This is a genomic window from Klebsiella sp. G-Nf4 (assembly GCF_002810615.1).
Taxonomy (GTDB): Bacteria; Pseudomonadota; Gammaproteobacteria; order Enterobacterales; family Enterobacteriaceae; genus Klebsiella; species Klebsiella variicola.
Map to the genome: position 1 here is coordinate 111,370 of NZ_PION01000008.1, position 113,380 is coordinate 224,749.

The following is a 113,380-nucleotide window of genomic DNA, read 5'->3' on the forward strand; positions in this document are numbered from 1 at the left end:
CGCGTATCGCTATCAACCAGACCAGGTTGCCCAACCGCCACAGCCTGCAGATCGCGAAGTGCAGATTTATCGTCGCGCCAACGGCGACGTCGGCGTGCGCAATGAGCTGTGGATCCTGCCGACCGTCGGCTGCGTTAACGCCATGGCCAGACAAATGCAGAACCGTTTCCTGAAAGAGACGTATGGCGCTGAGGATATCGATGGGGTGCATCTCTTCAGCCACACCTATGGCTGCTCGCAGCTCGGGGACGACCACATCAACACCCGCACCATGCTGCAAAATATGGTTCGTCACCCGAACGCCGGGGCGGTGCTGGTGGTCGGCCTTGGCTGTGAAAACAACCAGGTTGATGCCTTTCGCGAGACGCTGGGCGAGTTTGACCCGCAGCGTGTGCACTTTATGGTTTGCCAGCACCAGGACGATGAAGTGGAAGCGGGGGTTGCGCATCTGCATCAGCTGTATGAAGTGATGCGTCAGGATAAACGCCAGCCGGGCAAACTGAGCGAGCTGAAGTTTGGCCTCGAGTGCGGGGGATCGGACGGCCTGTCGGGCATTACCGCTAACCCGATGCTGGGCCGCTTCTCAGACTATGTGATCGCCAACGGCGGCACCACCGTGCTGACCGAAGTGCCGGAGATGTTCGGTGCTGAACAGCTGCTGATGAGCCACTGCCGCGACGAAGCGACCTTCGACAAGCTGGTGACCATGGTCAATGACTTTAAGCAGTACTTTATCGCCCACGACCAGCCTATTTACGAAAACCCTTCCCCGGGTAACAAAGCCGGGGGGATCACCACCCTGGAAGATAAGTCGCTGGGCTGTACTCAGAAAGCGGGTTCCAGCCAGGTGGTGGATGTCCTGCGCTACGGCGAGCGCCTGAAGGTTCATGGTCTGAATTTGCTGAGCGCGCCGGGCAACGACGCGGTCGCCACCAGCGCGCTGGCCGGTGCCGGCTGTCATATGGTGTTGTTTAGCACCGGACGCGGCACGCCGTACGGTGGCTTTGTGCCGACGGTGAAGATCGCCACCAACAGCGAACTGGCGGCAAAGAAAAAGCACTGGATCGACTTTGATGCCGGGCAGCTGATCCACGGCAAAGCGATGCCGCAGCTGCTGGAGGAGTTTGTGGATGCCATTGTGGCTTTCGCCAACGGTAAACCGACCTGTAATGAACAGAATGACTTCCGCGAGCTGGCCATCTTTAAAAGCGGTGTTACCCTGTAAAGGGGGATTCACATTGGCGCCCAGGGGCGTGGATCGTGTATCGGCCTGATAGCGTAGCGCCATCGGGCTCGTAACAGCGGCGTTTCAGCCAGTGAAGCGCCGTTTGTTTTTTTCAGTCAGGGAGCTTTCATGACCGCGTATTGGCTGGCCCAGGGTGTCGGCGTCATCGCCTTTCTTATCGGTATTACCACCTTTATCAACCGCGACGAACGTCGCTTCAGGCTTCAGCTGGCGGGCTATAGCGCCATTATCGGCGTCCATTTTTTCCTGATGGGCGCCGCGCCGGCCGGGATGAGCGCCGGGCTCAATGCGCTACGTACGGTCATTTCCCTGCGCACCCGCAGCCTGTGGGTGATGACGGTATTCATTCTCCTGACGCTGATCCTCGGCCTTGGCGAGCTGCAGCATGCCATGGAGCTGCTGCCGATCATTGGCACCGTTGCCAGCACCTGGGCGCTGTTTCGCTGCAAAGGGCTGACCGTGCGCTGCGTGATGTGGTGCTCCACCGCCTGCTGGGTCACGCATAATCTGTGGCTGGGTTCGATTGGCGGGACGCTGATTGAAGGCAGTTTTCTGATCGTCAACGGGCTGAATATCATTCGCTTCCGCCGAATGCAAAAGCGCGGCATCGATCCGTTTAAGGTTGAAAACGCAGTCCAGGAAAAGAGCCCCTCCGCCCGATAGCGGAGGGGAAAGGCATTAGCTGCGCAGGGCGTTTTTCGCCAGCTGGTCGTCTTCCGCTATGCAGGCCGCGGCGGTAAACAGGGCGTCGGTGGAGGAGTTCAGCGCGGTTTCGCAGGAATCCTGCAGCACGCCGATAATAAAGCCGACGGCAACCACCTGCATCGCGACATCGTTCGGGATCCCAAACATATTACAGGCCAGCGGGATCAGCAGCAGCGAACCGCCCGCCACGCCGGAGGCGCCGCAGGCGCACAGCGAAGCGACCACGCTCAGCAGCAGCGCCGTCGGCAGATCCACCGGAATATTCAGCGTATGCACCGCCGCCAGCGTCAGCACGGTGATCGTGATCGCCGCGCCCGCCATATTAATGGTCGCCCCCAGTGGAATGGAGACCGAATAGGTATCGCGATCCAGATTCAGCTTTTCACACAGCGCCATATTCACCGGAATGTTGGCGGCGGAGCTGCGGGTGAAGAACGCGTAGACGCCGCTTTCGCGCAGGCAGGTCAGCACCAGCGGATAGGGGTTACGGCGGATTTTCCAGAACACCAGCAGCGGGTTAATCACCAGCGCTACCAGCAGCATACAGCCGACCAGCACCAGCAGTAGCTGGGCGTAGCCCCATAGGGTCTCGAAACCGGTGGTCGCCAGGGTGGAAGAGACCAGACCGAAGATCCCCAGCGGCGCAAAGCGGATCACCACTTTGACGATGAAGGTCACCGCGTGGGAGACATCGTTGATCAGGTTTTTGGTGGTGTCGTTACCGTGACGCAGGGCGAAGCCCAGCCCCACCGCCCACACCAGAATGCCGATATAGTTGGCGTTCAGCAGGGCGTCGATCGGGTTGGATACCATACTCATCAGCAGGCCGCGCAGCACTTCGACAATCCCCGATGGCGGCGTGATGCTGTCGGCGGCGGTGGTTAAATGCAGTGATGACGGAAAGACAAAACTAAACAACACCGCGGTCAGGGCTGCGCTGAAGGTGCCCAGCAGATAGAGAAACAGAATGGGGCGAATACTGGTTTTTTGTCCGTGCTGATGGTTGGCGATGGAGGCCATCACCAGCATCAATACCAGCACCGGCGCCACCGCCTTTAACGCGCCGACGAACAGGGTCCCCAGCAGACCGACGGAAATGGCCGCTGGCTTAGAGACCAGCGCCAGCAGCACGCCAAGCACCAGACCGATTAAAATTTGTTTCACCAGGCTGCCTTGCGCCAGGCGTGCGATCCACCCCGATGGGGGAGTGCGTGTGGTCATAATTCATTCCTTCCAGTGATGTAGCAAGCCATCCCAGCCACGTATTATTTGTTACGTTTATGTCAGGATGTAAGTAGATGTTTGCATAGTCGAGTATACGGAAAGAACGGCGGGCGGGAAGCGTAAAATGCTGTGATTTTAATCTTGATCTTGTTTTTTAACTATGTAGTAACATAACTGTGACATGAGCAGAGATTGCCGTCGGCGATGGCCGACGGCGCGTTGTGCAGATTACTCAGGCAGTTTGCGCTGCTTGTCGTGTTGCTTGTTGACCCAGGCGTTAATCAGCAGCGTGACGGCCAGGATGCCCCCCACCACGCCCAGCGAGATGGCGACCGGGATATGGTAGAAGTCGACGATGAGCATCTTCACGCCAATAAACACCAGGATCACCGACAGACCGTATTTGAGCATCGAGAAGCGCTCGGCGACCCCCGCCAGCAGGAAGTACATGGCGCGCAGGCCGAGGATCGCGAACAGGTTAGAGGTCAGGACGATGAACGGATCGGTGGTCACCGCGAAGATCGCCGGGATACTGTCGACGGCGAAAATCACGTCGCTCAGTTCCACCAGAATCAGCACCAGCAGCAGCGGCGTGGCGAACAGCACCCCGTTTTTACGGGTGAAGAAGCGCTCGCTCTCGATTTTATCCGTCATTCGCAGATGGCTGCGGATCCAGCGCACCAGTGGTTTATCGCCGATGCCGGAGTCATCTTCTTTCGCCAGCGCCATTTTCACGCCGGTAAACAGCAGGAAGGCGCCGAAGACATACAGCAACCAGTCGAACTGCGAAATCAGCCAGCTGCCGGCGAAGATCATGATGGTACGCAGAACAATCGCGCCCAGCACGCCATACACCAGCACCCGGCGCTGCAGAGCAGGCGGTACGGCGAAATAGCTGAACAGCATCAACCAGACGAAGACGTTATCGACCGCCAGCGCTTTTTCAATCAAATAACCGGTGAGGAAGGCTAAGGCCTGCGGATCGGCGACGGCCCGGCCCTGGGTTTGTACCAGATACCACCAGAACGCGGCGTTGAACAGCAGAGAAAGTGTGACCCAGAGGATTGACCAGCCCGCGGCCTGCTTCATGGTCATGCTATGCGAACCGCGTCGTCCCTGAAGCAGCAAGTCGATCGCCAACATGATCGCGACGACGACAGCGAACCCACCCCATAGCAACGGCGTGCCGACAGTATTCATTTGATATTCCTTACATAAAAACAAAACGGCTGACGTCGGAAGACGGCAGCCGCTGCGCTTTTATGCATAGACCTCGCCTTCCGGCAAGGTCTCACTTACAACAACCAAAGTACATCGCGATGGGCTTTGGTTATTGCCCGGCGACCGGATGCGGTATTGCACGCATCGTAATGACGATCAACCGGCAAGGAAGTTACTCCCCTTTGCACGTAACAAAATATGTCACAGGGCGGTTTTCGTCAATGGCGGCCGGTCCGGCCTTTACACTCTTTTACGCCAGCGGCTGCGTATCGGCCGGGAAGATCACTCCGGTCTGGCGACGAATTTCGCTCGACAGTTTGGCCGTGATCCGGCTCACTGCCAGGCCCGGGTGATCAATATCCTGTGTCTCCACCAGGCGCGCAAAGGTCTCCGCCTCATACAGCATAGTATTAATGTGCTGGGGCTGCGTCAGGTCCTGGGCTTTACCGCCGCGCGGCACAAACGCCAGCTTCTGACATTCGGAGATTTTTTCGATCACTAACGCGCCGTCTTCGCCCTGAATTTCACTGGGGATCACGGAATCGCTAACTTTGGAGTGATGCAGCGTCACGTCGAAGTCGCCATAGCTCAGCACCACGGTGCCCTGGGCGTCTACGCCGCTGTCCAGCAGGCTGGCGGTGGCAAGAATGGCCCGCGGTTCGCCCCACAGCGCCACGGCAGACGCGAGGCAATAGAAGCCGATATCCATAATCGAACCGTTAGAGAACGCCGGGTTGAAGGTGTTGGGGTTTTCGCCGTCAAGGTAGCGCTGATAGCGCGAGGAGTACTGACAGTAGTTGATGAAGGCTTTGCGCAGTTTGCCCACTTTAGCGAGCGTCTCTTTCAGTAGCAGAAAGTTAGGTAGACTGGCGGTTTTAAAGGCTTCAAACAGCACAACGTTATTTTCTTTCGCCAGCGCTATCGCCGCCTCGACTTCCTGCAGGTTCGATGCCAGCGGCTTTTCGCAAATGACGTGCTTCTTGTGACTCAGGAACAGCCGGGTCTGCGGGAAGTGCAGCGAGTTCGGGCTGGCAATATAGACCGCGTCAACGTCAGGGCTCTGTGCCAGTTCATCGAGCGAGGTAAAGAGATGCTCGACCGGATAGTCATTGGCGAAGGCTTGCGCCTGTTCGAGGCTGCGGGAGTAGATGGCGGTAAGTTTATATTTGCCGGTTTCATGGGCGGCATCGACAAACTGCTTGGTGATCCAGTTTGTGCCAACAACTGCGAAACGTATCATAAACGTTGACGAACTCCATTAAAGGGAACCTGTCGTCACTCTATCATGCCATCATGACAAAACCAGTGCGTCACTACGCAGAACGATTTAACGAAAGGTGCGTCAGCCACAGGCGGGTATCGAACTCCAGTTGATGGTACTGCGGCTCCATATGGCAGCACAGTTGGTAGAAAGCTTTGTTGTGATCCTTCTCTTTCAAATGCGCCAGTTCATGGACCACGATCATGCGCAGAAAGGCCTCCGGCGCGTCGCGAAACACTGTCGCTACGCGGATCTCCGCTTTGGCTTTCAGCTTGCCGCCCTGAACGCGGGAAATCGCGGTATGCAGGCCGAGCGCATTGTTCAGCACGTGGATTTTACTGTCGTACATCACTTTGTTGATCGGCGCCGCCCCGCGCAGAAAGCGGGCCTTCAGATCCTGGGTATACTGATACAGCGCTTTATCGCTGTTAACATCATGCCCCTGCGGATAACGCTTTTGCAGCACCTCGCCGAGGCGGTCTTGCTCGATTAAAGCCGTCACCTGCGACAGCAGTGATTCAGGATAGCCCTGTAAATAAATGAGTTTTGTCATCGTCTTATCATTATGTCTGTCAGGAGGGCAGTTCAGCCACGGTCATGGTAAAGACTAGCGGCGCGGGCCCCGCATTCCGGTACCCGTGCTCCGTTTCGGTACGGGCCACCGCGGATTCCCCGGCCGCCACCGTGCGGCAGGTCTCGCCAAGCGTCAGCGTCAGCGCGCCGGCTTCCACGTGCAGCAGCTCGAAGGTTGTCGCCGGGTGGCCGGGCGAGGTAAAGGCTTCGCCGGGCTGCATCTCCCAGCGCCAGAGCTCAATCATATTCGGCCCGGCGGTGCCGGCGAGGAGCTTGGCGCTGCCCCCCAGCGGGCCATGCCAGAGGGTGGGGATCTGCTCGGCGGGAATAATATGCAACGCGGGTTCGCTTGCCACATTGACAATATCTGCCACCGATACGCCCAGCGCGGCGGCGAGTTTGCAGAGGATCGCAATGCTGGGGTTGGCAGCCTCTTTTTCCATCTCGACCAGCATACCTTTGCTGATGCTGGCCCGGCGCGACAGCTCGTCCAGCGACATTTTTTTCGCTTTACGGTAGGCCTTCAGCCGCGTGGCGACGGCCCGACTTACCTGGTCGACATTAGATCCTGAATCGGTCGTTATATTGACTTTTACGTTCATTGGTCACTATGATGAAACAAATTGGTCATTACAGGATTATCGAATGCGTAGCGTAACGCCGTCAATCGAATCTGCGGTCAGCCGCCTGGTGCCGGGCTTTCGGGCATTAAGTATTGTGGTGGAAAGCGCGCCGGTGGCCGATCCCGGCGTCGCGGAGCAGGCGCTGGCCGAGGCCTGCCTGGCGGTGCAGCAGGATGATGTGCCCTGGGCGCAAGCGCACCTGGCGGCATGGGATGAAGCGTTCAGCGCCTTCGGCGCGAAGGCGAAACGTACCCCCTGTTCGGCGCAGGCGCTGCGCAAGCGAGTGCTGAAAGAGGGGAGCCTGCCGGCCATCGATCCGGTGGTGGATATCTACAACGCGATCAGCATTCGCTATGCCGTCCCGGTCGGTGGGGAAAATCTGGCCGCCTACCGTGGCGAACCGCGGCTGACCATTGCCCACGGCGATGAGCCATTCGATACGCTAAAATCGGCAGAGCCGGTGGTGGAATATCCGGAGCCGGGCGAAGTCATCTGGCGGGATGATATAGGCGTAACCTGCCGACGCTGGAACTGGCGACAGGGCGTACGCACCCGGCTGGACAGTGGCGCGAAGACGATGTGGTTTATTCTCGAAAGCCTGCCGGCGATGCCGTTGTCGGTCCTGCATGAGGCGGGAGAGCAGCTGGTAGGCTATCTGCAGCAGCTGATGCCCGGCGCCCGCGCGTCGATAACGCTGCTGCGAGCTGATGACGAGGGCGATCTACGCTGAGCGGCGATGATCAGCGATCTCTCTTCAACTGGACAGGATTTGCGTATAAACTCGCGGGTTTTAGTATTCCGGAGGCGGAGAGGCGATGAGCCAGGCAGAGTTAAACGGTGAGTTATTCACATTAGAGCGGTTCCCACCTAACGCTGAAGAAGAAGCGCTACAGGCATGGGAAGCGGCGGATGAATATCTGCTGCAACAGGTGAATGACGTCGACGGCCTGACGCTCATCTTCAACGACGGCTTCGGCGCGCTCGCCTGCGCGCTGGCGGCGCGCAACCCGGTCAGCATCAACGACTCCTTTATTTCCGAGCTGGCGACCCGCCACAACCTGCGGATGAACGGTATCGATGAAGAGAGCGTTCGCTTTCAGGATAGCCTGAGCCCGCTGCCGGCCGCGCCGGCGCTGGTGCTGATTAAGGTGCCAAAACAGCTGGCGTTGCTCGAACAGCAGCTGCGCGCCCTGCGCGAAGTGGTGACGCCGGAAACCCGCATTATCGCCGCGGCGAAAGCCCGTGATGTGCACAACTCGACGCTGGCGCTATTTGAGAAAATCCTTGGCACCACCACCACCTCGCTGGCGTGGAAAAAAGCGCGTCTGATCCACTGCGTTTTCACCGCGCCTAAGCTTGCCGATGCGCCGCAAACCTACAGCTGGAAGCTGGACGGCACGCCGTGGACCATCCATAACCATGCCAACGTTTTTGCCCGCAGCGGCCTGGATATCGGCGCGCGCTTCTTCCTCGAACATTTGCCGTCCGATCTGGAAGGCGAGATCGCCGATCTCGGCTGCGGCAACGGAGTGATTGGCCTGCAGGCGCTGGCGCAGAACCCGAACGCCAGTGTGATGTTTACCGATGAGTCGCATATGGCGGTGGCTTCCAGCCGTTTGAACGTCGAGCACAACCTGCCGGATGATATCGAGCGCTGCGAATTTATGGTGAACAACTCGCTCTCCGGCATTGAGCCGGATCGCTTTACGGCGATTCTGTGCAATCCGCCGTTCCATCAGCAGCACGCGATTACCGATCATATTGCCTGGCAGATGTTTAACGACGCCCGTCGCAGCCTGAAATACGGCGGCGAGCTGTACGTCGTCGGCAACCGCCATCTTGATTACTTCCGTAAACTGAAGCGCGCTTTCGGCAACTGCACTACCATTGCGACCAACAATAAGTTCGTGGTTTTGAAAGCAACCAAGGTGCGTAAACAGCGCTGATTCTTGTCGCTGTTTCCCCGGCTTGCGGCTGTCGCCTTAGCCGGGCTACCGACTGAAGCGCGCTTTCGGCAACTGCACTACCATTGCGACCAACAATAAGTTCGTGGTTTTGAAAGCAACCAAGGTGCGTAAACAGCGCTGATTCGTGTCGCTGTTTCCCCCGGCTTGCGGCTGTCGCCTTAGCCGGGCTACCGACTGAAGCGCGCGTTTGGTAATTGCACGACGATTGCGACGAACAATAAGTTTGTCATTTTGAAAGCAACCAAGGTGCGTAAGCAGCGCTGATTCTTGTCGCTGTTTCCCCGGCTCGCGGCTGTCGCCTTAGCCGGGCTACCGTCCGGGATTATCGTGGTAGCCCGGGGAAGGCGCATCGCGCCGCCCCCGGGACAGCGCTAAATCGCCAGCGCCAGTTTAGTGCCCTGGGCAATCGCCCGGCGCGCATCCAGCTCTGCCGCCACGTCACAACCACCGATGAGATGTACCGTTTTCCCCGCCGCGCGCAGCGGTTCCGCCAGCTCGCGGCGCGGCTCCTGACCGGCGCAGATAATTACCTGATCGACCGCCAACAGTTGGCGCTCGCCGCCGATAGTGACATGTAACCCTTCATCATCGATCTTTTCATAGCTGACCGCCGGGATCATTTTCACGCCGCGCGCCAGCAGCGTCGCGCGGTGGATCCAACCGGTGGTTTTGCCGAGCCCTTCGCCCGGTTTACTGGCTTTGCGCTGCAGCATCACAATCTGTCGTGGGCTTTTACTCAGTTGCGGACCTTCAGCACTCAGCCCCCCCGCCGTTTGCAGGCTGGTATCGATACCCCATTCACGGCAGAACTCGCCGATATTCTGGCTGGTGGCCGCGCCCGACTGGCTTAAATACATCGCGGTGTCGAAGCCGATGCCGCCGCAGCCGATAATCGCCACCTTCGCGCCAACCGGCGCTTTATCGCGCAAGACATCAAGGTAGCTCAGCACTTTGGGATGATCGATCCCGTCGATCGCCGGCAGGCGCGGGGCGATGCCGGTGGCGAGGATCGTCTCATCGAACGCCAGCAGATCGTCTGTCGTGACGCGGGTGTTCAGGCGTAGATCGACATCATGAAGATCGAGCATGGTGCGGTAGTAACGCAACGTCTCGTGAAACTCTTCTTTGCCGGGGATCTGTTTGGCGATATTAAACTGGCCGCCGATCTCCGGGAGCGCATCGAACAACGTGACATGATGACCGCGGGCGGCGGCGTTAACGGAGAAGGCTAGACCGGCCGGCCCGGCGCCGACGACCGCCAGCCGTTTAGGCGCGTTGGCAGGCAGGACCGGCATCAGGGTTTCATGACAGGCGCGCGGGTTGACCAGACAAGAGGTGACTTTGCCGGCGAAGATCCGATCGAGACACGCCTGGTTGCAACCGATGCAGGTATTGATCTCCCTGGCGCGATCGCGCTGCGCTTTCGACATAAATTCGGCGTCGGCGAGGAACGGGCGGGCCATCGATACCATATCGGCATCGCCGCGGGCGAGAATATCCTCCGCGACCTGCGGATCGTTGATGCGGTTGGTGGTGATCAGCGGGATCGACACCGCGCCTTTCAGCTTGCGGGTGACCCAGCTGAACGCTCCGCGCGGTACCGGCGTGGCGATGGTCGGAATGCGCGCTTCGTGCCAGCCAATCCCGGTGTTGATGATGGTCGCTCCCGCCGCTTCAATCGCTTTGGCCAGTTCGGTGACTTCCGCCAGCGTGCTGCCGTCGTTGACCAGATCGAGCATCGACAGGCGGTAGATGATAATGAAATCGTGGCCGGCGCGCTGGCGCACCGCCTTAACCACTTCAATGGCGAAACGCATGCGGCGGGTGTAATCGCCGCCCCATTGATCGTCGCGCTGGTTGGTACGCGCGGCGAGGAATTCGTTAATCAGATAGCCTTCAGAGCCCATCACTTCAACGCCGTCATAGCCCGCTTCGCGCGCCAGTTGGGCGCAGTGGGCAAAATCATCGATCAGCGTCAGGATCTCATCGTGGCTCAGTTCATGGGGCGTAAAACGGTTAATCGGCGCCTGTAGCGCCGAGGGGGCCACCAGCGCGGGCTGATAGCTGTAGCGCCCGGTATGCAGGATCTGCAGGGCGATTTTGCCGCCTTCCTGGTGTACCGCGTCGGTAATATGGCGATGGTGCGCCAGATGGCTGGCATCGTTGAGTACCGCGCCGCCGGCCATGGTAACGCCAGAGGGGGCCGGAGCGATGCCGCCGGTGACGATCAGCGCCACGCCGTGGCGGGCGCGCTCGGCGTAGAAGGCTGCCAGCCGCTGCGCGCCGTCCGGCAGTTCTTCCAGCCCGGTATGCATGGAGCCCATCAACACGCGGTTTTTGAGCGTTGTGAAGCCCAGCTCAAGCGGGGCGAAAAGCGACGGATAGCGGCTCATAATGGCTTCCAATGTAAAATTATTGTTATGTGGTCGGATGAGTTACTAATTTAGCCGTCGCAGAGAAAAAGGGAAAAGGGGAGTGCAGTGATTGTGATGGGATTCAAAGAACGGAACTCGTTGTCCCTCACCCCGGCCCTCTCCCAAAGGGAGAGGGGGACCGGCACCAATATTCAAGGCTAGCGCCGGACGGTTCCCTCTCCCTCCGGGAGAGGGTTAGGGTGACGGGGAAGACATTATGCGCTGGCGGCGCTCCAGGCCCGGCGCCTGCCACATTGAGGTGGTCAGCCCGCTATCGACAAGGCCAAGCTGATCGGCGTATACCGTCTGCCATTTGCTCATCATCTCCTGATACAGCTCGCGATGCTGCGGATTAGGGGTGAACTCGCGGTGCCAGCTCACTAACCGTTCTCCTGTACTGGCCATATCGCCATACAGTCCGGCGCCGGTTCCGGCGGCGATGGCGCAGCCCAGCGCGGTGGCTTCGCGGACCACCGGCACCCGCACCGGCAGGCCGGTGACGTCGCTGAGGATCTGGCTCCACAGCGCTCCCTTCGAACCACCGCCGGCAAACACCAGGCTGTCGAATGTCACGCCGGAGAACTGCGAAATCTGCGCCAGGTTGCAGGCGGAGACAATCGCCGCGTTCTCCTCCAGCGCGCGGAACAGGGTCGCTTTGTTGCACTTCTCCGGATCGATGGAGAGGTTAATAAACGACGGCGCGGCGTGGTACCACTGCTTAAAGTGCATGGCGTCGGAAAAAATAGGCATCACGCCGTGGGAACCGGCGGGCACGCGGCTGGCCATCTCCTCCAGCAGTGAATAGGCATCGACGCCGAGCCGCTCGGCAATCAGTTTTTCTTCCGCGCAGAAGGCGTCGCGAAACCAGCGCATGGTCAGGCCGGTAAAGAAACTGATCGATTCCGCCTGCGCCATGCCGGGAATGACATGCGGATTCACGCGAATGTTCATCTGCGGATCGGTGCGCACCTGCGGCAGGTTGACCACCTGCTGCCAGAAAGTGCCGCCGAGTACTGCGGTTTGCCCGGCACGCACTACCCCAAGGCCCAGGCAGCCGAGCTGGACGTCGCCGCCGCCCATCACCACCGGCGTCCCGGCGCGCAGGCCGCTCTGCTGGGCCGCCGCTTCGGTGACGGCGCCCAGCAGGCTCCCGGTCTCTTTGACCGGCGACAGCATATCGGCGCGCAGCCCGGCCATATCCAGCAGCGCCGGGCGCCAGTCGCGGCTGAACAGATCGAGCATGCCGGTGGTGCCGGCGTTTGACGGGTCGACCGCCAGCTCGCCGGATAGCTTCGCCGCCAGCCAGTCGCTGATCATGGTGATGGTTGCCGCTTTGCGGTAGATATCGGGGCGGTGGTGCGCCAGCCACAGCAGGCGCGGCATGGCGCTTAGCGCCAGGGTTTGTCCCGAGACCTCGTATACCTCGGATTCAAAACGATAGTCGTGGATCTCCTTAAGCTCCGCCACTTCGCGGCTGGCGCGGGCATCAACGTTGGCGCAGGCCCAGATGGCTTCGCCGTCGCGATCATAGAGGACGATCCCTTCGCGCATCGAACAGCAGGCAACGGATTGAATATCGGCGGCAGAGAGCCGGGCGGCGTCGAGCGCCTGGCGAATGCACTGGCAGGCCAGCTGCCAGTTGGTGGTAAGGTCGAACTCCATCGAGCCTGGGACGTTATCGACGCTCAGGTGTTTCCATTCGGCCTGGCCTACCGCCAGTTGGTGGCCATTAAGATCGAAAATAACCGCCCGAATGCTGCCGGTCCCGGCATCTAACGCTAACAGGTAACTCATGACATGCGCCTCGCTGTTGTCGCGCGGCGTATGACCATCAGGAGGCCAGGGTAAGCACCGCGCGTGCTGTTGTCTCTTCCGTTACCAGGCCATTAATGCGCTTGCCAGTCAGAGCGGCATAAATCGCCTGCGCTTTTTCTTCTCCCCCGGCGACGCCGACGATGGTTGGCAGCTGCGCCAGTTCATCAAGGGTTACGCCAAGGAGTTCCCGATGGATCTCCAGTCCTTCAACCGGCCGGCCGTCGGCCTGCAGGAAATAACCTAAAATGTCGCCGACCGCGCCTTTGCGCGCGTACATCAGCTGTTCGCCTTCGCTGATATAGCCGGAGCGCAGAATGGTGGCGTCGCGCCGCTGATCGATGGCGCCAATGCCAACCACCGCCGCGTCCGCCGCCATCGCCGCCAGCATCACGTCGCGCACGCTCGACTCGCGGCGCAGGATCTCGGCGACCTCCGCCGAAGAGACCCGCAGCGGCGCCGGGATAATGCTGACGCTGCAGGCGGCATCCAGCTGGCCGATGCCGGTCATATACGGGCCGACGCCGCCGGAGAGGGTCACCAGCCGCACCTGCTGCGAGCCGATAAAGCCGCTGAGATGCTGCAGGCAGCTCATGGTGGCCTCACCGAAGCCGACCGCCAGCAATTGCCCCGGTTGCAGAATGCCCATCAGCGACTGCGCCGCGCCGATCCCCAGCCGGGTATTCATCGGCGGGGTATTGAGCGCCGGCAGCACGCGGGCAATCTTGAGGCCAAAGCGCTGCTGGAGTTCACTTTCCAGCGCCAGACAGCCCTCATAGCGCGAGTTGATCTGCACGCGGATCACCCCGGACTGGCGGCCTTTCTCCAGCAGACGGGAAATCTTCAGCCGCGGCAGCCCCAAACGCTCGCCGATGTCATTTTGCGTCAGGCCGTCGTGGTAGTAGCACCACGCCACCCGCGCCACCAGCTCTTCCTCGGCTAACGCCAGCCCGGCGTAGCGATTCTCTTCCGTAATGCGTTTTTCGCTCATAAATTGAACTCTTATAAAAATTTAGATCATATGTTCGCTATTGCGCGGTCGGAAAGTGTGAGCCGACTGGCAAAACGGATCTTTCATCGCTGGCGCCTTTTTTCCTGACGATCTAAAGCACCAAACTGTGATCTTCGCACGGTTGTAAATATAGTTCACCGTCTACGCTTTTGAACATTATTAAATTTAAAAATCATTTGTTCAAACGAGGCGCGACGATGAAGCCACTGCTTGAAGCTCGCCAGATTTGCAAACAGTTCTCTGGCGTTGCGGTGCTGAAGGGCATCGATTTCACGCTAGGCGCGGGCCAGGTGCATGCGCTGATGGGCGGCAACGGCGCGGGTAAATCAACGCTGATGAAGATCATCGCTGGCGTTGAAACGCCGGACGGCGGTGAACTGACGCTCGGCGACCGCGCGTTTGCGCGCCTCAACCCGGCGCTGGCTCATCAGTTAGGCATCTATCTGGTGCCGCAGGAGCCGATGCTGTTTCCCAACCTCAGCGTGCGCGAGAACATTCTTTTCCGCCTGCCGAAGCGGGCGGATACCGCCGCGCGGTTGCAGGACAAACTGCAGCAGCTGAACTGCCAGATCAACCTCGATGCCAGCGCCAGCACGCTCGAGGTGGCCGATCAACAGATGGTCGAGATCCTGCGTGGCCTGATGCGCGAGGCGCGGATCCTGATCCTGGATGAACCCACCGCCTCTTTAACGCCGGGTGAAACCGAGAGGTTGTTTCGCCAGATCCGCGCGTTACAGGCGCTGGACGTTGGGCTCGTCTTTATCTCTCACAAACTGCCCGAAATCCGCCAGCTTGCCAGCCATATTTCGGTGATGCGCGATGGCGCGGTGGTGCTGAGCGGCGAGACCGCGGCTTATCGCGATGAGCAACTGATTAACGCGATGACGCCGGCCAGCCGAGACCATGCGCTCAGCGACACGCAAAAGCTGTGGCTGGCGCTGCCGGGCAACCGCCGTACGCAACCGCAGGATTTTCCCGTGCTGCGAGTGGAGGATCTCACCGGAGAGGGCTTTATCGATCTCAATCTGGAGATCCGCGCCGGAGAGATCGTCGGTCTGGCCGGGCTGGTGGGATCTGGGCGCACCGAATTTGCCGAAACCTTATACGGCCTGCGTCCACCGCGCGCCGGGCGGATCTGGCTGGAGAATCGCGAGATCAGCCGCGACAGCACCCGCGCCAGGCTGGCCAGCGGGCTGGTCTATCTCCCGGAAGACCGCCAGGTCTCGGGGCTGTTTCTCGATGCGCCGGTGCGCTGGAACACGGTGATGTTCAATCAGCCGTCGTGGTGGCAGCAGGGGAAACGGGAGGCGGCGGTGGTTGAGCGCTATCACCGGGCGCTGGGGATCAAGCTGGCCGATGGCGATCAGCCGGTGCGAACCCTCTCTGGCGGTAACCAGCAGAAGGTGCTGCTGGCGCGCTGTCTGGAAGCTAATCCGTTGCTGCTGATTGTCGATGAGCCGACGCGCGGCGTGGATGTCTCCGCCCGCGCCGATATCTATCAACTACTCAAAAGCGTGGCCGCGCAAAATGTGGCAGTGCTGATGATCTCTTCCGATCTGGATGAGTTCGTTGGCCTGGCCGACCGGGTGCTGGTGATGCATCAGGGCCGCTACAGCGGCGAGCTGGCGCGGCAGGCGGTGACCGTCGATCGCATGATGACCCTGGCCTTCGGAGGGCAGGCATGAAAACGTTACTGAAGAATCGCGAACTGAGCGCCTTCTTTGCCATCGTGGCGCTATTTGTTGTGCTGGTGGCGCTCAATCCCGCCTATTTCAGCCTGCAGACCCTGGCGATGATTTTCGCCAGCTCGCAGATCCTCTGCCTGCTGGCATTGGGCGCGATGCTGGTGATGCTGACCCGCAATATTGATGTGTCGGTAGGCTCGACCGTTGGGCTGTGCGCCATCGCCGTCGGCGTGGCGCTGAACAACGGTTACGGGCTGGCGACGGCTATCGCCTTCGCGCTGGCGATTGGCGCGCTGGCCGGGGCGTTTAACGGCCTGCTGGTGGTGGGGCTGCGCATCCCGGCGATCGTCGCGACGCTCGGTACGCTGGGGTTGTATCGCGGGGTGATGTTGCTGTGGACCGGCGGGAAATGGATCGAAGGCTTGCCCGACAGCCTGAAATCGCTCTCGGAGCCGGCGTTTATCGGCGTGTCGCCGCTGGGCTGGCTGGTGCTGGCGCTACTGCTGGCGGGCGGCTGGCTGCTGTCGCGCACCGCCTTTGGTCGTGATTTTTACGCCGTTGGCGATAACCTCGCCGCCGCGCGTCAGCTTGGCGTGGCGGTCAACCGCACGCGGATGCTGGCTTTTACCCTCAACGGTATGCTGGCGGCCTGCGCCGGGATCGTCTTCGCCGCGCAGATTGGTTTTGTGCCTAATCAGACCGGCAGCGGCCTGGAGATGAAAGCCATCGCCGCCTGCGTACTGGGCGGGATCTCGTTGCTCGGCGGTACCGGCACGCTGCTCGGCGCGTTTCTCGGCGCCTTTTTCCTCACCCAAATCGACACCGTGCTGGTGCTGTTCCGCCTTCCCGCCTGGTGGAATGACTTTATCGCCGGCCTGGTGCTGCTTGGCGTGCTGGTGCTCGATGGCCGCCTGCGCCAGGCACTGGCCCGCCATCAGCGGGCACTGAAGTACAGCCGTTTCCAGCCCGGTAACAAAGGGGGCAAACAGATTGCCCGCTTTCCCGAACGCAAAAGCAAAGAGGTGGCTTAAATGAAGCTGAAGCTTAACTGGGAAAGCGCGCTGCTGGCGTTGCTGATCGCGGAGATCCTGCTGTTTGGCGCGCTGAATCCGCGCATGCTGGATCTCAATATGCTGCTCTTTAGCACCAGCGACTTTATCTGCATCGGTATCGTCGCGCTGCCGCTGACGCTGGTGATCATCAGCGGCGGGATCGATATTTCGCTGGGCTCGACCATCGGCCTGTGCGCCATCGCCCTCGGGGTGATGACCCAGGCGGGCTGGCCGCTGTGGCTGGCGGTATCGCTGACGTTGCTCTTGGGACTGCTGTGCGGGTTATGCAACGCCGCGCTGATCCACTACACCGGCATCAGCCCGCTGGTGATCACGCTCGGTACGCTGTATCTGTACGGCGGCGGCGCGCTGCTGCTTTCCGGGATGGCCGGCGCGACCGGTTACGAGGGGATTGGCGGCTTCCCCGATAGCTTCACCGCCTTCGCCAATTTAACTCTCGCCGGACTGCCGCTGCCGCTGGTGCTGTTCGCGATTATCACCTTTTTCTTCTGGCTGCTGGCCCATCGCGGGCGCTTTGGCCGCCATCTCTTTTTACTCGGGCAAAACCCGCGCGCCGCGCGCTATGCCGCGCTGTCGGTGAACGGCATCCCGTATGTGCTGTATGGCCTGGTCGGTATCGCCTCGGCGGTCGCGGCGTTGGTGATGGTCTCCTATTTCGGCTCGGCGCGTTCGGATCTGGGCCGCGACCTGCTGATGCCGGCGCTGACCGCGGCGGTACTCGGCGGGGCCAATATTTACGGCGGCTCGGGATCGATACTGGGTACCGCGCTGGCGGCATTGCTGGTGGGGTATCTGCAACAGGGTTTACAGATGGTCGGCATCCCCAACCAGGTGTCGAGCGCGCTGTCAGGGGCGCTGTTGGTTGTGGTGGTGATGGGGCGCTCGCTGAGCCTGCACCGTGAATGGGTGCGCGCGACCTGGCGGCGTCTTTTCTCGCATAAAACAATCGGAGCATAACAATGAAATTAAAACTGATCGTGCTGGCGCTGGCGATGAGCGTGGTTACCGCACAGGCGGCGGACCGCATCGCCTTTATTCCTAAGCTGGTCGGCGTCGGCTTCTTTACCAGCGGCGGCAACGGCGCGAAAGAGGCGGGGAAAGCGCTGGGCGTGGATGTCACCTATGACGGCCCCACCGAGCCCAGCGTCTCCGGCCAGGTGCAGCTTATCAACAACTTCGTCAACCAGGGCTACAACGCGATTATCGTCTCCGCCGTCTCGCCGGACGGCCTGTGCCCGGCGCTGAAGCGGGCGATGCAGCGCGGGGTGAAAGTCCTGACCTGGGATTCCGATACCAAGCCGGAGTGCCGCAGCATCTATATCAACCAGGGCACGCCGCAGCAGCTCGGCGGCCTGCTGGTCGAGATGGCGGAAAAACAGGTGACCAAACCTGCCGCCAAGGTCGCGTTTTTCTACTCCAGCCCGACGGTAACCGACCAGAACCAGTGGGTGAAGGAAGCCAAAGCCAAAATCGAAAAAGAGCATCCGCAGTGGCAAATCGTCACCACCCAGTTTGGCTATAACGATGCCACCAAATCGCTGCAAACCGCCGAGGGGATCTTAAAAGCGTATCCGGATCTCGACGCCATTATCGCGCCGGATGCCAATGCGCTGCCGGCGGCGGCGCAGGCGGCGGAGAACCTCAAGCGTCAGGGCGTGGCGATTGTCGGCTTTAGTACGCCGAACGTGATGCGCCCGTACGTTGAGCGCGGCACGGTGAAAGCGTTCGGCCTGTGGGATGTGGTTCAGCAGGGCAAAATTGCGGTTAACGTCGCCGATCGATTGCTGAAAAAGGGCGATCTAAACGTCGGCGACAGCGTTGAGGTGAAAGATATCGGCTCGCTGAAGGTCGAACCGAATAGCGTGCAGGGCTACCAGTATGAGGCGAAGGGCAACGGTATTGTGCTGCTGCCGGAGCGCGTGGTGTTCAGCAAAGAGAACATCAACAACTACGACTTCTGACGGAGGATGAGATGGCTGATTTAGACGACATCAAAGAGGGTAAGGACTTCGGTATCGACCGCCCGCAGCAGAACACGCTGTATACCCTGAAAGGCTGTGGTTCACTGGACTGGGGGATGCAGTCGCGGCTGGCGCGCATCTTTAATCCGCACAGCAACCGCACGGTGATGCTGGCCTTCGATCACGGCTACTTCCAGGGGCCAACCACCGGGCTGGAGCGTATCGACCTGTCGATTGCGCCGCTGTTTGCCGACACCGACGTGCTGATGTGCACCCGCGGCGTACTGCGCAGCCAGGTACCGGCGGCCACCAATAAGCCGGTGGTGCTCCGCGCCTCCGGCGGCAATTCGATTTTGAGCGAACTCTCCAACGAATGCGTGGCGGTGGCGATGGAAGACGCGCTGCGTCTCAACGTTTGCGCGGTGGCGGCGCAGGTCTATATCGGCAGCGAATACGAACATCAGTCGATCAATAACATCATCAAGCTGGTGGATGCCGGCAATCGCTACGGTATGCCGGTCCTGGCGGTCACCGGGGTTGGCAAAGAGATGACCCGCGACGCGCGCTACTTCTCGCTGGCCAGCCGGATTGCCGCCGAAATGGGGGCGCAGTTTGTGAAGACCTATTTCGTTGAGGAAGGCTTTGAAAAAGTGACCGCCAGCTGTCCGGTACCGATCGTTATCGCCGGCGGTAAAAAGCTGCCGGAGCACGAGGCGCTGGAGATGTGCTGGCGGGCGATCGATCAGGGGGCGTCCGGGGTGGATATGGGGCGCAATATCTTCCAGTCCAGCGCCCCGCGCGCGATGCTGAAGGCGGTGAAAAAGGTGGTGCATGAGAATCTGAACGCGCGCGAAGCGTATCAGTTCTGGCAGGAAGAAAAACAGGGAGAGCTGAAATGAACGTCACGCTGGTGGAGATCAATATTAAACCCGAGCGGGTGGATGAGTTTCTCGAGGTGTTTCGCGCCAACCACGAAGGCGCGCTGCAGGAGCCGGGTAACCTGCGCTTTGATGTCCTGCAGGATCCCGAGGTGAAAACCCGCTTTTTTATCTACGAAGCCTATAAAGACGATGAGGCGGTGCTGGCGCATAAGAAGACGCCGCACTATTTAGCCTGCGTCGAAAAGCTGGAGGAGATGATGTCGCAGCCGCGGCAGAAGCGCAGCTTTATCGGCCTGTTACCGCAGGTGTGAGGGTATTCATTCACCCTCCCCCTCTCTCTGAGAGAGAGGGGGAGGGGCACTTATTACGCTTCTTCAACCGAGACGCGCAGGGCCGCCAGCGCCTTACGCGCCGCTTTCAGCACCTGCTCACACTGCTCCAGGGTGAGGGTCAGCGGCGGTTCAACGCGGATCGTCTTGGCGTTGTTTAACGTCCCGGCGACCAGCACCCGCTGTCTGAACATCTCGCTGGCAAAGTCGTAGCCAATCTCGTTATCGACAAACTCGATGGCCATCAGCATGCCTTTCCCGCGCACTTCATTCACCAGGTCCGGATACTCCTGCGCCAGCAGGCGGAACCCGTCCAGCAGCATATCGCCTTTCTGCGCCGCCTGCGCCGGCAGGTTTTGCGTCAACAGCACGTTGATCGTCGCCAGCGCCGCCGCACAGGCCAGCGGGTTGCCGCCGAAGGTGGTGGTGTGCAGGAACGGGTTGTCGAACAGCACCGAGAAGACCTCTTCCGTCGCCACCGTCGCGCCGATCGGCATCACACCGCCGCCGAGCGCTTTCGCCAGACACAGAATGTCGGGTTGAACGTTCTCATGCTCGCAGGCGAACATCTTGCCGGTGCGGCCCATGCCGGTCTGCACTTCGTCGAGGATCAGCAGGGCGCCAAACTCGTCGCACAGCTTACGCACCGCCGGCAAATACCCCTGCGGTGGGAGGATCACGCCCCCTTCGCCCTGAATCGGCTCGAGGATCACCGCCGCGACATCATCACCGGTTTTCTTGCACTCGCTAAGAATGGAGCGCATGGCGTTGATATCACCGAACGGCACGTGGCGGAAACCCGGCAGCAACGGCATAAAGGGTTTGCGGAAGGTCGATTTCGCAGTGGCAGACAGCGCGCCCAGCGATTTACCGTGGAAGGCGCCGCTGGTGGCGATGAAGGTAAATTTACCGCGCGGCGACTGATAGGCTTTCGCCAGCTTGATGGCCGCCTCTACCGATTCGGTACCGCTGTTGCAGAAGAAACTGTACTTTAGTTTGCCGGGCGTTAAGGCCGCCAGGGTTTTCGCCAGCATCGCGCGTAGCGGATCCAGCAGTTCCTGACTGTGAAGCGGTTGTTTCGCGAGTTGATTCTCGACGGCGGATACCACAACTGGATTACGGTGCCCTACATTGAAGATGCCAAACCCACCAAGGCAGTCGATAAATTCCTGTCCCTGGGTGTCGACAAGCGTATTTAACCCTCCCGCTTGCCACTCTACGGCTCCGTAATCCCCGCCGGCTGTGACCGATTTTCGATACTCTAAAAACCCCGGATTCACATGCTCTTTAAAGTATTCCCTGACCTCCTGGTTAAGTGCTTTCATTTCCTCATGATCAAGCGTGCGCTTTTCAATGAGATTCAGTGCGTGTGCGCTGCAGGCCAGAGCCGATGCGCTGGAAGGTAACCTGTTCAAAATGTGCTCCTGGGGCGGACGTATCACACGATACTGGATTAAGTATTGCAGGGATTACGCCAGTTCGGCAGAAGCGGTGAAAATCGGGATAAATGCAAGGTAAAAGACGAAATGTGTAAAATTTAATCTCATTGCGCCACTATTGGCACGTTTTATTCCTGAGCCGACAAGATTTTCTGCCTTGCTGCGGTGAGCGGGGCGATCCGCCGTGGTGCGGGCTGCCCTGGCACGGGGCAGCCGGTGGTGAAAAAAGAGGCTTAGTCGAGCTGAGAGATCTCCATCGCCGCCCGGTCGATAATGCCGATGATCTGCTTGAGCTGGGCGGCACTGCTGGCCTGCTGGTTCACTTTCAGGTCGAGGACCGCTTTGAAGTTTTCCAGCGCGCGCTTCATCTGCGGATCTCTTCGCAACTCACAGCCGACCATCCGGGCCTGCAGGCGCTCCTGGATATGGGCCAGATGCTCCTGGTTCTCCGCGTGCAGCTGTTTTCCCTCCTCGCTGATGACGATTTTTTTGCGTCCGTTGTCGTCTTCCACGCTGATAAGGCCCTGGTCCTGGAGCAGATCCAGCGTCGGGTAGATCACTCCCGGGCTGGGGCTGTAGTTCCCCTGGGTAAGCGTTTCGATCTCTTTGATCAGCTCATAGCCGTGGCTGGCGCTGCGGCTGAGGATGTCCAGAATGATCAACCGTAGCTCGCCGTGGCCAAAGAAACGCTGGCGACGTCCGCCGCCGCGGCGGCCATGGTCGCCGTGTTCGCTGGGGTCACCGTGGCGCCCGCGTGGCCCACGCCCTTCTTCATGATGATGTCGCATGGTTACCTCCTGCTGTTTTTGATATATCTAATTTATATCTAAAAAATGAATGTTCGCAATGCTGGTTGCTATTTATTTTTTAATATATTGATATATATGTAATTATTTTATGGTTGTGGATTTTGATGCGGTTTGTTTTGACTATATCAAAAAAAGACTTGCATTGTTTTTAGTTGGCAATCATTATCATTTGCATCAAGTTTAGATATATCTATTTACCGTTCACGAAGGCAATCGATGATGACAAAAACAAAAGCAGACAAGTACCCGCAGCGTGTCCGCAATGAGCTGCGTTTCCGTGAGCTGACGGTCCTGCGTGTGGAGCGCGTTGGCGCGGCGTTCCAGCGCATCGTGCTGGGAGGCGAGGCGCTGGAAGGCTTCGCTTCCCGCGGCTTTGACGATCATACCAAGCTTTTCTTCCCGGAGCCGGGCGCGGCATTTGCCCCGCCGCAGGTGACCGAGGAGGGGATTGACTGGGGCGAGGGCGTGCGGCCAGCCACCCGCGACTATACGCCGCTGTACGATGCCGAACGTCACGAGCTGGCTTACGATTTCTATATCCACGATGGCGGAATTGCCAGCCGTTGGGCGCTGGAAGCAAAAGTGGGCGATAAGCTGGTGATCGGCGGGCCGCGCGGCTCGCTGGTGGTGCCGGAAGATTATGCCTGGCAACTGTATGTCTGCGATGAGTCCGGCATGCCGGCGCTGCGTCGTCGTCTGCTGGGATTACGCCAGCTGCCGGTGACGCCGCAGGTGACAGCCATCGTCACAATCGCCGATGCGTCATTTAAAGATTATCTGGCGGATCTCGACGGCTTTAACATCGAGTGGGTGGTGGGCCACAATCCGGCGTTCGTTGCCGAGCGTCTGGCGCAGGTTAAGGTGCCGGCGGAGGATTATTTCATCTGGCTGACCGGCGAAGGCGCGGTGGTGAAATCGCTGCTGGCACGCTTTGAAGACGAGAGTATCGATCAGCAACTGGTGCGTTCGCAGGCGTACTGGCACAGCAAGTAAACAGCAGTCGTGGTAAAACCCGGATAGCGGCTTGCGCCTTATCCGGGCTACGGTTGGCGCCGATTTGTAGCCCCGGTAAGCACAGCGCCACCGGGGAAGGCTTATCGTTCCGCCAGGGCCTTAAACACCATCGCTACCGCATGGGCGCCGGGGTCCATGTTGCCGAGCAGGCTATCGCTGTTGAGATAGGACGCTCGTCCGGCGCCAGCTTTGCCCGACTGGCAGGTGCGATCCGCGCCGGCCTGCGCCGCGGCAAAAGCGGCCTGCAGATTATCCGGTTCGGCGAGCAGCGCCGCCAGCGCCGGCTGCAGAGCGTCGATCATCGTCCGGTCTCCCTCATCGGCTCCGCCGTAAAACTTCATCTGCTCCAGGCCGGCGTTCAGCGCCTCGGCCACGCTGGCGCCTTGCCCCAGCTTCTGCCCGGCAGCGGTGAAGAAGATCGACATCAATACCCCGCTGGAGCCGCCCATCACCACCGTCAGGCGTTCGCCGATCAGCGCGAACAGCGTTGGCAGATCGTTTAGCGGCAACTGCTGGCGCTGCAGCAGGTCGGCAATCTCACGCGCCCCGGCGGCGAAGGTGGAGCCGGTATCGCCGTCGCCCACTTTGGCGTCCAGCGCGTTGAGATGGGCTTCAAGGCCGGAGAGGGTGCTGGTCACCTGCGCGACGTAATCGCCCACCTGCGGGTTGGTTGAGGGCGTAAAGTCGACGCGCGCGCTGGCGAGAGTGGACGGCATGATGTTAACTGCCCGCGGCTGCACCGGCTTCTGCCAGCTGGCGGTTTCCACATCCGACAGCAGGGCTTTCTCAATACTCTCTTCCAGCACGATGGTGGTCAGCGAGAAGCCTTTCATATCCAGCGCTGTCACCAGCGAGGCCGGGCCTATCAGCCAGTCAACGCGCGCCTGCAGCGGGGTGTTGGCCAGCTCGCGGGTGAGGATCGCCATCTCAGCCACCGACACGCCGCCGAGGTTATTAAGCATCACCGCCAGGCGGCCGGTTTCCGGCAGGGCGTCAGTCAGTTTTTCCACCATCAGGTTGACGATTTCCGCGCTGTTATGCGTGGCGATGGTTGAGGCCCCGGGCTCACCGTGGATGCCCATTCCCAGCTCGGCGTGACCGGCCTGATGGCGCGGCGCGCTTTCCGCTTCCTGCGGCAGATGACAGCTGGCCAGCGCCACCCCGATACTGGCGGTATGGTTGGCGGCATATTGCGCTTCACGCAGAACGGTGGCGAGGTTGAAGCCGCGCTCGGCGAAATAGCCCGCCACTTTATGTACCAGAATGGTCCCGGCGATGCCGCGCGGCTGTTTGTTATCCGGCAGCGAAATGTCGTCGCCAACGATCAGCATTTCAACGTTATAGCCGAGTCGGCGCGCTTTCTCCGCCGCCAGACCGAAGTTAAGCCGGTCACCGGTGTAGTTTTTGACGATCAGCAGGCAACCTGCCTCACCGGTCACCGCCTGAATGGCGGTAAGCACCGCGTCGACGCTCGGTGAGGCGAACAGATCGCCGCAGACTGCAGCGGTCAGCATGCCTTTACCAATAAAGCCGACGTGCGCCGGTTCATGGCCGGCGCCGCCGCCGGAGATCACCGCTACGTTGTTTTTATTCAGGTCGCGACGGACCACTACCCGGATCGCCGGGTCGCTCTCCAGCCGGGCGAGGTTATTCCACGGGCTGGCGATAATGGTTCCCTCAATCACATCGTTGACGAGGCTGGCGCGCTGGTTAAAAAAGAATTGAGACATAGTGGTTCCTGAAGAATAAGCGAAAACTCACCCTCCGGAGGCAGGCCTCCGGAGCGGTAACGGTCAACGTGAATTTTAGTCACGGATAAGGCGTTGGTTACGCATATCGAGCGCGATGGCTTCGCCAGGCTGAATATCATTCAGCGCCTCGCCCTGCAGGCACAGCCAGGCGATCCCCGCGGCGCGGGCGATAATCGCGCCGTGGGCCTGTTCGCTGCCGTCGCGCAGGCACAGGCCTTTGACGAGGCTGGCATCCAGCTGTAAGACGGTCGATGGATAAATGTTGTCGGCAATAATAATCGTCGGCTCGCCGGGCGTCGGCAGCGTCTCCTGAATACCCTGCAGATGGCGCAGGGTGCGCTGCAGAATATCTTCGATATCGATGTAGCGCGCCTGCAGATAGGGGTCTTCCAGCTGGCGGTACTGGTGGCTGATCTCCATCAGCACCTGATGCCACGCCCATTCCGCCGAGCATTGTTCGGTGAGCAGACGATCGTTGGCGGCATCAAACAGATCGTCATCATCGAGCAGAGTGTGGTGCCCGGCGAAGATCGCCGCGATGTCGGCGTTCAATTTATTTTCTGCCAGCTCGGTCAGGGCGGTGAGATCCGCCAGCGTCTGGTCAATGGCCCGGCGCAGGCGCTGCTGTTCGCGGGCGACATCGGCGGCAGCCGGGCTGACTGGCTGGATCAGGGCCAGCGGATAGCGCAGCGCAACGCCTTCGACGCGCTCGGGCGTTGCCGGAGCCGCTGCCGGTTGCCCCGCAGGTGATTCACCGAAGTTATCGGCGGCCAGCGCCTGAAACGCCGCCAGCGCCGCGTCGGCATCCGGACCGCGGGCCAGCAGCCGCAGTTTATCGTTGCGGCGTACCTGCAATAGCGCGATTTGGTTGAGGCTGTCCGGTTTGACGCACTTCCCGTTTTTCTCCAGCAGCAGATCGGCATTAAAACCCGCCAGCGCGGCGACCAGCTTCGACGCCGGTCGCACGTGCAGGCCGTTGTGGTTCTGAATGATCACCGCAAGCGATTTGCGGTCGCCGTCGTCGGCAAGCGTCGGCGTTGGCGCGGCGTCAGGGGTTGGCGAAGGTAAACCCAGTTGGATCCGCTTGGCTTCCAGAGCGCTCATGGCATCGGCGATCACCTTGTCGATCCCGGCGCCGGAGGCGGCGCTGACGGTGGCCGCCAGCGTCCCTTCCACCAGCGGCGCGGCGCACAGCCGCACCTTCGCGGCAATCGCCGGATCGAGCAGATCGAGGGCGGTTTCGGCGCTGAGCAACGCGCTGCCGATATCCATCATCACCAGCACGTGATCGGTATCGGCGACGGATTCAATCGCTTCCATGACTTTTATTGGATCGGTGCCGATCGGGCTGTCGGGGTCGTCGATCCCGGCGGCGATCGCCAGCTTGCAGTCATCGTTCATTAACATCTGCCGGGCCAGTTCTCCGACACCTTCGCCCAGCCGGGCGCTATGAGAAACAATAACCAGGTTTACCATCGCGATTTCCTTACTCTTTGGCGGCGGCGGCCAGCATCTGAACCATAAACAGCACCGAGGTTGCGCCGGGATCCTGATGTCCGATGCTGCGCTCGCCGAGATAGCTGGCGCGGCCTTTACGTGCCTGCATAGTGATGGTGGCGTGGGCGGCGCGCTCGGCCACTTCGCAGGCGGCATCCAGCGCGGCGGCGATCGACAGGTGCTGCTCGCTGGACTGGCGCAGGGAGTCCGCCACCGGTAGCCAGACGTCGCACATGGTTTTATCCCCTGGCTCCGCTTTGCCGCGGTTGACCACCCCGTCCGCGCCTTCGCGGATCATCAGGTACAGTTCGTCGAGGGTCAGGCTTTGGTGGGCCTGGGTGACCTGCGCGGCGCGAATAAAGAAGGTGCCGAACAGCGGGCCGCTGGCGCCGCCAACGTTGGAGAGCAGCGTCATACCGGTATTTTTGAGAATAAAGCCGATGTCTTTATCCGCGATCGACGGCAGCTTTTCCACCACCTTGCTGAAGCCGCGGTGCATATTGAGGCCGTGGTCGGCATCGCCGATCTCTTTATCGAGGCCGGTGAGAAAGTCGCTCTGTTTGGTGAAGATATCGCCGCAGCGGTACAGCCAGTCGACGATTTGCGTTCTGTTCAGTGACATGGTGTGCTCCTTAGTTTCCCCAGTTCAGCGCCGGGGTATGAACCGGGGCGTCCCATAGCGCCAGCGTCTCATCATCCACTTTCAGCAGAGTGATGGAGAAGCCCGACATATCCAGCGAGGTACAGTAGCTGCCGATGAGGTTGCGTTCGATGATGATGCCGGATGCTTCGCAGCGCTGGGCGAGGCGGTGATACACGCCATACAGTTCAGAAAGCGGGGTGGCGCCGAGGTTATTGACCAGCGCGATAACCCGGTCGCCGTTTTGCAGCGCAGTTTTGCTCTGCTTCACTTCCTGCCACGCGCCCTTGACGGTATCCCACTGGCGCAGCGTGCGGCTGTAGGCGCCGTTTTCCAGCAGGGTATCGAACATCTCATCGACGGTTTGGTCCAGCGAGCTGAAGCGGCGGCGGTCGATGCCCGGCTCGCCGTGAATGCCGACGCCAAACTCCATCTCGTCATCTTTCAGCGTAAAGGAGGGCTGCCCGGCGGCGGGTACAGTGCAGGCGCCGAGGGCGATACCAATCGAGTGGCCGAGATTGTTCAGGCGGCGGCCCAGTTCAGCACAGGCTTCCAGCGAGTCGCCGCGCTCGGCGGCGGCGCCGACCAGTTTTTCGATCAACACGGTATTGGCAACGCCGCGGCGACCGGCGGTATAGAGGCTGTCTTTCACCGCCACGTCGTCGTCGACCACTACGGTGGTGACTTTAATGCCGCTCTCATGCAGCAGCTCGGTGGCGGTTTCGAAGTTCAGGATGTCGCCGGTGTAGTTTTTGATAATCAGCAGAACGCCTTCGCCGCCGTCAATTTGCATCGCGCATTCGAACATTTTGTCCGGCGTCGGCGAGGTGAAGATTTCCCCCGGGCAGGCGCCAGAGAGCATCCCCTGGCCGATGTAGCCGCAGTGCATCGGCTCATGGCCGCTGCCGCCGCCGGAGAGCAGGGCAACCTTGCCGGCCACCGGCGCGTCGGCGCGGGTGACATACAGCGGGTCCTGATGCAGGGTCAATTGCGGATGGGCTTTAGCCAGCCCCTGTAATTGTTCATTCAGTACATCTTCAACACGGTTAATCAGCTTTTTCATTATTCAGTGCTCCGTTGGAGAAGGTTCGATGCAGCCTCTCTGCTGACGGAGGCGGTCATCGTGTAGGGGTATCGTCTGACGGTGCAGCGTGCCTGGCGATATGATGATTCTGGCTGAGCGGGCGAAAAAAAGAATGCCCCTGCGATTAGGTTCCATTACGAAACATTGCTTCCTGGTTTTGTTTCTTTATGGAACGTTTTTGCTGAGGAAACGATGAAAATGCGAGCTGGCGCGCTTTTTTTCTCCTGCCATAGGCGCCGGTCAGGGGGGGGCTGACGAAGCGGGTGGGAAAAAATTTTTTGCTGATTTTCATCCGACAGTGGGAGAAAAGACGGCCGAAAAAGGGGGATGGTAAGGGCATTATGCGGCAGAGGAGCGGATCGCGATCGCAATCCTGACGGAGAGTAGGGTTTTTTGTTCCAATATGAAACGTAAAAATTTAAGCTGTGTTTCATATCAGAACAAAAAGGTGAAAGATTTTTTTGTTCCCTGCCGGCCCTACAGTGATCGCACTGCTCCGGTACCGTTCCATTCAGGCCGCGTTTTACCGGCCGGCGCGGATAACGCCAGGGCTCATCATGTCTACATGCGCACTTATTTGAGGGTGAAAGGAATGCTAAAAGTTATTCAATCTCCAGCCAAATATCTTCAGGGTCCTGATGCTGCTGTCCTGTTCGGTCAATATGCCAAAAACCTGGCGGAGAGCTTCTTCGTCATCGCCGACGACTTCGTGATGAAGCTGGCGGGGGAGAAAGTGGTGAATGGCCTGCAGAGTCACGATATTCGCTGCCATGCGGAACGGTTTAACGGCGAATGCAGCCATGCGGAAATTAACCGGCTGATGGCGATTTTGCAAAAACAGGGCTGCCGCGGCGTGGTCGGCATCGGCGGCGGTAAAACCCTCGATACCGCGAAGGCGATCGGTTATTACCAGAAGCTGCCGGTGGTGGTGATCCCGACCATCGCCTCAACCGATGCGCCGACCAGCGCGCTGTCAGTGATCTACACCGAAGCGGGCGAGTTTGAAGAATATCTGATCTATCCGAAAAACCCGGATATGGTGGTGATGGACACGGCGATTATTGCCAAAGCGCCGGTGCGTCTGCTGGTCTCCGGCATGGGCGATGCGCTCTCCACCTGGTTTGAGGCCAAGGCCTGCTACGATGCGCGCGCCACCAGCATGGCCGGGGGGCAGTCCACCGAGGCGGCGCTGAGCCTCGCCCGCCTGTGCTATGATACGCTGCTGGCAGAGGGCGAAAAGGCGCGTCTGGCGGCACAGGCCGGGGTGGTGACCGAAGCGCTGGAGCGCATCATCGAGGCGAACACCTACCTCAGCGGCATTGGTTTTGAAAGCAGCGGCCTCGCCGCCGCCCATGCGATCCACAATGGCTTCACTATCCTCGAAGAGTGCCATCACCTGTATCACGGTGAGAAAGTGGCCTTCGGTACCCTGGCGCAGCTGGTGCTGCAGAACAGCCCGCTGGACGAGATTGAAACCGTGCTGGGCTTCTGTCAGCGCGTTGGTCTGCCGGTGACGCTCGCGCAGATGGGTGTCAAAGAGGGGATCGACGCGAAAATCGCCGCGGTGGCGAAAGCCACCTGCGCGGAAGGGGAAACCATTCACAATATGCCGTTTGCAGTGACCCCGGAGAGCGTTCACGCCGCTATCCTCACCGCCGATCTGTTAGGCCAGCAGTGGCTGGCGCGTTAATTCGCTGTGACTAAACCGCTGGCGCAGGTCAGCGGTTTTTCTTTCTCCCCTCTGGCAGTTGCTGCCGGAGGGGTTCTCTATGGTAAAACGCGGAAAAGGATATGACTGTTCAGACTCAGGATACCGGGAAGGCGGTCTCTTCCGTCATCGCCCAGTCATGGCATCGCTGCAGCAAGTTTATGCAGCGCGAAACCTGGCAAACGCCGCACCAGGCCCAGGGCCTGACCTTCGACTCGATCTGTCGGCGTAAAACTGCGCTGCTGACCATTGGTCAGGCGGCGCTGGAGGACGCCTGGGAGTTTATGGACGGCCGTCCCTGCGCGCTGTTTATTCTTGATGAGTCCGCCTGCATCCTGAGTCGCTGCGGTGAACCGCAAACCCTGGCGCAGCTGGCTGAACTGGGATTTCGCGACGGCAGCTACTGCGCGGAGAGCATTATCGGCAGCTGCGCGCTGTCACTGGCCGCGATGCAGGGGCAGCCGATTAACACCGCCGGCGATCAGCATTTTAAGCAGGCGCTGCAGCCGTGGAGTTTCTGTTCGACGCCGGTGTTTGATAACCACGGGCGGTTGTTCGGCTCCATCTCCCTCGGCTGCCTGGTGGAGCAGCAGTCCAGCGCCGACCTCTCCCTGACGCTGGCCATCGCCCGCGAAGTGGGGAATTCCCTGCTCACCGACAGCCTGCTGGCGGAGTCCAACCGCCACCTCAATCAGATGTATGGCCTGCTGGAGAGCATGGACGATGGCGTGATGGCGTGGAACGAGCAGGGCGTCCTGCAGTTTCTCAATGTTCAGGCGGCAAGACTGCTGCATCTTGATACCCAGGCCAGCCAGGGAAAAAATATCGCCGATCTGGTGACCCTCCCGGCGCTGTTGCGCCGCGCCATCAAGCACGCCCGCGGCCTGAATCACGTTGAAGTCACTTTCGAAAGCCAGCATCAGTTTGTCGACGCGGTGATCACCTTAAAACCGATTGTCGAAGCACAAGGCAACAGCTTTATCCTGCTCCTGCACCCGGTGGAGCAGATGCGACAGCTGATGACCAGCCAGCTGGGTAAAGTCAGCCACACCTTTGAGCAGATGTCAGCCGACGATCCGGAAACCCGGCGCCTGATCCACTTTGGCCGTCAGGCGGCGCGCGGCGGCTTCCCGGTGCTGCTATGCGGCGAAGAGGGGGTTGGGAAAGAGCTGCTGAGCCAGGCCATCCACAATGAAAGCGAACGGGCGGGCGGCCCTTATATCGCCGTCAACTGCCAGCTGTATGCCGACAGCGTGCTGGGCCAGGACTTTATGGGCAGCGCCCCCACTGACGATGAGAATGGCCGCCTGAGCCGGCTTGAGCTGGCCAACGGCGGCACCCTGTTTCTGGAAAAGATTGAGTATCTGGCGCCGGAGCTGCAGTCGGCCCTGCTGCAGGTGATTAAGCAGGGGGTGCTCACTCGCCTCGACGCCCGGCGCCTGATCCCGGTGGATGTGAAGGTGATTGCCACCACCACCGTCGATCTGGCCAACCTGGTGGAACAGAACCGCTTTAGCCGCCAGCTGTACTATGCGCTGCACTCGTTCGAGATAGTCATCCCGCCGCTGCGCGCCCGGCGCAACAGTATCCCGTCGCTGGTGCATAACCGGCTGAAAAGCCTGGAGAAGCGTTTCTCTTCGCGGCTGAAAGTAGACGATGACGCGCTGGCGCAGCTGGTGGCCTACTCGTGGCCGGGGAATGATTTTGAACTCAACAGCGTCATTGAAAACATCGCCATCAGCAGCGATAACGGCCACATTCGCCTGAGTAATCTGCCGGAATATCTCTTTTCCGAGCGGCCGGGCGGGGATAGCGCGTCATCGCTGCTGCCGGCCAGCCTGACCTTTAGCGCCATCGAAAAGGAAGCCATCATTCACGCCGCCCGGGTGACCAGCGGGCGGGTGCAGGAGATGTCGCAGCTGCTCAATATCGGCCGCACTACCCTGTGGCGCAAAATGAAGCAGTACGATATTGACGCCAGCCAGTTCAAGCGCAAGCATCAGGCCTAGTCTCCTCGATACGCGCCATAGAGAACAGGGCATCCGACAGACGATTGCTGTAGCGTTTGAGCGCGTCGCGCAGCGGATGCGAGCGGTCCATGGCCATCAGCAAGCGTTCGAGCCGACGGGCCACCGTGCGCGCCACGTGCAGCTGGGCGGAGGCGAGATTCTTCCCCGGGATCACAAACTGTTTTAACGGGCCGCTCTCGGCCATATTGCGGTCGATAAGCCGCTCCAGGGCGGTGATCTCCTCTTCGCCGATCGTCTGGCTCAGGCGGGCCAGGCCCCGCTCATCGCTGGCCAGTTCAGCCCCCAGCACGAACAGCGTCTCCTGAATCTGATGCAGGCTTTCCCGCAGCCCGGCGTCGCGGGTCGTGGCGTAGCAGACGCCCAGCTGGGATATCAGTTCATCGACGGTACCGTAAGCTTCGACGCGAATATGGTTTTTCTCGATGCGGCTGCCGCCGTACAGGGCGGTGGTGCCTTTATCCCCGGTGCGGGTATAGATACGGTACATTCAGTTTCTCTCACTTAACGGTAGAACTTTTACCAGCTGCCCGGCGTTGGCGCCGAGCGTACGCAGATGATCGCCGCTATCGGTGATGTGCCCGGTGGCCAGCGGCGCGTCCGCGGGCAATTGGGCATGGGTTAGGGCTATCTCGCCGGACGCGCTGAGCCCGATGCCTACCCGCAGGGGCGAGCTTCTGGCCGCCAGCGCGCTCAGCGTACCGGCGTCACCGCCTCCGTCATAGGTTATGGTCTGGCAGGGGACCCCCTGCTCCTCCAGCCCCCAGCACAGCTCATTGATGGCGCCGGCATGGTGCCCGCGCGGATCGTAAAACAGGCGTACGCCTGGCGGTGAAAGCGTCATGACGGTCCCCTCGTTAACCCTTAGAAGGCCTGGCGGAAAATCGCGGCAATCTCCTGCTCGTTGCCTTTACGCGGGTTCGAGAACGCGTTGCCGTCTTTCAGGGCCATCTCCGCCATGTACGGGAAGTCGGCCTCTTTTACCCCCAGATCGCGCAGATGCTGCGGAATACCGATATCCATCGACAGACGCGTGATAGCGGCGATCGCTTTTTCCGCCGCGTCGAGGGTGGACAGTCCGGCTATGTTTTCGCCCATCAGTTCAGCGATATCAGCGAATTTTTCCGGGTTGGCGATCAGGTTATAGCGCGCCACGTGCGGCAGCAGGACGGCGTTGGCCACGCCGTGCGGCATGTCGTACAGCCCGCCCAGCTGGTGCGCCATGGCGTGCACGTAGCCGAGGTTGGCGTTATTGAAGGCCATCCCGGCCAGCAGAGAGGCGTAGGCCATATTTTCCCGTGCCTGAAGGTTGCTACCGAGGGCCACGGCCTGGCGCAGATTGCGGGCGATGAGGCGGATCGCCTGCATGGCGGCGGCGTCAGTGACCGGGTTGGCGTCTTTGGAGATATAGGCCTCTACGGCGTGGGTCAGGGCATCCATCCCGGTCGCCGCGGTCAGGGCGGCCGGTTTGCCGATCATTAGCAGCGGATCGTTGATGGAGACCGACGGCAGGTTGCGCCAGCTGACGATCACAAACTTCACTTTGGTTTGGGTGTTGGTCAGGACGCAGTGGCGGGTGACCTCGCTGGCGGTGCCGGCGGTGGTGTTGACCGCGACGATGGGCGGCAGCGGGTTGGTCAGGGTCTCGATTCCGGCATACTGGTACAGATCGCCCTCATGGGTGGCGGCGATGCCGATGCCTTTGCCGCAGTCGTGCGGGCTGCCGCCGCCCACAGTAACGATGATGTCGCACTGTTCGCGGCGAAATACGGCGAGGCCGTCACGCACGTTGGTGTCTTTTGGGTTGGGCTCGACGCCGTCAAAGATCGCCACCTCTATACCGGCCTCCCGCAGATAATGCAGGGTTTTATCCACCGCGCCATCTTTAATTGCCCGCAGGCCTTTGTCGGTGACCAGCAGGGCTTTTTTCCCCCCCAGCAGCTGGCAGCGTTCGCCGACCACGGAAATAGCGTTGGGGCCGAAAAAATTAACGTTTGGCACCAGATAATCAAACATACGATAGCTCATAATATACCTTCTCGCTTCAGGTTATAATGCGGAAAAACAATCCAGGGCGCACTGGGCTAATAATTGATCCTGCTCAACCGTACCGCCGCTAACGCCGACGGCGCCAATCACCTGCTCATTAAAAATAACGGGCAGGCCACCGCCAAAAATAATAATTCGCTGTTGGTTGGTTAGCTGAAGACCATACAGAGATTGTCCGGGCTGGACCGCTGGCGTAATTTCATGGGTACCTTGTTTGAGGCTGCAGGCGCTCCAGGCTTTATTCAGGGAAATATCGCAGCTGGAGACGAAGGCCTCGTCCATCCGCTGGATAAGCAGCGTATTACCTCCGCGGTCGACCACGGAAAATACCACAGGTACGTTGATCTCAGTGGCTTTTTGTTGCACCGCTGCCGCCATTTTCTGGGCGGCGGCCAGGGTGATTGTCTGAACTTGTTGGCTCTTTTCCATCATTCTCTCCCGCGCCAGGATAATGCTGTCGCGTATAGTCAGTAGGGGGCGATAGTAAAAAACTATCACCAGACGGTTGGCTTGCTTTATTTTTGTTAGCGTTATTTTGTCGCCCGCCATGATTTAGTCAATAGGTCTAAAACGGCTTCGGAAAAACGCGAGGGGAGGCTTTTTTCATTAATTGATTTATATCATTGCTGATGATCACATTTTTTATTTTTGCCGTGGGGATGGAGTTTCACAGTGAAACTGTTTGCCGATTTAACGTGCCAAATTGAAACGAAATTAATTTTATTTTTTTCAGCACTGGCTCATTTAAAGTTCCGCTATTGCCGGTAATGGCCGGGTGGGCGGTGACGCTGGCCCGGCGTGTTCGCTACCGCCTGCGGATTTCACCTTTTGAGCCCATGAACAATGAAAAGATCAAAACGATTTGCAGTACTGGCCCAGCGCCCTGTTAATCAGGACGGATTGATTGGCGAGTGGCCTGAAGAGGGGCTGATCGCGATGGAAAGCCCCTTTGACCCGGTCTCGTCGGTAAAAGTGGAAAACGGTCTGATCGTCGAGCTGGACGGCAAGCGCCGGGACCAGTTTGACATGATCGACCGGTTTATCGCCGATTACGCGATCAACGTTGAGCGCACGGAGCAGGCGATGCGCCTGGAGGCGCTGGAGATAGCCCGCATGCTGGTGGATATTCACGTCAGCCGGGAGGAGATCATTGCCATCACCACCGCCATCACGCCGGCCAAAGCGGTTGAAGTGATGGCGCAGATGAACGTGGTGGAGATGATGATGGCGCTGCAGAAGATGCGCGCTCGCCGGACCCCCTCCAACCAATGCCACGTCACCAATCTGAAGGATAATCCGGTGCAGATTGCCGCCGACGCCGCCGAGGCCGGGATCCGCGGCTTCTCCGAGCAGGAGACCACGGTCGGTATCGCGCGCTACGCGCCGTTTAACGCCCTGGCGCTGTTGGTCGGTTCGCAGTGCGGCCGCCCCGGTGTGTTGACGCAATGCTCGGTGGAAGAGGCCACCGAGCTGGAGCTGGGCATGCGTGGCTTAACCAGCTACGCCGAGACGGTATCGGTCTACGGTACCGAGGCGGTATTTACCGACGGCGATGATACGCCGTGGTCAAAGGCGTTCCTCGCCTCGGCCTACGCCTCCCGCGGGTTGAAAATGCGCTACACCTCCGGCACCGGCTCCGAAGCGCTGATGGGCTATTCGGAGAGCAAGTCGATGCTCTACCTCGAATCGCGCTGCATCTTCATTACCAAAGGCGCTGGGGTGCAGGGGCTGCAGAACGGGGCGGTGAGCTGCATCGGCATGACCGGCGCCGTGCCGTCGGGCATTCGGGCGGTGCTGGCGGAAAACCTGATCGCCTCCATGCTCGATCTCGAGGTGGCATCGGCCAACGACCAGACCTTCTCCCACTCGGATATCCGCCGCACCGCGCGCACCCTGATGCAGATGCTGCCGGGCACCGACTTTATTTTCTCCGGCTACAGCGCGGTGCCGAACTACGACAACATGTTCGCCGGCTCGAACTTCGATGCGGAAGATTTTGATGATTACAACATCCTGCAGCGTGACCTGATGGTCGATGGCGGTCTGCGTCCGGTGACCGAGGCGGAAACCATCGCCATTCGTCAGAAAGCGGCGCGGGCGATCCAGGCGGTTTTCCGCGAGCTGGGGCTGCCGCCGATCGCCGACGAGGAGGTGGAGGCCGCCACCTACGCGCACGGCAGCAACGAGATGCCGCCGCGTAACGTGGTGGAGGATCTGAGCGCGGTGGAAGAGATGATGAAGCGCAACATCACCGGCCTCGATATTGTCGGCGCGTTGAGCCGCAGCGGCTTTGAGGATATCGCCAGCAATATTCTCAATATGCTGCGCCAGCGGGTCACCGGCGATTACCTGCAGACCTCGGCCATTCTCGATCGGCAGTTCGAGGTGGTGAGCGCGGTCAACGACATCAATGACTATCAGGGGCCGGGCACCGGCTATCGCATCTCCGCCGAACGCTGGGCGGAGATCAAAAATATTCCGGGCGTGATTCAGCCCGACACCATTGAATAAGGCGGTATTCCTGTGCAACAGACAACCCAAAATCAGCCCTCTTTTACCCTGAAGACCCGCGAGGGCGAGGCGGCTTCTGCCGATGAGCGCGCCGATGAAGTGGTGATTGGTGTCGGCCCTGCCTTCGATAAACACCAGCATCACACCCTGATCGATATGCCCCATGGCGCGATCCTCAAAGAGCTGATTGCCGGTGTGGAAGAAGAGGGGCTTCACGCCCGGGTGGTGCGCATTCTGCGCACGTCCGACGTCTCCTTTATGGCCTGGGATGCGGCGAACCTGAGCGGCTCGGGGATCGGCATTGGTATCCAGTCGAAGGGGACCACGGTCATCCATCAGCGCGATCTGCTGCCGCTCAGCAACCTGGAGCTGTTCTCCCAGGCGCCGCTGCTGACGCTGGAGACCTACCGGCAGATTGGCAAAAACGCCGCGCGCTATGCGCGTAAAGAGTCACCTTCGCCGGTGCCGGTAGTGAACGACCAGATGGTGCGGCCGAAATTTATGGCCAAAGCCGCCCTGTTTCATATCAAAGAGACCAAACATGTGGTGCAGGACGCCGAGCCCGTCACCCTGCACGTCGACTTAGTAAGGGAGTGACCATGAGCGAGAAAACCATGCGCGTGCAGGATTATCCGTTAGCGACCCGCTGCCCGGAGCATATCCTGACGCCTACCGGCAAACCATTGACCGACATCACCCTCGAGAAAGTGCTCTCTGGCGAGGTGGGCCCGCAGGATGTGCGGATCTCCCGCCAGACCCTTGAGTACCAGGCGCAGATTGCCGAGCAGATGCAGCGCCATGCGGTGGCGCGCAATTTCCGCCGCGCGGCGGAGCTTATTGCCATTCCTGACGAGCGCATTCTGGCTATCTATAACGCGCTGCGCCCGTTCCGCTCCTCGCAGGCGGAGCTGCTGGCGATCGCCGACGAGCTGGAGCACACCTGGCATGCGACGGTGAATGCCGCCTTTGTCCGGGAGGCGGCGGAAGTGTATCAGCAGCGACATAAGCTGCGTAAAGGAAGCTAAGCGGAGGTCAGCATGCCGTTAATAGCCGGGATTGATATCGGCAATGCCACCACCGAGGTGGCGCTGGCGTCCGACGACCTGCAGTCGAGGGCGTTTGTTGCCAGCGGGATCGTCGCGACGACGGGCATGAAAGGGACGCGGGACAATATCGCCGGGACCCTCGCCGCGCTGGAGCAGGCCCTGGCGAAGACGCGGTGGTCAATGGCCGATGTGGCTCGCATTTACCTTAATGAAGCCGCGCCGGTGATTGGCGATGTGGCCATGGAGACCATCACCGAGACCATTATCACCGAGTCGACCATGATCGGTCATAACCCGCAAACCCCGGGCGGGGTGGGCGTTGGCGTGGGGACGACCATCGCCCTCGGGCGGCTGGCGACGCTGTCGGCGGCGCAGTATGCCGAGGGGTGGATCGTACTGATTGACGACGCCGTCGATTTCCTTGACGCCGTGTGGTTGCTCAATGAGGCACTTGACCGGGGGATCAACGTCGTGGCGGCGATCCTCAAAAAGGACGACGGCGTGCTGGTGAACAACCGCCTGCGTAAAACCCTGCCGGTGGTGGATGAAGTGACGCTGCTGGAGCAGGTCCCCGAGGGGGTGATGGCGGCGGTGGAAGTGGCTGCGCCGGGCCAGGTGGTGCGGATCCTGTCGAATCCCTACGGGATCGCCACCTTCTTCGGGCTAAGTCCGGAAGAGACCCAGGCCATCGTCCCCATCGCCCGCGCCCTGATTGGCAACCGTTCAGCGGTGGTGCTCAAGACCCCGCAGGGCGATGTGCAGTCGCGGGTGATCCCGGCGGGCAACCTCTACATTAGCGGTGAAAAGCGCCGCGGAGAGGCCGATGTCGCCGAGGGCGCGGAAGCGATCATGCAGGCGATGAGCGCCTGCGCTCCGGTACGCGACATCCGCGGCGAACCGGGCACCCATGCCGGCGGTATGCTCGAGCGGGTTCGCAAAGTGATGGCGTCCCTGACCGGCCATGAGATGAGCGCGATATATATTCAGGATCTGCTGGCGGTGGATACGTTTATTCCGCGCAAGGTGCAGGGCGGGATGGCTGGCGAGTTCGCCATGGAGAATGCCGTCGGGATGGCGGCGATGGTGAAATCGGATCGTCTGCAGATGCAGGTTATCGCCCGCGAACTGAGCGCCCGACTGCAGACGGAGGTGGTCGTGGGCGGCGTGGAGGCCAACATGGCCATCGCCGGGGCGTTAACCACTCCCGGCTGTGCGGCGCCGCTGGCGATCCTCGACCTTGGCGCCGGTTCGACGGATGCGGCGATCGTCAACGCGGAGGGGCAGATAACGGCGGTGCATCTCGCCGGGGCGGGGAATATGGTCAGCCTGCTGATTAAAACCGAGCTGGGCCTCGAGGATCTTTCGCTGGCGGAAGCGATAAAAAAATACCCGCTGGCCAAAGTGGAAAGTCTGTTCAGTATCCGCCACGAGAATGGCGCGGTGGAGTTCTTTCGGCAAGCCCTTAGCCCGGCGGTGTTCGCCAAAGTGGTGTACATCAAGGAGGGCGAACTGGTGCCGATCGATAACGCCAGTCCGCTGGAAAAAATTCGTCTCGTGCGCCGCCAGGCGAAAGAGAAAGTCTTTGTCACCAACTGCCTGCGCGCGCTGCGCCAGGTTTCACCCGGCGGTTCCATTCGCGATATCGCCTTTGTGGTGCTGGTGGGCGGTTCATCGCTGGACTTTGAGATCCCGCAGCTTATCACGGAAGCCCTGTCGCATTATGGCGTAGTCGCCGGGCAGGGCAATATTCGGGGAACAGAAGGGCCGCGCAATGCGGTCGCCACCGGGCTGGTACTGGCCGGTCAGGCGAATTAAACGGGCGCTCGCGCCAGCCTCTCTCTTTAACGTGCTATTTCAGGATGCCGATAATGAACCAGACTTCTACCTTAACCGGGCAGTGCGTGGCCGAGTTTCTTGGCACCGGACTGCTCATCTTCTTCGGCGCGGGCTGTGTCGCTGCGCTGCGGGTCGCCGGGGCCAGCTTTGGTCAGTGGGAGATCAGTATTATCTGGGGCCTTGGCGTCGCCATGGCCATCTACCTGACGGCCGGCGTCTCTGGCGCGCACCTTAATCCGGCGGTGACCATTGCCCTGTGGCTGTTCGCCTGTTTTGAACGCCGCAAGGTACTGCCGTTTATTGTCGCGCAGACGGCCGGGGCTTTCTGCGCCGCCGCGCTGGTGTATGGGCTCTATCGTCAGCTGTTTCTCGATCTTGAACAGAGTCAGCATATCGTTCGCGGCACTGCCGCCAGCCTTAACCTGGCCGGGGTCTTTTCCACGTACCCGCATGCGCATATCACCTTTACACAGGCGTTTGTCGTGGAGACCACCATTACGGCTATCCTGATGGCGATGATCATGGCCCTGACCGACGACGGCAACGGAATTCCGCGCGGGCCGCTGGCGCCGTTGCTGATTGGCTTACTGATCGCTGTGATCGGCGCGTCGATGGGACCGCTAACCGGCTTTGCGCTGAATCCGGCGCGCGATTTCGGCCCTAAACTGTTTACCGGTCTGGCCGGGTGGGGCTCGATCGCCTTTACCGGCGGGCTGGCGATCCCCTACTTTCTGGTGCCGCTGCTGGCGCCGGTGGTGGGGGCGATTATGGGGGCGTTTTTATACCGCAAGCTTATCGGCCACCATCTGCCGTGCGAATGCGGTATCGATAAGTGAGACGGGGCCTGCCGCGTCACGGCGGGTAACGAGGTTAACTTTCCCCGGCGGGACGCCGGGGAGCAGGATTATTTTTTGATGGCCGCGCTGAGGTCGCCGAGTTTAGCGGCGGGGTTCTTGTGGCACTGCTGCAACATTTTTGGCACCGAGACGGTCTCGACTTCATGCCAGTCGACATAGTCGCCGCCGCTGAAGTCGGTGTTGCGATTCACGACCCAGAAGGCCACGGGGGTCATGCTTTTCGGGTTCATATCCATAAATTCCTGACAGGTCATATTCTGCGGTGTGGTTTCCTGAACCGCAAACGCCGGGCTGGTCATCAGACAGAATGTGGTGGCCGCCGCGGTCAACACGAGTGCTTTAGGTAAATTCATTTTCTTCTCCAGTGATAAAATACGGCTTAAGCCTGAGCATGCTTCATCTTATTGCGCAGGACCAGAAAGCCGATGGCGCTAAATATCATTTCAACGCCGATAAAAGCGGTGATAAATAACCAGCTTTGCTGCGGGTTCATTGCCAGCCACAGGCAGGCGATAATTAAATCCAGCAAACCGATAAAAATATTCCAGCCAGCGCCGCTTTGTTTTCGGGTTTTACATCCGCTGACGATGCGGGAAATACCGCCGAGAACAAATAAAAAGCCGAATAAGAAGGCCAGACTGCTCATGCCATTGAGGGGATTGACGACAAAGCTCAGGCCGAGCACGATCCAGGCAATGGCGAAGATCAGCGCCACCAGGCGCGATTTCCAGTGCTGCTGACGGAAGACAATCAAGCTGTACAGCGAATAGAAACCACAGATCATCAACAACATGCCGGTGACGACGGCGAGATACCAACCAGCGACCAACGGCCAGGCCAGGCAACAAGCCCCGCAGATAAACAGCAGGGCGGCCATCATGCCGGCATGCCGTTTATATCGTAAGAAGACGCGTGGGCTAAACGCATTTAAGGTGTAATGGCTAAACATAAACATAATTGCTCCGCAGATCCCAGTTGGCGGCCTGGCGCTGAAATAAATGTATGGTTTATTCAGCGGGCCAAAATAAATGTCTAATGAAAATAGTAGGCCGCGCTATCGCCTGGCGTAAATAAGAGCGCCGAGGTCACTTTATACGCCTTGTCTGACAGCTGTCAGACAAGGCCCGCAATATCGCTTCCGGGCTCTGATTCTCAATAACCACGATATTTTTTAAGCTGGCTGCGTTTGGTGATGCTTACCGATTTTAATCAGGAGTCAACAATGAAAAAAGTTATTCTGGCGAGCCTGCTGGCAACCATGATGAGTACCTCTCCGGTGTGGGCGGCAGACAGCGCGACGGCAGCGCCAGCCACGGCGGCCACGGCACAGGTTCAGAAAGAAGCTGCCGATGTGCTGCAGGTGGCGGTGCAGGGCGCGAACGCAATGCGCGACGTCCAGTTTGCCCGTCTGGCGCTGTTCCACGGCCAGCCGGATAGCGCCAAAAAACTGACAGACGACGCCGCCGCGCTGCTGGCCGCCGATGACGCCAGCTGGGCAAAGTTCGTGAAAACTGACGCCACAGCAAAAATGATCGCCGATCGCTATGTGGTGATCAACGCGACCGTCGCCCTGTCTGAAGACTACGTGGCCACGCCGGAAAAAGAGAGTGCCATTAAATCTGCCAACGAAAAGCTGGCGAAAGGTGACCAGAAAGGGGCTATCGATACCCTGCGCCTGGCCGGCATTGGCGTGATCGAGAACCAGTATCTGATGCCGCTCAACCAGACCCGCAAAGCGGTGGCGCAGGCGCAAAAACTGCTGAAAGCCGGGAAGTATTACGAAGCGAATCTGGTGCTGAAAGGCGCTGAAGAGGGCATTGTGGTGGATAGCGAGATGCTGGTGGCAGGTAACTGATCCTCGTTCCACCCTGAGAGAGCGCAGAGGAAGAAACTGACAAGGATGTCCCCTTAACGCTCGGGCAGCGGACTGCCCGAGCGGAACGGCTAGCGGCCGATCAGGGCGTTGATTTCGCCGTCGATCTCGCGCATGACGCCGGTGATGTGCTGTACCACCTCCAGACAGCTTTCCGGCGTCAGCGAATCAGGTCGCTTAGCCTCAAAAGGGGCGCACAGTTGCTGTAGCGCAGTAATCCCCAGAATTTGTGCTGAACCGTGCAGACGGTGCAGCGCCCGCAGAAAGATCTGCGGTTCATGCCGGACGATAGCCTGTCCGGCGGCCTGCAAATCTGTGGCCGACGCATCGCGGAACGTCTCCAGCATTTCAGTCATCAGCGCCTGGTCTCCCCCGGTATTTTCGGTCAGCACGCTGAGCTTCAGGTGCCGGGTGACGTTAGGAGATGCGCGGCCCTCCGCTAAACGGCTGAGCTCATGGCTCAGCGTCTGAACCGACACCGGCTTAAACAGACACATATTCATCCCGCTGGTCAGACATGCCTCACGCGACTGCGGGAGTGCGCTGGCGGTCACGCCCCAAATGACCAGGCCCGGATAGCGACGGCGTAACGAGGCCGCCAGCGCCAGACCATCTTTCTTCGGCATATTGAGGTCCGTTATCAGCAAATCGTAATGTTTGCTGGCGAGCTTATTCTCCGCCTCTTCACCGTCGCAGGCTTCATCGACGCTATAGCCGATGGTGCTGAGCTGGCGTTTAAGTAGCAACCGGTTGGTGGGATGGTCGTCCGCTATCAAAATCGCCAGCCCGGGCAGGGCCTGCGGCCTGGCGGGCAAGGCCTGCGGCGCATGAATCGCGCAGCGACTCGCCTTGACCGGCAGAGTGAGGGTGAAAGTTGTCCCTACACCCGGGCGACTGACCATCTCCAGCCGACCCTGCATCAGCGCAACCAGCTCTTTGCAAATGACCAACCCCAGTCCGGAGCCGGTCTGCTGGCGCCCCTGGCGTGCCTGAGCATAGCGGTGGAAGAGGGTAGCCTGCTCTGCTTCACTGATCCCGCAGCCGCTGTCGCTGACGGTGAGGGTCAGCTCCCCCTGCGTCTCATCCGCTTGCACCAGCCGGCAGCTGACCTGAATCGCGCCCTCGACGGTGAACTTCAGCGCATTGCCGATGAGATTATTGAGGATTTGCCGTAGCGCCTGCGGGTCGAGCCACAGCATGGTCCCTTCCTGCAGCGCGTTATGGTGGTGCAGAACGATGCCCTTTTGCTGCGCCAGCGCGCCGAAGGTGTGGCACTGCTGCGACACTAACTGTGCGACATCGCTCCACTGCGGGGTGACCTGGTATTTTCCCGATTCAATCTTGTCGATATCAAGAATATTGCCGATAAGCCCCAGCAGGGTTTGCGCCGTTGACCCCGCCAGCTCGATCGCTTCTTTACGCTGGCCGATGTTCAGCTCCGGGTTCGCCAGCAGTTCCAGAAAGCCGACAATGGCGCTCACCGGCGTGCGCAGCTCGTGGCTCATGCTGGCCAGAAAGCGGCTCTTCGCTTTTGTCGCCTGAATCGCTTTATCTTTCTCGTGCTCCAGCGCCCGGGAGAGCGCCTCCTTCTGCGCCAGTTCTTCTTCCAGCCGCTGTTGGGAGTCTTTGCGTTTGCGCACTTCCCGGCACAGGGAGAGTCCCCAGCCGAGGCTGATGGCGATCAGCACCAGCGCAAAGGCGATCAACTGGTAAAACTGTCGGCTGTACTGGCTCCAGTTCTCAATTTGCTGGCTGGATATTTTCGACCACTTCTCGGTCATCTGCAGAATATCCCGTGGTGGAATCGCCTGCAGCGCTTTGCCAAGAATGGCGGCCAGCACCGGTTCATCGCGCGGGATGGCCAGCCGAATGGCGGCGACCGGGAGTCCGTCGATGCGGGTGTAGTGCAGGCCCTGCGGATAGTAGTGATCGATCATATAGCGGGCGGAGAGTTCCGAGGCCACGGCGGCATCCACCTCGCCTTCCTCCACCATCTTCATGGCGATACCAACGTTATCTGTCTCTACCCAGTTGACCTGTGGAAAGCGCGCTTTCAGGTCGTGGGCGGCAATCGGCCCCACCGGCAGGGCGATCCGCGCCGATCGCGTCAGCAGATGCGGGTCGGGCGCGCTGCCGCGAGCGACCAGCACAAAGGCCACGTTAATGAGCGGATCGCTGAGGGTGACGTAGGCCTGCGGCTGCGAATTGAGGGCGGCGGCGGGCATGATCGCCCAGTCCTCTTTTTCCATGCGCTTTGCCAGATCGTGGCGATTGCGCACCAGGATGGGTTCAAACTGTAGTCCGGTCTGCAGTGAGAAAATATTCAGCATATCGGCCATGATGCCGCGTAGCTCATCTTCGTCATCCACCAGGGTAAAGGGCGGAAAGTAGGGGTTGACCAGCAGGCGGACGCGACGATGCTTCTGCAGCCAGCGCTGCTCCTCGGCGCTAAAGGGGAGGGGGGTATTGAGAAACGACAGATCGCCGCGGTTGAGCCAGTTTTGCATGATCCGCATCGCGGTATCGCTGTCGATGGCATGAATGAAACGATCGAGGATCTGGTGTAACTCCGGCCGATCGTCGCGGGTGACGAAGCTGTTGTGTTGTTCCTGCTGACGAAAATAGTGCGCAATGACCAACGATTGCGAGAAATACTTCGAGATACAGTGGCCAGTAGTGATGTTGTTGCCAATGAAATACTGATTTTCACCGCTGACCACCGAGGCAAGCGCCTGGTAGTCGCTATCGTAAAGGGTGATTTTGGCGTTGGGAAACGCCTGCTGAATAATATCGAAAAAGGCGCATTCGCGGGTGCAGGCCAGCGTAACGCGGCGGTCAGTGGTCAGCGGCGGCAGGGGGGATTTCAGCGAGGTAACCAGCGCCGGCCAGGTTTTAATCAGCGGCGCGGTTCGCTCCAGGCCCGCGGTGAGCGCATCCCGGTGCGCCACCTGAGTGAGCAAGGTATCGACCTGCCGATCGTCCAGGGCGGCCAGCGCCTGCTGCTCGGTGTCATACTGGCGGATAATCACCTTCAGTCCGAGGCTGCGCTTCATCAGCGCCAGATAGTCGGCGTTAATCCCCTGATAGCTTTCCTCATCGCCGTCATAGACGATGGGCGTCATCTCGGGAAGCCAGGTGCCGATGGTCAACGTCGGTTGTCCGGCAAGCCAGGCTTTCTCCTTAACGCTAAGCGGGATATCGATCGCCGCGATATGAGAATGGCTCTTCAGCTCCAGCTGTTTCATGGCATACGCGGCAGGAGAGAGGCTCAGCGTCAGCCCGACAACGACGGATAAAATAAGACGAACCACCATGCCATCACCCTATTTTATTGCGTTGCGCAAAGTCATAAAGCTCAAGCAGGGAGCTGCAGCCTAATTTATCCATCAGACGGACCTTATAGGTACTTACCGTTTTATTGCTGATATTCATTTTGCTGCCGATGGTGGTGTAGTCGACGCCACAGAGGATATAGCGGAAGACCTTCATCTCCTGCGTTGACAGCGTATCCAGCCGGTCCTGATCGGTGATGCCGTGTGTGCAGAAGCGCTCCAGTGAAAAAGGGAAATAGCTGTAGCCATTATTGGCCGCGTCGATCGCGGCGAGAATATTATTCATTCCCTCTTTTTTACTCACAAAACCATTGGCCCCGCAGTCGGCGCTGCGTTTGCCGTAGAACCGTTCATTCTTTGCGGAAATGACGATGATTTTTCCCTGGTAGCGGCGTTTGCGCAGCTGCTCCAGAACGTCGATGCCGCTGAGCTCGGGAATATCGACGTCGACGATTAGCAGGTCAGGCTGCATGCTTTCTGCGGTCTGCACCGCATGAGCGCCGCTGTCGAGTTCTGCCGCGACGGTAATGCCGTTAGTGTCGAGAAGGTTGCGAATGGCAATACGTGCCAATGGATGATCGTCAATGATTATCGCATTCATGGGGGCGTAAATCCTGATATAAAAAAGAATAGCGATGCCTGGTGCAGGTGCGGCGGGGATTATTTTTATAGGTGCCGGAATAAGGCGCAATTGTAACACAAATCGTTTTCGGCCGGGAAAATATTGTCGATGAGTGCTTGTTGAATATATTTGCATATCTGGATGACAGTTGTAGGAACAGGCGTTCACTGACTTCAGCGCTGTCTGCTGTTAAAAAAAATGCAAACGATTAATCTGCTCTTTTTAAGGTGAGTTGCCGGGAATTCTCTCCGGTGACAGCTGGCAGGTAAAATAATAACAATGGCAAAAGAAAAGCACACTCTCTGGCGAAAATGGGTTTGGAAACGTCTGATGGCAGGAATCATCGTATTGGCAATGAGTAGCGCGGCGGTGGGAAAGGAGGTAGCGCCCGACGTGGTGCAGACCCGCGATATGATGCGCTGTCAGGATTATCTGCAGCTGGACCCGCGCACCTGGACGCCGATGGTGATCTGGTTGATGAACGATCCTTTTTCACTGCAGCCGCCGGAGTGGACCGACTTTCATGAAGCTGAGCTGGTGTTGACGCCGATCCTCACCGAAATCTGCCGCCAGGAACCAGATGCGTGGCTGACTTCGCTGCGTGAACGGCTCAACTCTTACCAGCAGGTGCGGTCGCTGAATTAAGCGACCGCGGTAAAGCGGCAGAAAAAGTGACTAAGTGTGCAGTCAGCGGCCTTCTCCTGCGCAAAGACTCAGCAGCGGCCCGCTTTTTTCGACAGGGCGTCGCAGGTTTTGCTCGCTGGCGTCGGGTTGCTGCCGGCGCAGATAGCATCCGAGACAGTGCTGCCGCCGCCCAGTGGGATCAGTCCGTAAAGTTTCGGCTCGGCGGCTTTCGTCACATAGCAACGATGGCTGGTTTTGCCGATAGTGGCCACAAAGTTGGTTTTCACATCCTGCTGCTTCGCATCGGAAATTGTCACCTGCGAAGCATCGACATTAAAAGCAAAGGCGGCCGCCTCTTTCATTTCACTTTCCGTCGCCATTGGCGGTTTAGCTACGCAACCCATTAATAACAGTGCCAGACAGGTACTGATTGATATATCCCGTATTTTCATCATTTCATCCTTTTTGTGAGTCAACGGGTTATATATAAGAGGGGCGAGAGGGGAGTATTGATTTTGATCAGCTGGCGCAGGCTATGGTTATTTTTCAGATATTGACCTGAATTTTAACGAGCCTGGTTGCTGCCGCTGCTGCCGTTTGCTCTCCTGCGTGCCGGCTACCTTCTTTTGCATTCATTTCCCGGCGGCAGAAAAATCTAGTTTTAGCCCAACGCCGACCTCGTTGATTTTGATAAAACGCGCCAGGCTAATCTTAGCCGCAAGATCGGTACAATGGCATGGATAGAGGGAATCTGGGGATAATGCTTTAAGATAATCCCCTGTCTGCGTGAGGCGATCTTCATCGGCATTTTGCAGATGGAATCCGCCAATGACCGACACAATGTGATTCTCTCCGGTAACCTGTTTGGCATATTCGATAATGTTAGCTATTCCCGCGTGAGAACAGCCTGTGACTACCACCAGTCCCTCTTCTGTCTTTATTGCCAACGCAGAATCATCCATAACGTAATCATCAGTGATTTCGCCGTTATCATCCACCGTTTGGCCTACCGGTGTCAGCATCTCGAATTTATTGTCCCTTGGTATTTGACCAAGAAAGATGATGTTTTCAGTGAGTGGATAAGGTTTTTTGCTGCAAATTTTATCGAAGAAGAGATCATTTTGATCGAATCTGTAGTTGATCCCTATAGATTTTGCATCAAAATACTTTGGGTTTAATGCATCTGGATGGCAAACTAAGTTTATCTTTCTCTCAGGCGTGAAATTTAGGCGATCATAATGTTGGGTTAAATGATTGAGGCCCCAGGTATGATCGTTATGCCCATGCGATAAAACGATACTATCGATGGTGGTTAAATCAATTTGCAACGTTTGCGCATTCTGCAAAAAAACATCCGAATATCCGGTATCGAAAAGGATTTTTTGTCCATCATGCTCAATCAGATAGGATACACCAGGCTCACCGACAAGATACCTGTCAATTAATGTATTATTATCAACCAGAACCGTTAATTGCATCAGCAAATCCTCGATGTTGCGCCAACAATATGAAAAGGAAACTCTTTCTATTATGGACCGGTGTTATGCCACATTCATTGCGGATAAGCAATTCACCAACATTTGGCTTGCAGGTTAATGCTGACTAGCCACCTGCAGGAAAAAGAATGCGCATCGCAAAAAAATTCGCAAAGCCCGCTTCTTGCTTGAGTTAGCTATTAATACAGGCGCTGCAATTATCATGTCAATGAAGACGGTGGCAGGGCAATCGCTGTCTTTCATCCCTGACAACTTAACCAGTCTATGAGTATACCGGCATTGCGCCACGCCCTCGTGGTCGACCGAATGAACGCGACCGTCAAGTCGGCCCGTCCGACATCAACGATCCTGAGGGCAGCAGGGATGGAAATGCGCAATTGCCCGCATCGCTGACCTGACTTGAGAAACGTCGTATCCAGTAGCATTGCTAATATTGATATATCTTATTTCTATTTGTTATTACTGAATCATTGACAGCATTTGGTTGAACTGATTCAGCCTTGGTGTGAAAGATGAAATTTATAAAAAAAATCATGTAGTTAAAATTTAAAGGTTTGTAATCAGCTCGCAAGGTAGAAAGATCGTCTGGATTTTATCCGCTATCATCAAACTGCCAGGAAGGCAGTATGAGTCGTCGTGGTAACTGTCACGATAAAGCAGTTACAGACAGTTTTTTCCCGCTACAGAAACGCGGTAAGTCGCTCTCAGTGATGTTTTTGATGACTTCAAAATGTTTTATAAGAGTAAGCACCGGCATGGTTCGCGCGCTCAGATATCACCAGCAGAATATGAAAACCAATATCATCACTGGTCCGAAAATGTCGGGATTATCCGTGATGGTTATACTGTGTCGGGTATTTTTCTGTTATCTTATCGACTTTTCCTAATATTATTACAGCGTAGGTTGATAAGATTCATTTCAAGTATATCTCGACAGAGAAGCAATCCATCTATTTTAGCCGTAGTAAGACCTAGTTTGCGGATAGTATCATTTTTGATAGTGTAGACCATCTTTTTACTTATGCCTAATTTCGTTGAAAGCTCATGCGTACTGACTCCTGAAGATAGCATTTTTATTATTTTGTACGATTTTTTCCAACCGTTTTTATAGCTGTAGTTTGAGGTTGAGTTAAGTGATGAAAACAAAAAATCAAGAGTTGAGCATTGTGGTGAAATAAGCATTGAATTGTTATTTGTATCATTTTCGTTGAGCTTTAATGGTGTCAATATTATCACGCTAAGATCGTGTGAAGCTGCCAGTCTTAATACTCTACGGCGTTTTCGGAAACAGTGTATATATATTATTATTTTTTGTAGCGGGGTCTTTAATATTTCATCTCGAGTGTGTTTCCAGCTATTTACATTAATGTTATTACTTATGATAAACCCTTCTTTGATTACTGCTTTCAACGCTGCGCTAGCTCCTAATAAGAAAAAAATGTCATCTGAAATGATATGATAGATCATTAAAACCCCTTTGTTTATTTGTTGGAAGCTGTTCGCGTTTGTTTTACATTCAAATTAAATGCTTTATTAATAATGTAAGCATCAAATAGAGGTTTAATTTGTATGCCTTTATGCATCTGGATTCACAATCGCTCAATTAGCTGATGATTAAAATTTCTTTCGGTGCACGAAAATAAAATCTGGTAATGACATAGCGCCATGCTGGGAGGGTTTGATGTCTCATCACACTGGCTTATGAGATGCAGAGTAAGGTCATTTTCCTAAATGGTGAATTTTTTTTGTTAAAACATAAGTAAAACTTGTTATTTAACAACTGGTTATGATGATAAGTAAAACTAAGGTTTTGCTTATACTCAGAAAGTTGTGTGTTAGTCAGACTGCGAACTATTGGGAAGTATTTTTTTAAAATAAAGCGTTAATTACGTTAACGCAGCTCGTTTAAAACATCCGGAGTTATGCTAATGTATTGATATGTTTTGTATTAAAAGTACTTTCATTTTGTTGAGGGGCGTATGGATAAATATATTATTGATAATGAGATTGTTTTCTCCCCTCAGGAGAAACAGCTGTTATCTTTAAAGAATTCATCAACATTTACTATGCATAGCGCCAGCTCCAGTTGTTTGACACTTTTACTTGAGAAACATGGCGAGGTGGTAACCCAGCCTGAACTCATGGTGGCGGGTTGGGGGACGAATGCTATGCGTACCGTATCCAATGCAGCTTACTATCAATGTTTTGTTAATTTGCGTAAGGTTTTCAGGGAATTAGGTTATCAGAAGGAAATACTCACCACGGTCAGAGGGAAGGGAATTCGTGTCAATAAGTATGTTAGAATAAAAAAAGTTGTTGAGGATGGGGCTACCATTTCGCCACTTCGTCAACAGGATATTTCCAAACCAGAACAACCGGTTAAGCATAATTTACGCCGTGCAGAACTTTCCCCGGCTTTTCTGACCTCAGAGGCTGCATTTCTGCCCGCTCGAGAGGCGCAACCGGAGACCGCTAGCGAACCGGTTGTGGTAAAAAAAATATTTTCTCAACGTATAGTCTATCTGCTACTGTTACTTGGTGGCCTGCTATCTATTGCTTTCTTTATATGGACGATTATCAATAAAGAGAACGAGTTTACCATCGATGGCTATCGTAATTTTGCCAAGGAGCCATCCTGTGTTTATTTTAACGACCGAAACGATAATAATGATTTTGTTGTTGGTTTTTTACAACGTCACGGATACAATTGCAGTGCCGGGAAAAAATATTTTGTTTCCTATTTTTCGACTTCACCACGGTTGACTATTTTTATCTGTGGTCCTCAAGCTACCCTCAAATGTGATTCTGTAACCTACATTGTGGATAAAAATGACTAGATCTGTTTTTTCTGCTATATGCATGCTCCTGATGTTTCTTCCATCGGGTGTCTATGCTAATGATGATGTCACTTGTGAAGTTAATCATAGTTTGTATCACGATGATCTTGTGATTAAGGCATTCTACCGGTTTATCCTATCTAAAGGAACTGGGGTGATATTAATAAATGGAAAGGTTAATAATGACAAGGCTGCATATATCATCAGCCGAGAGGTCCGTTTTACTTATAATAAAAAAAGCGCCACTGATTATTTTTTGATAAATGATATCATCCACAAAAATCCGCTGGACAATGTTCCAGATTTCTTGCTCATGAAGCATTATCCCTCATTCTTTGTCGAAAATGGTAACTCTTTAACCTTTCGGATTAAACGAGAGAACAAAAGTGACTTTATTATGAGCTTTGTCAATGCACCTTTTTTTATTGTAATGGCAGCAGCATCAAACGCTAATTATCGGTATGGTATGGCACCATGAAAAAATCTTCATCCCAGCATGCCTGGAGCTTTTTTTTCATAAATATACGGCAAGCGCCATCAGGTAAACAGTCAATTTTTCCAAATTCCTCCCAGCCGCTTTTCTTGTAGAAACCTGGAGCGTGGATATTCATGGTGTACAGAAATCCGGCAACACACCCTCGTTTTCGGCCTTCATCTTCGAATCGTTGTAATAACCCTTTCCCAATCCCCATTGATCTGAGTTCTGGTGGTAGATAAACAAAATCTATGAACAGTAAGCCCAGGGAAGAACGTCCGAGTATTCCCCCAAGAACCTTCCCACTATTTGTCTCGCGGATAACCACAGATAGAGGCTTTCTGTCACTAATATTGGTAATTTGATCGGTGAAATTTTTCAAACCGTTTTCAATTGATATCAGGTCCTCCAGGGCAATATTTTCTGACACATCTATCCTGAATCCTTCCATTCGTTCCATTCCTTCCTCCTGATTATTGGTTTTTGTCCGTTTTCTATCAAAGGGAGTGCCAAAAAGACTTCACCTATACCGCCCTCCTGAGTCGCACATGAGTCAAGTTCCAAAGGACAGCCCTCAGCATGGTGTTTATCTCGTGGCTTCTGATTTCTTTTACTGCCCTAAGTGATTGCGCTCCATGCCATAATCGTCAATCCAGGTAAATGATTTCAGCTGTGTCCTGAGGGTTGCCGACTGCGGGAGCATAATACTCAGCGACGAAAATGGCTGGAGCAGTCCGTCGGCCGGCAGGTTGCCGATCTCATCCCCGTTATCGAGGACAATTTTTAGCAGGGTATAGTGCAGTGGTGAGAGGTTACTCATCTTAAGGCATATTTTTCCATCGCAGCGTGTTGTTGTTGAGACGATCTTCTTAACGTTCTTTTCGGGGGTTATGTTTGCCAGTGCCGCGGGGCGGTAAAAAAGTTTGATGCGCGTGCGGAAAGCCATCTGCAGCAGAATTTTTTCCCCTTTTCCGGCCCCAGCGGCCTCAGGCGGGATTTCCAGCGCGTTAAGCCAGAATAACGATTCGCGATCGGTCGGCAACGTGCTGCGATCGCCAGCCAGCTGTAGGCGCACGATGCGGGAATCATGTCCGTTGAGGCGGAAAACCGGCGGCTGGATAAGAAATGGCATTCTGATGATTTCCGGACGATCCAGATAGTTGTCCCGGTCGGTCCACAACTGCATAAGGACCGCACTGTTCCCCTCATTCATAATGCTAAACGTTACCTCGCGATCCTGCTCGCTGACCACCAGGCGGGTGAAGTTAATATAGGTTTCAGCCGTTACCGGGGCGGTTAAAAAAATTACCAGAAAAAGTGAAGCCAATTTTGTAATGAAGGCCATGACGTACGCTCCCGGTGGCGATATTTATCTGTAGCGAACGGTAAAGACTACCGCCCCGTTGATACTGCCTGATGTAACGTTATTTTCCGTCTGGTAAAGGCCCGCGCGCAGCGGTACCGAGTAGTTGGCATTACTTTTGGTGGTATCATAATCGTCCAGGAGATACTCAGTATTGAACGACAGGGGTATATCCTGGTCGTTCAGCAACTGAATGCCCACCCCGCTGGCGGTAGAGGCGCTGCTCAGGGCAAAGACCCCCTGCGTATTATCAATAATCGACGAATTTGGGGTAAACAAATAGCTGATGCTGGCTAAGCCGGCAGGACACTTTTTAAAGTCCAGGTTAAAGTCGGTCCGCGAAGTGGTATAGCCGATGCCGGTAAAGCCAGCCCGGCTCGCAGGGGGGAGATCGACGGTAACATTGGGGGTAGTGCAGGTTCCACCGGTGGTTGAAATTACCAGCCCGCCGGAGCGGAACTGGGCGATCATATAGGTGCCGCTACCGAAGGAGGTATTGCCCTGATAGCTTTGGTAATGACGCATATAAACTGGGTCAAAAATGTTGAGACTTCCCGCCGTTAACGACGTTGAGGTCTTGACAAAACGTACCTGAACATCGACGCCAACATTCCATGAACTGCCGCTGTCGCTGGCATTGAATAGCTGCGCGGGCGTCTGGTAAATGCCGTTTTTGGCGGTCAACGGGTACCAGTCGCTGACCTGGCCCTTTACCGTATAACGCCATCGTGCGACGTAACCCAGGCCGGCCTTTACCGCAGTGTTGTAAATCGTGTAGGTCTGGCCATCGATCTGGGCAGTACTCCAGATGGTATAGGGCGGATATGCCTGTACCGCAACAGGGATATCCGAGTCTTGATAGGCGGTGCGATGGTTGCAGGTCCACGCCGTGGGATTCGACGAGGTGAACCAACTGCCGAGTAAATCGCCCACCTCCGCATCTTTGCCCACCTGAACAGTAGCGGAGTCAAAGTACTGATAATAGCCGTTGGTTCTGGTGCAATCGACCCAGCTTCCGTCTGCCCGGGCGAAACCACATAAGCCGCTGAAAGCGAGCAGGTACGGGGCTATAATACGCAAAATGCTTTTCATTATTCACATCTCCTGTTACTGGCAAACTGCGTTAAGCTGCGGCAGCTCACCGGCAGGCGTTGATTTTCCGCTCGGCAGGCGGTAGCTAAATGAGCAGCGTTGGTTTCCTCCACTCCCCCAACGTACGTGAAGCTGTCCGTTCTCATTTTTCACCCGTACAAACGCCTGCCCTCCCTGGGTGACATATCCGACGGTATTGTTAGCTTCATCAAGAACGGATGCACCAAACGGCAGTTCAGTAGACGGGTGTCTGAGTGTCAGAAGCGCAGAGTGGCCGACATCGGTTTTATACTTCATTAAGACCACCGCTCCCGCCGTGGGGACGCTATTCAGGCTGGTAACTTCCAGTGAAATATCGTTTGATAAGCCTTTCGGATCGAGCCCAATGGTATTTTGTCGGTACGGCGTTAAATACGGCACAGCCGCCTTACCCGAGCTGTTTAGCCGCAGGCTGTTGTTATTGGTAATTTTGGCTCCTGCAGCGTGATCTGCTTCAATTACGGCCATGGTGTCGCCCATCACCGGCGTCAGCGCCACGCCGCTCTGCCATGCCACACCGCCGCCGGATAGACTCACCCCGTACTGCTGATAGCCCTTTCCTGCGGACATGCTGCCGCCAATGTTGCTCCACGGCGAGGTCCAGTTGCCGCTCAGACCGCCGGTTGTTCGGGTCCCAACATCCTTGTAACGGTCTACGCTACCAAAGGCGCTATAGCTGTACTGGCGGTTGTCGCCAGCGGTTCCTGCAAGCGAGTTCTGTATGCCCCGATGATCGCGTTCCTGAATGTAGGTGGAGTTGAGATAGGCCGAACGGCCGCTGTCGCCGAGCGGCAGCGAAATGCCGATCGCAATCTTATTATCCCACTTGTCCTTCATCAGGTCCCAGGTACGGCTACCGTTAATGTTGAGGTTAAAACGCTTGAATACATTGGTGTAGCCGAACTGGTATTCCGTATCGCGGCCACTGCGGTTCCAGTAGTCCTGGCTACTGATGCTGATATTAAAGCTGCCCCACGAATCGTCGATATCTTGCGTGGCACTCAACTGAACGCGGTTTTTGCGGTTAGCGGTATCGTTGAACCAGCTGCTGTCGCGTAACTGCCCGGCGCGCAGCCTCATGGCGTCGTCAATACCGTAATAGCCCGAACTAGAATAGCGGTAGCTGGCGAGAGTTACGTTGGTATTCACCACCGGCAGTATTTTGGCAAAAGAGAAGCGTAAGCTTTGCCCTTCACGCTTGATATCGTCGCGCAACGTGCTGCGGGCGTGGGTGATATCCGTCGAAATTGCGCCAGCAGAGGTATTCAGGGCAACGCCACCTGCGACCGATTGATAGTTCTCGCCGCCCAGGATGCCGGTGTAGCCGGTAATCAGGTTGCTGAAGCCGTGGCGCAGCGTGCCCTGCATGATGTCCGGTTTTTCATCCACGGAGGCATTATGGTAGCGTCCACCCATTAAGGTATAGCGGGTGGTGCCTGGGCGCAAAAGTTCTGCAATAGAGGCGTAGGTAACGGTAAAGCGACGCTCGCTGCCGTCCGCTTCTTTAATCGTTACCAGCAGGTCCCCCCCGACCCCTGTCGGATACAGGTCGTCCAGCGTAAATGGCCCCGGCGGCACGGTTGTTTCATAGATACGTGTGCCCCGCTGGCTCACCTGGATCAGCGCATTGGTGTTGGCAATACCGTTGACCACCGGCGCAAATCCGCGCTGAGAATCCATATACATCCGATCGTCTGACGACAGCATCACGCCGCGAAAGCCCACGCTATCAAACACATTCCCGTCGGTGGAGGATTCGCCGATCACCAGCCTGCTACGCAGTGGAATAATCGCACGCTCAAGGTAAGTATTGGTATTGTCGTACTGCCAGCCCTGGCCTTTGTTCCAGTTAAACGAGCCACGGTAGCGCAGACGCCAGGCGTCCCAGTTGATGCCGCCGCGTAGCCCCAGGTACTGTGTTTCCAGCGAGTCGCCGCCGGACATGCTGGAATGGTAGGCGTTATAATCATACTGCAGCGTCGCGGCGGGAATACCGTGATCCCATAGCTCAGGGCTGACGTAGCCCCGGGCATGGCGAAGTAGATAAATCTGTGGCGCCTGAATGTTAATTCGCTGAGTACCAATATCATATTCGGCGCTCAGATCGGGGACGATATCTTTAGCGCGGAGGCAAGCGTTAGCCGATTGTAGCTTTTGTAATATTTCGCTGGTTAACTTATCAATGTTCATACCCAGCATGGAAACCAAATTAATATTAAAACACGGCTTAGCAACGATTGGGTTCTCTTCGTCATAGGTAAAATTAACGTCCGTACGGCCTTTCCATTTATCATTAACATAAATATCAACCGTATGAGTCCCGCTGGCTATGGGATTACCTTGGGAATATGCGCCAACGTCAATAGCTGAACGCATAAATGCACTATTAAAAACAACTTCTTCATTTTCTTTTGCTGATGCCGCTTGAGATAAGGCAATGGATAATATAACCAGTTGTGCAATACGTGATAAACGAACTGAAGAAGTTTTCTTGTTATTATTTTGGCAATTCCTGCTCATTTTTGGTTTCCCCTCCGTAATCATTAATTACACTATAGAAAAGTGTGAGGCCTTTCAGGCTTTCAGCTCTTTTTGCTGTCAGCGGGAGACTCATTTCACCCTGAGGTGCCAGCATGCGTTGCGGAAAATTATCAACGGTGGCGACAACCGCAGCATGTTTTGATTTACGGAGCTCGATGCTGCTGAATGTAACAAAATAGGGGGATTTATTTTTTACATTTAACGTATTGCCGTGCAACGTAAATTTAAGGTTCTTATAAGCCTCCAGAGGAGTTTGCTGAAGGTTGGTTGGACGGTAGAACAATTTAATTCGCGTTCGAAAGGCAAGCTGTAAAAGGTTAGTGCCACTCTCCACTAAACTAGTGGGTTTTGGCGGAACCTCGAGCATATTGAACCAGTACAGCGTTTCCCGGTCCTGGGGCAGGGCGGCATTAGTGAACATGATCCTCACCGCCTGACCTTTTGTGGGGTCGATGCGTACCACTGGAGGATTAATAATAAAAGGAACCTTTACTTCACCGGGTTTAGCTTTAGGATTCCCATCATCAATCCACAGTTGTAACAAATACGGATTCTTACCATTGTTTTTTAACTGGACAACAGCTTCTTTATCTTTTGAATTAAAGATGATGCGTGTTCCGTTAATTGCTACGTCCGCTACAGCGCTTGAGGGAATAATACTCGAGGCTATGAGGATGCAACCGGAGAGTAAATATTTAAACATCAAAAAACCTCATTATTATTGGGAGCAGGCAATCCTGCTCCCTGATTTGTTACTCGTAAACCATGGTGTAATCGACCTGGGTCGTCACGGTACCGGCATTTGCTGCGCCGGTTGCGTAGTACTGAGCGAAGTAGTTTAAGGTGCCGCTACCGCCAGAAATATCAACCGGAACATCGTTTTGACCATTGGCCACGGAAGCGCCGGCGACGATCGGGTTACGCGCAGAGTTCAGCAGCTGAACCTGTACATTGCTTGCCGCATCCGCTACACCAGAATCAATATTCAGACGGCCGCTCTGGCTATCAACATAGGCGCCTGGTTCAAAATAGGTGCTGGCCGTAGCAAGAGCGGTACCGGAGCAGCCGCCCAAAGAGATATTGAACGGCGTTGCACCGGCAGTTGCGCCCGCAGCGGCCAGCGTAGAAGCTGAAACCGTTGGTAAGGTTATGGTTGCACTATTCGTTCCGCCATTAACGGAAATAGTACACGTTGTGTCGGTAATCTTGCCGTTAATAGTGATGGTGCCGTCAGCTGCAATTGCTGAAGTTGCTGCTGCAGAAGAGAGGATCAGCATCAGCGCTGAAAGAGTGTGTTTAGAGTTACGCATAATTTTAATTCCTTTATTTGTATTGGTATAATCAGAAACATAACAATGCTATCGAGGTTATTTTTAATAAATAACTCATGTTTTATTAGCATAGAACGTCGATAGCATCATTTTTCATTAGCAATTGGAAGTGCTTGTTAATGAATGACAACGATGCTCTTGCAATTATTTCAGTATTTGTATGAAATCCCTGGTGGCACATTTTAGATTGGTATGACTCTGTGTGTTATCGCTCCGTTTTAAATTTTCTGGTGGTTGATGGGGGCCAAATAGATAAAATTACATGTTTGTAAATTATGCCTCCATGGTAAACATGAGATTTTGGCACCTATCTATTGGCTGTTTTTTATTTTTATACAGCCAGGGTTCAGCTGCATGTTTAATTTTTAACGTATATAGATGCCCATTTACAATAGTTTAAAGCAATCAAAATCGATGTATTGATTTTTGTTTCCTATTGATGTGGGCTAGTTCTCAAATCTTAGTAAACACAATTTAGTAACACATTGAGAGGGTGTTAAAAAATATTATTTAAAATTATGTTGTTATGATTTGTGACGCAGGGTGTTTTATCAGGGAGGGAGATATGCTGGTGTGTTTATTAATCACTTGAGGTTTGCATTATTCTGGTTTTTTATTTTGTTTTAATTTATTAGTCTTGTGTTTTTAATTGTCCTGGCATTTTTTTATGGTGTTATTGGTTGGTTGTGGTGCTTATGGTGAATTATATGTATTAAAAATGTTAAAACCCATTTATTTTCCAAAACGACATTTTGATAAATGAGAATGTTGCCGACCCCTTAAAGGGGAAAATTCTTATTTATTAACATGTGTTATTTTGAAAAGGCAGTTACCAGATTAGCTCCTCTATTTTTGGTTACTTCATAAGGGTTATCTGATTGGCCTGCTACTGTCTGTTTTCGACCCGCAGTATGACCGACCGTTATAAGTATCAACTGCCGGAGGTAAAGTATCCTGGCTACCACGTTGTCCGGTTGATTTAGTTTCTGTCACTGACGTCACGGTGAGTGGCGCAATGTTGTCATCGTTTGAGGAGAGATAGACAGCGTTAGCAGGCAGGAGCTTGTTGCCGCCCTGGCTGAACAGTCAGAAATGACAATCAGAATCTGGATTCGCTATCGCAAAAGCGTCACACCCATAACAGACTGACCTATACAGAAAAAGGAATACCTGCACCCATCATTCGAAATGAAAGCGGTTCTGCCTGATGCATATCGTATTGCTCAGTTCAATTAGGGCTGGTCCCCGAAAAGCGCAAAAGAGCTGGCAGACCTGGCCGTGAAGAGAGATAAGAGTATTAAGGATCCGGGGAGGCTGAGCGATAAAATTATTTCTGAAATAAAGACTATGCGAGTGGTTGTTGTTTTGACTATGGCCATGCAGAGGCTGCAGTGGTTTATCTGATCATACTTCTGCGCGATATCGTGTTGTTATCCTGGAAAAGACAAAGGGCCTGCGATTGCTCGCAGACCCTTGATTTTTGGTGGCCCCTGTTGGGTTTGAACCAACGACCAAGCGATTATGAGTCGCCTGCTCTAACCACTGAGCTAAGGGGCCGTGGCGAGGGATTATAAAGTAACTGACGGTTGCAATCCAGCGTAAAGCGCGCAGCTGCTGTTTTTATAAACAATGCATTTTCAATCCTTTATAATCATGTTTTAGCCATACAGCCGGAGAAAACATGATTAGCGATATCCTTGCGCCGGGCCTGCGCGTGGTCTTTTGTGGTATCAACCCGGGGAAGTCTTCCGCCCATACCGGCTTTCATTTTGCCCATCCTGGCAATCGCTTCTGGAAGGTCATCCATCAGGCCGGGTTTACCGATCGGCTGCTGAGGCCGGAAGAGGAGCTGCAGCTGCTGGATACGCGCTGCGGCATCACCATGCTGGTTGAGCGTCCGACGGTGCAGGCCAGCGAGGTCGCCCTGCAGGAGCTGCGCAGCGGCAGTCGTGAGCTGGTTCGGAAAATAGAGGAGTATCAGCCGCGGGCGCTGGCGGTTCTCGGCAAGCAGGCCTTCGAGCAGGCCTTTAACCAGCGCGGCGCGAAGTGGGGCAAACAGGCCATGACTATCGGCATGACTCAGGTGTGGGTGCTGCCCAATCCCAGCGGCTTAAACCGGGCGACGCTTGATAAGCTGGTGGCGGCCTATCGCGAACTGGATGATGCCCTGGCGACGCGCGGCCAGTAGCGGAGATATGCCACTTTCCTCGGATGGCCACCAGAACGCCATAAAAAAAGCTCCCCGCAGGGAGCTTTTTAACAGGCTGTGAGCGCTGTCCCGCGACGATTAATCGTCGAGGAAGCTACGCAGCACTTCAGAACGGCTTGGGTGACGTAGTTTACGCAGCGCCTTCGCTTCGATCTGACGGATACGTTCGCGAGTAACGTCGAACTGTTTACCCACTTCTTCCAGCGTGTGGTCGGTGTTCATATCGATACCGAAACGCATACGCAGGACTTTCGCTTCACGCGCGGTGAGGCCGGCCAGCACATCGTGCGTTGCCGCACGCAGGCTCTCGGTGGTCGCAGAATCCAGCGGCAGCTCGAGGGTGGTATCCTCGATGAAATCCCCCAGATGCGAATCTTCATCGTCGCCGATCGGCGTTTCCATGGAGATAGGCTCTTTGGCGATCTTCAGCACCTTACGGATTTTGTCTTCTGGCATCAGCATGCGCTCAGCCAGCTCTTCCGGCGTCGGTTCACGTCCCATTTCCTGCAGCATCTGACGGGAGATACGGTTGAGCTTGTTGATAGTCTCAATCATATGCACCGGAATACGGATGGTGCGCGCCTGATCCGCGATGGAGCGGGTGATTGCCTGACGGATCCACCAGGTCGCGTAGGTAGAGAACTTGTAACCACGACGGTATTCGAACTTATCGACCGCTTTCATCAGACCGATGTTGCCTTCCTGAATCAGATCGAGGAACTGCAGGCCACGGTTGGTGTATTTCTTGGCGATAGAGATAACCAGACGCAAGTTCGCTTCCACCATCTCTTTCTTCGCACGGCGGGCTTTCGCTTCACCGATGGACATACGACGGTTGATGTCCTTCACCTGCTCGATGGTCAGGCCGGTCTCTTCTTCGATCTGGTGCAGCTTCTGCAGACCGCGCTGCACGTCTTCTTTCACTTCCAGCAGCTTCTCGGACCACGGCTTGTTCATCGCTACCGCAGCGTTGAACCAGGTTTCGCTGGTTTCGTTGCCGGTGAACAGGGTGATGAAGTTTTTCTTCGGCATTTTGCACTGCTCAACGCACAGCTTCATGATGATACGTTCCTGAGTACGAACGCGATCCATCATGCTGCGCATGCTGTTGACCAGGTAATCGAACTGCTTCGGCACCAGGCGGAACTGCTTGAAGACTTCAGACAGCTTCAGGATCTCTTCCTGCGCGGCGGCATGGCTACGACCTTTGGCTTTGATGGTGTCGCGCGTCAGCTCGTACTGGGTACGCAGCTCGGCGAACTTCTCGCGGGCCAGCTCAGGATCGATGCTGTTGTCGTCATCGCTGCTGTCGTCGTCGGCGTCTTCTTCGTCTTCGTCTTCGTCGTCATCCATCTCTTCCTGAGACAGTTCGGAACCAACGTGGGTGGCGGTCGGCGCCATATCTTCTTCGGCGTTCGGATCGACGAAACCGGTGATCAGATCGGACAGACGGGCTTCTTCCGCTTCGACGCGGTCGTACTGCTCAAGCAGGTAGGTGATCGCTTCCGGGTATTCGGCAACGGAGCACTGAACCTGGTTGATCCCATCTTCAATACGTTTGGCGATGTCGATTTCGCCTTCACGGGTCAGCAGCTCTACGGTACCCATTTCACGCATGTACATGCGCACCGGGTCGGTTGTCCGCCCGATTTCGGATTCTACGCTGGAGAGCACCTGCGCGGCAGCTTCGGCAGCATCTTCATCCGCGGTGTTTTCGGCAAGCATCAGATCATCGGCATCCGGTGCTTCTTCCATCACCTGAATGCCCATGTCGTTGATCATTTGGATGATGTCTTCGATCTGATCGGAATCGACGATATCTTCCGGCAGATGGTCATTGACCTCGGCATAGGTCAGATAGCCTTGCTCCTTACCACGTTGGACAAGAAGCTTCAGCTGTGACTGCGGGTTTTGCTCCATAAGACGGTATCCACACTTAATTCGTTTGATTGGTGTCGGCAGCGGGCTGTCGACATTTAAAGCGAGGGCGTACTTATATTATTGCCGCTGCGCCTCTGCGCGGCTGTCGGGGGCTTCCCGATCGATACTCGGCACTTAAGCCGTTAAATTCTGATCCTTCACGTTGTTCTGCGTTTTCTTGCTGCCTTGATACAACGTGAATGATGTTGTCTGTCATTTATTTTTTCGCCAGCTCCTGGCTGATAGTCCAGAGTTCCCGGCGTTCTTCACTGCTTAAACCGTGTGTGCGATCGCGAGCTATCAACTCTTCTTGTCGCAGTTCCAGCAGTGAATCAAACATATGATTGAGCGAGTCGGTGAAGGTCTGTTCAGCGATATCTTTATCTGCTATATCGTCCCACATCGACAGTTTTTCAAGGGTTGCGGCCTCTTTTGTGCCGCGATATTGCTCTAAAAGTTGCCCGGTTGTCAGACCAGGCTGCGCCAGACAGCTTTTCACCAGTTCGCTGAACAGGCTAAGCCCTGGCATTTTGCGCGAGTCCAGTCCCTCCAGCGGTGGGACTAACGGCGCCAGATCCGGGTTTTGCACCAGCAGTCCTATCAGTATACGCATGGTCGTGCGTTTTAGCTGTGGTACGGGACGCGGCGCGCCATTTTCAGACTGTTTTGGCATTAAACGTTCAAGCTGTGCGTCATCTAAAATGCCCAGCTTGTTGCCCAGTTCCTGACGCAAATAGATGCGCAGCGTTTCGCCGGGTACCTGAGTGATCAGCGGCAGCGCCAGCGTGCTCAGCTGCGCGCGCCCGTCCGGGGTACTCAGATCGACCTGCGGCAGCAGGCTGTTAAACAAGAACGTGGAGAGCGGCTGAGCCTGCTCCATCCGCGCCTCAAACGCCGCTTTGCCCTCTTTACGCACCAGCGTATCCGGGTCTTCGCCGTCAGGCAGAAACATAAAACGCAGCTGGCGACCATCGGTCATGTACGGTAGCGCCGTCTCCAGCGCGCGCCAGGCGGCATCGCGGCCAGCCCGATCGCCGTCGTAGCAGCAGATGACGTTATTGGTCACCCGAAACAGCAGCTGGATATGGTCGGCCGTGGTCGAGGTACCCAGCGAGGCCACGGCATAGTTGATGTCGTATTGCGCCAGCGCTACGACGTCCATATACCCTTCGACAACCAGCAAACGCGGTGGTTCGGGGTTGTCCTGCTGTGCTTCATACAGGCCATACAGCTGGCGGCCTTTATGGAATATGTCGGTTTCCGGGGAGTTCAGATACTTCGGCAGGGCATCGCCCAGCACTCGTCCGCCAAACCCAATCACCCGGCCTCGCTTATCGCGGATGGGGAACATCACCCGTTCGCGGAAGCGGTCATAACTGCGTCCCTGATCGTTGGTGACCAGCATGCCGGCATCAATAAGCGACTGGCGGTTTTCTTGATTGCCGCCAAAACGTTTTAAAACGTTATCCCACCCGGGGGGAGCATAGCCGATGGCAAAGCGCGTAATCACCTCGCTGCTTAACCCCCGTTTTGCCAGGTACTGGCGCGCAGGGTCGGCGGCGGGCTGCATCAGAGACTGTTGGTAAAACGCATTCAGACCATCCAGTAACTGGTAGAGATTTTGCCGTTGATGGCGCTCTATCTGGCTGGGTCCGTTGCCTGCTTCATAAGGCACTTCGAGGTTGTGCATGGCGGCCAGCTCTTCGACCGTTTCCACGAACTCGAGCTTGTCGTAGTTCATCAGGAAGTCGATAGCATTGCCGTGCGCCCCGCAGCCGAAGCAGTGGTAAAACTGTTTTTCACCATTGACGGTGAAAGAGGGGGTTTTTTCGTTATGGAACGGACAGCACGCGTGAAAATTTTTGCCCTGCTTTTTCAGCTTTACCCGCGCATCGATCAAATCGACGATGTCGGTTCTGGCAAGCAGATCGCTAATAAATACACGTGGAATTCGTCCAGCCATAAGCCCCGTTATTTCTGATGACTATAAACGAAAATAAGCCGCGCATTCCTTTCGGAAGCACGGCCTTACAACTACAACTCGGTCTGAATTGAGAGCGTCGCTCTCAACAGATTAGTACAGACGAGTACGGCGTGCGTTTTCGCGAGCCAGTTTCTTCGCGTGACGTTTCACTGCAGAAGCTTTAGCGCGCTTACGTTCGGTAGTCGGTTTTTCATAGAACTCACGACGACGAACTTCCGCCAGAACACCTGCTTTTTCGCAGGAACGCTTGAAGCGACGCAGAGCTACGTCGAACGGCTCGTTTTCACGTACTTTAATTACCGGCATGTGCCTCTCACCTTTGATTAATTCGGTTTGCCGCTGGCCGCAATGCCAGCTTATTTCAAAATGGTGCGGAATTTTACTGCAACTACTGCTGCTTTGTAAAGCACCGGCGCCTTTTTTGAAAGGGACTTTTATAAGGGTGAGGAGTATACACGAACAGAGCACCAGGGGTGAGCAAAGTTTTACATCGCCGGTCATTGGACCTACACTGCGCGGTATTGAAGCGAGGTAAAACAACTCATGCGTGTACTGGGCATTGAAACATCCTGCGATGAAACCGGCATCGCGATTTATGACGACCAGCAAGGTCTGTTAGCCAACCAATTGTATAGTCAGGTGAAACTGCATGCGGATTACGGCGGCGTGGTGCCGGAGCTGGCATCGCGCGACCATGTGCGCAAAACGGTGCCGCTGATCCAGGCGGCGCTGAAAGAAGCCGGTCTGACGGCGAAAGATATTGACGCCGTGGCCTATACGGCGGGCCCTGGCCTGGTTGGGGCGCTGCTGGTCGGGGCGACCGTTGGCCGGTCGCTGGCCTTCGCCTGGAACGTGCCAGCGATCCCGGTACACCATATGGAAGGGCATCTGCTGGCGCCGATGCTGGAAGATAACCCGCCGGCGTTCCCGTTCGTGGCGCTGCTGGTTTCCGGCGGCCACACCCAGTTGATTAGCGTCACCGGTATTGGTCAGTATGAACTGCTGGGCGAGTCGATTGACGATGCGGCGGGCGAAGCCTTTGATAAGACGGCGAAACTGCTGGGGCTGGATTATCCCGGCGGACCGATGCTGTCGAAAATGGCCGCTCAGGGCACCGAAGGCCGCTTCGTCTTCCCGCGGCCGATGACCGACCGTCCGGGGCTCGATTTCAGCTTCTCGGGCCTGAAAACCTTCGCCGCCAACACCATTCGTAATAATGGCGACGATGAGCAAACCCGCGCCGACATCGCCCGCGCGTTTGAGGATGCGGTCGTCGATACGCTGATGATTAAATGTCGCCGCGCGCTGGAGCAAACCGGCTTTAAGCGTCTGGTGATGGCGGGAGGCGTGAGCGCCAACCGTACCCTGCGGGCGAAGCTGGCGGAGATGATGCAAAAACGCGGCGGCGAGGTGTTCTACGCCCGCCCTGAGTTCTGTACTGACAACGGCGCGATGATTGCCTACGCTGGCATGGTGCGTCTGCAAACCGGCGCCAAAGCCGAGCTCGGCGTGACGGTTCGCCCGCGCTGGCCGCTGGCCGAGCTGCCTGCCGCCTAACGCCTCCTGAAACAGGCCGACGTCACGTCGGCCTGCCTTCCTGACTACTCCATACTTTTACACAGCGAACAGATCGCTCCCTGATGCTTGTGCGAGTGCATCACGTCCGGGCGCTCATACTCTTCCTCACAGCTAACGCATTGATACACGGTGGTGGAGGCGTTCCCCGCCGCGTCATAGCGCGGTTCGGCGATGCCGTCATCCACCTGCTTAATATAGTAGCGCCCGCGGGTAAGGATCCCCATCAGCGGGGTCATGACAAAGGCGACGACCAGCGCAATCAGCGGCGAGAACGGTGCCAGCGTCGCGCCCAGCAGGCCGAAGAAGGCGCAGATCGATAGCCCGGCGGCCAGGCCAAAGGAGACCACGCCCACCGGGTTAACGTTGTAGATCATGCCGCGACGATACTCCGGCTGCGCCGGCGCCAGCTTGAGCAGGCCTTTATTAAAGGTGATGTCGGTCGCCACCACCACGACCCAGGCGATGGCGAAGTTGGAGTAAAAGCCGAGGATCCACGACAGGGCGCTGAACATATCACCTTCCATCAGCGCCAGGGCAATCGCCAGGTTGACCACCACAAAAATAATCCGTCCCGGATAGCGTTTGGTGGTGCGGGTCCAGGCGCTGGTCCACGCCAGCGAGCCGGAGTAGGCATTGGTGACGTTAATTTTGATCTGCGAGATCACCACCAGCACCACCGCCAGCGTCAGAGCCAGCCAGCCGGGCACCAGGTTATCGAAGACGCTGACGAACTGCTGCACTGGTTCGGTATTGTGCACCGCCGGGAAACGGGTCAATAGATAGAAGCCGAGGAAGGCGCCGATGATCTGTTTGATCGCGCCTAACACCACCCAGCCCGGGCCGGCGGAAAAGACCGCCAGCCACCAGCTTTTACGGTTCTCAGCGGTTTTAGGCGGCATAAAGCGCAGGTAATCAATTTGCTCGCCAATCTGCATGATCAGCGACAGGCATACCCCGGCGCCGAGCATGATGGCGGTGATATCCACCGTCGACGCGCTGTTTTTACCGGCGAAATGCAGGAAGCCGTCCACCAGTTGCGGATCTTTGACAATCAGCCACACCACCGGCACCACCATCAGCACCAGCCATAGCGGAGTGGTCCACACCTGCAGGCGGGTCAGGGCTTTCATGCCATAGACCACCAGCGGGAGCACCATCAGGGTGGCGATCAGATACCCCATCCACAGGGGGATCCCGAGGCCCACCAGCAGCCCCTGGGCCATGATCGAGCCTTCAAGGGCGAAGAAGATAAAGGTGAAGCCGGCAAAAATAATACTGGTGATCACCGAGCCGAAATAGCCGAAGCCGGCGCTGCGGGTGATCAGGTCAAGGTCAATGTTGTAGCGCGCGGCGGTGATCGCCAGCGGAATGCCGGTGAGGAAGATCACCAGCGCCGCCACCAGGATCGAATAGATGGCGTTGCTGGTACCCCAGGCCATACCGATGCTGGCGCCGATGGAAAAGTCGGCCAGGTAGGCGATGCCGCCCAGCGCCGTGACCGCGACGACGCCAGGTCCCCAGCGGCGGAAGCTCAGCGGGGCATAACGCAAGGTGTAATCTTCTAAGGTTTCCCGGGAGCCGGAAGTCCGCGTTGTCGCAGGTAATTCAGGGTTGAGATCCAGTGATGACATAGTCATTCCTTAATGGTTAGGCATGACTTGAATTAGCAAACCTTATGCCATATTGCAGGGCAGGCGTGGCGGGGAGGGTGGTGCAGGGTGATAGAAGAGAGAGCAGGGGCTGCACCATCCGGACGCGCCTGCGCCCGGCTGGTGCAAAAGGTCTATTTGCCGAGCATGCCTTTGTCTTCAAGGAAGGCGATAATGGTGCTCAGGCCGTCGCCCTGCTTCAGGTTGGTGAAGGTCCATGGGCGATCGCCGCGCATACGCTGGGTATCGCTCGCCATCACTTCCAGCGACGCGCCCACATAGGGGGCAAGGTCGGTTTTATTGATCACCAGGAAATCGGATTTGGTGATCCCCGGCCCGCCTTTGCGCGGGATCTTCTCCCCTTCAGCCACATCGATGACGTAGATGGTCAGATCCGCCAGCTCCGGGCTGAAGGTGGCGCTCAGGTTGTCGCCGCCGCTTTCCACGAAGATAAGGTCGAGGTTACCGAATTTTTCGCTCAGTGCTTCCACGGCAGCGAGGTTCATCGAGGCATCTTCGCGGATCGCCGTATGCGGGCAGCCGCCGGTTTCCACACCGACAATGCGTTCAGGCGCCAGCGCGCCCGCTTCGGTAAGGATACGCTGATCTTCTTTGGTATAGATGTCGTTAGTGACCACCGCCAGCTGCCAGGTATCGCGCATCGCTTTGCACAGCGCTTCCAGCAGAGCGGTTTTACCGGAGCCGACCGGGCCGCCGACGCCGACGCGCAGTGGGTGTTTATAAGAATTCATGGCTTCTCCTAGGAACGGAATAATCGGGAGTATTGGGTTTCATGCCGGGCAGAGGCGATGGCGGCGAGCGGGGTGGCCGATCCGATATCGCCGTCCGGCGTGGCCAGCGCGCGGGGCATCTCGGCCGCGTAGTGGTCGCAAAGACGTAAAATCAGCTGCTGGGCGGCCTGCTGGCCGAAGGGCACCAGCTTGACGCCAGCCATCACGGCGCTCTCAATCCAGCTGTAGCCCAGGCTGAGGGCCATCTCGGGCAGCGCGATGCGCCAGCGAACGCCGAGCCAGGCCATCCCGGCGAGCTGGCTTTGCTGGCACAGCGTGCGCCACGGCGGCGGACAGTCCGGCTGCCAGTCGCTCAGCAGACGGGCAAACGCCGCGCCGCGGTTGCGCTCTTCGTCCCGCAGCTCACGGGTTTCCCGGCAGGCCAGCAGATAGGCGGTCCAGCGCTGGGCCGCAGCGATATCGCCTTGTTCGCAGGCGCGGTACAGGCGGGCGAACAGCGGCAGGTCAACGGTAAAAAAGCCCGCCGTCATCTGCCGCCGCTGCCAGCGCTCGAAAGCCGCGACATCCGGTACCCAGCCGGCTTCCACAGCCCACTCCAGCCCCTGGGACCAGCTGTAACCACCTACCGGCAGGTTGCTGCTGGCCAGCTGCATCAGCCGCAGGCGTTGTTCCGCTGTCGACATGCTAGTGGCTGTGAGCGTGGTGGGCATGATGAGCATGATGATGACCGTGGCTTTCGCTGGCGTAAGCGCCGGCTTCCGGCTCGAACGGCAGCTGGCCAAAGGTCACCGTCAGGCCGAACTGGCGCAGCATATCGTCCAGCACGTGATCGTGATGGTAGCGCAGCTCGCCCGGCATGATCTGCAGCGGCACGTGACGGTTGCCGAGGTGGTAGCAGGCCTTCGCCAGCATAAACGGATCGTCGCAGCGCACCACCGACACCCCTTCATCAGCGGCAATCACCTGCACAAACTCGGTGCCTTCTTCGTTGCTGAGCACATCGCCGCCGCGCAGCAGCAGGCCGCGGGGCAGCAGCAGGCCGGCTTCCCGGCCATCGTTGAGGGTGACCTTAACCCGGCTTTTGACGCGAACATCAATCGGCAGCGTAACGCTGGCGGTCGCGGCGCTGGGGATCTCCAGACGTTGAGTTAAATAAAGCATCCGCTCTCCTTAAAACAGAAAATACCGTTGCGCCATCGGCAGAACGTCTGCCGGCTCGCTGGTGATGAGTTCCCCATCCACCCGCACCTCATAGGTTTGCGCGTCGACGGTAATGTTAGGTTGCAGGCTGTTGTGCACCATGTCGGCTTTCTGCACCGTACGGCAGCCTTTCACTACGGCGATCGCACTGTGCAGGTTCAGCCGCTCGGCAACGCCGTTGTCCGCCGCCGCCTGCGACAGGAAGGTAAGGCGGCAGTGATGACGAGCGCTGCCCAGGGCGCCAAACATCGGACGGTAATGCACCGGCTGCGGGGTCGGAATCGAGGCATTGATATCGCCCATCGGCGCGATGGCGATCATGCCGCCTTTGATCACGGTAGCGGGTTTCACACCAAAGAAGGCTGGTGACCAGACCACGAGGTCCGCCAGCTTACCCACCTCAATGGATCCGACTTCGTGCGCGATGCCGTGGGTCAGCGCCGGGTTGATCGTGTATTTGGCGATATAGCGCTTCACGCGGAAGTTGTCGTTATCCCCAGTCTCTTCCGCCAGCGCTCCGCGCTGTACCTTCATGCGGTGCGCCACCTGCCAGGTGCGGAGGACCACTTCCCCGACGCGACCCATGGCCTGCGAATCGGAGGAGGTGAGCGAGAAGGCGCCGAGGTCGTGCAGCACGTCTTCCGCGGCGATGGTTTCCCGGCGAATGCGCGACTCGGCAAAGGCCACGTCCTCGGCAATGTCCGGGTCCAGATGGTGGCAGACCATCAGCATATCGAGATGTTCATCGATGGTGTTGAGGGTGTAGGGCAGCGTTGGGTTGGTGGACGACGGCAAAATGTTCGGATGGGCGCAGGCGGTGATGATGTCCGGCGCATGGCCGCCGCCGGCCCCTTCGGTATGGAAGGTGTGTATGGTGCGCCCGCCGATGGCGGCGAGGGTGTCTTCCACAAAACCGGACTCATTGAGGGTGTCGCTGTGCAGGGCGACCTGAATATCCATTTCATCGGCGACGGTTAACGCACAGTCGATCGCCGCCGGCGTGGCGCCCCAGTCCTCGTGGATTTTCAGGCCAATGACGCCCGCCGCCACCTGCTCGCGCAGGGCATCCGGCTGAGAAACGTTGCCCTTGCCCAGCAGGCCGATATTGACCGGCAGGCTGTCGGCCGCCTGCAGCATGCGTGAGATATACCACGGGCCCGGGGTACAGGTGGTGGCGTGGGTGCCTGCGGCCGGGCCGGTGCCGCCGCCGACCATGGTGGTCACGCCGGAGACCAGCGCCTCTTCCGCCTGTTGCGGACAGATCCAGTGAATATGGGTATCGATCCCGCCGGCGGTGACGATCTTGCCTTCGGCGGCAATCACTTCCGTCGCGGCGCCGATGGGGATGGTGACGTTGGGTTGGATGTCGGGGTTACCGGCTTTGCCGATGGCGAAGATCCGCCCGTCCTTCACGCCGATATCGGCCTTGACGATCCCCCAGTGATCGACGATCAGCGCATTGGTGAGCACCAGGTCGACACAGTCGGCGGCCAGCATTTGTCCCTGGCCCATCCCGTCGCGGATCACTTTGCCGCCGCCGAATTTGACCTCTTCTCCGTAGGTGGTCAAATCATCTTCCACCTCGATCCACAACTCGGTATCCGCCAGGCGCACCTTGTCGCCGACGGTGGGGCCGAACATATCGGCATAGGCCTGGCGTGAAATATTACTCATCAGTTGCCTCCAGAGGGCCCATGACCTCGCCGCGGAAGCCGAAGACGGCGCGGTGACCGGCGAAGGCCACCAGCTCGACCTCGCGTTTCTGGCCGGGTTCAAAACGTACCGCCGTGCCGGCCGGGATATTCAGGCGATAGCCAGTGGCCTGCTGACGGTCGAACTTCAGCGCCGGGTTGACCTCGGCGAAATGGTAGTGCGAACCGACCTGAATCGGTCGATCGCCGTGGTTCTCAACGACCACGCGACAGGTCGCCCGGCCGGTATTCAGGGCTATCTGACCGGGCTTAACGTGATATTCACCGGGGATCATGGCGCTACCTCAGATAATCGGGTTGTGAACGGTGACCAGCTTCGAGCCGTCCGGAAAGGTGGCTTCGACCTGGATATCCGGGATCATTTCCGGGACGCCCTCCATCACCTGCTCGCGGGTCAGGACGTGACGGCCTTCCTCCATCAGTGAGGCCACGCTTTTGCCGTCGCGGGCGCCTTCCATAATAAAAGCGCTGATCAGGGCCACGGACTCCGGATAGTTGAGCTTCAGGCCGCGGGCCAGGCGGCGTTCCGCCACCAGCGCGGCGGTAAACAGCAACAGCTTGTCTTTTTCTCGGGGGGTCAGTTCCATAACGTTCTCTTAAGTCAGCCAGATTCGGGGAAGTACGGGAGACTTGCCGGTGAGATGAGGGCGCAGAAACTGCCAGACGTCGCGCATCACCTGCTGGCAAATCAGATTATCGTCACTGAGGAAACGCACCGTCAGCAGGCGGTCGGTCAGGCTGGCGCCAGCGTAGAGACCGAGCGGTGCCAGCGCATCGCGCACCCCGTCGAGCAGGGCATCGGTAGCCGGATAGCACAGCAAAGTGCCAACCCAGGGACGTTCGGCGACGCTGGACAGCTCTCCCTCCTGCAGGTGCAGGCGCTCAACCAGCAGCGGTATGTCATCCACCCACACTTCCAGCCGGTTGCTGAGGGTGCCGTGGCTGAAGGTTTCGCCAATCACCGGGCGGCCAAGGCAGAGCAGATCCCAGGCCAGCAGCGTGCTGGAGGCGCAAAGATGAAAGGTGGTGGACAGCCGGGCATTCGCCCCGGGAAAGAAGATGGCATCCTGCGGGAGCCACTCCAGGGTCGCCTGCGGGGCGAGCGTCAACTGCTGGCGCAATAGCGCTTGCGCGCCGCTGCTGCGGTAAAACTTGCTGGCGCCAGGCATGGTTATCAGCGTATGGCAGCCGGGGTCAACGTGGGCGCTAATTGTCAGCTCATCACCGCCGACGATGCCGCCGGGCGGGTGAAGCAGATAGAGGTGACAGGTCTCTTCTTCCGGGTAAAACGGGCGCTGGACGGTCAGCGGGCCGACGTGTTGGGCGCGGGCGAGAACGGTCTTGCCTCCGGCCTGCTGAAAGCGGAGATCCAGCGTAGCCTGCCAGCCTTTTTTGAGTGGTGGTAACACGGTGCCGTGCAATGTTGCGCCCCTGCAAAATCAAGATAAAACAGCAGCAATGAGTATTGATCGGTGGGTGATTATCCCGGTCATATGAAACGCTTATGTCATCCGTTACCCGGCGCGTCGCGACGGGCGCGAGGGGAAAGCGGCATAACCGCTCTGAATTATTCACCCGGATAATCTTTGCCGTCAATATCCTTATCTGCCGACTGGCCGCGGCGGATAAGGCGGGAGGACGGACCCGTCCGCGATGCCAGCAGGCGGCGGAACTTTTGCTTTTAGTCACGGCTAACGCGTTGTTACAAAAGGGGGATGCGGCGATTACCGCGTATCATGACGACGTGGAGCAAAAGTGCGGGTGAGATGGGTAAACCGGACCGAGGATCCCCCCGGCATGGGGGGCCGGGAGGGGAGATTACTTCTGCTCTGGCGTTTTTTTCTTCTTCACCCGGGGCCAGATTTTGCTCTCCTGGCGACGCCACAGACGCTGAATGTTGTCATGATGGCGCAGGAGGATCAGGCAGGAGAGCATCGACACCGGAAAGGTGTACTGCGGTTTAAACCACCAGACGTAGAAAGGGGCGATAAGCGCGCTGACGATAGCGCCAAGGGACGAGTAGCCGCTGAGCAGGATGGTCAGCAGCCAGGTCCCGGCCATCACCCCGGTCAGATCGAGACCGATGGGCGCGATAGCACCGAAGGCCGTGGCGACGCCTTTGCCACCGCGAAAATGAAAGAAGATGGGCCAGATATGGCCTACGCAGGCGGCAATCGCCACTAACCCCAGCCAGAACGGCGTAAGGCCCAGCGCCCAGGCGCCCCACACCGGGAGCATGCCCTTCAGCACATCAAAAATAAGTACCGCTACGGCCGCCCCTTTTCCGCCAATTCGTAGTACGTTAGTGGCCCCGGGGTTGCCTGAGCCGCTGTCGCGTGGGTCGGGCAGGCCAGCAAGGCGACATACCAGAATGGCGCTGGAAATGGAGCCGCAGAGGTAGGCGAGGAGTACCAGTCCAGGCGCGATTGCACTCATAACGCTGTTCCGTTTTGAAAATGTCGTTGTATTCTCTGCATCTGTGGATAATACGCATAATTCGCCGGAAGTGGTATCCGGTTTAGCTAAAAAGCAGGCAGGGCGTGATGGATATTGTATTTATAGAGCAACTTTCGGTAATCACCACCATTGGTGTTTATGACTGGGAACAAACCATTGAGCAGAAGCTGGTGTTCGATATCGAAATTGCATGGGATAACCGCAAGGCTGCTGCCAGCGATGATGTCAGCGACTGCCTCAGCTATGCTGATATTAGCGAGCGAGTGATCGCGCATGTGGAGGGGGGGAAATTCGCGTTAGTGGAGCGGGTGGCGGAAGAAGTGGCCGACCTGCTGCTGGAAACATTCCAGTCGCCATGGGTGCGTATTAAAGTCAGCAAACCTGGCGCCGTGGCCCGCGCGGCAAATGTCGGTGTGATTATTGAACGTGGCCTTAATCTGAAACAAAACTTTTCAAGTCATACTTGTTAAACAAATTGCGTTTATACCGGTCATAGCATCCGGTCATCAGGCAATTTAACTGGCGATGTTCTTTCAGGACGGTGAGCGAATCCTCGTGTACTCCGTGTACGCTGAGGGGGGCTTGTGCGGTCTGGCTGCCGGGTTGTGTCTGTTGAACGATAGCGTGTTCCTGGTTTTTTTCATTTTACTTTTTAAAGGGTTTAATTGAATGAGCGATATACACTCGCTGCTGGTGGCGGCAATATTGGGTGTGGTTGAGGGGTTGACAGAGTTTTTACCTGTTTCCAGTACCGGTCATATGATTATTGTTGGTCACCTGCTGGGGTTTGAAGGTGATACGGCAAATACCTTTGAAGTGGTTATTCAGCTAGGCTCGATACTCGCCGTGGTGGTGATGTTCTGGCGTCGTCTGTTCGGTTTGATCGGCATCCATTTCGGCAGGCCGCCGGAGCATGAAGGCAAAGGCAGCGGTCGCTTGTCGCTTATCCATATCCTCCTCGGTATGATCCCCGCGGTGGTGCTGGGGCTGATTTTCCACGACACCATTAAATCCTTATTTAACCCGGTAAACGTGATGTACGCCCTGATTGTCGGCGGCGTATTGCTGATTGCGGCGGAAGTACTCAAGCCGAAACAGCCGCGCGCGGTCGGCATTGACGATATGACCTATCGTCAGGCGTTTGTCATCGGCTGCTTTCAGTGCCTGGCGCTGTGGCCGGGTTTCTCGCGCTCCGGGGCAACTATTTCCGGTGGCATGCTGATGGGCGTCAGTCGTTATGCGGCGTCGGAGTTCTCTTTCCTGCTGGCGGTACCGATGATGATGGGCGCCACCGTGCTGGACGTTTACAAGAGCATCGGCTTCCTGAACGCGGGCGATATCCCGATGTTTGCCGTCGGCTTCGTGATGGCGTTTATCGTGGCGCTGATTGCGATTAAAACTTTCCTGCAGCTGATCAAACGGATCTCGTTTATCCCGTTCGCTATCTACCGCTTTATCGTGGCGGCAGCCGTTTACGTGGTCTTCTTCTAAGGCCTGGTGCCCTCAGCCTTGCGGCTGGGGGCAACGTTGTTCCTTCCACTGCGCCACCGCCGCAATTCTCCGCCGCGTCAGCTCTTCGCGAATTTCCACCCCTTTAAATCCCGCCGCCACCACCTCTTTGGTGGAGACCGACAGTGCCACTTCCCATGCCTCCAGCAGCAGACGCCCCTGCGGGTAATCGCTGGCCTCGAAACCGGTGCGTCCGCGGACGTCGGCTTCGCTGGTCAGGGCTATCTGCTGTACGCGCTGCGGTTTGCGCCAGGCGTCAATGCTGTCGAAGAGTTTGACGAGGGTTTTCGGCTGCAGGATCGGCAGGGTGTGGATCAAGTCATGGTACTCCGCCACCAGTTTCGCGAGATCGCGGATATCGTTTGGCACCCGCAGACGCGCGCAGAGCTGTTCTACCAGCTTGACGCCCGCCGGGCCATGGCCGTGGTGACGCGGCCAGAGCGCTTTCGGCGTCAGCCCTTTACCGAGGTCATGACACAGGGTGGCGAAACGCACGTCGACATCCGGCGACAGCATCGCGGCCATCGTGACGGTCATCAGGGTGTGCAGGCCGGTGTCGATTTCCGGGTGCCACTTCGCCGGGGCCGGCACGCCGTACAGCGCGTCAATTTCCGGAAACAGCACCTTAAGAGCCTGGCAGTCGCGCAGCGTCTGGAAAAAGACCTGCGGATTGCGGGTGGTTAACGCGCTTTCCGTCTCTTTCCACACCCGCTCCGGCGTTAAATGCGCCAGCTCACCGGCCTCAACCATTGCATGCATCAGGGCCTGGGTTTCTTCGGCAATGCGAAAGCCCAGATGCGCATAGCGGGCAGCAAAGCGCGCCACACGCAGCACGCGCAGCGGATCTTCGCTAAAGGCGGGAGAGACATGGCGCAGCAGGCGCAGGCGGAGATCGTTTTGCCCGCCGTAGGGGTCGATGATCGTGCCATCGGCATCCTGGGCGAGGGCGTTGACCGTCAGGTCGCGGCGCAGCAGATCGGCTTCAAGGGTGACGTCCGGGGCGGCATAGCAGGTAAAACCGGTATAGCCCGCGCCGGATTTGCGTTCGGTGCGGGCCAGGGCATACTCCTCCCGGCTTTGCGGATGGAGGAACACGGGAAAGTCGCGGCCTACCTGTTGGTAGCCCGCGTCAAGCATCTGTTGCGGGGTGGCGCCCACCACCACCCAGTCTCGGTCTTTGACCGGCAGTCCTAATAGCGCATCGCGCACTGCACCGCCGACCAGATAGCTCTTCACGCCCGATTCTCCCGTATCTGTTTTTCGCAAGATGATACGTAAGTCTGGCAGAGAAGACGAATTAGTTCATCCACCGGTCTTTACGTTTGCGGCTTGGCACCAGATGCGGCAGCACCAGACCCAGCAGCAGACCGACGCCGAGCACGCCGCCGCCGTACATGAACCACTGCATGATAATGGTGCGCTGTTTGTCATCAAGCTGCAGATTCGCCGCATTCACCTTCTTCTGCGCGACCACCAGCTCGTTTTTCAACTTCTGGTTCTCGTCCTTCAGCGCGTTAATCGCGCTGTCGCTGCCGGCGACTTTCTTCTGCATATCCGCCGTGCGCTGGTTCCAGGTGGCGTCGATGTTGTTCAGTTTATCAGTCAGCGTTTTGACCTGGTTTTCCAGATCCGGGACGCGGGTGCGCAGGCTGGGCTCATTGCTCAGTTCTTTCAACGGGATCCAGGCGGTACGGCCATTGCTGTCGCGGACCTGCGCGTAACTGGTGCTGTCGTTTGTCTGCAGCACAGACACTTCTTCCCCGGCGTTGATGGTGCCGACCAGACGATAATTATCGCCCGGGCCGCTGCGAACCCAGGTGTTCAGCTCATCGGAAACGTAGCGCTTTTCTTCTGCGTGAACCGCCGTAGCGGCGCTAAGCGCGAGCAAAGTAAAAGTAATCAGGCGTAATTTTGGCATCAGGTCATCGTTTGGTCATAAAAAGTGGAACGATAGTAGAGGCATCGCCAGAGCGACGCAAAGTTTTCCACCACAATCGGAATCATCCAGGAGGTGGCCCGGCAAAAAGCGCGTTGCATGGCGATTCGCCGCAAAATACTATCTACTGACAAAAAATATCGTCGTAAGTTCGCCGCAATTTGTCGGCGCAGCACAGAAGCGGAAGAATTCAGTCATGGCTCAAGAAATCGAACTCAAGTTTATCGTCGCTCAGAATGGGGTAGAGACGCTGCGCGAGCAGCTCAATGCGCTCGAGGCGAAACATACGCCTGCGGGTCAGTTACTGAACATTTATTACGAAACCGCCGATAACTGGCTGCGTCGTCACGATATGGGGCTGCGCATCCGCGGCGACCAGGGGCGTTATGAAATGACGCTGAAAATCGCCGGTCGGGTGGTGGGGGGACTGCACCAGCGTCCGGAATACAACATTCCACTGGATAAACCGGAGCTGGCGCTTGAGCGTCTGCCGGCGGAGGTCTGGCCGCAAGGCGAGCTTCCGGCCGCGCTGGCGGAGCATGTCCAGCCGCTGTTCAGCACTGATTTTGCCCGTGAACGTTGGGTGATACAGGAAGGGAATGGTGAGATTGAGATCGCCCTCGATCGCGGCGAAGTGAAGGCTGGCGAACATCAGGAGCCGATCTGCGAGCTGGAGCTGGAGCTGCTTGCCGGGGAGACCGCCGATCTGCTGCGCCTTGCGCACCGTCTGCTGGAGAGCGGCGTACTGCGCCAGGGGAGCCTGAGCAAGGCTGCACGCGGGTATCATCTGGCGCAAGGCAATGGCGAGCGTCCCGTCACCTCGCTGACGGTGCTAACGGTGCCAGCGAAGGCCAGCGTGGAGCAGGGGCTGGAGGCGGCGCTGGAGAGCGCCCTGGCGCACTGGCTGTATCACGACGAAGTATGGCTGCGCGGCAATGCGAAAGCCAAAGCGGAAATCCTGCTGGCGTTAGCCCGCGTGCGCCATGCCCTCGTGCTGTTCGGCGGCATCGTGCCGCGTAAGGCGACCACCCAGCTTCGCGCCTTGCTGAACGATGCCGAAGCCGTTCTGCTGGCCGCGGACACCGCCGATGAGGCGTTATTCCGCACCGAGGTCGTCGGCGCCAAACTGGCTCTGACCGAATGGCTGGTCCAGCGCGGCTGGCGTCCGTTCCTCAACGAGGCGGGAGAGAAAAAAATAGCCGGATCGTTCAAACGGTTTGCCGATATTAACCTCTCGCGGGTGGCGGCCGAGCTGCGCAGCGCCGTACAACATCTGGCGGTCGAAGATGCCGCCGACCAGTTGCCGAAGCTGTCCCGTGACATCGACAGCGTCCAGCTGCTGGCGGGCGCCTATGGCGACGCCGTCGCGCCGTGGCTGGAGAACTGGCAGGAGCTTCACCGTGCAATAGAACATGACGATCGCAGCGTCTTTGAATATTTCCGTCGCCAGGCGCTGGCTGCCGAGCCGTTCTGGCTGCATAGTGGAAAACGATAATTTCAGGCCAGGGAGCCCTTATGATGCCGCTTTCTCCGCAATTACAGCAGCACTGGCAGACGGTCGCTGACCGTCTGCCAGCGGATTTTCCCGTTGCCGAACTGAGCCCACAGGCCAGGTCGGTAATGGCGTTCAGCGATTTTGTCGAACAGAGTGTGATCGCCCAGCCGGGCTGGCTGAATGAGCTTGCGGACTCCTCGCCGGAGGCGGAAGAGTGGCGGCATTACGAGGCCTGGCTGCAGGATCGCCTGCAGGCAGTTACTGACGAAGCGGGGTTGATGCGAGAGCTGCGTCTCTTCCGCCGTCAGATGATGGTCCGCATCGCCTGGGCGCAGGCGTTGTCGCTGGTGAGCGAAGAAGAGACTCTGCAGCAGCTGAGCGCGCTGGCGGAGACGCTGATTGTCGCCGCCCGCGACTGGCTGTACGCCGCCTGCTGTAAGGAGTGGGGAACGCCATGCAATGCCGAGGGCCAGCCGCAGCCGCTGCTGATCCTCGGGATGGGAAAGCTGGGCGGCGGCGAGCTGAACTTCTCTTCCGATATCGATCTGATCTTTGCCTGGCCTGAGCATGGCGCCACCCGCGGCGGCCGCCGCGAGCTGGATAACGCCCAGTTCTTTACCCGTCTGGGGCAGCGGCTGATCAAGGCCCTTGACCAGTCAACGCAGGACGGCTTTGTCTATCGGGTTGACATGCGCCTGCGGCCGTTTGGCGACAGTGGGCCGCTGGTGCTCAGCTTTGCGGCGCTGGAAGATTATTACCAGGAGCAGGGTCGGGACTGGGAACGCTATGCGATGGTGAAAGCGCGGATCATGGGAGATAACGACGGCGTGTACGCCAGCGAGCTGCGCGCGATGCTCCGTCCCTTCGTCTTCCGCCGCTATATCGACTTCAGCGTGATCCAGTCGCTGCGTAACATGAAAGGCATGATCGCCCGCGAAGTGCGGCGCCGCGGGCTGAAAGATAACATCAAGCTCGGCGCCGGCGGGATCCGCGAAATTGAGTTTATCGTTCAGGTCTTTCAGCTGATCCGCGGTGGTCGCGAACCTGCGCTGCAACAGCGCGCCCTGCTGCCGACGCTGGCGGCGATTGATGAGCTACATCTGCTGCCGGAAGGCGACGCGGCGCTGCTGCGTGAGGCCTATCTGTTCCTGCGCCGGCTGGAAAACCTGTTGCAAAGCATCAACGATGAGCAGACCCAGACTCTGCCGCAGGATGACCTTAACCGCGCCAGGCTGGCGTGGGGGATGCATACCGAAGACTGGGAGACGCTGAGCGCGCAGCTGGCGAGCCAGATGGCCAACGTGCGGCGAGTGTTTAATGAACTGATCGGCGATGATGAGGATCAGTCCCCGGATGAGCAGCTGGCCGAGTACTGGCGCGAGCTGTGGCAGGATGCGCTGGAAGAAGATGACGCCAGCCCGGCGCTGGCGCATTTAAACGATACCGACCGCCGCAGCGTGCTGGCGCTGATTGCCGATTTCCGCAAAGAGCTGGATCGGCGCACCATCGGCCCGCGCGGCCGCCAGGTGCTGGATCAACTGATGCCGCATCTGCTGAGCGAAATCTGCTCGCGTGCCGATGCGCCGCTGCCTCTGGCGCGGATCACGCCGCTGTTGACCGGCATCGTCACCCGCACCACTTATCTTGAACTGCTGAGCGAATACCCCGGCGCGCTGAAACACCTGATCACGCTCTGCGCGGCGTCGCCGATGGTCGCCAGCCAGTTGGCGCGCCACCCGCTGCTGCTGGATGAGCTGCTGGATCCCAACACCCTCTATCAGCCGACGGCGACCGATGCCTATCGCGACGAGCTGCGCCAGTACCTGCTGCGTGTGCCGGAAGAGGATGAAGAGCAGCAGCTGGAGGCGTTGCGCCAGTTTAAGCAGGCGCAGCAGCTGCATATCGCGGCGGCGGATATCGCTGGCACCCTGCCGGTGATGAAGGTCAGCGATCACTTAACCTGGCTTGCCGAAGCGATCCTCGATGCGGTGGTGCAGCAGGCATGGGGGCAGATGGTGGCTCGCTATGGCCAGCCGACCCACCTGCACGATCGCCAGGGGCGCGGCTTTGCCGTCGTCGGCTACGGTAAGCTCGGCGGTTGGGAGCTGGGCTACAGCTCCGATCTCGATCTGGTGTTCCTCCATGACTGCCCGGCGGAGGTGATGACCGACGGCGAGCGGGAGATTGACGGCCGTCAGTTCTACCTGCGGCTGGCCCAGCGGATCATGCATCTGTTTAGCACCCGTACCTCGTCCGGTATTCTCTACGAAGTGGATGCCAGGCTGCGCCCTTCTGGCGCGGCCGGGATGCTGGTCACCACCGCCGACGCGTTTGCTGACTATCAGCAGAACGAAGCCTGGACGTGGGAACATCAGGCGCTGGTGCGCGCCCGCGTGGTCTATGGCGACCCGGCGCTGCAGGCGCGCTTTGACGCCATTCGTCGCGATATTCTGACCACCCCGCGGGAGGGCGCCACCCTGCAGACCGAGGTTCGCGAGATGCGCGAGAAGATGCGTGCCCACCTTGGCAACAAGCATCCCGATCGTTTTGATATCAAAGCCGATGCCGGTGGGATCACGGATATTGAATTTATTACCCAGTATCTGGTCCTACGCTATGCCAGCGACAAGCCGAAGCTGACCCGCTGGTCTGATAACGTGCGTATTCTCGAGCTGCTGGCGCAGAACGACATCATGGACGAGGAGGAGGCGCGCGCCTTAACGCATGCGTACACCACCTTGCGTGATGCGCTCCATCATCTGGCCCTGCAGGAGCTGCCGGGACACGTGGCGCCAGAGGCCTTCAGCCGGGAGCGTGAGCAGGTCAGCGCCAGCTGGCAGAAGTGGCTGATGGCTTAACTATAAAATCGGGTGTGCTATTATCGCGCGCAAAGTTTGCGTCTCGCAGGAGAGAGTCATGAAAGTAACGCTGCCGGAGTTTGAACGTGCAGGAGTGTTGGTGGTGGGTGATGTGATGCTGGACCGCTACTGGTACGGCCCCACCAGTCGTATTTCCCCGGAAGCCCCGGTGCCGGTGGTGAAGGTGGAAAATATCGAAGAACGTCCTGGCGGCGCGGCAAACGTAGCGATGAACATCGCCTCCCTGGGGGCAACGTCGCGCCTGGTGGGATTGACCGGGATTGACGACGCTGCCCGCGCGCTGAGCCAGGCGCTGGCCAATGTGAATGTGAAGTGCGACTTCGTCTCCGTTCCGACTCACCCGACCATCACCAAGCTGCGGGTGCTGTCGCGCAATCAGCAGCTGATCCGCCTCGACTTTGAAGAGGGTTTCTCCGGCGTGGATCCGCAGCCGATGCACGAGCGCATTCAGCAGGCGCTGGGATCCATTGGCGCGCTGGTCCTCTCGGACTACGCCAAAGGGGCGCTGACCAGCGTCCAGACCATGATCGCGCTCGCACGTGAAGCGGGTGTGCCGGTGCTGATCGATCCGAAAGGCACTGATTTCGAACGCTACCGCGGCGCGACGCTGCTCACCCCGAACCTCTCTGAGTTTGAAGCGGTGGTGGGCAAGTGTCAGGATGAAGCGGAGATCGTTGAACGCGGCATGAAGCTCATCGCTGAATTTGAACTGTCGGCGCTGCTGGTGACGCGTTCTGAGCAGGGGATGACGCTGCTGCAGCCGGGGCGTCCGCCGCTGCATATGCCGACCCAGGCACAGGAAGTGTACGACGTGACCGGCGCTGGCGACACGGTGATTGGCGTGCTGGCGGCGACCCTGGCGTCCGGCAACACCCTGGAAGAGGCCTGCTATTTCGCTAACGCCGCGGCGGGCGTGGTGGTCGGCAAGCTGGGGACCTCCACCGTTTCCCCTGTCGAGCTGGAAAACGCGGTCCGCGGCCGGGCTGAGACCGGCTTTGGCGTGATGAGCGAAGAGGAACTCAAACAGGCGGTTGCGGCGGCGCGCAAGCGCGGCGAGAAAGTGGTGATGACCAACGGGGTCTTCGACATTCTGCATGCCGGCCATGTCTCCTATCTGGCGAATGCGCGCAAGCTGGGCGACCGTCTGATCGTGGCGGTTAACAGCGATGCCTCCACCAAACGTCTGAAAGGCGAAACCCGCCCGGTGAACCCGCTGGAGCAGCGGATGATCGTGCTGGGGGCGCTGGAGGCCGTCGACTGGGTGGTCTCCTTCGAAGAAGACACCCCGCAGCGACTGATTGCCGGCATCCTGCCGGACCTGCTGGTCAAAGGCGGCGATTATAAGCCGGAACAGATCGCCGGCAGTGAAGAGGTCTGGGCTAACGGCGGCGAAGTGCTGGTGCTCAACTTTGAAGATGGCTGCTCGACCACCAATATTATTAAGAAAATACAAAAAGATAGCGACAAATAAGCTTTCCGCTATTCACCGGCTTGTACGGTGAAGCATCACGGCCCGCGATGGAGATATCGCGGGCCGTTTTTATTTAATCATGTGGAAAATGATTTAGCGCAATAAATAATCATGTTAAGCGCATTTTTCGTACAAATCGCGTTAAGGTAAGCGTAAATACTGAAGTAAGTAAAAGGCATATGACTGATCAGAACATCCACCGCTGAAGGAGTATGCGCATGAACCATAACGATATGTATTCAATGAAGAATTTTGATTTTTTGGCGCGGAGTTTCGCCAGAATGCACGCGCAAGGCCAGCCAGTTGATCTTCAGGCCATTGTCGGCAATATGGATGAAGAGCATCGTGAATGGTTTTGCCAGCGTTATGAACTTTACTGTCGTCAGGTGAACAGCCCGGCGGAAGCCGCACACTAAGCCAAACGCAAAACGGGCCCCCAGGGGCCCGTTTTTTACGGCTGCTCTTCGCTGCCAGGCGTCGCTGCCGGGCGGTTTTCGAGGTCATTCAGACGCTGCTCCAGCAGCGCCAGTTTTTCGCGGGTCCGCAGCAAAACCTGAGTCTGTACGTCAAACTCTTCGCGGCTGACCAGATCCAGGCGGGTCAGCTGCGACTGCAGCGCCTGGCGGATTTTCTTCTCAACATCCTCACCCAGATCGCGAAGTCCTTTTGGCATCGACTCATGGACCTGGCGGGCGATTTGTTCAATTTTTTTCGGGTCAATCATGGTGGTTTCCTGCTCGGGTCGGATGATTGATCATTGTAGTGCGAACCAGGCCGCCTATAAACCAGAAATGTTTGAAGCTTATGCATTGCCGAGGATAGTCAATAGCGTTATAGTTATCTCGCTTATTCTCAGGGCGGGGCGAAATTCCCCACCGGCGGTAAATCAACCATCGCGTTGAAAGCCCGCGAGCGCTTCCCGTGACTACGGGAAGGTCAGCAGATCCGGTGTAATTCCGGGGCCGACGGTTAAAGTCCGGATGGGAGAGAGTAACGGCACAGTCGGGCCCAGGCCCGCTCGCGTTGACTTTTGCCGCTAAACCGGCGCTCCTAAGACTGCCCTGATTCTGGTAACCATAATTTTAATGAGGTTTTTTTACCATGAATCAGACGCTCCTTTCTTCTTTTGGTACCGCTTTTGAACGTGTGGAACACGCTTTGGACGCCCTGCGCGAAGGCCGCGGCGTGATGGTGCTTGATGATGAAGACCGTGAAAACGAAGGCGATATGATCTTCGCCGCCGAAACCATGACCGTTGAGCAGATGGCGCTGACCATTCGTCACGGCAGCGGCATTGTGTGCCTGTGCCTGACCGACGATCGCCGCAAACAGCTGGATCTGCCGATGATGGTGGAGAACAACACCAGCGCCTACGGCACCGGCTTTACCGTGACCATCGAAGCGGCCGAAGGTGTGACCACCGGCGTCTCCGCTGCCGACCGCGTGACCACCGTCCGCGCGGCCATCGCCGACGGCGCGAAACCTTCCGATCTCAACCGTCCAGGCCACGTCTTCCCGCTGCGTGCGCAGCCGGGTGGTGTACTGACCCGCGGCGGCCACACCGAAGCCACTATCGATCTCGTGACCCTGGCTGGCTTTAAACCGGCAGGCGTGCTGTGCGAGCTGACCAATGACGATGGCACCATGGCGCGCGCGCCGGAGTGCATCAAGTTCGCTCAGCAGCATAATATGGCGGTGGTCACGATTGAAGATCTGGTGGCCTATCGTCGCGAACATGAGCGTAAAGCCAGCTAAATAGTGGTTCGCTACGCCTGAGCACAGCCCACTTTTTAGTGGGCTGTGTTGTTTCTGCGCCTTAACCGATGCCCATCGTCTGGAGTACCACCAGGCTCAGCCCCATCACCGACATCCCGCACAGGACGCCATAGCTTGGGTTGCTCTGCGGATCGATCTCTTTCGCCAGCGGCATCAGTTCATCGACTGACAGTGCCACCATAATCCCGGCGACGGCAGCCATGATCGCTCCCATCACCAGCGGTGAGACCAGGCTGCCCAGAATCAACCACGCCAGCACGCCGCCCAAAATTTCCGCCATGCCGGAAAGCCCGGCCCAGAGCACCGCCTTGCTGCGCGATCCGGTGGCGGCATACACTGGCCCGGCAACGGCCAGTCCTTCAGGAATATTGTGCAGGGCAACGGCGAGGGCCACGCCCATGCCGAGTTCCAGGTTGTTGCTGGCCGTGACATAGGTGGCGATCCCTTCCGGGAAGTTATGCAGGCTGATACCCAGCGTCAGCAGAATAGCGGTGCGACGTAAATTACGCGGGCGCGGTGCGGCGGGGGTCATCAGATCCTGCGGGTGGGCGTGCGGCAGCAGGCGGTCAAGGCCGAAATAGCCCAGCAGGCCGATGATAAACATCCCGTAACCGAGCAGCGGTGACATACCTTCGGCGGCCAGCGCGGCAGGCAGCATTTCCATCAACGAAATCAATAGCATGATCCCGGCGGCAAAGCCGAGGGAGAAGCCAAGCAGACGGTTAGAGGGTTTCTGACTAATCACGCCAAATATGGCGCCAATAAAGGTTGCGCTACCGGCTAACAGCGTCAATATTAAGGGTGATGACATCGCTACTCTCCCTGTGAAAATAAGTGCATATGAGTATATTGCCTGAGGATGCGCGTACGGGACACGTCCCTTTACCGCGAATTACATTCAAATTTTCTGACGATCATCATCATGGTTATCTGAGTTTATCCTGGCGCAAAAGCGCGTAATGTGAGCACATCACATTGACACCCTAAGGATATCATCATGTCCCGTACCCGAATGCCCGCGTTGTTTCTCGGCCATGGCAGCCCAATGAACGTGCTGGAAGACAACATTTATACTCGCGCCTGGGCTCATCTGGGCGAAACCCTGCCGCGTCCGAAGGCGATTGTGGTGGTCTCTGCGCACTGGTTTACGCGCGGTACGGGCGTGACGGCGATGGAGGCCCCGAAGACCATTCACGACTTCGGCGGTTTCCCGCAGGCGTTGTATGACACCCATTATCCGGCACCGGGCTCTCCGGCGCTGGCGCAACGACTGGTGGAGCTGCTCTCGCCTGTGCCGGTCACCCTCGATAAAGAAGCCTGGGGATTTGACCATGGCTCGTGGGGCGTGTTGATTAAAATGTATCCGCAGGCGGATATCCCGATGGTTCAGTTGAGCATCGACAGCACCAAACCGCCGGCCTGGCATCTCGAAATGGGGCGGAAACTGGCCTCGCTGCGTGATGAAGGCATTATGCTGGTGGCCAGCGGCAACGTGGTGCATAACCTGCGCACCGCCCGCTGGCATGGCGAGAACACGCCGTACCCATGGGCAGAGTCCTTCAATAACTACGTGAAGGCGAATCTGCAATGGCAGGGGCCGGACGAGCAGCACCCGCTGGTTAACTACCTGGCGCATGAGGGGGGCTCGCTCTCCAACCCAACGGCGGAGCATTTTCTGCCGCTGCTGTATGTCCTGGGAGCGTGGGATGGTGTTGAAGCGATGACGATCCCGGTCGATGGCATCGAGATGGGCTCGCTGAGCATGCTGTCGGTAGTGGTTGGCGCCTGATAAGATATTGTGCTCCAGCGGCGATATCGTCGCCGGAGCACGATGTTATTCGACGAAAATGTGCGGATAGAAGCGCGACAGATCCTGGGTGATCAGCGCCCGATCTTCGCGAATGCCGATCCCGGCGGGCTGATCGTTGATGAGCCAGCTGCCAATCAGCGTGTAGCTATCACCAAACTTCGGCAGGGGGTAAAACTCCTGCACGATGGTCCCTTCTTCCCCGTACGGACCTTCCACCGACTCCACGACCTTGCCCTGCTCAACAATGGAGACGTTGGCCCCTTCACGGGAGAAGATCGGCTTAATGACGTACTTCTCCATCTCCGGGTGGGCATCTTCGCTGAAGTAGGCCGCCAGCAGATTCGGGTGATTGGGGAACATTTCCCATAGCATCGGCAGCAACGCTTTGTTGGAGATAATGCTCTTCCACGCCGGCTCCAGCCAGCGGACGCCGGCGTCTTCCAGCTTGGTGGAGAACATCTCCCGCAGCATAAACTCCCACGGATAGAGCTTGAACAGGTTACCAATCACCTGATCCTGCAGATCGGTAAACTGGCCTTTTTCGCCAAGGCCAATATCTTCGATGTAGAGGAATTCCGTCGCCAGGCCAGCTTCGGCGGCGCAGTCCTGCAGGTATTGCACGGTGCCGCGATCTTCAACGGTATCGCGGCAGCAGGCCATATGCAGCAGCTGGAAGCCAAACTGCTCGCGCAGCTCGCCGAAGCGCTCGATGAGTTTTTCCTGCAAGCTGTTGAACTGGTCACTGCCCGCTGGTAGCTTGCCAGCGTTGAGCTGGTCTTCCAGCCAGATCCACTGGAAGAAGGCCGCTTCATACAGCGAGGTCGGGGTGTCGGCATTGTTCTCCAGCAACTTCGGTTCGCCAACACCATCCCAGGCCAGGTCGAGACGCGAGTAGAGCGACGGCTGGTGGGTTTTCCACGACTGGCGCACAAAGCCCCAGGTGTGTTTAGGGATGCGGAATTTGGCCATCAGCTCATCGCTGGCGATCACTTTCTCCACCACCTGGAGGCACATTTGATGCAGCTCGGCGGTGACTTCCTCCAGCTTTTCCACCTGCGCGAGGGTCAGCTTGTAATAAGCCTCTTCGCTCCAGTAGGGCTCGCCGTACATGGTGTGAAAGTTGAAGCCGTACTCGGTCGCTTTCTCGCGCCAGTCCGGGCGCTCAGTAATACTGACTCTTTCCATGTGAGTTAGCCGCCCATCGAGCGAGAAGAGGACGTTGAGCCTGCGGCGCTACGCTGCATGGTCGACTGCTTCGCCACCGACTCGCCGAAACCTCCGCGGGTCACGGTGGTGGTGGTGGCCGGCTTCGGCGCCATCGCGGTTTTCGGCACGTTCATGGTGCGCCCTGGCTGGGCGGCGCCATAGTTCTTGCCGCTGGCGTCGGTGTACTGACCATAAGCCGGGCTGGCCGGATTTTTCGAGCTGAACAGCGGTTGCTGTTGCGCCATGCCGCCGCCCATCAGGCGGCCCATCATATAGCCGGCCATCAGCGGCATCCAGAAGCTGCCGCTGCTTTGCGCCTGCGCCTGATTTTCCGGGGCGACGCCCGCCTGGGCTGGCGTCTGCTGGCACTGGCCTTCGCCAAACTCGGCGACGCAGTCTTCACGGGTGGCATATTTCGGTGCGGTGCGTTCGGCTTCTTTTACCGCGTTGGTGTAGGCCGTGGTGCACTCAGCTGCTTTGCCCGGATTAGCGGCGGAGCAGTCATCAGCGTTCTGGTACAGCGATACCGTTTCGTCGCTTTTTTCACAACCGGCAAGCATAAAAACCGCGGTGACGGCCAGCGCGACCGGCGTCAGATGACGTGCGCTCCAGCTTTTGCGGAATGACGAGTGATTAATTTTTTTTGTCCGTTTCATATTTGTCTTCCAGGACCCAGTGGTATGGCGTGTGTTAACGCTCAGGATAGAGGATGAGTGGTGGAAAATGAAGCGAAGAGGGGCGATAAGCGGGGGATCTTTACGTTGCCTTACGTTTAACGCATCGCCTGTCCGACGGACAGGCGATGCGCGTCACAGTAATGCGAATTACTGACGGAACGGATTGCTGCTGCTGGTCTGCGTCGTCCGCGTGGACGCCGGTTTCACCGCTGCGGTGGTGTTGCCATAGCCATCGGCGGTGGCATCCTGCTGTGGATTTTCCGGCGCGACGCTGTCCGCGGAGGTGGGGATCGGTTTGCCCAGCGTGTTGTTCAGCGCCACCAGATCCTGCTCGTTCAGGGTACCTAACGCCGACTTGATATTCAGCTCGTTGATCAGGTAGTTATAGCGCGCATTAGAGAGCTGCTGCTTGGCGTTATACAGCGTGGTGGTGGCGTCGAGGACGTCAACGATGGTACGCGTACCCACCGAGTAGCCTGCTTCCATCGCATCCAGGGAGCTTTGCGCAGAGACCACCGCCTGTTTGTAGGCGTTGATGCTGCTGATGGAGGCGTTCACGTTGTTAAACGACGAACGCACAGTCTGCACGACGCTGCGGTGGGCGCTTTCCAGCTGCTCGCTGGCGCCAACGAAGTTGTATTGCGCCTGTTTGACCTGCGAGGTCACCGCGCCGCCCTGATACAGTGGCAGAGAGAAGTTCAGGCCGATTTGGTTCTGCCCAACGTCACTGTCGTTGTAGGCGAGTGGGGTATTGGTTTTTGAACCGTTGTAACGCGTATTCGAGACGCCGGTAGAGGCGGAAAGGTTCAGGGTCGGCAAATGACCGTCCTGCGCCTGGCGAATCTGCTCGCGAGCCAGGTCCTGGCTCAGACGCGCCTGCAGCAGCGACAGGTTGCGGTTCTCCGCTTCCTTCAGCAGGGCGTTGACCGCCTGCGGCTTGTTGGTTTTGAAGCCATTCACGTTCAGCGAGGCCAGCTCCGGGTAGTAGTTGCCGGTGACCTGGCGCAGTTCTTCGACGGCGTTGTCGAGATCGTTACGCGCGGTGACTTCGTTCGCCAGCACGGCGTCGTATTGTGAACGGGCGTTCTGCACGTCGGTGATCGCCACCAGGCCTACGTTAAAGCGCTGCGTGGTTTGATCCAACTGGCGGTAAATAGCCTGTTTCTGCGCTTCGGTATAGGAGAGCGTGTCGATGGCGGCCAGCACTTTAAAATAGGCCGTCGCGGTATTCAGAATCAGCGTTTGCTGATCGGTCTGATACGTGACATCCTGAATCCCTGCCGTTTTTTCCTGCAGCGTCAGGGCGCGCCATTTCGACATATCAAACAGAACCTGCGTTAACTGCAGCGAGCCGCTGGTGACGTTAGAGTTGACGCCGTTGTTGTCGCGATAGCCATTGTTATAGGTATAATCCGCTCCCAGCCCAAGCTGAGGCAGTAATGGACTGCGCGCTTCATTGATCTTTTCGAACGCGGCGTCACGATCGGCTGCCGATTTACGCAGATCGGGGTTGCTGATGCGCGCCTGCTGGTAAACCTGAAGCAGGTTTTCCGCCTGGCTCATGGCGCTGAACCCGGTCAGGCTCAGGCCGATAAGAATGGGGAGCAATTTCTTCATTTGCATTCCTTGTTGTGAAGCATTTAGCGCTGGTCTAATTCTAAGAAAAATTCCGCTGATTGTATCGATTCTGCCGCCGTAAAAAGTTGGCGTTACGTGCCATCCGGCGGTAATTTGCACCAATCTAACATACGGACCGTAAAACGGTAGCCAAACGGTCTGGAAATCCCTAATTTCGGATTCGCAGGACATGACAATGAGCAAACCCATTCAGCAGGGAATTACCTTCTTCAAAAATGATGTAGAAATTATTGCACGCGAAACGCTGTATCGTGGTTTTTTTTCGCTCGATTTATACCGTTTTCGCCACCGTCTGTTTAACGGCGGCATGAGCGACGAAGTCACCCGTGAAATTTTTGAGCGCGGGCATGCCGCCGTCTTGCTACCCTTTGACCCGGTGCGGGACGAAGTGGTGCTCGTCGAACAAATCCGTATCGCCGCCTATGATACCAGCGAGAGCCCGTGGCTGCTCGAAATGGTCGCCGGCATGATCGAAGAGGGGGAGACGGTGGAAGACGTTGCCCGTCGTGAAGCGCTGGAGGAGGCCGGACTTGAAGTCGGGCGGACGAAACCAATATTAAGCTATCTGGCCAGCCCTGGCGGCACCAGCGAACGGTTATCGATCCTGGTGGGAGAAGTTGATGCATCCACGGCAAAAGGCATTCACGGCCTGGCCGAGGAAAACGAGGATATTCGGGTGCATGTGGTGAGCCGGGAACAGGCTTACCAGTGGGTAGAAGAGGGGAAAATCGATAACGCAGCCTCTGTCATCGCCTTGCAATGGCTGCAATTGCATTATCACAATTTACGAAACGAGTGGACAAAATGAAGCGTTATACACCTGACTTCCCTGAGATGATGCGCCTGTGCGAGACCAACTTCGCGCAGTTGCGCCGCCTGTTGCCGCGAACGGATGCAGCGGGTGAGAAGGTAAGCTATCAGGTGGGAAGCGCGCAGTATCGGTTAACGATAGTTGAATCGACCCGCTACACTACTCTGGTGGCGATAGAACAGACTCTGCCTGCGGTGAGCTACTGGAGCCTGCCATCCATGACCGTTCGCCTCTACCATGATGCCATGGTGGCCGAAGTGTGTTCGAGTCAGCAGATCTTTCGCTTCAAAGCGCGGTATGATTATCCTAATAAAAAGTTGCATCAACGCGACGAAAAGCATCAAATTAACCAGTTTCTGGCCGACTGGCTGCGTTACTGTTTAGCACATGGAGCGATGGCGATTCCGGTTTGTTAGCGTCGTTAAACCTAAGGACACCATTTGGAAAGCCTGTTAAACCTACCTCTGGCTGGTGAGGCCAGAGTCAGGATCTTACAAATTACTGATACTCACCTGTTTGCTGAAAAACATGAAACGTTGTTAGGCATTAATACCTGGGAAAGTTATCAGGCCGTACTGTCGGCTATTCATGCCTCACAGCGTCCATGTGATCTGATTGTCGCAACAGGCGATCTGGCGCAGGACCACTCCTCCGCGGCCTATCAGCATTTTGCTGAGGGTATCGCGAGTTTTGCTGCACCCTGCGTCTGGCTACCGGGTAACCATGATTTCCAGCCGGCGATGTACAGTACGCTGCAGGAGTCAGGCATTTCACCCGCCAAACGTGTGTTTCTCGGCGACCACTGGCAGATCCTGCTGCTGGACAGCCAGGTGTTTGGCGTTCCCCATGGCGAGCTGAGCGACTTCCAGCTGGAGTGGCTCGAACACAAGCTGGCGGAAGCGCCGGAGCGTTATACCTTACTCCTGCTGCACCACCATCCGCTGCCTGCTGGTTGCAGCTGGCTGGATCAGCACAGCCTGCGCAACGCTGGCGCGCTGGACCGCGCGCTGAGCGCCTGGCCGCGGGTGAGGCATCTGCTGTGCGGCCATATTCATCAGGAGCTGGATCTGGACTGGAATGGCCGGCGCATGATGGCGACGCCGTCGACCTGCGTTCAGTTCAAACCGCACTGCGCCAATTTCACTCTGGATACCGTCTCACCCGGCTGGCGCTGGCTGGAGCTGCATCCTGATGGGACGTTGACCACCGAAGTGTGCCGCCTGGAAGGCGCCGAGTTTCACCCGGATATAGCTTCAGAAGGCTACTGATGGCGACGCTTCTTTATCTGCACGGCTTTAACAGTTCCCCGCGCTCGGCGAAGGCGATGGCGTTAAACACCTGGCTGTCGCAGCAGCACCCCGACATCACCATGGTGGTGCCGGAGCTGCCGCCTTATCCGGCTGAAACGGCAGAGCTGCTGGAATCCATTGTGCTGGAGCATGGCGGCGAGCCACTCGGGGTTGTGGGGTCGTCGCTGGGCGGCTACTACGCGACCTGGCTGTCGCAGTGCTTTATGGTGCCGGCAGTGGTCGTCAACCCGGCGGTGCGCCCGTTTGAACTGCTGAACAATTTTCTCGGCCACAATGAGAATCCATACACCGGGCAGCAATATGTGCTAGAGTCTCGCCATATTTACGATCTCAAAGTCATGCAAATCGACCCGCTTGAAGCGCCGGATTTACTCTGGTTGCTGCAGCAGACCGGGGATGAAGTGCTTGATTACCGCCAGGCCGTTCATTACTACGCCTCCTGCCGGCAAACGGTGGAGGAGGGCGGTAATCACGCATTTGTCGGCTTTGACGATCATTTCACTCAGATTATCGAATTTCTCGGCCTGTGCTAAACGGCCCTGAACGACCTACGAATACACACCATGACGCAATCTTCATATAACGCTGATGCCATTGAGGTACTCACCGGGCTAGAGCCGGTGCGCCGCCGTCCGGGCATGTATACCGACACCACCCGTCCTAACCATCTTGGTCAGGAAGTTATTGATAACAGTGTGGATGAAGCGCTGGCAGGCCACGCCAAACGCGTGGAAGTTATCCTTCATGCCGACCAGTCCCTGGAAGTCATTGACGACGGGCGCGGCATGCCGGTCGACATCCACCCGGAAGAAGGGGTGCCGGCGGTCGAGCTGATCCTCTGCCGACTGCACGCGGGCGGGAAGTTTTCCAACAAAAACTACCAGTTTTCCGGCGGCCTGCACGGGGTCGGGATCTCGGTGGTCAACGCCCTGTCAAAACGCGTAGAGGTGAATGTTCGTCGCGACGGTCAGGTCTACAGCATCGCCTTTGAAAACGGTGAAAAAGTAGAAGATCTGCATGTCACCGGTACCTGTGGCAAACGCAATACCGGGACCAGTGTCCATTTCTGGCCGGACGAAAGCTTCTTCGACAGCCCGCGTTTCTCCGTTTCGCGTTTGACCCACCTGCTAAAAGCGAAAGCGGTGCTGTGCCCCGGCGTGGAAATCGTCTTTCGCGACCAGGTTAACGACAGCGAGCAGCGCTGGTGCTATGCCGATGGCCTTAACGACTACCTGTGCGAAGCCGTAAACGGCTTGCCGCTGTTGCCGGAAAAACCGTTCGTCGGCACCTTCTCCGGCGAGACGGAAGCCGTGGACTGGGCGCTGCTGTGGCTGCCGGAAGGCGGCGAACTGCTGACCGAAAGCTACGTCAACCTGATCCCGACCATGCAGGGTGGGACGCACGTTAACGGTCTGCGTCAGGGGCTGCTGGATGCGATGCGGGAGTTCTGCGAATACCGTAATATCCTGCCGCGCGGCGTGAAGCTGTCAGCGGAAGATATCTGGGATCGCTGCGCCTACGTGCTGTCGGTGAAAATGCAGGATCCGCAGTTCGCCGGGCAAACCAAAGAGCGTCTGTCGTCGCGCCAGTGCGCGGCGTTCGTCTCTGGCGTGGTGAAAGATGCCTTCAGCCTGTGGCTGAACCAGAACGTGCAGGCTGCTGAACTGCTGGCGGAGATGGCTATCTCCAGCGCCCAGCGTCGTCTGCGCGCTGCCAAGAAAGTGGTGCGTAAAAAGCTGACCAGCGGTCCGGCGTTGCCGGGTAAGCTGGCGGACTGTACCGCGCAGGACCTGAACCGCACCGAGCTGTTCCTCGTCGAAGGGGACTCGGCGGGCGGTTCAGCCAAGCAGGCGCGCGATCGCGAATATCAGGCGATCATGCCGCTGAAAGGCAAGATCCTGAATACCTGGGAAGTCTCTTCCGATGAAGTGTTAGCTTCGCAAGAAGTTCACGACATTTCGGTGGCAATTGGTATTGACCCGGATAGCGATGATTTAAGCCAGCTGCGCTACGGCAAAGTTTGTATTCTGGCGGATGCGGACTCCGATGGTCTGCACATCGCTACCCTGCTGTGCGCGCTGTTTGTGAGACATTTTCGTACTCTGGTGAAAGAGGGGCACGTCTACGTCGCGCTGCCGCCTCTGTACCGTATCGACCTTGGTAAAGAGGTCTACTACGCGCTGACGGAAGAAGAAAAAACCGGCGTGCTGGAGCAACTGAAGCGCAAGAAGGGCAAACCAAACGTCCAGCGTTTTAAAGGTCTGGGTGAGATGAACCCAATGCAGTTGCGGGAAACCACGCTTGATCCGAACACCCGCCGCCTGGTGCAACTGGTGATCAGCGATGAGGATGAACAGCAGACCACGGCGATGATGGATATGCTGTTGGCCAAGAAGCGTTCCGAAGACCGTCGCAACTGGCTGCAGGAGAAGGGCGATATGGCGGACCTGGAAGCCTGAGTCTGCACGTTTCACCAGACGTAAAAGGGAGCCTCAGGCTCCCTTTTTCATTTCACGGCTGCGTCGGCGGGCTTAGACGCCAGGCTGCAGGATACGGATGGTGGTTTCCAGCACATCGCCTTTGACCGCTTCCGACCAGGCTTTCATGTGTGGCGTCTGCAGGTGCGCTTCAAGATGCGCGACGCTTTCCCACTGCTCCACCATGACGATAGAGTCGGGGGCCGTGGTCTGGAAGCTGACGCCGGCGGCATGATCTACCATCGGCGCGTAGCCGTGGCAGCCGGCCTCCTGCAAAACGGTCGGAATGATTTTCGCGAACTGATCGAGAACCGCCTGACGGTGGTGCTGGCCCGGGCGGGTACGGATTTCTGCAATCACTGTTAACATGGTTAACTCAACTCCTTCTGTGTGTATCTCGTCATACTCCAGGTTCGAATAACTCGAAATATGTAGAGCGTTGACCTGTAGTTAACCAAAAATTTCCGCCAGATGCTTGCGATATTCTGCGATATACCGTGGGACATCAGGCATTTTAATCACGTCGTTGGCGATAAAGGTCGGCAGCGCCTCCAATCCCAGGAACTGGTTGGCTTTATGGAACGGCAGGTAAACGCCGTCAACGCCAACGCCGTGGAAGAACTGGTCTTCGTCGGTGAAGGCTTCCATCGGCGCGTTCCAGGTCAGGGAGAGCATATATTTTTTCCCCTGCACCAGGCCGCCGGAGCCATATTTTTTGCTGGCGTCGGAGCGGGTACGACCGTCGCTGGCGTACAGCGAGCCGTGGCCTTCGGTAAAGACATCATCCATATATTTCTTCACCGTCCACGGCGCGCCCATCCACCAGCCAGGCATCTGCCAGATCACCACATCGGCCCACAGGAAATTCTGCACTTCTGCTTTTACGTCGTACTCGCTTTCGGCGCGAACGCTTTTAACATCGTGCCCGGCGTCGCGCAGATAACTCTCCGCGACCTCGGTCAGGGTGTCGTTCAGCTGGCCATTCGAGTGCGCGAACTTTTTTGCGCCATTGATAATCAGGATGTTGCTCATCATTTGTCCTCAATCTTGAAAATTTGCCGACGATCTTACCCCGCGAAGCGGGGCAGTAAAATGAGCAAAATGTGCAAAGTCTTTTGCCAAAAGAGCAATAATCTCGCTACCAGTACACACGGGCTTCGAAGCCGCCATCGCGGGCGTTAGCAAAATCAACCTGCATGCCATGCAGCGAGGCGATGCGCCGGACGATCGACAGGCCCAGGCCGCTGCCCGGCGCGTCCTGCCCCGGCGGGCGATAAAAACGCTCGCCGATACGCGCCAGTGCCTGCGGGCTAATGCCTGGGCCGTTATCACGCACCCGAAACTCGCGGGCGTTGAGCGTGATATCAACCTGGCTGCCGCGCGGGCTGTAGCGCACAGCGTTATCCAGCAGGTTGCGTACCAGCAGGCTGAGCAGCAGCGGCTGGCCGGTGCGGGCGATGCCGGCGGCATTAAGATGCAGGCGCAGCTCAATCCCGGACTGCTGCGCGTGGTGATACATCTCCATCACCGCCGACTGCAGCAGGTCGTCGATGGCGACCGGTTGCACGTCATCCAGTTGGGCGAGTGAGTCCAGCCGCGACAGCGTCAGCAGCTGATCGACCAGCCGGGTGGCGCGATCGATCCCCTGGTGGAGCTGGGCCAGCGCTTTCTCACGTCCTTCTGCATCGTCCATAGAGAGCTGGGCGACTTCGGTCTGCACCTTCAGCGCCGCCAGCGGGCTGCGCAGCTCATGGGCGGCATCAGAGGTAAACCGACGTTCGCGCAGCATGGCGTCGTGGGTGCGCTGGAACAGCTGATTCAGGGCCTCGACCAACGGGCGGACTTCAGAGGGGATCTTCTCCACGCTGAGCGATTCCGCTGAATCCGGCGCGCGCAGGCGCAGCGTGCGCGCCAGCTTTTTCAACGGCGCCAGTTCGCGGCTTAACAGCACGATAAGCAGCACGAACATCAGCGGCAGGGCGATCATCCACGGGGTGAGCTGCGAGGTCACGATATCCATCGCCATTTCACGCCGATAATCCCACTCCTGGCCGACGGCGATGCGATGGCGACCGTCGGCGGTGGTTAGCCACAGGAAGCGCCATTCGTCATCATCGCCGCGCAGGTAGCCATCACTGAACCCCTCGCGCTGCGAGTTCCACTGGATATCCTCCCCGTTCTCGCCGTCGTTGAGCACCATGGTGCCGTCGCGGGTGAAGATGGCGAACGCCAGCGCGTCGTCGTCGATGTGTCCATGCCGCACCTTTTTCTTTTCACCGAGCGATGCGGGCGGGGCGTGGAGTTCATCGAAATGCATGGCGCTCAGGCGGCGGGCGAACAGCAGCTGCTGGGTATCGAACAGCTTATCCAGCTTTTTGCTGGTTTGCTGCCAGGCGATCACGCTGGCGATGCCCCAGGCGGCCGCGGTCAGCACAGCAAACAGCAGCGTCAGACGGACGCGCAGGCTCAGGCGGGCAAGTCGTTTCATGCGTCACCCAGGGTATAGCCGATGCCGTGGACGGTGCGGATAAACCCGCTGCCGAGTTTGCGGCGTAGATGATGGACGTGAACTTCCACGGCGTTGCTGGAGACCTCGTCGTCCCAGGTGTAGAGCTTTTCTTCGATAAGCTTGCGCGGCAACACGCGACCGGCGTTACGCAGCAGCAGTTCCAGCAGGGCGAACTCTTTCGGCTTTAGTACCAGGCTCTCGCCGTCGAGGCTGGCGGTTAAGCGGTTCGGGTCGAGGCTCACCTTGCCGTGGCGCAGCTCGCTGCTGCTCTGGCCGTGCGCGCGACGGATCAACGCTTCAAGACGTGCCGCCACTTCAATCAGGGCGAAAGGTTTGCACAGGTAGTCATCGGCGCCGAGCCGTAGCCCCTCCACTCGTTGGCTGAGCGCATCGCGGGCGGTGAGGATCAGCACCGGCTCATGGCGGCCCTTGTCCCGCCATTCGCGCAGAATATCGAGGCCATCGATGCCGGGGAGGGTGAGATCCAGGATTGCGGCGTCGTAGGGGGCGCTGTATAAGGCATTCTTGCCCTCCAGTCCGGCGGTAAACCAGTCGATGCTGAAGCCCATTTTGCTTAGGCCGGCTTTGATGCCGTCACCGATCAGCTTGTCATCTTCCACCAATAATATGCGCATGTTTCCCTCCGACGATCCTGTTTCTTAGCGCAGTAAACCGCGTTGAAGCCGGCGATGTACAGCATTAAAATTTCTTTTTTCCGCTTAAGAAGTCGTTAAGTTTTGTCAGGCGTAATAGGAGCCATATCAACACGAAGGGAGAACACATCATGAAGAAAATTGCTGCGATGACCGCGATCGTTGCCCTGGTTTCCATGCCGGTGCTGGCTGCCGAACAGGGCGGGTTTACCGGTCCTTCTTCGACCACGCAGGTCAGTTCGACCGCGCAGGCAGGCGGATTCACCGGCCCGAGCGGCGCGGTGACCACTGTCGCCAATGCCAAATCGCTGCGGGACGATACCTGGGTGACCCTGCGCGGCAAGATAACCGAGCGCATTTCTGACGATCTGTATAAGTTTCAGGATGCTTCCGGGGTGATCAATGTCGATATCGACCACAAGCGCTGGAACGGCGTGACCGTCGGCCCGCAGGACACGGTAGAAATTCAGGGGGAAGTCGATAAGGACTGGAACTCGGTAGAAATCGACGTTAAACAGATCCGTAAAATCGCGCCATAAGTCTTCGTCAGATAAGCGCAAGATCGGTCAGGAATCGCTATCCTCGCTCTGTCAGAGTATGTCGCGAGGAGGAGACGATGAACGATATTAAGGCCAGCCCGGCGTATGCCGGGCGCTTCCAGCGTGTCTGTAGGTACATTGCGCGCCATCTTGATGAGCCGCTGTCGCTGGAGGCGCTGAGCGCGATAGCGCACAGTTCGCCTTACCATTTTCACCGGCAATTTAGCGCTTATACCGGCATTCCATTGTACCGGTATATTCAGTGGTTGCGTCTGCGACGCGCCTGTTGGCGTCTGGCGTTCAACCCACGCGATAAAGTCATCGATATTGCCCTTGATGCCGGATTTCAGAATGCGGAGTCGTTCAGTCGTGCCTTCCGTACCGCGTTTGACCAAAGCCCGACCCAGTTCCGTCAGCAACCGGACTGGGCCGAGTGGCATCGACGCGTACCGAAACATACGCTACAGGAGCAAACGTCGATGGACGTCAATATTATTTCGTTCCCCACCACCCGGGTAGCCGTACTGCAACATCGCGGTAGCCCGGACCTTGTCAACGCGACCGCCGCGCGTTTTATCGCCTGGCGTAAGACGAGCGGATTATCGCCCGTCGCCACCAGCGATACCTGGGGGATCGCCTGGGACGATCCGCAGACCACCCCGCAGGAGGCATTTCGGTTTGATATCTGCGGCACGGTCGAACGGCCGGTCGATGAAAACGCCTTTGGCGTGATTAACGGCGAAATCCCCGGCGGACGCTGCGCCGTCGTGCGCCATCACGGCTCGCTGGACACGCTGGCGAACAGCGTTTGGTTTCTCTATCGCGACTGGTTACCCGCGTCAGGCGAGACGTTACGGGATTATCCGGTGTACTTCCGTTACCTCAATTTTGTCCATGAGGTGGCTGAGCATGAACTGCAAACCGATATTTATCTGCCGCTGGCCTGATTAAGCGTGACGGAATCCTCAGCCGATCTCACGCCCTGTGACTCAGGGCGTGAGATCGGGTATTATCGCGGGTAGTTTTGCCGTCCGAACGGTCGGTACCCAGATTGAGGATCCACGATTAATGAGCGATATGGCAGAGCGCCTTGCGCTGCATGAATTTACGGAAAATGCTTACCTGAACTACTCCATGTACGTGATTATGGACAGGGCATTACCGTTTATTGGCGATGGCTTAAAACCGGTCCAGCGTCGCATCGTCTATGCGATGTCCGAGCTGGGGCTGAACGCCAGCGCGAAATTCAAAAAGTCCGCCCGCACCGTCGGCGACGTGTTGGGTAAATATCACCCGCACGGCGACAGCGCCTGCTATGAAGCGATGGTGCTGATGGCGCAGCCGTTCTCTTACCGCTACCCGCTGGTAGACGGGCAGGGGAACTGGGGGGCGCCGGACGATCCGAAATCCTTCGCGGCGATGCGTTACACCGAGTCCCGCCTGTCGAAATACGCCGAATTGCTGCTCAGCGAACTGGGGCAGGGCACCGTTGATTGGGTACCGAACTTTGACGGTACGATGCAGGAGCCGAAAATGCTGCCTGCGCGTCTGCCGAACATCCTGCTTAATGGCACCACCGGCATCGCGGTGGGCATGGCCACTGATATTCCGCCGCACAACCTGCGTGAAGTCGCCAAAGCGGCCATTACGCTGATTGAGCAGCCGAAAACGACCCTCGACGAACTGCTGGATATCGTGCAGGGGCCGGATTTCCCGACCGAGGCGGAGATCATCACCTCGCGGGCGGAAATTCGCAAAATCTACCAGAACGGACGCGGCTCAGTGCGCATGCGCGCAGTGTGGAGCAAAGAGGACGGCGCGGTGGTGATTAGCGCGCTGCCGCACCAGGTCTCCGGCGCCAAAGTGCTGGAGCAGATTGCGGCGCAGATGCGCAATAAAAAGCTGCCGATGGTCGACGACCTGCGCGACGAATCGGACCACGAAAATCCGACTCGTCTGGTGATCGTCCCGCGCTCCAACCGGGTGGATATGGAACAGGTGATGAACCACCTGTTTGCCACTACCGATCTGGAAAAAAGCTACCGCATCAACCTCAATATGATCGGCCTCGACGGACGCCCGGCGGTGAAAAACCTGCTGGAGATCCTCAGCGAATGGCTGGTGTTCCGTCGCGATACCGTGCGTCGCCGTCTGAACCATCGGTTAGAGAAAGTGCTTAAGCGCCTGCATATCCTCGAAGGTTTGCTGGTGGCGTTTCTCAATATCGATGAAGTGATCGAGATCATCCGCACCGAAGATGAACCGAAGCCAGCCCTGATGTCGCGCTTTGGCATCAGCGAAACCCAGGCGGAAGCGATTCTGGAATTAAAACTGCGCCACCTCGCCAAACTGGAAGAGATGAAGATCCGCGGCGAGCAGGACGAGCTGGAAAAAGAGCGCGACCAGCTGCAGGCGATTCTGGCTTCTGAACGTAAGATGAACAACCTGCTGAAAAAAGAGCTGCAGGCTGATGCCGATGCTTTCGGCGACGATCGCCGCTCGCCGCTTCACGAACGTGAAGAAGCGAAAGCGATGAGCGAGCATGATATGCAGCCGTCTGAGCCAGTGACTATCGTCCTGTCGCAGATGGGCTGGGTGCGGAGCGCCAAAGGGCACGACATTGACGCCCAGGGCTTGAGCTATAAAGCGGGCGACAGCTGGAAGGCCTCGGCGAAAGGCAAGAGCAACCAGCCGGTGGTGTTTATCGATACCACCGGACGCAGCTATGCCATCGATCCGATTACCCTGCCTTCCGCGCGTGGCCAGGGTGAGCCGCTTACCGGTAAGTTGACTCTGCCGCCGGGCGCGACCGTGGAACATATGCTGATGGAAAGCGACGATCGCAAGCTGCTGATGGCTTCCGACGCTGGCTACGGTTTTGTCTGCACCTTCAACGATCTGGTGGCGCGCAACCGTGCCGGTAAAGCGCTGATCACCCTGCCTGACAATGCGCACGTGATGCCGCCGCTGGTGATTGAGGACGAGTCCGATATGCTGCTGGCCATCACCGCCGCCGGGCGGATGCTGATGTTCCCGGTGAGCGATCTACCGCAGCTGTCGAAAGGCAAGGGCAACAAAATTATCAGTATTCCGGCGGCGGAAGCCGCAGCCGGGCAGGATGGCCTGGCGCATCTGTTTATCCTGGCTCCGCAGAGCACGCTCACCATCCATGTTGGCAAACGGAAGATCAAACTGCGTCCGGAAGAGCTGCAAAAAGTCACTGGCGAGCGTGGCCGTCGCGGTTCGCTGATGCGCGGACTGCAGAAGATTGACCGTGTTGAAATCGACTCGCCGCGCCGCGCCGCGGCAGGCGATAGCGAAGAGTAAACGCCACTCCTCCCGTCGTTGACGGGAGGAGGCGAAAAAATGCCGCAAAATCGTTGTTTATTCAGACGTTGCGATTAACAATGTCCATCACCAGGGACCCAGGAAGAACGGTCCCGGCCTGCGCAGAACTGATGAGCCTGCCTTCTGTCAGCAGCGAATAATTCTAAGCGATTTGGGTTTTAGAGGTAGCTATGCTATTAATTTTTCGAGTAATTTTTGTGGTCATTTATTGCATCGTAGTGTGCATACTTGGCTGTTTGTACTGCTTGTTCAGCCCGCGTAATCCAAAACATGTCGCCACTTTCGGCCATCTGTTTGGCCGCCTATCTCCGGTATTTGGCCTGAAGGTAGAACTGCGTAAACCTGCCGATGCGGAAAGCTATGGCAACGCGATCTACATCGCTAACCACCAGAACAACTATGATATGGTGACGGCGTCGAACATCGTGCAGCCGCCGACGGTCACCGTGGGTAAAAAAAGCCTGCTGTGGATCCCGTTCTTTGGCCTGCTCTACTGGCTGACGGGCAACCTGCTGATTGACCGTAATAACCGAACCAAAGCGCATGGCACCATTGCTGAAGTGGTGAATGCGTTTAAAAAGCGTAAAATTTCGTTCTGGATGTTCCCGGAAGGAACCCGTAGCCGCGGCCGCGGCCTGCTGCCTTTTAAAACCGGTGCCTTCCACGCAGCGATTGCCGCCGGAGTGCCGATTATTCCGGTGTGTGTGTCCAACACATCGAACAAAATTAAGCTCAATCGCTGGAACAACGGTCTGGTGATTGTTGAGATGCTGCCGCCGGTGGATACCAGTCAGTTCGGTAAAGACAACGTGCGCGCGCTGGCGACGCATTGCCGCGAGCTGATGGCCGCCAAAATTGCTGAGCTGGACAACGAAGTGGCCGAGCGCGAAGCGGCTAAAAAGTCATAAGACAGGAAACGCCGCCAACGCGCGCGTATTGCTGGCGGGAAACGAATTCCCTTTTTCATTTGTCAGTATGTCATGGAGTTAATATGTCACTCAGTCGGCGTCAGTTTATTAAGGCTTCCGGCGTAGCGCTGTGCGCTGGCGCCGCGCCGCTGAAAGCCCATGCCGCCGGCCAGCAGCTCGCGCTGCCGGTTCCGCCGCTGCTGGAATCGCGTCGCGGTCAGCCGCTGTTTCTGACGCTGCAGCGTTCGCACTGGTCGTTTACGCCAGGCACTCGCGCCCCCGTCTGGGGGATCAATGGCCGCTACATGGGGCCGACGATCCGCGTCTGGAGCGGGGACGACGTCAAGCTTATCTACAGCAACCGTCTGACAGAGAATGTCGCGATGACCATCCGCGGCCTGCAGGTGCCTGGCCCGCTGATCGGCGGTGCGGCGCGCATGATGTCGCCGAACGCCGACTGGGCGCCGGTGCTGCCTATCCGCCAGAGCGCTGCTACCTTGTGGTATCAGGCCAACACGCCGAACCGGATGGCGAAGCAGGTGTACAACGGCCTGGCCGGCATGTGGCTGGTGGAAGATGAGGTCAGCAAGAACCTGCCAATCCCTAACCACTACGGCGTTGATGACTTCCCGGTGATTATTCAGGACAAGCGGCTGGATAACTTCGGCACGCCGGAATATAGCGAACCGGGGAGCGGCGGCTTCGTTGGCGATACGCTGCTGGTTAACGGCGTGCAGAGCCCGTATGTCGAAGTGTCGCGCGGCTGGGTGCGCCTGCGCCTGCTGAACGCCTCCAACTCCCGGCGCTATCAGCTGCAGATGAGCGATGGCCGACTGCTGCATGTGATTTCCGGCGACCAGGGGTTCCTGCCGGCGCCAGTCTCGCTCAAACAGCTGTCGCTGGGGCCAGGGGAACGGCGTGAAATTCTGATCGATATGACCAACGGCGATGAAGTGTCCATTACCTGTGGTGAAGCGGCCAGCATTGTCGACCGCATCCGCGGCTTTTTTGAACCGTCAAGTATCCTGGTCTCCACGCTGGTGCTGACCTTGCGGCCGACCGGGCTGCTGCCGCTGGTCACCGACAGCCTGCCGGTGCGCCTGCTGCCGACCGAACTGCTCTCCGGCACGCCGATCCGCAGCCGGGATATCACCCTCGGCGACGATCCGGGTATCAACGGCCAGCTGTGGGATCCGCAGCGTATCGATATCACGGCGCAACAGGGGACCTGGGAGCGCTGGACGGTGCGTGCCGACCGCCCGCAGTCGTTCCATATTGAAGGGGTGATGTTCCAGATCCGTAACGTCAATGGCTCGACGCCCTTCCCGGAAGACCGTGGCTGGAAGGATACCGTGTGGGTCGACGGGCAGGTTGAACTGCTGGTCTACTACGCCCAACCGTCGTGGTCGCACTTCCCGTTCCAGTATCTGAGCCAGACGCTGGAGCTTGCCGACCGCGGCTCGATTGGCCAGATGCTGGTGAATCCGGCGCCGTAATCTTCGCAACCCTGGCCGGAACACGGTCAGGGTTTGAGAAAATCCTCCTTCATTTCCACTATCATTCCGGCTTATAATCCACGCCCTTTTGGTTATTTTTTTATCATTTCCCCCGGAAGCAATATGAGCGCAATATCCCTGATCCAACCGGATCGTGACCTTTTTTCCTGGCCGCAATACTGGGCTGCCTGTTTTGGCCCTGCGCCATTTTTACCGATGTCGCGTGAAGAGATGGACCAACTTGGCTGGGATAGCTGCGACATTATTCTGGTGACCGGCGACGCCTACGTCGACCACCCGAGCTTCGGGATGGCCATCTGCGGCCGTATGCTGGAAGCGCAGGGTTTCCGGGTAGGGATCATTTCCCAGCCGGACTGGAACAGCAAAGAAGACTTTATGCGCCTGGGTAAGCCGAACCTGTTCTTCGGCGTGACGGCGGGCAATATGGACTCGATGATCAACCGCTACACCGCCGACCGTAAGCTGCGCCATGATGATGCTTACACCGCTGGCAACGTGGCGGGCAAGCGTCCGGATCGCGCCACCCTGGTCTACACCCAGCGCTGTAAAGAGGCGTGGAAAGACGTGCCGGTGATCCTCGGCGGCATCGAGGCCAGCCTGCGCCGTACCGCGCATTATGATTACTGGTCCGATACCGTGCGCCGCTCGGTGCTGGTGGACTCCAAGGCCGATATGCTGATGTTCGGTAACGGCGAGCGCCCGCTGGTGGAAGTCGCGCATCGCCTGGCGATGGGTGAATCCATCGACCAGATCCGCGATGTGCGCAATACCGCCATCATGGTGAAAGAGGCGCTGCCGGGCTGGAGCGGCGTCGATTCCACCCGCCTGGATACTCCGGGGAAAATCGACCCGATCCCGCATCCGTATGGTGAGGATCTGCCGTGCGCCGATAACAAGCCGGTTGCGCCGAAAAAGCAGGAAGCCAAAAGCATCACCGTGCAGCCGCCGCGGCCCAAACCGTGGGAAAAGACCTACGTGCTGCTGCCTTCCTTCGAGAAGGTGAAAGGCGATAAAGTCCTGTACGCTCACGCTTCGCGTATTCTGCACCACGAAACTAACCCCGGCTGCGCCCGGGCGCTGATGCAAAAGCATGGCGAACGCTATATCTGGATCAACCCGCCGGCAATCCCGCTCTCGACTGAAGAGATGGACAGCGTCTTCGCGCTGCCTTACAAGCGTGTGCCGCATCCTGCTTACGGCGACGCGCGTATCCCGGCGTACGAGATGATCCGTTTCTCGATCAACATCATGCGCGGCTGCTTCGGCGGCTGTTCGTTCTGCTCAATCACCGAGCACGAAGGGCGCATTATCCAGAGCCGTTCAGAAGACTCGATCATTAATGAAATCGAAGCCATTCGCGACACGGTGCCCGGCTTTACCGGGGTGATCTCCGATCTCGGCGGCCCAACGGCCAACATGTATATGCTGCGCTGTAAATCGCCACGCGCTGAGCAGACCTGCCGCCGTCTCTCCTGCGTCTACCCGGATATCTGCCCGCACATGGATACCAACCACGAGCCGACGATCAATCTTTACCGTCGCGCCCGTGAGCTGAAGGGCATCAAGAAGATCCTTATCGCCTCTGGCGTACGCTATGACATCGCGGTAGAAGATCCGCGCTATATCAAAGAGCTGGCAACCCACCATGTCGGTGGCTATCTGAAGATCGCTCCGGAGCATACCGAAGAGGGGCCGCTGTCGAAGATGATGAAGCCGGGGATGGGCAGCTACGACCGCTTTAAAGAGCTGTTTGATACCTATTCGAAGCAGGCGGGTAAAGAACAGTATCTGATCCCGTACTTTATCTCCGCCCACCCGGGAACGCGCGATGAAGATATGGTGAACCTGGCGCTGTGGCTGAAGAAACATCGCTTCCGTCTTGACCAGGTGCAGAACTTCTATCCGTCGCCGCTGGCGAACTCGACCACCATGTATTACACCGGCAAGAACCCGCTGGGTAAGATTGGCTATAAGAGCGAAGAGGTGGTGGTGCCGAAGGGCGAGAAACAGCGCCGTCTGCATAAAGCGCTGCTGCGCTACCACGATCCGGCAAACTGGCCGCTGATCCGTCAGGCGCTGGAGTCGATGGGCAAGAAGCACCTGATTGGCTCACGCCGCGACTGCCTGGTGCCAGCCCCGACGCTGGATGAGATGCGCGAAGCGCGTCGCCAGAACCGCCATACCCGCCCGGCACTGACCAAGCACACGCCAATTGTGCATCAGCGTTCTAACGGTGAAGCGACGGCGAAAAAGCCCGTCAAACGCGGTAAAGTCGCCGGGCGTTAAGCCTGACGTTGTGCCCGGTAGCGTTTTGCTGACCGGGCCGGTTGGAGAGCCGGACAGGCGTCAGCGCTATCCGGCTTTTTTACATGTTAGCCGCCAAACTGATCCGGATCGGGCCCTAAACGCTTGCCCTGGTCCAGCTTGGCGATTTCGCTGAGTTCGTCTTTGTCGAGACGGAAATCCCAGACGTTAAAGTTCTCGGCGATACGCGACGGCGTCACTGATTTCGGGATCACCACCAGACCGCTATCAAGATGCCAGCGGATGACGATCTGCGCCGGCGTTTTGCCGTATTTATCGGCGAGCTGGTGGATGACTTTCTGATCGAAAACCCCTTTACCGCCCTGGGCCAGCGGGCTCCAGGATTCGGTCTGGATCTTGTGGGTGGCGTTCCAGGCGTGCAGCTGACGCTGCTGCAGCAGCGGATGGAGCTCAATCTGGTTGATCGCCGGGGCGACGCCAGTTTCATCAATCAGCTTCTGCAGATGCGGGACCTGGAAATTACACACGCCGATACTTTTTGCCAGCCCCTGCTGTTGCAGTTCGATCAGCGCCTGCCAGGCCTCGACGTAATGGCCGATCGCCGGCACAGGCCAGTGGATTAAATAGAGATCCACATAGTCGAGCTTCAGCTTGCTGAGACTCTCTTTCAGCGCCTCGTGCGGCCGTTTTTGATCGTCGTTCCACAGTTTGGTGGTGATAAAGAGCTCATCGCGATTGACGCCTGCGCTGTGCAGCGCGTTGCCGACGCCAGCCTCATTTTGGTACGCGGCGGCGGTGTCAAAAGAGCGATAACCGACTTCCAGCGCCTTATGAATGGCAGAGACGACTTCCTCGTTGCCAGCTTTCCACACGCCGAGACCCAGCTGCGGCATCAGGTTGCCGTCGTGTAGTTTTATAACGGTTGGATGTGTCATGCCTTCCTCCTGTTAATGAACTCGGCGAGGCAGAATCCGCCGAGGGGTAGCATTAAGTCTGGACGAAATAGCTAAAAACGGTAGTAAAAACACCTCTCCCCGACGTTTGTTTAACGTAAGGAGAGGTGAATCAGGCGGGGATAAATTAGCGGGCTGCCTCGTAAATACGGCGGCTGACGTCCAGCGTGATATCCTGATGTTCGCCCAGTTTGGTCATGCCGTGCTCTTCCAGTTTCGCCAGCAGCGCCGGGATGGAGCTACCGTCGAGACCGTAATCGGAGAGACGGGTCGGCACACCCATCTGCTCGAAGAACTGGCGCGTCGCGGCGATGGCGGCATCAATACGTTGGTCGTCGGAACCCTCGGTGATATTCCACACGCGCTCGGCATACTGCAGCAGTTTCGCACGTTTGCTGTCGCGCTTCTCATTCCACAGCGCCGGCAGAACGATAGCCAGCGTCTGGGCGTGATCCAGGCCGTGCATCGCCGTCAGTTCGTGGCCGAGCATATGCGTCGCCCAGTCCTGCGGCACGCCTGCGCCGATAAGACCGTTCAGCGCCTGCGTCGCCGCCCACATAATATTGGCGCGCACATCGTAGTTCTCTGGCTCCTGCAGCGCTTTCGGGCCATCTTCCACCAGCGTCAGCAGAATGCCTTCGGCGAAACGGTCCTGAATTTTGCCGTCAACCGGGTAGGTGACGTACTGTTCAACGGTATGGACGAAGGCGTCAACCACGCCGTTGGCGACCTGGCGCGGCGGCAGAGTATAAGTGTAAACCGGATCGAGGATTGCGAACTGCGGCTGAACGTGCGAAGACATAAACGCGCGTTTGTCGCCGGTGGTTTTCCGCGAAATGACCGCCCCTTTGTTTGATTCAGAACCGGTCGCCGGCAGAGTCAGAACCGAACCCATTGGAATGGCGCTGGCGATCTTACTGCCATAAGTTTCCAGAATTTCCCACGGATCGATAGCGACGTCGTAATGGGCCGCCGCGGCGATGAACTTGGTGCCATCCAGGACTGAACCGCCGCCGACCGCCAGCAGGAAAGTGACCTTCTCTTCACGGGCGAGCTTCACGGCGTTCATCAGGGTTTCGTAAGACGGGTTCGGCTCGATGCCGCCAAATTCAAGGACATCCAGACCATTCAGGGCGGTGAGTACCTGATCCAGGACGCCCGTTTTTTTCACGCTGCCGCCGCCGTAGGTGATCAGTACGCGAGCCTCCGCCGGGATCTGTTCACGCAGCTTTTCAATCGCGCCTTTGCCAAACAGAATGCGGGTTGGGGTATGCAGGTCAAAATTATTCATTGCTAGTGTCCTCAAAAGAGTAAAACCGCCGACAGGGACGATACCGCTGCCAGATGACGGTTATTGTGGTCCTGGCACCGTTGACCCTCAATGCACATTTCTGCCGATGTCTTGCCTATTTCTCCATGTAGCTGGAGAATTCTCGCCAGCCTGCGCACAATGTACGGGTGAAGAAACATCGGGGGAGACGGTGGCAATGCAACATGCAGAGATATGCCAGATATTGACGGAGAAAGTTAACCAGCTGAAAGATAAGCACGAACTGTTAAGTTCGCTGCTGCCTGACGTCCGCCTGCTGTATGGGACGCAGCCGGGTACCCGGACGCCGGTGATGTACCTGCCGGGGATCGTTTTTCTCTTTTCCGGCCATAAAATTGGTTATATCAATGAACGGACATTTCGCTACGACACAAATGAATATTTGCTGCTGACCGTGCCGCTGCCCTTCGAGTGCGAAACCTTTGCGACCCCTGAGGTGCCCCTCGCCGGGATGCGTCTGAACGTCGATATCCTGCAGCTGCAGGAGCTGCTGATGGATATTGGCGAGGATCCGCTGTTTCAGCCCGCCGTCGCCTCCAGCGGAATAAATTCGGCAGTGCTTTCCGAAGATATTTTATGCGCTGCCGAACGGCTGCTCGACGTCATGGATCGTCCGCTGGACGCGCGCATTCTTGGCAAGCAGATTATCCGTGAAATCCTCTACTATGTGCTGACGGGCCCCTGCGGCGGCGCACTGCTGGCGCTGGTCAGTCGGCAGACCCACTTCAGTTTGATAAGCCGCGTGCTGAAACATATTGAGAGCCAGTACACTGAAAACCTGAGCGTCGATCAGCTGGCGGCGGAAGCGAATATGAGCGTGTCAGCGTTTCACCATAATTTTAAATCAGTGACCAGTACCTCACCGCTGCAGTATCTGAAAACCTACCGTTTGCACAAGGCGCGCATGCTGATGATCCATGACGGCATGAAGGCCAGCGCGGCGGCGATGCGGGTGGGGTATGAAAGCCCTTCGCAGTTCAGCCGTGAGTTTAAGCGCTACTTCGGTATGACGCCCGGGGAAGATGCTGCACGTATTCGCACGATGCAGGGCGTGTAATATCGGGAGGGCAGGCCGGGCGGGCGCAGGCCCCCCGGCAGGTGGCCGTCAGGCGCTGCAGTATTTCTTTTTGATAACCACGAACAGCGTGCCGAGCAGGCCCGCGAGCAGCAGGACAATCGGCAGGATCATCAGGCAGGTCATCACCTGATCTTCATGGCGCTTCACAAACGGGATCATGCTCAGCGCATAGCCAAGACCGGTGACCACGCCAACCCACAGCAGGGCGCTCAGCCAGTTGAAGAACTGAAAGCGGCGGTTCGGCAGGCCGGAAATCCCCGCCATGGTTGGCAGCAGAGTGCGGACAAACGCCAGAAAGCGGCCAGCGAGCAGCGCCAGCAGACCGTGGCGATCAAACATACAGGTGGCGCGCTGATGGTACTTATGCGGCAGATGCGCCAGCCAGCCTTTCACCGTTTGCGTATTGCCCAGCCAGCGCCCCTGCACATAGCTCAGCCAGCAGCCGAGGCTGGCGGCGGCGGTCAGAATGGCGATAGTGGGCACAAAGTCCATGACGCCTTTAGCAATCAGCGCGCCGGCGAGCAGCAGCAGGCTGTCTCCCGGTAAAAAGGACGCGGGCAGCAGCCCGTTTTCCAGAAACAGGGTGGCGAACATAACCAGATATACAACGCCCACAACGTGAGGGTTCGCCAATGCGGCAAAATCATGTTGCCACAGCGCGGCGACAATCTCTTGAATGACAACCATGGACTTTCCTAAGTGGTACCGTATTGTTGACTAGTGTACTCCTGAAGAGACCCGAGCACCTTGATCCCGGGCGCAACAAAAGCGGCCGCTTCGATAAAAAAACGTCCGCCATTGTTGCCACTGACTGTCACTTTACACGATACGCGCGAAGCCCGCTGCTAAATCCGCCTGCAGATCGTCAACATTTTCGAGACCAATGTGCAGGCGGATCAGCGTGCCGCTGAAATCCACTTCAGCCTCCGGCCGAATATGGGCGATTTGCTCCGGCTGATTGGCCAGAATGAGCGATTCAAAGCCGCCCCACGAGTAGGCCATGCTGAACAGGCTGAAATTGTCGAGGTATTCGGCCAGCTCGGCGTCGCTAAGACGTTTGTTGAGCACAAACGAGAACAGACCGCTGCTGCCGGTGAAGTCGCGCTTCCAGAATTCATGGCCTTTACTGCCGGGCAGGGCGGGGTGGTTTACCCGCGCCACCTGCGGATGTTGCGCCAGCCACTCAGCGATGCGCAGGCTGCTTTCATGGTGCTGACGCAGGCGCACGCCCAGGGTGCGCAGACCGCGGCTGGTCATATAGGCGGTATCGGCGTCCAGCATTTGCCCCATCAGGTAGGCATTCTCACGCAGCTGCGCCCAGCAGCGCGCATTCGCCACCGCGGTGCCGACCATGCCGTCTGAGTGGCCGATCAGGTATTTGGTGGCCGCCTGAATGGAAATGTCGATGCCAAAATCCAGCGCTTTAAACAGGATCCCCGCCGCCCAGGTGTTATCGATCATGATAATCGCTTCCGGGGCGACTTTACGCACGGCGGCGACAATCGCAGGCACATCATGCACTTCCATGGTGATGGAACCGGGCGATTCAAGGAACACCACGCGGGTCTCCGGCCGAATAAGATGGGCAATATCGGCGCCGATGAGGGGATCGAACCAGCTGGTGGTGACGCCGAGTTTAGCGAGAATTTTGGTACAAAAATCCTGGCTTGGCTCATAGGCGGTATTGGTCATCAGCACATGGTCGCCCTGCTCGACAAACGCCAGGATGGTGTTGGCCACCGCGGCCGCGCCGCAGGGGAAGAGGGCGCAGCCGGCACCGCCTTCCAGCTCGCACATCGCTTCCTGCAGCGAGAAGTGAGTCAGGGTGCCGCGGCGTCCGTAGAACAGCTCGCCGTTGGCCCGGTTGCGGGTGGCGTGTTTTTTGGCTTCTACGGTGTCGAAAACCAGCGATGAAGCGCGCTGGATCACACTGTTCACTGAGCCCTGAGTATATTTTTTGCTCCGCCCGGCGTTGACCAGCGCGGTATCAAGATGTTTATCAGCCATGTTGATGAACCTGTTTTTATACGTCTGGACGTCTAAACTAGCATGAATCTTCTTTTCTGTACCAGCGCGGCGCCGATACAGGCGAAAATTTTACCAGGCCCGCGGTAAGCCGCTTTTTTACTGCGTGAGCGCAAGGAAAATAAACGTGATTTGCTGCACAGTGTAAATACTAATGAGAACCACTATCAATTCGATGTCGTTTTGATATTATTGTGGGCAGATTTTGTGATTATCGTCGTGGAGATAGAGCGTGGGTAATAATTTGATGCAGGCGGATCTCTCCGTTTGGGGTATGTATCATCATGCCGATATTGTCGTTAAGGTGGTGATGATTGGCCTGATTCTGGCGTCGGTCGTCACCTGGGCCATCTTTTTCGGCAAGGGGGCGGAAATCCTCGCCAGCAAGCGCCGCCTCAAACGTGAACAGCAGCAGCTGGCAGAAGCCCGCTCTCTCGATCAGGCCAGCGATATCGCCAGCGCCTTTGAAGCGAAAAGCCTGACCACCCAGCTTATCAATGAAGCGCAGAACGAACTTGAACTCTCCGCCGGTGCAGAAGACAACGAAGGCATCAAGGAACGAACCGGTTTCCGCCTTGAGCGTCGCGTCGCGGCCGTCGGTCGCCATATGGGGCGCGGCAACGGTTATCTGGCCACCATCGGCGCCATTTCGCCGTTCGTGGGGCTGTTTGGTACCGTCTGGGGCATCATGAACAGCTTTATCGGTATCGCCCAGACGCAGACCACCAACCTTGCGGTGGTAGCCCCGGGCATCGCGGAAGCGCTGCTGGCGACGGCCATCGGCCTGTTCGCCGCCATCCCGGCGGTAGTCATCTATAACATCTTCGCCCGCATGATCGGCAGCTATAAGGCCTCGCTCGGCGACATCGCCGCTCAGGTGCTGCTGCTGCAAAGTCGCGACCTGGACCTCAGCGCCAGCGGCGTGAAGCCGGTGCGCAGCGCGCAGAAATTACGGGTAGGTTGATCGGCTATGGCGATGCGTCTTAATGAAAATCTGGACGATAACGGCGAAATGCATGAGATCAACGTGACGCCGTTTATCGACGTCATGCTGGTTCTGCTGATTATCTTTATGGTGGCTGCGCCGCTGGCGACGGTTGACGTAAAGGTGAATCTGCCGGCCTCTTCCAGCCAGCCGCAACCGCGACCGGAAAAACCTATCTACCTGTCGGTGAAGGCGGATAAGAGCATGTTCCTCGGCAACGACCCAGTGACCGAAGCGAATATGATTAACGCTCTGGATAGCCTGACTGCCGGCAAAAAAGATACCACCGTCTTCTTCCGCGCGGATAAAACCGTCGATTATGAGACGATGATGAAAGTGATGGATACCCTGCATCAGGCGGGATATCTCAAGATCGGGCTGGTGGGCGAAGAGACCGTCAAAGCCAAATAATCCGATGACGCTTCTGAAAGGCTGGCCACGCGCCGGCCTTTTTTTATGGCCGTTTGTCGGCGACGTGTTGGCCTGGCGTTGCCATCACGTTATCTGTCTGAGATATAATGTCGCTTCTTTTTGTTAACTAACAGGATTATATGGAACGCTTTCTGGAAAACGCTATGTACGCTTCGCGCTGGCTGCTGGCACCGGTTTATTTTGGCCTTTCGCTGGGGCTGGTTGCGCTGACCATCAAATTTTTTCAGGAGATCGTCCACGTTCTGCCGCATATCTTCAGCGTCAGCGAGTCGGAATTGATCCTGACGCTGCTGTCGCTGGTGGACATGACCCTGGTGGGTGGCCTGCTGGTGATGGTGATGTTCTCGGGCTATGAAAATTTCGTGTCGCAGCTGGATATCAATGAAGGGAAAGAGAAGCTGAGCTGGCTCGGTAAAATGGATGCCACCTCCCTGAAGAATAAAGTCGCGGCGTCAATTGTGGCGATCTCATCTATCCACCTGCTGCGGGTGTTTATGGATGC

108 protein-coding genes, 1 tRNA gene, 4 pseudogenes and 1 riboswitch (2 of these 114 running past the window's edge) are annotated in these 113,380 nt (G+C 57.6%); of the genes and pseudogenes, 51 read left to right on the forward strand and 62 right to left on the reverse strand.

Translation table 11 applies throughout. The annotated features are described in order from the left end of the window. Positions 1-1,225 carry the 3' portion of a UxaA family hydrolase gene (locus CWM57_RS17315; RefSeq protein WP_064169987.1) on the forward strand. 263 nt of this gene lie to the left of the window's left edge, so 1,225 of the gene's 1,488 nt are visible here — the last part of the coding sequence; the start codon falls outside the window, past its left edge; the stop codon is at positions 1,223-1,225. 129 nt (positions 1,226-1,354) lie between these two features. Beyond that, the gene (locus CWM57_RS17320) at positions 1,355-1,909 is read left to right on the forward strand and encodes a YgjV family protein (RefSeq protein ID WP_100676257.1); all 555 of its coding nucleotides are present in this window, start codon (positions 1,355-1,357) and stop codon (positions 1,907-1,909) included. Positions 1,910-1,924: 15 nt separating this feature from the next. Here CWM57_RS17320 and sstT read toward each other — a convergent pair whose 3' ends face one another. The 5 genes from sstT to CWM57_RS17345 form a co-directional block, all read right to left on the reverse strand. Beyond that, positions 1,925-3,172 (reverse strand): serine/threonine transporter SstT, encoded by a 1,248-nt coding sequence (sstT, locus tag CWM57_RS17325; RefSeq protein ID WP_100676258.1) that lies wholly within the window; start codon positions 3,170-3,172, stop codon positions 1,925-1,927. Between the two features lie 231 nt (positions 3,173-3,403). After that, a complete protein-coding gene (locus tag CWM57_RS17330; RefSeq protein WP_008806577.1) occupies positions 3,404-4,375 on the reverse strand; it encodes a TerC family protein in 972 nt (323 codons plus the stop codon). Between the two features lie 271 nt (positions 4,376-4,646). Beyond that, complete coding sequence (locus tag CWM57_RS17335) at positions 4,647-5,636, reverse strand: Gfo/Idh/MocA family protein (RefSeq protein ID WP_100676259.1); 990 nt, start codon at positions 5,634-5,636, stop codon at positions 4,647-4,649. Positions 5,637-5,709: 73 nt separating this feature from the next. Then, the gene (locus CWM57_RS17340) at positions 5,710-6,210 is read right to left on the reverse strand and encodes a M48 family metallopeptidase (protein ID WP_074387528.1); all 501 of its coding nucleotides are present in this window, start codon (positions 6,208-6,210) and stop codon (positions 5,710-5,712) included. Between the two features lie 19 nt (positions 6,211-6,229). Next, positions 6,230-6,832, reverse strand: a complete 603-nt coding sequence (locus CWM57_RS17345) for a helix-turn-helix domain-containing protein (protein ID WP_100676260.1) — start codon at positions 6,830-6,832, stop codon at positions 6,230-6,232. Between the two features lie 43 nt (positions 6,833-6,875). Between CWM57_RS17345 and CWM57_RS17350 the strand changes: the two genes are divergently transcribed. From CWM57_RS17350 to CWM57_RS28445, 3 genes and pseudogenes are all read left to right on the forward strand, one after another. Continuing rightward, positions 6,876-7,583 (forward strand): B3/4 domain-containing protein, encoded by a 708-nt coding sequence (locus CWM57_RS17350; protein ID WP_074387530.1) that lies wholly within the window; start codon positions 6,876-6,878, stop codon positions 7,581-7,583. Between the two features lie 85 nt (positions 7,584-7,668). Beyond that, positions 7,669-8,799: a 23S rRNA (guanine(1835)-N(2))-methyltransferase RlmG gene (gene rlmG, locus CWM57_RS17355; RefSeq protein ID WP_074387531.1), complete on the forward strand. Its 1,131-nt coding sequence runs from the start codon at positions 7,669-7,671 to the stop codon at positions 8,797-8,799. 192 nt (positions 8,800-8,991) lie between these two features. Next, positions 8,992-9,084 (forward strand): annotated as a pseudogene (locus CWM57_RS28445) (hypothetical protein); the annotation flags it as partial. 107 nt (positions 9,085-9,191) lie between these two features. Here the strand turns inward: CWM57_RS28445 and CWM57_RS17360 are convergent. From CWM57_RS17360 to lsrR, 3 genes are all read right to left on the reverse strand, one after another. Next, positions 9,192-11,213, reverse strand: a complete 2,022-nt coding sequence (locus CWM57_RS17360; protein WP_100676261.1) for an NADPH-dependent 2,4-dienoyl-CoA reductase — start codon at positions 11,211-11,213, stop codon at positions 9,192-9,194. 216 nt (positions 11,214-11,429) lie between these two features. Then, positions 11,430-13,028, reverse strand: a complete 1,599-nt coding sequence (gene lsrK, locus CWM57_RS17365; RefSeq protein WP_100676262.1) for an autoinducer-2 kinase — start codon at positions 13,026-13,028, stop codon at positions 11,430-11,432. Between the two features lie 37 nt (positions 13,029-13,065). Then, positions 13,066-14,037, reverse strand: coding sequence for a transcriptional regulator LsrR (lsrR, locus tag CWM57_RS17370; protein WP_100676263.1), 972 nt, complete (start codon positions 14,035-14,037; stop codon positions 13,066-13,068). Between the two features lie 218 nt (positions 14,038-14,255). Here lsrR and lsrA point away from each other — a divergent pair, with 218 nt between their 5' ends. Genes lsrA through lsrG form a run of 6 tightly spaced genes read left to right on the forward strand, consistent with a single transcriptional unit; the run spans position 14,256 to position 19,969 of the window. After that, entirely contained in the window at positions 14,256-15,743 is a 1,488-nt protein-coding gene (gene lsrA, locus CWM57_RS17375) for an autoinducer 2 ABC transporter ATP-binding protein LsrA (protein ID WP_100676264.1), read from the forward strand. Next, positions 15,740-16,774, forward strand: coding sequence for an autoinducer 2 ABC transporter permease LsrC (gene lsrC, locus CWM57_RS17380; protein WP_100676265.1), 1,035 nt, complete (start codon positions 15,740-15,742; stop codon positions 16,772-16,774). The genes lsrA and lsrC overlap by 4 nt, the downstream gene beginning before the upstream one ends. Next, positions 16,775-17,773 carry an autoinducer 2 ABC transporter permease LsrD gene (gene lsrD / locus CWM57_RS17385; RefSeq protein ID WP_100676266.1) on the forward strand — a complete coding sequence of 333 codons (999 nt, stop codon included), beginning with the start codon at positions 16,775-16,777 and terminating at the stop codon, positions 17,771-17,773. Between the two features lie 2 nt (positions 17,774-17,775). Beyond that, complete coding sequence (lsrB, locus tag CWM57_RS17390; RefSeq protein WP_074387537.1) at positions 17,776-18,777, forward strand: autoinducer 2 ABC transporter substrate-binding protein LsrB; 1,002 nt, start codon at positions 17,776-17,778, stop codon at positions 18,775-18,777. Between the two features lie 11 nt (positions 18,778-18,788). Next, positions 18,789-19,676: a 3-hydroxy-5-phosphonooxypentane-2,4-dione thiolase gene (gene lsrF / locus CWM57_RS17395; protein ID WP_002917724.1), complete on the forward strand. Its 888-nt coding sequence runs from the start codon at positions 18,789-18,791 to the stop codon at positions 19,674-19,676. Further along, a complete protein-coding gene (gene lsrG, locus CWM57_RS17400; RefSeq protein WP_002917723.1) occupies positions 19,673-19,969 on the forward strand; it encodes a (4S)-4-hydroxy-5-phosphonooxypentane-2,3-dione isomerase in 297 nt (98 codons plus the stop codon). Before lsrF ends, lsrG begins: the two co-directional genes overlap by 4 nt. Positions 19,970-20,022: 53 nt before the next feature. Here lsrG and ygjG read toward each other — a convergent pair whose 3' ends face one another. Further along, the gene (gene ygjG / locus CWM57_RS17405) at positions 20,023-21,402 is read right to left on the reverse strand and encodes a putrescine aminotransferase (RefSeq protein ID WP_074387538.1); all 1,380 of its coding nucleotides are present in this window, start codon (positions 21,400-21,402) and stop codon (positions 20,023-20,025) included. A gap of 257 nt (positions 21,403-21,659) precedes the next feature. Continuing rightward, positions 21,660-22,214: a PadR family transcriptional regulator gene (locus CWM57_RS17415; protein WP_004181384.1), complete on the reverse strand. Its 555-nt coding sequence runs from the start codon at positions 22,212-22,214 to the stop codon at positions 21,660-21,662. A 237-nt stretch (positions 22,215-22,451) separates the two neighbouring features. Between CWM57_RS17415 and CWM57_RS17420 the strand changes: the two genes are divergently transcribed. Beyond that, positions 22,452-23,228 carry a siderophore-interacting protein gene (locus CWM57_RS17420; RefSeq protein WP_165784217.1) on the forward strand — a complete coding sequence of 259 codons (777 nt, stop codon included), beginning with the start codon at positions 22,452-22,454 and terminating at the stop codon, positions 23,226-23,228. A 101-nt stretch (positions 23,229-23,329) separates the two neighbouring features. Here the strand turns inward: CWM57_RS17420 and CWM57_RS17425 are convergent, their stop codons facing one another. The 5 genes and pseudogenes from CWM57_RS17425 to CWM57_RS17450 form a co-directional block, all read right to left on the reverse strand. After that, positions 23,330-24,979 (reverse strand): glycerone kinase, encoded by a 1,650-nt coding sequence (locus tag CWM57_RS17425; RefSeq protein WP_100676267.1) that lies wholly within the window; start codon positions 24,977-24,979, stop codon positions 23,330-23,332. 75 nt (positions 24,980-25,054) lie between these two features. Next, positions 25,055-26,476 carry a dihydroxyacetone kinase phosphoryl donor subunit DhaM gene (dhaM, locus tag CWM57_RS17430; protein ID WP_100676268.1) on the reverse strand — a complete coding sequence of 474 codons (1,422 nt, stop codon included), beginning with the start codon at positions 26,474-26,476 and terminating at the stop codon, positions 25,055-25,057. A 10-nt stretch (positions 26,477-26,486) separates the two neighbouring features. After that, on the reverse strand, positions 26,487-27,119 hold the full coding sequence (gene dhaL / locus CWM57_RS17435) for a dihydroxyacetone kinase subunit DhaL (RefSeq protein WP_032736444.1): 633 nt from the start codon (positions 27,117-27,119) through the stop codon (positions 26,487-26,489). A gap of 10 nt (positions 27,120-27,129) precedes the next feature. Further along, entirely contained in the window at positions 27,130-28,200 is a 1,071-nt protein-coding gene (gene dhaK / locus CWM57_RS17440; RefSeq protein ID WP_100676269.1) for a dihydroxyacetone kinase subunit DhaK, read from the reverse strand. Between the two features lie 155 nt (positions 28,201-28,355). Further along, positions 28,356-28,561: pseudogene (locus tag CWM57_RS17450) on the reverse strand (hypothetical protein). A 252-nt stretch (positions 28,562-28,813) separates the two neighbouring features. On the opposite strand from CWM57_RS17450, the gene CWM57_RS17455 reads away from it, so the two are divergent. Together CWM57_RS17455 and dhaR are read left to right on the forward strand one after the other, a co-directional pair. After that, positions 28,814-29,911 (forward strand): glycerol dehydrogenase, encoded by a 1,098-nt coding sequence (locus CWM57_RS17455; RefSeq protein WP_061153249.1) that lies wholly within the window; start codon positions 28,814-28,816, stop codon positions 29,909-29,911. A 101-nt stretch (positions 29,912-30,012) separates the two neighbouring features. Next, positions 30,013-31,938: a dihydroxyacetone kinase operon transcriptional regulator DhaR gene (gene dhaR, locus CWM57_RS17460; RefSeq protein WP_100631950.1), complete on the forward strand. Its 1,926-nt coding sequence runs from the start codon at positions 30,013-30,015 to the stop codon at positions 31,936-31,938. On the opposite strand, the gene CWM57_RS17465 is transcribed toward dhaR, so the two are convergent. Genes CWM57_RS17465 through CWM57_RS17480 form a run of 4 tightly spaced genes read right to left on the reverse strand, consistent with a single transcriptional unit; the run spans position 31,916 to position 34,434 of the window. After that, on the reverse strand, positions 31,916-32,446 hold the full coding sequence (locus tag CWM57_RS17465) for a cob(I)yrinic acid a,c-diamide adenosyltransferase (protein WP_074387545.1): 531 nt from the start codon (positions 32,444-32,446) through the stop codon (positions 31,916-31,918). The two genes, dhaR and CWM57_RS17465, sit on opposite strands and share 23 nt — an antisense overlap. Then, positions 32,447-32,800, reverse strand: coding sequence for a glycerol dehydratase reactivase beta/small subunit family protein (locus CWM57_RS17470; RefSeq protein ID WP_061153252.1), 354 nt, complete (start codon positions 32,798-32,800; stop codon positions 32,447-32,449). Positions 32,801-32,820: 20 nt separating this feature from the next. Then, positions 32,821-33,984 carry a 1,3-propanediol dehydrogenase gene (gene dhaT / locus CWM57_RS17475; protein WP_061153253.1) on the reverse strand — a complete coding sequence of 388 codons (1,164 nt, stop codon included), beginning with the start codon at positions 33,982-33,984 and terminating at the stop codon, positions 32,821-32,823. A gap of 21 nt (positions 33,985-34,005) precedes the next feature. After that, positions 34,006-34,434 (reverse strand): GlcG/HbpS family heme-binding protein, encoded by a 429-nt coding sequence (locus CWM57_RS17480; protein ID WP_074387546.1) that lies wholly within the window; start codon positions 34,432-34,434, stop codon positions 34,006-34,008. 414 nt (positions 34,435-34,848) lie between these two features. Here CWM57_RS17480 and CWM57_RS17485 point away from each other — a divergent pair, with 414 nt between their 5' ends. Genes CWM57_RS17485 through CWM57_RS17505 form a run of 5 tightly spaced genes read left to right on the forward strand, consistent with a single transcriptional unit; the run spans position 34,849 to position 40,234 of the window. After that, complete coding sequence (locus CWM57_RS17485; protein ID WP_061153254.1) at positions 34,849-36,516, forward strand: propanediol/glycerol family dehydratase large subunit; 1,668 nt, start codon at positions 34,849-34,851, stop codon at positions 36,514-36,516. A gap of 12 nt (positions 36,517-36,528) precedes the next feature. Continuing rightward, positions 36,529-37,113 carry a propanediol/glycerol family dehydratase medium subunit gene (locus CWM57_RS17490; protein WP_074387547.1) on the forward strand — a complete coding sequence of 195 codons (585 nt, stop codon included), beginning with the start codon at positions 36,529-36,531 and terminating at the stop codon, positions 37,111-37,113. Between the two features lie 2 nt (positions 37,114-37,115). Next, positions 37,116-37,541 (forward strand): glycerol dehydratase small subunit DhaB3, encoded by a 426-nt coding sequence (locus CWM57_RS17495; protein ID WP_023291057.1) that lies wholly within the window; start codon positions 37,116-37,118, stop codon positions 37,539-37,541. A gap of 12 nt (positions 37,542-37,553) precedes the next feature. Further along, positions 37,554-39,377 (forward strand): diol dehydratase reactivase subunit alpha, encoded by a 1,824-nt coding sequence (locus tag CWM57_RS17500; RefSeq protein ID WP_100676270.1) that lies wholly within the window; start codon positions 37,554-37,556, stop codon positions 39,375-39,377. A gap of 53 nt (positions 39,378-39,430) precedes the next feature. After that, entirely contained in the window at positions 39,431-40,234 is an 804-nt protein-coding gene (locus CWM57_RS17505) for an MIP/aquaporin family protein (protein ID WP_100631944.1), read from the forward strand. A 68-nt stretch (positions 40,235-40,302) separates the two neighbouring features. On the opposite strand, the gene hdeB is transcribed toward CWM57_RS17505, so the two are convergent. Continuing rightward, positions 40,303-40,608 (reverse strand): acid-activated periplasmic chaperone HdeB, encoded by a 306-nt coding sequence (gene hdeB / locus CWM57_RS17510; protein WP_100631943.1) that lies wholly within the window; start codon positions 40,606-40,608, stop codon positions 40,303-40,305. A 26-nt stretch (positions 40,609-40,634) separates the two neighbouring features. Continuing rightward, on the reverse strand, positions 40,635-41,210 hold the full coding sequence (locus CWM57_RS17515) for an HdeD family acid-resistance protein (RefSeq protein ID WP_061153259.1): 576 nt from the start codon (positions 41,208-41,210) through the stop codon (positions 40,635-40,637). Between the two features lie 237 nt (positions 41,211-41,447). On the opposite strand from CWM57_RS17515, the gene CWM57_RS17520 reads away from it, so the two are divergent. After that, positions 41,448-42,110: a YfdX family protein gene (locus CWM57_RS17520; RefSeq protein WP_165784224.1), complete on the forward strand. Its 663-nt coding sequence runs from the start codon at positions 41,448-41,450 to the stop codon at positions 42,108-42,110. An 89-nt stretch (positions 42,111-42,199) separates the two neighbouring features. Here the strand turns inward: CWM57_RS17520 and CWM57_RS17525 are convergent, their stop codons facing one another. Next, complete coding sequence (locus tag CWM57_RS17525; protein WP_100676271.1) at positions 42,200-45,442, reverse strand: ATP-binding protein; 3,243 nt, start codon at positions 45,440-45,442, stop codon at positions 42,200-42,202. Between the two features lie 4 nt (positions 45,443-45,446). Continuing rightward, complete coding sequence (gene evgA, locus CWM57_RS17530; protein WP_074387553.1) at positions 45,447-46,061, reverse strand: acid-sensing system DNA-binding response regulator EvgA; 615 nt, start codon at positions 46,059-46,061, stop codon at positions 45,447-45,449. Positions 46,062-46,361: 300 nt separating this feature from the next. Between evgA and CWM57_RS17535 the strand changes: the two genes are divergently transcribed. Further along, a complete protein-coding gene (locus tag CWM57_RS17535) occupies positions 46,362-46,727 on the forward strand; it encodes an HdeA/HdeB family chaperone (protein WP_165784219.1) in 366 nt (121 codons plus the stop codon). Positions 46,728-46,795: 68 nt separating this feature from the next. Here the strand turns inward: CWM57_RS17535 and CWM57_RS17540 are convergent, their stop codons facing one another. Then, a complete protein-coding gene (locus CWM57_RS17540) occupies positions 46,796-47,068 on the reverse strand; it encodes a hypothetical protein (RefSeq protein ID WP_032691249.1) in 273 nt (90 codons plus the stop codon). Between the two features lie 270 nt (positions 47,069-47,338). Beyond that, on the reverse strand, positions 47,339-48,184 hold the full coding sequence (locus CWM57_RS17545; RefSeq protein ID WP_008806543.1) for an MBL fold metallo-hydrolase: 846 nt from the start codon (positions 48,182-48,184) through the stop codon (positions 47,339-47,341). A 617-nt stretch (positions 48,185-48,801) separates the two neighbouring features. Here CWM57_RS17545 and CWM57_RS17550 point away from each other — a divergent pair. Further along, positions 48,802-49,025, forward strand: a pseudogene (locus tag CWM57_RS17550) (IS3 family transposase); the annotation flags it as partial. Positions 49,026-49,072: 47 nt separating this feature from the next. Here the strand turns inward: CWM57_RS17550 and CWM57_RS27200 are convergent. Then, positions 49,073-49,669: a hypothetical protein gene (locus tag CWM57_RS27200; RefSeq protein ID WP_133122281.1), complete on the reverse strand. Its 597-nt coding sequence runs from the start codon at positions 49,667-49,669 to the stop codon at positions 49,073-49,075. Positions 49,670-50,181: 512 nt separating this feature from the next. On the opposite strand from CWM57_RS27200, the gene CWM57_RS17555 reads away from it, so the two are divergent. Then, on the forward strand, positions 50,182-51,039 hold the full coding sequence (locus tag CWM57_RS17555) for a winged helix-turn-helix domain-containing protein (RefSeq protein ID WP_100631938.1): 858 nt from the start codon (positions 50,182-50,184) through the stop codon (positions 51,037-51,039). Then, positions 51,032-51,517, forward strand: a complete 486-nt coding sequence (locus CWM57_RS17560) for a hypothetical protein (RefSeq protein WP_100676272.1) — start codon at positions 51,032-51,034, stop codon at positions 51,515-51,517. The genes CWM57_RS17555 and CWM57_RS17560 overlap by 8 nt, the downstream gene beginning before the upstream one ends. On the opposite strand, the gene CWM57_RS17565 is transcribed toward CWM57_RS17560, so the two are convergent. From CWM57_RS17565 to CWM57_RS17590, 6 genes are all read right to left on the reverse strand, one after another. Then, on the reverse strand, positions 51,489-51,965 hold the full coding sequence (locus CWM57_RS17565) for a GNAT family N-acetyltransferase (protein ID WP_100631970.1): 477 nt from the start codon (positions 51,963-51,965) through the stop codon (positions 51,489-51,491). The two genes, CWM57_RS17560 and CWM57_RS17565, sit on opposite strands and share 29 nt — an antisense overlap. Positions 51,966-52,124: 159 nt before the next feature. Continuing rightward, positions 52,125-52,859 (reverse strand): molecular chaperone, encoded by a 735-nt coding sequence (locus tag CWM57_RS17570; RefSeq protein WP_100631936.1) that lies wholly within the window; start codon positions 52,857-52,859, stop codon positions 52,125-52,127. Between the two features lie 24 nt (positions 52,860-52,883). After that, a complete protein-coding gene (locus CWM57_RS17575) occupies positions 52,884-53,969 on the reverse strand; it encodes a fimbrial protein (protein ID WP_100631935.1) in 1,086 nt (361 codons plus the stop codon). A gap of 15 nt (positions 53,970-53,984) precedes the next feature. Next, the gene (locus CWM57_RS17580) at positions 53,985-56,528 is read right to left on the reverse strand and encodes a fimbria/pilus outer membrane usher protein (protein WP_100631934.1); all 2,544 of its coding nucleotides are present in this window, start codon (positions 56,526-56,528) and stop codon (positions 53,985-53,987) included. After that, entirely contained in the window at positions 56,506-57,252 is a 747-nt protein-coding gene (locus tag CWM57_RS17585) for a molecular chaperone (protein ID WP_100676273.1), read from the reverse strand. Before CWM57_RS17585 ends, CWM57_RS17580 begins: the two co-directional genes overlap by 23 nt. 49 nt (positions 57,253-57,301) lie before the next feature. Beyond that, on the reverse strand, positions 57,302-57,859 hold the full coding sequence (locus CWM57_RS17590) for a fimbrial protein (protein ID WP_100631932.1): 558 nt from the start codon (positions 57,857-57,859) through the stop codon (positions 57,302-57,304). Between the two features lie 1,059 nt (positions 57,860-58,918). Here CWM57_RS17590 and CWM57_RS28450 point away from each other — a divergent pair. Beyond that, a complete protein-coding gene (locus tag CWM57_RS28450; protein WP_100676285.1) occupies positions 58,919-59,029 on the forward strand; it encodes a phage head closure protein in 111 nt (36 codons plus the stop codon). Between the two features lie 332 nt (positions 59,030-59,361). On the opposite strand, the gene CWM57_RS17600 is transcribed toward CWM57_RS28450, so the two are convergent. Further along, positions 59,362-59,437, reverse strand: a tRNA-Ile gene (locus CWM57_RS17600). A gap of 124 nt (positions 59,438-59,561) precedes the next feature. On the opposite strand from CWM57_RS17600, the gene mug reads away from it, so the two are divergent. Next, complete coding sequence (gene mug / locus CWM57_RS17605) at positions 59,562-60,068, forward strand: G/U mismatch-specific DNA glycosylase (protein WP_061153269.1); 507 nt, start codon at positions 59,562-59,564, stop codon at positions 60,066-60,068. Between the two features lie 99 nt (positions 60,069-60,167). On the opposite strand, the gene rpoD is transcribed toward mug, so the two are convergent. The 3 genes from rpoD to rpsU form a co-directional block, all read right to left on the reverse strand. Further along, a complete protein-coding gene (rpoD, locus tag CWM57_RS17610; protein WP_074387563.1) occupies positions 60,168-62,009 on the reverse strand; it encodes an RNA polymerase sigma factor RpoD in 1,842 nt (613 codons plus the stop codon). A 217-nt stretch (positions 62,010-62,226) separates the two neighbouring features. Continuing rightward, positions 62,227-63,972, reverse strand: a complete 1,746-nt coding sequence (dnaG, locus tag CWM57_RS17615) for a DNA primase (protein WP_061153271.1) — start codon at positions 63,970-63,972, stop codon at positions 62,227-62,229. Positions 63,973-64,083: 111 nt separating this feature from the next. Continuing rightward, positions 64,084-64,299: a 30S ribosomal protein S21 gene (gene rpsU, locus CWM57_RS17620; RefSeq protein ID WP_001144069.1), complete on the reverse strand. Its 216-nt coding sequence runs from the start codon at positions 64,297-64,299 to the stop codon at positions 64,084-64,086. A 237-nt stretch (positions 64,300-64,536) separates the two neighbouring features. Between rpsU and tsaD the strand changes: the two genes are divergently transcribed. Further along, complete coding sequence (gene tsaD / locus CWM57_RS17630) at positions 64,537-65,550, forward strand: tRNA (adenosine(37)-N6)-threonylcarbamoyltransferase complex transferase subunit TsaD (protein WP_008806537.1); 1,014 nt, start codon at positions 64,537-64,539, stop codon at positions 65,548-65,550. A 44-nt stretch (positions 65,551-65,594) separates the two neighbouring features. Here the strand turns inward: tsaD and CWM57_RS17635 are convergent, their stop codons facing one another. The 8 genes from CWM57_RS17635 to CWM57_RS17670 form a co-directional block, all read right to left on the reverse strand. Further along, entirely contained in the window at positions 65,595-67,202 is a 1,608-nt protein-coding gene (locus CWM57_RS17635; protein WP_032731264.1) for a purine-cytosine permease family protein, read from the reverse strand. Positions 67,203-67,354: 152 nt separating this feature from the next. Beyond that, the gene (gene ureG / locus CWM57_RS17640; RefSeq protein WP_002916877.1) at positions 67,355-67,972 is read right to left on the reverse strand and encodes an urease accessory protein UreG; all 618 of its coding nucleotides are present in this window, start codon (positions 67,970-67,972) and stop codon (positions 67,355-67,357) included. Positions 67,973-67,980: 8 nt separating this feature from the next. Beyond that, complete coding sequence (locus CWM57_RS17645) at positions 67,981-68,655, reverse strand: urease accessory protein UreF (RefSeq protein WP_100676274.1); 675 nt, start codon at positions 68,653-68,655, stop codon at positions 67,981-67,983. A gap of 1 nt (position 68,656) precedes the next feature. After that, positions 68,657-69,133: an urease accessory protein UreE gene (gene ureE, locus CWM57_RS17650; protein ID WP_100676275.1), complete on the reverse strand. Its 477-nt coding sequence runs from the start codon at positions 69,131-69,133 to the stop codon at positions 68,657-68,659. A gap of 9 nt (positions 69,134-69,142) precedes the next feature. Beyond that, a complete protein-coding gene (gene ureC / locus CWM57_RS17655; RefSeq protein ID WP_061153275.1) occupies positions 69,143-70,846 on the reverse strand; it encodes an urease subunit alpha in 1,704 nt (567 codons plus the stop codon). Beyond that, positions 70,839-71,159 (reverse strand): urease subunit beta, encoded by a 321-nt coding sequence (locus CWM57_RS17660; RefSeq protein ID WP_061153276.1) that lies wholly within the window; start codon positions 71,157-71,159, stop codon positions 70,839-70,841. The genes ureC and CWM57_RS17660 overlap by 8 nt, the downstream gene beginning before the upstream one ends. A 9-nt stretch (positions 71,160-71,168) precedes the next feature. Then, on the reverse strand, positions 71,169-71,471 hold the full coding sequence (locus tag CWM57_RS17665; RefSeq protein ID WP_002916871.1) for an urease subunit gamma: 303 nt from the start codon (positions 71,469-71,471) through the stop codon (positions 71,169-71,171). Between the two features lie 9 nt (positions 71,472-71,480). Continuing rightward, entirely contained in the window at positions 71,481-72,305 is an 825-nt protein-coding gene (locus tag CWM57_RS17670) for an urease accessory protein UreD (RefSeq protein ID WP_074387567.1), read from the reverse strand. Here CWM57_RS17670 and CWM57_RS28225 point away from each other — a divergent pair. Continuing rightward, positions 72,295-72,378: pseudogene (locus CWM57_RS28225) on the forward strand (short-chain dehydrogenase); the annotation flags it as partial. The gene CWM57_RS17670 and the pseudogene CWM57_RS28225 sit on opposite strands and share 11 nt — an antisense overlap. Positions 72,379-72,451: 73 nt before the next feature. Here the strand turns inward: CWM57_RS28225 and CWM57_RS28355 are convergent. Both CWM57_RS28355 and plsY read right to left on the reverse strand, forming a co-directional pair. Then, positions 72,452-72,547, reverse strand: a complete 96-nt coding sequence (locus CWM57_RS28355; RefSeq protein WP_319823390.1) for a hypothetical protein — start codon at positions 72,545-72,547, stop codon at positions 72,452-72,454. 155 nt (positions 72,548-72,702) lie between these two features. Then, positions 72,703-73,320: a glycerol-3-phosphate 1-O-acyltransferase PlsY gene (gene plsY / locus CWM57_RS17680; protein ID WP_061153279.1), complete on the reverse strand. Its 618-nt coding sequence runs from the start codon at positions 73,318-73,320 to the stop codon at positions 72,703-72,705. 107 nt (positions 73,321-73,427) lie between these two features. Here plsY and folB point away from each other — a divergent pair, with 107 nt between their 5' ends. Both folB and bacA read left to right on the forward strand, forming a co-directional pair. After that, positions 73,428-73,811 (forward strand): bifunctional dihydroneopterin aldolase/7,8-dihydroneopterin epimerase, encoded by a 384-nt coding sequence (folB, locus tag CWM57_RS17685; RefSeq protein ID WP_032733826.1) that lies wholly within the window; start codon positions 73,428-73,430, stop codon positions 73,809-73,811. 199 nt (positions 73,812-74,010) lie between these two features. Further along, positions 74,011-74,832: an undecaprenyl-diphosphate phosphatase gene (bacA, locus tag CWM57_RS17690; RefSeq protein WP_061153280.1), complete on the forward strand. Its 822-nt coding sequence runs from the start codon at positions 74,011-74,013 to the stop codon at positions 74,830-74,832. Between the two features lie 12 nt (positions 74,833-74,844). On the opposite strand, the gene CWM57_RS17695 is transcribed toward bacA, so the two are convergent. Beyond that, positions 74,845-76,086 (reverse strand): multifunctional CCA addition/repair protein, encoded by a 1,242-nt coding sequence (locus tag CWM57_RS17695; RefSeq protein WP_100631764.1) that lies wholly within the window; start codon positions 76,084-76,086, stop codon positions 74,845-74,847. A 61-nt stretch (positions 76,087-76,147) separates the two neighbouring features. After that, complete coding sequence (locus tag CWM57_RS17700; RefSeq protein WP_008806527.1) at positions 76,148-76,768, reverse strand: TIGR04211 family SH3 domain-containing protein; 621 nt, start codon at positions 76,766-76,768, stop codon at positions 76,148-76,150. 214 nt (positions 76,769-76,982) lie between these two features. Between CWM57_RS17700 and CWM57_RS17705 the strand changes: the two genes are divergently transcribed. From CWM57_RS17705 to hldE, 3 genes are read left to right on the forward strand one after another with little or no spacing between them, the layout of a single operon-like run. Beyond that, positions 76,983-78,281: an inorganic triphosphatase gene (locus tag CWM57_RS17705; RefSeq protein WP_100676276.1), complete on the forward strand. Its 1,299-nt coding sequence runs from the start codon at positions 76,983-76,985 to the stop codon at positions 78,279-78,281. 20 nt (positions 78,282-78,301) lie between these two features. Further along, positions 78,302-81,139 carry a bifunctional [glutamate--ammonia ligase]-adenylyl-L-tyrosine phosphorylase/[glutamate--ammonia-ligase] adenylyltransferase gene (gene glnE / locus CWM57_RS17710; RefSeq protein WP_165784220.1) on the forward strand — a complete coding sequence of 946 codons (2,838 nt, stop codon included), beginning with the start codon at positions 78,302-78,304 and terminating at the stop codon, positions 81,137-81,139. Positions 81,140-81,197: 58 nt separating this feature from the next. After that, positions 81,198-82,631, forward strand: coding sequence for a bifunctional D-glycero-beta-D-manno-heptose-7-phosphate kinase/D-glycero-beta-D-manno-heptose 1-phosphate adenylyltransferase HldE (gene hldE, locus CWM57_RS17715; protein ID WP_008806524.1), 1,434 nt, complete (start codon positions 81,198-81,200; stop codon positions 82,629-82,631). A 77-nt stretch (positions 82,632-82,708) separates the two neighbouring features. Here the strand turns inward: hldE and CWM57_RS27810 are convergent, their stop codons facing one another. Next, the gene (locus CWM57_RS27810; RefSeq protein ID WP_032431268.1) at positions 82,709-82,858 is read right to left on the reverse strand and encodes a hypothetical protein; all 150 of its coding nucleotides are present in this window, start codon (positions 82,856-82,858) and stop codon (positions 82,709-82,711) included. On the opposite strand from CWM57_RS27810, the gene glgS reads away from it, so the two are divergent. Next, positions 82,850-83,047, forward strand: coding sequence for a cell surface composition regulator GlgS (glgS, locus tag CWM57_RS17720; RefSeq protein ID WP_004205248.1), 198 nt, complete (start codon positions 82,850-82,852; stop codon positions 83,045-83,047). The genes CWM57_RS27810 and glgS overlap by 9 nt on opposite strands. Positions 83,048-83,082: 35 nt before the next feature. Here glgS and ubiK read toward each other — a convergent pair whose 3' ends face one another. Continuing rightward, on the reverse strand, positions 83,083-83,355 hold the full coding sequence (gene ubiK / locus CWM57_RS17725) for a ubiquinone biosynthesis accessory factor UbiK (protein ID WP_064166321.1): 273 nt from the start codon (positions 83,353-83,355) through the stop codon (positions 83,083-83,085). 120 nt (positions 83,356-83,475) lie between these two features. After that, a riboswitch (FMN riboswitch) is annotated at positions 83,476-83,627 on the forward strand. Positions 83,628-83,732: 105 nt separating this feature from the next. On the opposite strand from ubiK, the gene ribB reads away from it, so the two are divergent. Continuing rightward, entirely contained in the window at positions 83,733-84,386 is a 654-nt protein-coding gene (ribB, locus tag CWM57_RS17730; RefSeq protein WP_061153284.1) for a 3,4-dihydroxy-2-butanone-4-phosphate synthase, read from the forward strand. Positions 84,387-84,447: 61 nt separating this feature from the next. Here ribB and zupT read toward each other — a convergent pair whose 3' ends face one another. Continuing rightward, positions 84,448-85,218, reverse strand: a complete 771-nt coding sequence (gene zupT / locus CWM57_RS17735; protein ID WP_100676277.1) for a zinc transporter ZupT — start codon at positions 85,216-85,218, stop codon at positions 84,448-84,450. 186 nt (positions 85,219-85,404) lie between these two features. Between zupT and ygiD the strand changes: the two genes are divergently transcribed. Next, a complete protein-coding gene (gene ygiD, locus CWM57_RS17740) occupies positions 85,405-86,196 on the forward strand; it encodes a 4,5-DOPA dioxygenase extradiol (RefSeq protein WP_074387574.1) in 792 nt (263 codons plus the stop codon). Between the two features lie 45 nt (positions 86,197-86,241). Here the strand turns inward: ygiD and CWM57_RS17745 are convergent, their stop codons facing one another. The 3 genes from CWM57_RS17745 to tolC all read right to left on the reverse strand — a co-directional run bounded on the left by CWM57_RS17745 (position 86,242) and on the right by tolC (position 89,717). Continuing rightward, a complete protein-coding gene (locus CWM57_RS17745; protein WP_100631767.1) occupies positions 86,242-87,402 on the reverse strand; it encodes a glutathionylspermidine synthase family protein in 1,161 nt (386 codons plus the stop codon). Between the two features lie 5 nt (positions 87,403-87,407). Beyond that, positions 87,408-88,079: a DUF1190 family protein gene (locus CWM57_RS17750; RefSeq protein ID WP_061153288.1), complete on the reverse strand. Its 672-nt coding sequence runs from the start codon at positions 88,077-88,079 to the stop codon at positions 87,408-87,410. A 168-nt stretch (positions 88,080-88,247) separates the two neighbouring features. Continuing rightward, the gene (tolC, locus tag CWM57_RS17755; RefSeq protein WP_100631768.1) at positions 88,248-89,717 is read right to left on the reverse strand and encodes an outer membrane channel protein TolC; all 1,470 of its coding nucleotides are present in this window, start codon (positions 89,715-89,717) and stop codon (positions 88,248-88,250) included. A gap of 196 nt (positions 89,718-89,913) precedes the next feature. Here tolC and nudF point away from each other — a divergent pair, with 196 nt between their 5' ends. From nudF to parE, 5 genes are read left to right on the forward strand one after another with little or no spacing between them, the layout of a single operon-like run. Further along, a complete protein-coding gene (gene nudF / locus CWM57_RS17760; RefSeq protein WP_061153290.1) occupies positions 89,914-90,546 on the forward strand; it encodes an ADP-ribose diphosphatase in 633 nt (210 codons plus the stop codon). Then, positions 90,543-90,965 carry a DUF1249 family protein gene (locus CWM57_RS17765; protein WP_002916847.1) on the forward strand — a complete coding sequence of 141 codons (423 nt, stop codon included), beginning with the start codon at positions 90,543-90,545 and terminating at the stop codon, positions 90,963-90,965. Before nudF ends, CWM57_RS17765 begins: the two co-directional genes overlap by 4 nt. 24 nt (positions 90,966-90,989) lie before the next feature. Further along, positions 90,990-91,817: a 3',5'-cyclic-AMP phosphodiesterase gene (gene cpdA / locus CWM57_RS17770; protein WP_061153291.1), complete on the forward strand. Its 828-nt coding sequence runs from the start codon at positions 90,990-90,992 to the stop codon at positions 91,815-91,817. Then, on the forward strand, positions 91,817-92,392 hold the full coding sequence (yqiA, locus tag CWM57_RS17775) for an esterase YqiA (RefSeq protein ID WP_061153292.1): 576 nt from the start codon (positions 91,817-91,819) through the stop codon (positions 92,390-92,392). Before cpdA ends, yqiA begins: the two co-directional genes overlap by 1 nt. Positions 92,393-92,422: 30 nt before the next feature. Then, complete coding sequence (parE, locus tag CWM57_RS17780) at positions 92,423-94,318, forward strand: DNA topoisomerase IV subunit B (protein ID WP_061153293.1); 1,896 nt, start codon at positions 92,423-92,425, stop codon at positions 94,316-94,318. Between the two features lie 72 nt (positions 94,319-94,390). Here the strand turns inward: parE and CWM57_RS17785 are convergent, their stop codons facing one another. The 4 genes from CWM57_RS17785 to qseB all read right to left on the reverse strand — a co-directional run bounded on the left by CWM57_RS17785 (position 94,391) and on the right by qseB (position 97,480). Then, positions 94,391-94,705 carry a putative quinol monooxygenase gene (locus CWM57_RS17785; protein WP_008806512.1) on the reverse strand — a complete coding sequence of 105 codons (315 nt, stop codon included), beginning with the start codon at positions 94,703-94,705 and terminating at the stop codon, positions 94,391-94,393. An 81-nt stretch (positions 94,706-94,786) separates the two neighbouring features. Next, a complete protein-coding gene (locus CWM57_RS17790; RefSeq protein ID WP_100676278.1) occupies positions 94,787-95,368 on the reverse strand; it encodes an NAD(P)H-dependent oxidoreductase in 582 nt (193 codons plus the stop codon). 106 nt (positions 95,369-95,474) lie between these two features. Further along, a complete protein-coding gene (gene qseC / locus CWM57_RS17795) occupies positions 95,475-96,824 on the reverse strand; it encodes a quorum sensing histidine kinase QseC (protein WP_100676279.1) in 1,350 nt (449 codons plus the stop codon). After that, entirely contained in the window at positions 96,821-97,480 is a 660-nt protein-coding gene (gene qseB / locus CWM57_RS17800) for a quorum sensing response regulator transcription factor QseB (RefSeq protein ID WP_008806509.1), read from the reverse strand. The genes qseC and qseB overlap by 4 nt, the downstream gene beginning before the upstream one ends. A 149-nt stretch (positions 97,481-97,629) precedes the next feature. Here qseB and CWM57_RS17805 point away from each other — a divergent pair, with 149 nt between their 5' ends. From CWM57_RS17805 to CWM57_RS17830, 6 genes are all read left to right on the forward strand, one after another. Continuing rightward, a complete protein-coding gene (locus CWM57_RS17805; protein WP_008806508.1) occupies positions 97,630-98,037 on the forward strand; it encodes a YgiW/YdeI family stress tolerance OB fold protein in 408 nt (135 codons plus the stop codon). Positions 98,038-98,114: 77 nt separating this feature from the next. Further along, a complete protein-coding gene (locus CWM57_RS17810; RefSeq protein ID WP_100676280.1) occupies positions 98,115-98,984 on the forward strand; it encodes an AraC family transcriptional regulator in 870 nt (289 codons plus the stop codon). Positions 98,985-99,105: 121 nt separating this feature from the next. Continuing rightward, entirely contained in the window at positions 99,106-101,364 is a 2,259-nt protein-coding gene (gene parC, locus CWM57_RS17815) for a DNA topoisomerase IV subunit A (protein ID WP_061153299.1), read from the forward strand. 191 nt (positions 101,365-101,555) lie between these two features. After that, complete coding sequence (gene plsC / locus CWM57_RS17820; protein WP_061153300.1) at positions 101,556-102,293, forward strand: 1-acylglycerol-3-phosphate O-acyltransferase; 738 nt, start codon at positions 101,556-101,558, stop codon at positions 102,291-102,293. Positions 102,294-102,376: 83 nt separating this feature from the next. Then, positions 102,377-103,789 carry a cell division protein FtsP gene (ftsP, locus tag CWM57_RS17825; RefSeq protein WP_061153301.1) on the forward strand — a complete coding sequence of 471 codons (1,413 nt, stop codon included), beginning with the start codon at positions 102,377-102,379 and terminating at the stop codon, positions 103,787-103,789. Between the two features lie 33 nt (positions 103,790-103,822). Continuing rightward, positions 103,823-106,096: a YgiQ family radical SAM protein gene (locus tag CWM57_RS17830; protein WP_162676924.1), complete on the forward strand. Its 2,274-nt coding sequence runs from the start codon at positions 103,823-103,825 to the stop codon at positions 106,094-106,096. An 86-nt stretch (positions 106,097-106,182) separates the two neighbouring features. Here CWM57_RS17830 and dkgA read toward each other — a convergent pair whose 3' ends face one another. Then, positions 106,183-107,010 carry a 2,5-didehydrogluconate reductase DkgA gene (dkgA, locus tag CWM57_RS17835; RefSeq protein ID WP_061153303.1) on the reverse strand — a complete coding sequence of 276 codons (828 nt, stop codon included), beginning with the start codon at positions 107,008-107,010 and terminating at the stop codon, positions 106,183-106,185. 145 nt (positions 107,011-107,155) lie between these two features. Beyond that, positions 107,156-108,319 carry an alcohol dehydrogenase gene (gene yqhD / locus CWM57_RS17840; RefSeq protein WP_074387578.1) on the reverse strand — a complete coding sequence of 388 codons (1,164 nt, stop codon included), beginning with the start codon at positions 108,317-108,319 and terminating at the stop codon, positions 107,156-107,158. A gap of 196 nt (positions 108,320-108,515) precedes the next feature. Here yqhD and CWM57_RS17845 point away from each other — a divergent pair, with 196 nt between their 5' ends. After that, a complete protein-coding gene (locus tag CWM57_RS17845; protein WP_100631770.1) occupies positions 108,516-109,415 on the forward strand; it encodes an AraC family transcriptional regulator in 900 nt (299 codons plus the stop codon). 48 nt (positions 109,416-109,463) lie between these two features. On the opposite strand, the gene yghB is transcribed toward CWM57_RS17845, so the two are convergent. Continuing rightward, a complete protein-coding gene (gene yghB, locus CWM57_RS17850; RefSeq protein ID WP_061153306.1) occupies positions 109,464-110,123 on the reverse strand; it encodes a DedA family general envelope maintenance protein YghB in 660 nt (219 codons plus the stop codon). A 132-nt stretch (positions 110,124-110,255) separates the two neighbouring features. Next, complete coding sequence (gene metC / locus CWM57_RS17855) at positions 110,256-111,443, reverse strand: cystathionine beta-lyase (protein WP_074387580.1); 1,188 nt, start codon at positions 111,441-111,443, stop codon at positions 110,256-110,258. A gap of 250 nt (positions 111,444-111,693) precedes the next feature. Between metC and exbB the strand changes: the two genes are divergently transcribed. From exbB to CWM57_RS17875, 3 genes are all read left to right on the forward strand, one after another. Then, entirely contained in the window at positions 111,694-112,425 is a 732-nt protein-coding gene (exbB, locus tag CWM57_RS17865) for a tol-pal system-associated acyl-CoA thioesterase (RefSeq protein WP_061153308.1), read from the forward strand. Between the two features lie 6 nt (positions 112,426-112,431). After that, entirely contained in the window at positions 112,432-112,857 is a 426-nt protein-coding gene (exbD, locus tag CWM57_RS17870; protein ID WP_002916785.1) for a TonB system transport protein ExbD, read from the forward strand. Positions 112,858-112,997: 140 nt separating this feature from the next. Next, positions 112,998-113,380 carry the 5' portion of a TIGR00645 family protein gene (locus tag CWM57_RS17875; protein ID WP_061153309.1) on the forward strand. Its footprint extends 112 nt past the window's final position, so the window shows 383 of its 495 coding nt (coding positions 1-383); the start codon lies at positions 112,998-113,000; its stop codon lies off the right edge, out of view.

Coding starts and splice junctions, on each gene's coding strand:
- CWM57_RS17320 (WP_100676257.1), top strand. CDS start 1,355: ATGACCGCGTATTGGCTGGCCCAGGGTGTCGGCGTCATCGCCTTTCTT.
- sstT (WP_100676258.1), bottom strand. CDS start 3,172: ATGACCACACGCACTCCCCCATCGGGGTGGATCGCACGCCTGGCGCAA.
- CWM57_RS17330 (WP_008806577.1), bottom strand. CDS start 4,375: ATGAATACTGTCGGCACGCCGTTGCTATGGGGTGGGTTCGCTGTCGTC.
- CWM57_RS17335 (WP_100676259.1), bottom strand. CDS start 5,636: ATGATACGTTTCGCAGTTGTTGGCACAAACTGGATCACCAAGCAGTTT.
- CWM57_RS17340 (WP_074387528.1), bottom strand. CDS start 6,210: ATGACAAAACTCATTTATTTACAGGGCTATCCTGAATCACTGCTGTCG.
- CWM57_RS17345 (WP_100676260.1), bottom strand. CDS start 6,832: ATGAACGTAAAAGTCAATATAACGACCGATTCAGGATCTAATGTCGAC.
- CWM57_RS17350 (WP_074387530.1), top strand. CDS start 6,876: ATGCGTAGCGTAACGCCGTCAATCGAATCTGCGGTCAGCCGCCTGGTG.
- rlmG (WP_074387531.1), top strand. CDS start 7,669: ATGAGCCAGGCAGAGTTAAACGGTGAGTTATTCACATTAGAGCGGTTC.
- CWM57_RS17360 (WP_100676261.1), bottom strand. CDS start 11,213: ATGAGCCGCTATCCGTCGCTTTTCGCCCCGCTTGAGCTGGGCTTCACA.
- lsrK (WP_100676262.1), bottom strand. CDS start 13,028: ATGAGTTACCTGTTAGCGTTAGATGCCGGGACCGGCAGCATTCGGGCG.
- lsrR (WP_100676263.1), bottom strand. CDS start 14,037: ATGAGCGAAAAACGCATTACGGAAGAGAATCGCTACGCCGGGCTGGCG.
- lsrA (WP_100676264.1), top strand. CDS start 14,256: ATGAAGCCACTGCTTGAAGCTCGCCAGATTTGCAAACAGTTCTCTGGC.
- lsrC (WP_100676265.1), top strand. CDS start 15,740: ATGAAAACGTTACTGAAGAATCGCGAACTGAGCGCCTTCTTTGCCATC.
- lsrD (WP_100676266.1), top strand. CDS start 16,775: ATGAAGCTGAAGCTTAACTGGGAAAGCGCGCTGCTGGCGTTGCTGATC.
- lsrB (WP_074387537.1), top strand. CDS start 17,776: ATGAAATTAAAACTGATCGTGCTGGCGCTGGCGATGAGCGTGGTTACC.
- lsrF (WP_002917724.1), top strand. CDS start 18,789: ATGGCTGATTTAGACGACATCAAAGAGGGTAAGGACTTCGGTATCGAC.
- lsrG (WP_002917723.1), top strand. CDS start 19,673: ATGAACGTCACGCTGGTGGAGATCAATATTAAACCCGAGCGGGTGGAT.
- CWM57_RS17415 (WP_004181384.1), bottom strand. CDS start 22,214: ATGCGACATCATCATGAAGAAGGGCGTGGGCCACGCGGGCGCCACGGT.
- CWM57_RS17420 (WP_165784217.1), top strand. CDS start 22,452: ATGATGACAAAAACAAAAGCAGACAAGTACCCGCAGCGTGTCCGCAAT.
- CWM57_RS17425 (WP_100676267.1), bottom strand. CDS start 24,979: ATGTCTCAATTCTTTTTTAACCAGCGCGCCAGCCTCGTCAACGATGTG.
- dhaM (WP_100676268.1), bottom strand. CDS start 26,476: ATGGTAAACCTGGTTATTGTTTCTCATAGCGCCCGGCTGGGCGAAGGT.
- dhaL (WP_032736444.1), bottom strand. CDS start 27,119: ATGTCACTGAACAGAACGCAAATCGTCGACTGGCTGTACCGCTGCGGC.
- dhaK (WP_100676269.1), bottom strand. CDS start 28,200: ATGAAAAAGCTGATTAACCGTGTTGAAGATGTACTGAATGAACAATTA.
- CWM57_RS17455 (WP_061153249.1), top strand. CDS start 28,814: ATGCTAAAAGTTATTCAATCTCCAGCCAAATATCTTCAGGGTCCTGAT.
- dhaR (WP_100631950.1), top strand. CDS start 30,013: ATGACTGTTCAGACTCAGGATACCGGGAAGGCGGTCTCTTCCGTCATC.
- CWM57_RS17465 (WP_074387545.1), bottom strand. CDS start 32,446: ATGTACCGTATCTATACCCGCACCGGGGATAAAGGCACCACCGCCCTG.
- CWM57_RS17470 (WP_061153252.1), bottom strand. CDS start 32,800: ATGACGCTTTCACCGCCAGGCGTACGCCTGTTTTACGATCCGCGCGGG.
- dhaT (WP_061153253.1), bottom strand. CDS start 33,984: ATGAGCTATCGTATGTTTGATTATCTGGTGCCAAACGTTAATTTTTTC.
- CWM57_RS17480 (WP_074387546.1), bottom strand. CDS start 34,434: ATGGAAAAGAGCCAACAAGTTCAGACAATCACCCTGGCCGCCGCCCAG.
- CWM57_RS17485 (WP_061153254.1), top strand. CDS start 34,849: ATGAAAAGATCAAAACGATTTGCAGTACTGGCCCAGCGCCCTGTTAAT.
- CWM57_RS17495 (WP_023291057.1), top strand. CDS start 37,116: ATGAGCGAGAAAACCATGCGCGTGCAGGATTATCCGTTAGCGACCCGC.
- CWM57_RS17500 (WP_100676270.1), top strand. CDS start 37,554: ATGCCGTTAATAGCCGGGATTGATATCGGCAATGCCACCACCGAGGTG.
- CWM57_RS17505 (WP_100631944.1), top strand. CDS start 39,431: ATGAACCAGACTTCTACCTTAACCGGGCAGTGCGTGGCCGAGTTTCTT.
- hdeB (WP_100631943.1), bottom strand. CDS start 40,608: ATGAATTTACCTAAAGCACTCGTGTTGACCGCGGCGGCCACCACATTC.
- CWM57_RS17515 (WP_061153259.1), bottom strand. CDS start 41,210: ATGTTTATGTTTAGCCATTACACCTTAAATGCGTTTAGCCCACGCGTC.
- CWM57_RS17520 (WP_165784224.1), top strand. CDS start 41,448: ATGCTTACCGATTTTAATCAGGAGTCAACAATGAAAAAAGTTATTCTG.
- CWM57_RS17525 (WP_100676271.1), bottom strand. CDS start 45,442: ATGGTGGTTCGTCTTATTTTATCCGTCGTTGTCGGGCTGACGCTGAGC.
- evgA (WP_074387553.1), bottom strand. CDS start 46,061: ATGAATGCGATAATCATTGACGATCATCCATTGGCACGTATTGCCATT.
- CWM57_RS17535 (WP_165784219.1), top strand. CDS start 46,362: ATGGCAAAAGAAAAGCACACTCTCTGGCGAAAATGGGTTTGGAAACGT.
- CWM57_RS17540 (WP_032691249.1), bottom strand. CDS start 47,068: ATGAAAGAGGCGGCCGCCTTTGCTTTTAATGTCGATGCTTCGCAGGTG.
- CWM57_RS17545 (WP_008806543.1), bottom strand. CDS start 48,184: ATGCAATTAACGGTTCTGGTTGATAATAATACATTAATTGACAGGTAT.
- CWM57_RS27200 (WP_133122281.1), bottom strand. CDS start 49,669: ATGATCTATCATATCATTTCAGATGACATTTTTTTCTTATTAGGAGCT.
- CWM57_RS17555 (WP_100631938.1), top strand. CDS start 50,182: ATGGATAAATATATTATTGATAATGAGATTGTTTTCTCCCCTCAGGAG.
- CWM57_RS17560 (WP_100676272.1), top strand. CDS start 51,032: ATGACTAGATCTGTTTTTTCTGCTATATGCATGCTCCTGATGTTTCTT.
- CWM57_RS17565 (WP_100631970.1), bottom strand. CDS start 51,965: ATGGAAGGATTCAGGATAGATGTGTCAGAAAATATTGCCCTGGAGGAC.
- CWM57_RS17570 (WP_100631936.1), bottom strand. CDS start 52,859: ATGGCCTTCATTACAAAATTGGCTTCACTTTTTCTGGTAATTTTTTTA.
- CWM57_RS17575 (WP_100631935.1), bottom strand. CDS start 53,969: ATGAAAAGCATTTTGCGTATTATAGCCCCGTACCTGCTCGCTTTCAGC.
- CWM57_RS17580 (WP_100631934.1), bottom strand. CDS start 56,528: ATGAGCAGGAATTGCCAAAATAATAACAAGAAAACTTCTTCAGTTCGT.
- CWM57_RS17585 (WP_100676273.1), bottom strand. CDS start 57,252: ATGTTTAAATATTTACTCTCCGGTTGCATCCTCATAGCCTCGAGTATT.
- CWM57_RS17590 (WP_100631932.1), bottom strand. CDS start 57,859: ATGCGTAACTCTAAACACACTCTTTCAGCGCTGATGCTGATCCTCTCT.
- mug (WP_061153269.1), top strand. CDS start 59,562: ATGATTAGCGATATCCTTGCGCCGGGCCTGCGCGTGGTCTTTTGTGGT.
- rpoD (WP_074387563.1), bottom strand. CDS start 62,009: ATGGAGCAAAACCCGCAGTCACAGCTGAAGCTTCTTGTCCAACGTGGT.
- dnaG (WP_061153271.1), bottom strand. CDS start 63,972: ATGGCTGGACGAATTCCACGTGTATTTATTAGCGATCTGCTTGCCAGA.
- rpsU (WP_001144069.1), bottom strand. CDS start 64,299: ATGCCGGTAATTAAAGTACGTGAAAACGAGCCGTTCGACGTAGCTCTG.
- tsaD (WP_008806537.1), top strand. CDS start 64,537: ATGCGTGTACTGGGCATTGAAACATCCTGCGATGAAACCGGCATCGCG.
- CWM57_RS17635 (WP_032731264.1), bottom strand. CDS start 67,202: ATGTCATCACTGGATCTCAACCCTGAATTACCTGCGACAACGCGGACT.
- ureG (WP_002916877.1), bottom strand. CDS start 67,972: ATGAATTCTTATAAACACCCACTGCGCGTCGGCGTCGGCGGCCCGGTC.
- CWM57_RS17645 (WP_100676274.1), bottom strand. CDS start 68,655: ATGTCGACAGCGGAACAACGCCTGCGGCTGATGCAGCTGGCCAGCAGC.
- ureE (WP_100676275.1), bottom strand. CDS start 69,133: ATGCTTTATTTAACTCAACGTCTGGAGATCCCCAGCGCCGCGACCGCC.
- ureC (WP_061153275.1), bottom strand. CDS start 70,846: ATGAGTAATATTTCACGCCAGGCCTATGCCGATATGTTCGGCCCCACC.
- CWM57_RS17660 (WP_061153276.1), bottom strand. CDS start 71,159: ATGATCCCCGGTGAATATCACGTTAAGCCCGGTCAGATAGCCCTGAAT.
- CWM57_RS17665 (WP_002916871.1), bottom strand. CDS start 71,471: ATGGAACTGACCCCCCGAGAAAAAGACAAGCTGTTGCTGTTTACCGCC.
- plsY (WP_061153279.1), bottom strand. CDS start 73,320: ATGAGTGCAATCGCGCCTGGACTGGTACTCCTCGCCTACCTCTGCGGC.
- folB (WP_032733826.1), top strand. CDS start 73,428: ATGGATATTGTATTTATAGAGCAACTTTCGGTAATCACCACCATTGGT.
- bacA (WP_061153280.1), top strand. CDS start 74,011: ATGAGCGATATACACTCGCTGCTGGTGGCGGCAATATTGGGTGTGGTT.
- CWM57_RS17700 (WP_008806527.1), bottom strand. CDS start 76,768: ATGCCAAAATTACGCCTGATTACTTTTACTTTGCTCGCGCTTAGCGCC.
- CWM57_RS17705 (WP_100676276.1), top strand. CDS start 76,983: ATGGCTCAAGAAATCGAACTCAAGTTTATCGTCGCTCAGAATGGGGTA.
- glnE (WP_165784220.1), top strand. CDS start 78,302: ATGATGCCGCTTTCTCCGCAATTACAGCAGCACTGGCAGACGGTCGCT.
- hldE (WP_008806524.1), top strand. CDS start 81,198: ATGAAAGTAACGCTGCCGGAGTTTGAACGTGCAGGAGTGTTGGTGGTG.
- glgS (WP_004205248.1), top strand. CDS start 82,850: ATGAACCATAACGATATGTATTCAATGAAGAATTTTGATTTTTTGGCG.
- CWM57_RS27810 (WP_032431268.1), bottom strand. CDS start 82,858: ATGGTTCATGCGCATACTCCTTCAGCGGTGGATGTTCTGATCAGTCAT.
- ubiK (WP_064166321.1), bottom strand. CDS start 83,355: ATGATTGACCCGAAAAAAATTGAACAAATCGCCCGCCAGGTCCATGAG.
- ribB (WP_061153284.1), top strand. CDS start 83,733: ATGAATCAGACGCTCCTTTCTTCTTTTGGTACCGCTTTTGAACGTGTG.
- zupT (WP_100676277.1), bottom strand. CDS start 85,218: ATGTCATCACCCTTAATATTGACGCTGTTAGCCGGTAGCGCAACCTTT.
- ygiD (WP_074387574.1), top strand. CDS start 85,405: ATGTCCCGTACCCGAATGCCCGCGTTGTTTCTCGGCCATGGCAGCCCA.
- CWM57_RS17745 (WP_100631767.1), bottom strand. CDS start 87,402: ATGGAAAGAGTCAGTATTACTGAGCGCCCGGACTGGCGCGAGAAAGCG.
- CWM57_RS17750 (WP_061153288.1), bottom strand. CDS start 88,079: ATGAAACGGACAAAAAAAATTAATCACTCGTCATTCCGCAAAAGCTGG.
- tolC (WP_100631768.1), bottom strand. CDS start 89,717: ATGAAGAAATTGCTCCCCATTCTTATCGGCCTGAGCCTGACCGGGTTC.
- nudF (WP_061153290.1), top strand. CDS start 89,914: ATGAGCAAACCCATTCAGCAGGGAATTACCTTCTTCAAAAATGATGTA.
- CWM57_RS17765 (WP_002916847.1), top strand. CDS start 90,543: ATGAAGCGTTATACACCTGACTTCCCTGAGATGATGCGCCTGTGCGAG.
- yqiA (WP_061153292.1), top strand. CDS start 91,817: ATGGCGACGCTTCTTTATCTGCACGGCTTTAACAGTTCCCCGCGCTCG.
- parE (WP_061153293.1), top strand. CDS start 92,423: ATGACGCAATCTTCATATAACGCTGATGCCATTGAGGTACTCACCGGG.
- CWM57_RS17785 (WP_008806512.1), bottom strand. CDS start 94,705: ATGTTAACAGTGATTGCAGAAATCCGTACCCGCCCGGGCCAGCACCAC.
- CWM57_RS17790 (WP_100676278.1), bottom strand. CDS start 95,368: ATGAGCAACATCCTGATTATCAATGGCGCAAAAAAGTTCGCGCACTCG.
- qseC (WP_100676279.1), bottom strand. CDS start 96,824: ATGAAACGACTTGCCCGCCTGAGCCTGCGCGTCCGTCTGACGCTGCTG.
- qseB (WP_008806509.1), bottom strand. CDS start 97,480: ATGCGCATATTATTGGTGGAAGATGACAAGCTGATCGGTGACGGCATC.
- CWM57_RS17805 (WP_008806508.1), top strand. CDS start 97,630: ATGAAGAAAATTGCTGCGATGACCGCGATCGTTGCCCTGGTTTCCATG.
- CWM57_RS17810 (WP_100676280.1), top strand. CDS start 98,115: ATGAACGATATTAAGGCCAGCCCGGCGTATGCCGGGCGCTTCCAGCGT.
- parC (WP_061153299.1), top strand. CDS start 99,106: ATGAGCGATATGGCAGAGCGCCTTGCGCTGCATGAATTTACGGAAAAT.
- plsC (WP_061153300.1), top strand. CDS start 101,556: ATGCTATTAATTTTTCGAGTAATTTTTGTGGTCATTTATTGCATCGTA.
- ftsP (WP_061153301.1), top strand. CDS start 102,377: ATGTCACTCAGTCGGCGTCAGTTTATTAAGGCTTCCGGCGTAGCGCTG.
- dkgA (WP_061153303.1), bottom strand. CDS start 107,010: ATGACACATCCAACCGTTATAAAACTACACGACGGCAACCTGATGCCG.
- yqhD (WP_074387578.1), bottom strand. CDS start 108,319: ATGAATAATTTTGACCTGCATACCCCAACCCGCATTCTGTTTGGCAAA.
- CWM57_RS17845 (WP_100631770.1), top strand. CDS start 108,516: ATGCAACATGCAGAGATATGCCAGATATTGACGGAGAAAGTTAACCAG.
- yghB (WP_061153306.1), bottom strand. CDS start 110,123: ATGGTTGTCATTCAAGAGATTGTCGCCGCGCTGTGGCAACATGATTTT.
- metC (WP_074387580.1), bottom strand. CDS start 111,443: ATGGCTGATAAACATCTTGATACCGCGCTGGTCAACGCCGGGCGGAGC.
- exbD (WP_002916785.1), top strand. CDS start 112,432: ATGGCGATGCGTCTTAATGAAAATCTGGACGATAACGGCGAAATGCAT.